Consider the following 111,985-nt stretch of genomic DNA (forward strand, 5'->3'; position numbering starts at 1 on the left):
GCGGGCCTCTCGGCCCGCGCCGCTCAATCACTCACCACTCGGAAGACGCTCAGGCCGCGGCCGACACCTCGGTCGGAACGGTCGAGATGGTCTTCAGGATCTGCGAGGCGATCTGGTAGGGGTCGCCCATCGAGTTCGGGCGGCGATCCTCGAGGTAGCCCTTGTAGCCGTTGTTGACGAAGCTGTGGGGCACCCGGATCGAGGCGCCGCGGTCGGCCACGCCCCAGCTGAAGGTGTGGATCGAGGCGGTCTCGTGCTTGCCGGTCAGCCGCATGTGGTTGTCCGGGCCGTAGACGGCGATGTGGTCCTCACGGGCATCCGCGAAGGCCGCCATCAGCTTCTCGAAGTACTCCTTGCCGCCGACGTCGCGCATGTAGGCGGTCGAGAAGTTGGCGTGCATGCCCGACCCGTTCCAGTCGGTGTCGCCGAGCGGCTTGCAGTGGTACTCGATGTCGATCTCGTACTTCTCGCACAGGCGCTGCATCAGGTAGCGCGCCATCCACATCTCGTCGGCGGCCCGCTTGGAGCCCTTGCCGAAGATCTGGAACTCCCACTGGCCCTTCGCCACCTCGGCGTTGATGCCCTCGTGGTTGATGCCGGCGGCGAGGCAGAGGTCGAGGTGCTCCTCGACGATCTGGCGGGCGACCGAGCCGACGTTCGAGTAGCCGACGCCGGTGTAGTACGGGCCCTGCGGCGCCGGGAAGCCGGTCTCGGGGAAGCCGAGCGGGCGGCCGTTCTTGTAGAAGAAGTACTCCTGCTCGAAGCCGAACCAGGCGCCTTCATCATCCAGGATGGTGGCGCGCTTGTTCGACGGGTGCGGGGTCTTGCCGTCCGGCATCATGACTTCGCACAGGACCAGGACGCCGTCGGTGCGGGCCGGGTCGGGGAAGTGGCGGACGGGCTTCAGCACGCAATCGGAGGAGCTGCCCTCGGCCTGCTTCGTCGAGCTGCCGTCGAAGCCCCAGAGCGGGAGCTGCTCGAGGGTCGGGAAGCTGTCGAAGGCCTTGATCTGGGTCTTGCCGCGAAGGTTCGGGGTCGGCGTGTAGCCGTCAAGCCAAATATACTCGAGCTTGTATTTGGTCATCTCGCGTCTCTCTTCAGGATCCGATGGAGCCCGGCTTCCTCGTCGGCGCCCATCACCCGCCAGCGGCATCCCGTGGCTTGCAGGTCCCGTGCCAAACCCGCCGGAGGTCGGAACGATCGCAGCGGCGGGACGTTCACGACGGCCCGCGGGACGGGAAACGCCGACGGGGAACGCCCCTGGGGCACCTGCCCTCGCGTGGGCGGAACGGCGGCCTGCCCGGTTGCGCGCCAGAACGCCAGGACGCTCAAGAGCGCGCCACACCCGCCAATCCGCGCGACGGCGCAAGTGCGGGCATGCACGAATTATAGCCAATCACTGATTTTTCCGTAGTCAAACCGCGCGTTCACCGGGCACACTTCGTTACGAATCTCAGAGGCCGTCGCGAGCCCGCGCGGCCCTCACGGGAAGCCACCTATGAGCACCACCGGCACGCACCCCACCGCCAAGATCTACGCGTTCCCGGCCGGCGGCCGCAGCCGCGGCGGCCGCAACGACTGGGCGGCCCCGGCCCCCGCGGCGCGCGAGCGCGGCCCGGCGATCATGCCGGCGAGCGGCGGCTACCACGACGAGGCGATCCGCGAGGAGCGCGCGCGCAAGCCGTAACCGGTCGAGACCCTACTCGCCGAAGATCGACCAGCCGAGGCGCTTCGTCAGCCGCTCCAGGGCGATGCGCCCGAGATGGGAATTGCCGGCGGCGTCGAGCCCCGGCGCCCACACGGCGATCGAGGCCCGCCCGGGCGCCACCGCCAGGATGCCGCCGCCGACGCCGCTCTTGCCCGGCAGGCCGACCCGGTAGGCGAACTCGCCCGAGCCGTCGTAGTGGCCGCAGGTCAGCATCACGGCGTTGATGCGCTTGGCCCGCTCGGCCTGCACCACCGACAGGCCGGTGCTGGGATCGCGGCCCGAATGCGCCAGGAACCGCCCGGCCACCGCGAGCTGCCGGCACGTCATGCTGATCGCGCAGTGGTGGAAGTAGACGCCGAGCGTGTACTCGACCGGATTGTCGATCACCCCGAACGACTTCATGTAGTTGGCGAGCGCGACGTTGCGAAATCCGGTGCGCTGCTCGGACGCCGCCACCGCCTCGTCGATGGTGATCGAGGCGTCCTGCGCCAGGTACTGCATGAAGCGCAGGATCTCGCCCAAGGCCTCGCGCGGCTGGTGGCCCGACAGGATCAGGTCGGTGACGGCGATCGCGCCGGCATTGATGAACGGGTTGCGGGGGATGCCGCGCTCGTATTCGAGCTGGACGACCGAGTTGAAGGGGCTGCCCGAGGGCTCGCGCCCGACCCGCTGCCACAGCCGGTCGCCGACCATGCCGAGCGCCAGCGTCAGGGTGAAGACCTTCGAGATGCTCTGGATCGAGAACGGCACGTCGCAATCGCCCGCCGCCGCCACCGTGCCGTCGGCGGCGATGACCGCGAGGCCGAAACGGCCGGGATCGACCCGGGCGAGTTCGGGGATGTAGCGCGCCACCTCGCCGCGGTCGGGACGCTGGCGCATCTCGTCGGCGATCTCGCTCACGACGGTTTCGAGGTTCGGCACGGGACGGGGACCCTCAAGCTCCAATGAAGCGTGGCCTTATCGGTGCAAGTTCGAGGCCTCAAGCCGGGAGCCGAAGGTTCCAGGCTTCGCCATAACAGATTTTGCACGATTGATTGGCACCAGCGGGATTGCCGCGCGTTGACCCAGCGTTTCGAGGAAGCGACGACAGCGCGGGAGCGGCAGGGTTGAGCGAGGACGGAACCATCGCGATCATCGGCGCGGGCATCGCCGGCGCCGCGGCGGCGCGCCGGTTGAGCGAGGCCGGCCGGCGCGTCGTCGTGATCGACAAGGGCCGGGGCCCCGGCGGCCGGATGGCGACGCGGCGCGGCCCCGACTCCCTGCGCTTCGACCACGGCGCCCAGTACTTCACCGCCCGCGACCCGCGCTTTGCCGCCCTGATCGCCGACTGGACGGCCCGAGGCGTCGTCGCGCCCTGGGGCGGCGAGGGCCGGCACGTCGGCGTGCCCGGCATGTCCGCACCGGTGCGCGACCTCCTCGACGGAATCGATGTGCGCTGCGGCCGCGCCGTCGGCCGCCTGGCGCGCGAGCGGCACGGCTGGCGCCTAGCGGAAGCCGACGGCGCGGCGCTCGCCGCGGACACGGCGTTCTCGCACGTTCTCCTCACCTGCCCGTCGCCCCAGAGCCTCGCGCTCCTCGAAGACGCGGGCCAGTCCCTCCCGGGCGTCGCCGAGGTGCGCTACGCCCCGTGCTGGACCCTGATGGTCGCCCATGACGGCCCTCCGCTGCCCGGCTCGCCGGTGCGGGAGGACCGGGATCCGGAGGCGGTCCTCGCCTGGATCGCCCAGGACGCCAGCAAGCCCGGGCGCGAGGGCGGCGGCACGCTGGTGGCGCACGCCTCGCCGAACTGGTCGCGCGCCAACCTCGAATGCGCGGCGGACGACGTCGCCGAGCGACTGGTCGCGGCCCTGCGCGAGCGCGTCGCGATCGGGGAAGTCCACCACCGCGCCGCCCATCGCTGGCGCTACGCCGCGGTCGAGCGGGCTTTGGGCGAGCCGTGCCTGTTCGCGCCGGAGACCGGCCTCGGCTTTGCCGGCGACGGCTGCCTCGGGCCGCGGGTCGAGTTCGCCTATCTGAGCGGCCTCGCTCTCGGCGAGCGGGTGCTCGCGGACTGTGCGTGATGGCCCGGACGGTCAAGGTGCGAGAGCACACCGCCCGTCGGGTCCGGCCGGGGCTAGCCTGGCGCCACATCAGGACCATCGTTCCGCCCAAAGGCGGTGCGACACCTCTCCTCACCGGGATGCCCGCATCCCCCGAGGCCGGCGCGCCGGCCCTCAAAGGTCGGAGCCCTCCGGCCTCGTCCCAAGCCACAGGGAGCCCATGAACCGGGATCGCGGGGCGCGTAGCCTGCCGCGGTTCACCTCTGATCCTTCATGTCGGGTGAGTACAATGTCTGATGCGTCCCTCTTCCTCCACATCGCTCTGTCGCTGAGCTTCTGCGGCCTCGTCGGCCTCGGGATCGGCCGGGCCCTCGACGCCTGGGTGCGGCTGGCCCCGACGGGCGCCGACGACGAGGGCGCCCTGGCGGATTAGGACTCGTCCGGCTAGGTTTCTGTCCCAGCCAGGAGGACGCCGCTTGCGCGAGTTGATCGAGAGGGCCGGGCTCATCGCCGCCCGGCTGACGGCCCGGCGGGAAACCGTCGCGGTCGCCGAATCCTCCGCCGGCGGCCTCGTCTCGGCAGCTTTGCTGGCGGTGCCGGGCGCCTCCGCCTACTACCTCGGCGGCGCGGTGGTCTACACCGCCCAGGCGCGCCACGCCCTGATCGGACTCGATGCGGCCGGGATGGCCGGCATGCGCAGCGCCAGCGAGCCCTATGCCGAGCGCGTGGCAAGCCTCGTGCGCGAGCGCCACGGCGCGGTCTGGGGCCTGTGCGAGACCGGCGCCGCCGGGCCGGGCGGCAACCGCTACGGCGACGCCGCCGGCCATACCTGCCTGGCGGTATCCGGACCGGTCCTGTGCCGCCTGACCCTGGAGACCGGCCACGGTGACCGGGCCGCCAACATGGAGGCCTTCGCCGCCGCCATGCTCGACGCGTTCCTCGGTGCGCTGACCGAGGCGGACCGGGCGCCGCAGGGTGCCCGCGCTTCGTAAGCGAGCCCGGTGCTGACGCTTCAGCTCGGTCGGTCCATCCGGCAGGTGGTCGGCACCAGCGTGTCCTTGGTCTCGACCCGGCCGACCATCTTCCAGCCCCAGCCGGTGCCCTCCTCGTCGAAGCGCATGCCCGGCTCCATCGGGCCGAAGGAGTGGACGAACATCGTCTGGAAGTACTGGTGGTCGTCGGGCCGCATGGTGCCCTCGCTGCCGATATACGGCTTGAGGCGGGCCTGCTCGAGCTTCGGCGCCACCTTGCGCGCCTCGGACGAGCCGGCCTCCTGCATCGCGGTCAGGAGCGCGTTCATCGCGTTGAAGGCGCGCGGGTAGGTCGAGCCGATGCCGGTGCGGGCCCGGAACGCGGCCTCGAACTCCTGGGCGGCGGCATCGCCCTCGTTGGCGGCGCCCTGCGAGACCTCGAACACCCGGTGGGCGAGCCCGGTCTGGCGCACCACCGAGGGCCCGCCGGTACCGCCGGCGTAGTAGGTGTAGAACCCGGCCTGGAGCCCGGCTTCCGCGGCGGCCTTGAGCAGCAGGTTGATGTCCTGGGCCCAGTTGCCGGTGATGACCGAATCTGCCCCCGAGGCGCGGATCTTGGTGACGTAGGGCGCGAAGTCGTTGACCTTCTGGAGCGGCGTCACCTCGTCGCCGACGATCTCGATGTCGGGTCGCTTAGCCTTCAGCATCGCGCGGGCCTGCTGACGCACCGACTGGCCGAACGAGTAATCCTGGTTGATGAGATAGACTTTCTTGATCTCCGGCCGCGTCTTCATGAAGTTCGTCAGCGCCTCCATCTTGATGTCCGAGTTGGCATCGAAGCGGAAGTGCCAGTAGTTGCACTTCTCGTTGGTCAGCGACGGATCGACGGCGGAGTAGTTGATGTAGATGACCTGGCGGTTCGGGTTGCGCTCGTTGTGCTTGGCGACGAAGTCGGTGAGCGCGGCCGCCGCTGAGGAGCCGTTGCCCTGCACCAGCACCCGGGCGCCGGCATCGATGCCCTTCTGGGCGGCGATCAGGGTCTCCTGCGGGTTGACCTTGTTGTCGTAGGCCAGCACCTCGAAGCGGAACTGCTTCTGGCGCGCGTTCAGCACCTCGGCCATGTACTGGAAGTGGCGCAGGCCCGCCTCGCCCGTCGGCGCGCCGCCGCCCGAGAGCGGATCGATGAAGGCGATCTTCACGGTCTCCTGTGCCACGGCCGGGCCGGCAACCGCCAGGGCCGCGGCGGCGCCCCCGAGCATCGGCAGCGCGGACGGGCCGCACAGGGTCACGGCGACGACGGCGCCACGCAGCGCCTCGCGGATGGACGTCATGCTTCCTCTCCTCTCGGCCGCGATCGTCTCGGGCCCCCGAGGGCCGGCGTCGCGTTGCCGACAGCGAGAGTCCGGCGCGGAGGAGAGGCTCGTCAAGCCGAAACTGCGTCCGCCCGCCGTTGTTAGCTCTTTACATGTGAGATGAGCTCGCACGCAAAGTATAAATCAGAGCATCGACTTGCGAACGCACTCATTTTGGAATTATTATAATGCATTGTCGCCTCCAGCCCGCATCGAAATCATTGACACAGGCTTCACCCCGGGCATAAGCGTCACCGCGACGAGGACTATCGGCCGACGATCTTGCGTGAGCAATCGATCGGCCCGGCGCGCGCCGCGGGAATACGGACCATGATTCAGCTCGAGGCAGGCTCCGCGCCCGCGATCACGGCGGCCCGCCGGTGAGACCCGTCCTGTTCCAGCTCCACTGGTTCCTCGGCCTGACCGCCGGCCTCGTGCTGATGCTGATCGGCGTGACCGGGGGGATCCTCAGCGTCGAGGACGAGGTCACGGGCCTCTTGAGCCCCGGCATCGTCACCGTGCCGGCGCGGGAGGGCCCGCGCCTGACGCCGGACGCGCTGGTCGCCCGCCTCAAGGACGAGGCGCCGGGGCGCCGCGTCACGCTGATGATCCTGCACGGCGCCGCCGACGAGGCGGCGCAGGTGCGCCTCGCCGACGGGCCCGGCCGCGGCACCGAGACCTACATCGACCCCTATGACGGCCGGATCCTCGGGGAGGCCCGGGGCGCAAGCTTCTTCGCCACCGTGCGGCGGCTGCACCGCTGGCTGCTGCTGCCGGGCAACGGCGACGGCTGGGGCCGCACCCTCACCGGCGCTTCCGCCCTGGCGATGGTCTATCTCGCGCTGTCGGGCCTCTACCTGCGCTGGCCGAAGGGCCGGCGCGACTGGCGGATCTGGCTCAAGCCGGCGCTCCACCGCCGCGGCCGGGCTTTGTACTGGTCGCTGCACGCGGTCCTCGGCACCTGGATGCTGGTGCTCTACCTCGTCATGGCGTTGACCGGCCTGTGGTGGTCCTACGGCTGGTACCGCGACGGGGTGACGATGCTCCTCGCCGGACGCCCGGCCGCGTCCGCACCCGCCCGGGGCGTGGACAACCGGAACATCGACAACCGGCGCATGGGAAAGCGCGAGGGCGCCCCCGTCCCTCTCGACACCGCCTTCGCGGCCTTCGCGGCGGCCACGAGCGGCCGCTACGCCACCGCCTCCCTGGCGCCCGCCCGCGAGGGCGAGACGATCCGCATCCGCGCGGTGGCGCCCGATGCTCCTCATGCCCAGGCCCGCGACGAGTGGCGCTTCCATCCCGACGGCACCCTCGAATCCCGCGATCTCTACGCCGAGCGAGCCCTCGGCGCCCGGCTCACCGGCAGCATGCTGGCCCTGCACGAGGGGCGGTTCTTCGGTCTCGCCGGCCGGGTCGCCTTCATGCTGGCGGCGCTCGCCATGCCGCTCTTCGGGGTGACGGGGCTGCTGCTCTATCTCGGCCGGCGCCGCAGCCGGCGGCGCCACGCGGCCGCGGCCGTGCAAGCCGCATGACCAGGCGGCCCGGTGCGTCCTCGCGAGTTGCCTTTCGGTCCCATCAGGCATTAAGCGCACGGGCAGCAGGGCCGCCCGACCGGCGAGAGGATGCCGCATGATCCGCAACGACGTCTCCATCACGCCCGAGCTCGTGCGCCAGCACGGCCTGACCGAGGACGAGTACCAGCGCTTCGTCGGGCTGATCGGGCGCGAGCCGACCATCACCGAGCTCGGCATCGTCTCGGCGATGTGGAACGAGCACTGCTCGTACAAGTCCTCGCGCCTCCACCTGAAGACGCTGCCGACCAAGGCGCCGTGGGTGATCCAGGGCCCGGGCGAGAATGCCGGCGTCATCGACATCGGCGACGGGCTCGCCTGCGTGTTCAAGATGGAGAGCCACAACCACCCGAGCTTCATCGAGCCCTACCAGGGCGCGGGCACCGGGGTCGGCGGCATCCTGCGCGACGTCTTCACCATGGGCGCCCGGCCGATCGCGGCCTTGAACGCGCTCCGCTTCGGCTCGCCCGACCATCCGCGCACGCCCCACCTCGTCTCGGGCGTGGTCGCGGGCATCGGCGGCTACGGCAATTCCTTCGGCGTGCCGACGGTCGGCGGCGCGGTCGGCTTCCACACCCGCTACGACGGCAACATCCTGGTCAACGCCATGGCGGTGGGCCTGGCCAAGACCGACGCCATCTTCTACGCGGCGGCCACGGGCGTGGGTAATCCGATCGTCTATCTCGGCTCGAAGACCGGACGCGACGGCATCCACGGCGCCACCATGGCGTCTGCCGCCTTCGACGCCTCGTCCGAGGAGAAGCGCCCGACCGTGCAGGTCGGCGACCCCTTCGCGGAGAAGCTGCTGCTCGAGGCCTGCCTGGAGCTGATGCAGTCCGGCGCCGTGATCGCGATCCAGGACATGGGCGCGGCGGGGCTGACCTGCTCGGCGGTCGAGATGGGCGCCAAGGGCAACCTCGGCGTCGAGCTGAACCTCGACGCGGTGCCGACCCGCGAGCCCGGCATGACCGCCTACGAGATGATGCTGTCGGAGAGCCAGGAGCGCATGCTCATGGTGCTCAAGCCCGGCATGGAAGCCGAGGCGCAAGCCATCTTCGTGAAGTGGGGCCTCGACTTCGCGATCATCGGCCACACCACCGACACGCTCCGTTTCGTCATCAAGCACGGCGGCGAGACGGTCGCCGACCTGCCGATCAAGGAACTCGGCGACGAGGCGCCGCTCTACGACCGGCCGCACCGCCAGAACGCCTACCAGCCCGAGATCAGGGCGGAGGACGTCGCGGCGCCGATGCGCAACGTCGATGCGCTGGCGAAGCTCGTCGGCTCGCCCGACCTGTGCTCGAAGCGCTGGGTCTACGAGCAGTACGACCACTTCATCCTCGGCAATACCGTCGAGAAGCCCGGCGGCGACGCGGCGGTGGTACGGGTCGAGGACGGGCCGAAGGGGCTCGCCATCACCACCGACGTCACCCCGCGCTACTGCGAGGCCGATCCGGTCGAGGGCGGCAAGCAGGCGGTGGCCGAAGCCTGGCGCAACATCACGGCGGTGGGCGGCCGCCCGCTGGCGATCACCGACAACCTCAACTTCGGCAACCCGGAGAAGCCGGAGGTGATGGGCCAGTTCGTCGGCTGCATCCAGGGCATCGGCGAGGCCTGCCGCGCCCTCGACTTCCCGGTCGTGTCCGGCAACGTCTCGCTCTACAACGAGACCGAGGGCGTCGGCATCCTGCCGACCCCGACGATCGGCGGCGTCGGCGTGGTCGACGACGTGAACCGGATCGCCACCATCGCGTTCAAGCGCGACGGCGACGCCCTGGTGCTCGTCGGCGCGACCAAGGGCTGGCTCGGCCAGTCGGCCTACCTCGCGACGATCTGCGGCCGCGAGGAGGGGGCGCCGCCCCCGGTCGACCTCGCCGCCGAGAAGCGCAACGGCGACTTCGTGCGCGGGCTCATCACCTCGGGGCTGGTCGATACCGTGCACGACCTCTCCGACGGCGGGCTGGCGGTCGCGGTCGCCGAGATGGCGCTTGCCGGCAACATCGGCGCGGTGCTGCCCGAGTGCCCGCTGCCGGTCCCCTGCCACGCCTACCTGTTCGGCGAGGACCAGGGCCGCTATCTCCTGGCGGTGGAGCCCGACGCGGTCGCCGACCTCCTCTACAGCGCCAGCGCGCAAGGCATCGACGCGGCGGTGATCGGCGTCACCGGCGCCGATTCGCTGACCCTGCCGGGCGACGAGATCGTCGCCCTCGAGACCTTGCGCAAGGCGCACGAGGGCTGGCTGCCGACCTACATGGCCGGTCCCGCGGCGGACGCAGCCTGAACAGGAGACGACCCGATGCCGATGGATGCCCGCGATATCGAGGCGATGATCCGGGAGGCCCTGCCCGACGCCACGATCGAGATCCGCGACCTCGCCGGCGACGGCGACCACTACGCCGCCACCGTCGTGTCGGCGGCGTTCAAGGGCAAGTCGCGGGTGCAGCAGCACCAGATGGTCTACGGCGCGCTCCAGGGGCGCATGGGCGGCGTGCTGCACGCCCTTGCCCTGACCACGGGCGTGCCGCAGGATTGAACCACACCCCGAGGGCCGCCGCATGGACGAGATCCGCACGGATCAGCCGAGCCTCTACGACGACGACGTCGTCGCCTGGGCGGAGCAGCAGGCGGCGGCGCTGCGCGCCCTCGGGGCGCGCCCGGACCTCTCGAACGCCCTCGACTGGGAGAACATCATCGAGGAGGTCGAGGACGTGGGTCGATCGGAGATCAGATCTCTTGAGGGCACCCTGCAGGTGATGCTGGTCCACGTCCTCAAGTATCTGTCCTGCCCGAGGGCTCAGTCGGTGCGCTCATGGCGGGCCGAGATCGTCGCATTTCACGCGACGGCGCGGCGGCGCTACACGCGGTCGATGCGGCAGCGGGTCGACTGGGACGCCCTCTGGCACGGTGCGAAGGCTACGGCCGCAGCAGAGCTGGCGGTGTGGGGCGACAAGCTGGCGGTAGGCCTGCCCGACCGGATCCCATTCACCCCCGAGGAGCTGGTGGCCGAGGAATTCACTCTCGACTGGGCGCTCCTGCGCCTCGCCGCGGTCTTGCAAAACCCGCGCGACCATCACTAGCTACGGCACACACGGAAGGTAGAGCCCATGACCGACGTCAACAGCCGCATCGAGACCGAGATCAAGTCCCAGGACGTGGTGGTGTTCATGAAGGGCACGCCGCAATTCCCGATGTGCGGCTTCTCGGGCCAGGTGGCCCAGATCCTCAACTACCTCGGGGTGCCGTTCAAGGGCGTGAACGTGCTCGAGGACATGGAGATCCGCGAGGGCATCAAGGCCTTCTCGCAGTGGCCGACCATCCCGCAGGTCTACGTCAAGGGCGAGTTCGTCGGCGGCTGCGACATCACCCGCGAGATGTTCCAGTCCGGCGAGCTGCAGCAGCTGCTCACCGAGAAGGGCATCGCCACCAACACCGCCGCGGCCTGAAGAAGGCCCGCAGGACTGACGACGAAGGGCGCGCGAGCGCCCTTTTTCGTTGGCGGTGCGGCGAAACCCGGCGAGCCGCCGACGCGTCTATTCCCGAGGACCGCTCTCGGGACAGCGACATGCAAGACGTGATCATCGTGGGCGGCGGGCCGGCGGGCCTGTCGGCGGCGCTCATCCTCGGCCGCTGCCGGCGCCGGGTGCTGCTGATCGATTCGGGCCACCCGCGCAACGCGGTGACGCCGCGCATGCACGGCTTCCTCGGCCGCGACGGCCGCGCGCCCGGCGATCTCCGCGATGAGGGACGGCGGGAACTCGCGGCCTACGACACGGTCGAGATCTGGGACGGGCGCGTCGCCGACGCGGTGCGCCGGCCGGACGGTTTTCGCGTGGTGATGGACGACCAGCGCCGGGCCGATGCCCGCCGGATGATCCTCGCCACCGGCCTGCGCACCGACCTGCCGGCCATCGAGGGTTTCTCGGAGTTCTGGGGCCACGGCGTCCACCACTGCCCCTATTGCGACGGGTTCGAGAACGGCGACCGGCCGCTCGCGGTCTACGGCCGGGGCGAGGCCGGCAAGGGCCTCGCCCTCGAGCTCACCGCCTGGAGCCGCGACCTGACGCTCTGCACCGACGGACCCTGCGATCTCGACGCGCCGGAGCGCGACCGCCTCGCCCGCCACGGCATCTGGATCGAGGAGCGCGCCGTCGCCCGGCTCGAGGGCGAGGACGGACGCTTCGCCCGGGTGCGCCTGCGCGACGGCACGGCGCTGTCTTATGCCGCCCTGTTCTTCGTCACCGGGCCCTGCATCCCCTCCCCGCTCGTCGAGCGGCTGGGCTGCGACCTGTCGCGCAAGGGCACCGTGCCGACCGGCGACTACGAGGAGACGAACGTGCCGGGCCTCTACGTGGCGGGCGATGCCTCGCGGCGGGTCCAGCTTGCCATCGTGGCCGCCGCCGAGGGGGCGATGGCGGCCTTCGCCATCAATACCGAGCTCCTGCGCGAGGACACCCGCTGATTCGCTCGCCGGATGCGCCGACTGCCCCGCGAATCAGCACAGGCCAGGATAGAATTCTTCGCTCCGCGGCACCTCGCCTTTCGCACAAATAACGAGGCAGCAGCAAGCGCTTGGCGGGCCGGGCGGCACGTCTCGCCGACCCGGACGAGGCGCCGATCGTACTGTCAAGACTTTATCGTACGGCGAAGGTTTGTTAGCCTTTATTGAGCACGATCACGGGAGGGGCGCCCATGATAGCGTTGGCGCAGGCATGGCGGACCGGACTCACCCGGCGCACGCAGCGCGCGGCCTCGGGTCGCGAAATCACCCCGCGGATGGCCGAAGCGGAGCCCCCCGAGCACCACGAGCTCACCGTGCGGGACCTGATCCGCATGGCGCAATCGGCCCGCGCCGCGTCGGAATCGCGGAGCTGATACCGCAGCGGCCGCGCGACGCTCCGGCCATCCGTGGAAGGCGCGACATGCTCGCTTCCCGACGGATGGCGAGGGCCCAGGCTCGGTCGTAGCCCGTGGAGAGCCGAAGTTGCTGGCTCCGCCCGGGAGAGCCGGCGGAACCGATTCGCCGGGATCCGGGTTGGGGGTGCGCGATGAGAAGTTCGCCGCTCTACGGCGCACGTCACATCGCAGAGCGACGGGGCGGGTTCGCCGCGAGTCGCCGCGAGCGGCCGCCCCGGATCGCGCAGCGCTCGATCGGGTACGGCGCGATCGGCCAAGGTTTTGCGTATCCGGTCCTGCAAGCGAGGCGGTATTCGCGGCCGTCCCCGGGTTCACGCCGCACCAATTCGCCGCAACGCACACAAAAATCGCCTTGCGCCGCACAACCATCAGCGTGCGTTGGCGCACGCCGACCACGCGGGAGCGCGGCTAGAACCTCCGGCACTGTCGAGGGGTACGGCTACCGTCTTTGGGTGGTAGGCCGAAACTTTTTCTTGCAGCGTGACGCGTGGTGCGGAACTGTACAAGTTCTTCGCCGTTACTGGTTCTCAAGCGTGAGTATGCGTACCCCCCACCAACCGCGGGCCGCGCGCCCGGGGGACAATCATGCCCGATTTCGAGTCACGGAACCTCGACGACGCCGAGAGCCTCGCCCGCCTCGCCGAGCTTCTTCATCCGACCAAGGCCGCCCGGACCGAGGCCAAGGCCCGCGGTCGTCGTCGCGCGGCCGCCGGCCTCCTGCCGACGCAGGGTCCCGTTTCCACCGGGCCGGCGGTATCGGCGCTTCAGCACGCCTGAGCGCGGCGCCTACCAGGCCTGCGGGGTGATGACTCCCTTGCTCGTCACCACGACCCAGGACCGGCCGCGGCGCTCGATCGCCTCGACCCGGCCGGCGCCCGGCAGCGTGTCGCCCGGACCGACCTCGACGAGGCGCCGGTTGCGGTTCTCGATCATCGCCATTCCGTCATAGACGTCGCGCAGCACCCAGCCCTCGATCGTGCCCGGCTTGGCCGCCGCCGCCGGCTTGTCGGGCAGGCTGCCGGTCAGGGCCGGTTCTGCCGTGGCGACGTGCTTCGGGGCCGCCACGGGCGCGGCCGCCACCGGGGCCGGCGCGGCCGGTGCCGAGGCGACCGGCGTCGCGGCCTGGCGCTTGTCCAGCCTGTCCGTCAGCGCGGCGAGGCGGGCCGCCTGATCGCGGTCGGCATGCTCCTGGCGCTCGGCGAGGGCGGCCAGGCGCTCGGCCACCGCCGCGACCTTTCCGGCGAGGTCGCCGTTCTGGCGCTGCAAGCGCTCCAGGCGCTCCGAGATCTGGCCGAGGCGGGCCCCGGCCTCGGCCCGGCCCTTGTCGGCGGAATCATGGGCCTGGACCGTGCGGTCGCGCAGGAGCGACAGGTCGGTGGCGAGCCGGGCGGTCTCGGCGGTACCGGCCTCGACGCGGCTGCCGAGCCGCACCCACTCGCCCTGCGGGATGCCGGATCCGGCCACCTGGATGGCCCCCATCAGCGCCACCGTGCCGCCGCCCGCCAGCGCGCCGATGCAGGCGGCGCAGAGGAGGCCGGCCAGCGTCGTCGTCTTCAGCTTCGGCAGTCCGGGCAGGCCGGCGAACTTGCTCTTCGCGGAGCCCTTGGCGGAGCTTTCGGCCGCATTCGCCGCCGCAGCGTCCGGGGCAGCCGGCGTACCGGCGACGTCGTTCTGATCCACCATGACCCGAGCTTCCCAGGAATCCAGGAAGATTTGGGTAACCATGTATCCTTAACCGATGGTTACCGTGCTCGGGCGGCGCGTGGCCCGGGCCGCGACGGCCCGGGCCTGCTCCTGGAGCACGTCACGATCGCGCTGCGATCGCGAAGCTCCCCAGTCATTGGTTCTGCCGCATTTTCTGCGACGAACCGGTATCCACTTCGTCGGAAAATGCTTCAGCTTACGCCAGCGCCGGCAGCACCCGCTCGATCTCGGCCCGGTGCGGCTCGAGGAAGGCCGGCAGCTTCAAGGCCTCGCCCAGAGCCTCCGCCGGCTCGTCGGCGGCAAAGCCCGGCGCGTCGGTGGCGATCTCGAACAGCACCCCGCCCGGCTCGCGGAAATAGACCGAGCGGAAGTAGTTGCGGTCGCGCTGCTCGGTCACCTGGAGGCCGAGCGCCCCGGCGGCTTCCGCCATCGTCGCCTGGGCTGCATCGTCGGCAGCCCGGAAGGCGATGTGGTGGACCGAGCCGCCGCCGGAGCGGCCGGGCAGGAAGTCGCCGACCTCCCGCAGGGTGACGTGGGCGCCGAGCCCGGCCGTGCCCTTGTACCGGGTGAGCGAGCCCTCCCGCCCGGCCTCGGTCCAGCCGAACACCTCCGTGAGCACCCGGGCGGTGGGCGCAGCGTCGCGCAGCATCAGGGTGACGCCGTGGAAGCCCCGCACCGCGTGCTCGGACGGCACCTCCGATCCGCCCCAGGCCGGCTCGGCCTCGGCGCCGGCGACGCCGACCAGGGCGAGGCGCATCCCGTCGGGATCGCGGAACGGCAGCGCCGTCTCGCCGAAGACCTTGGCGGGCGCCTCGAAGGCGATGCCGGCCTCGACGAGGCGGTGGGTCCAGTAGCCGATCGAGCCCTCGGGCACCCGAAACGCCGTCTCCTCGGTCTGCCCGACCCCGACCCGACCGGGGGCGACGTGCTCCCAGGGGAAGAAGGTCAGGATGGTGCCGGGCGCGCCGTCGGCGTCGCCGTAATACAGGTGGTAGGTGCCGGGATCGTCGAAGTTGACGGTCTTCTTCACGAGCCGCAGCCCGAGGACGCGGGTGTAGAAGTCGACGTTGCGGCGCGCCGGACCCGAGATGGCGGTGACGTGGTGCAGGCCGGCGGAGGCGGTGGTGGTCATGGCAGGAAACTCCCGGTGGGCGGGCCGGCGGGGGAAAGCCGTCGGGGTCGCCGCGATGAGGGCAATCTAGGGGTTGCCCTCGCGGCCAGAAATAGAAACAATCGAAACCCATCGTTTCTGGACACGGCCCATGGCGCTGCCCGACTTCGAGGCCTGGGCGATCTTCGCCCGGGTGGCGCAGACCGCCTCGTTCTCCCGCGCCGCGACCGAGCTCGGCCTGTCGAAGGCGACCGTCTCGAAGGCGGTGAGCCGGCTCGAGCGGCGCCTGGGCGCCTCGCTTCTCAATCGCACCTCCCGGCGGCTGTCGCTGACCGAGGCCGGGCGCCTCGCCCTCGACGGCGCCGCCCGGATCCTGTCGGCCGGCGAGGCGGCGGAGGCCGAGGCCCTGGCGCAATCGGCGACGCCGCGGGGGCTCGTGCGCTTCGCGGCCCCGATGTCGTTCGGCCTCGCCCACGTCGCGCCGCTCCTGCCCGACTTCCTCGCCGCGCATCCGGAGGTCGCCGTCGACCTGCACCTGAGCGACGCGCAGGTCGACCTCGTCGGCGACGGCTTCGACCTGGGCTTGCGCATCGCGGCGCTCGCCGATTCGAGCCTGCGCCTGCGCCGCCTCTGCGCCGTCGGGCGCTCGCTGGTGGCGGCACCCGCCTATCTCGACCGGGCCGGACGGCCGGAGCATCCGCGCGACCTCCAGGACCATGCCTGCCTCGGCTACGCCTACCTGCCGAATCCGGAGCGCTGGCACTTCCACGACGCCGCCGGCGCGGAGGTCGCCGTGACGCCGGCCGGACGGCTGCGGGCGAACAACGCCGACGCGCTGACGCCGGCCCTGCGGGCGGGCCTCGGCCTCGCGGTGCAGCCCGACTTCCTGGTCTGGGACGACCTGCGCGCCGGGCGGCTGGAGCGGGTGATGCCGGGCTGGTCGCCGCCAGCGGTCGGGCTCAACCTCCTGATGCCGCCGGGCGCCGCCCGGCCGGCCCGGGTCACGGCGCTGGTGGCGTTCCTGGAGCGCCGGCTCGCGGCGGCGCCGTGGGTCGCGAAGGAGCCGTGGGCCGCCGAATCATCCACCATGCCGGGTTACAGAATGCCGGACCCGTAACAATGCGGCTTTACAAGGCCCGCGGAATCGCCGAGGGGGCGCATACGACCTTCGTCGTAGGGCAGGGAGCGGCGGCGCGTGGTGCGGCCTCCCCCCGCCATGTTGTACTAGGTCGTTGATTTCACCGCATTTTTTGCGTCCCGCCCGGTTCCCACACAGGCCAAAAGGTGCTCTAAGCTCGATGTGGGGGCCGAGTGAGGAAGAATGCGATGAAGTTCCGCGTCGAGGTCGATTGCACCCCGATCGAGGCACGCCAGTTCGTGGGTCTTCCCAACGTCGAGCCGCTTCAGGCGGCGGTGATGGCCGAGGTCGAGCGTCGCATGATGGCCGAGATGGACCGGTTCTCGCCCGACGCGATCATGCGCAGCTGGTTCACGGCCTTTCCCCAGGGCGCGGACCAGATGCAGAACATGTTCCTCAAGATGTTCCAGCAGGGCTTCGGCGGATCCTCGGCTCCGCCGAGCAAGTCCGAGTCCTGAACCCGGCCGAAGCTTCGATCTCGCCAGCCCGGAGGGTTCCGGTTTTCCGCACTGCAACGACGCGGATGGTGCGGATGCTCAGAAGACCGGGCGCCGCCGCGTGAGCTAAACCCTTGCAATATCAGTCGGGTTGCGAAAGCATGGCGGTGGCACGAACGATGCTGACGCCTGCGGCAACTCGACCCGCCGATCGAGTATGACCTAAGGGAGGACAACGTGGAACGCAGTCGCGATCTCGACCCGGTCGAGACCCAGGAGTGGCTCGACTCGCTCGACGGCGTGCTGGAGGTCGAGGGCCCGGATCGGGCGCACTTCCTCATCGAGCAGGTCATCGAGGGCGCCCGCAAGAAGGGCGCGCCGGTTCCGTACTCGGCCAACACCGCGTACCTGAACACGATTCCGGTCGACAAGCAGGACCCGCATCCGGGCGACCGGGTGATCGAGCACCGCATCCGCTCGGCGATCCGCTGGAACGCCATCGCGATCATCCTGCGCAACAACAAGGACTCGTCCGAGCTCGGCGGCCACATCGCCAGCTTCCAGTCGGCGGCGACCCTGTACGACACCGGCTTCATGCATTTCTGGCACGGCGCCGAGGGCGATCGTGGCGGCGACCTGATCTACGTCCAGGGCCATTCCTCGCCGGGCATCTACGCCCGCGCCTACCTGGAAGGCCGTCTGACCGAGGAGCAGATGCTCAGCTTCCGCCAGGAAGTCGGCGGCAAGGGCCTCTCGTCCTATCCCCATCCCTGGCTGATGCCGGATTTCTGGCAGTTCCCGACCGTCTCGATGGGCCTCGGGCCCCTGATGGCGATCTACCAGGCGCGCTACCTCCGCTACCTGCACCATCGCGGGCTCGCCAACACCGACGGCCGCAAGGTCTGGGCGTTCATGGGCGACGGCGAGATGGACGAGCCGGAGTCCCTCGGCGCGATCTCGCTCGCGGCGCGCGAGAAGCTCGACAACCTGGTCTTCGTCATCAACTGCAACCTGCAGCGCCTCGACGGCCCGGTGCGCGGCAACGGCAAGATCGTCCAGGAGCTGGAGGCGAACTTCCGCGGCGCCGGCTGGAACGTCATCAAGGTGCTGTGGGGCTCGGGCTGGGACCAGTTGCTCGCCCGCGACACCACCGGCATGCTGGCGCGCCTGATGGAGGAATGCGTCGACGGCGAGTACCAGGACTTCAAGTCGAAGAACGGCGCCTACATCCGCGAGCACTTCTTCGGCAAGTACCCGGAGACCGCCGCCCTGGTGAAGGACTGGAGCGACGACGACATCTGGCGCCTCACCCGCGGCGGCCACGATCCGAGCAAGGTGTTCGCGGCCTATTCGGCGGCGGTGAAGCACAAGGGCCAGCCGACCCTCATCCTCGCCAAGACCGTCAAGGGCTACGGCATGGGCGAGGCCGGTGAGGCGCAGAACATCACCCATCAGCAGAAGAAGATGGGCGAGGCGGTGCTCAAGCAGTTCCGCGACCGCTTCCAGATCGACCTCAACGACGACCAAATCGCCGAGATCCCGTTCATCCGCTTCCCCGAGGGGTCGCCGGAGCACGAGTATCTCATGGCCCGCCGCAAGGCGCTCGGCGGCCCGCTGCCGGCCCGGCGCGAGAAGTCGCAGGCCCTTCAGGTTCCTCCGCTGGACGCCTTCTCGGCCCAGCTGAAGGAGACGGCGGGCCGCGAGATCTCCACCACCATGGCGTTCGTGCGGGTGCTCAACACGCTCCTGCGCGACAAGAACATCGGCAACCGCATCGTGCCGATCGTGCCCGACGAGAGCCGGACCTTCGGCATGGAGGGCATGTTCCGCCAGTTCGGCATCTTCAGCCAGGTCGGCCAGCTCTACCGGCCCGAAGACGCCAACCAGCTGATGTACTATCGCGAGGACGAGAAGGGCCAGATGCTCCAGGAGGGCATCAACGAGGCCGGCGCGATGTCGTCCTGGATCGCGGCCGCGACCTCGTACTCGCATTCCGACGCGCCGACGATCCCGTTCTACATCTACTACTCGATGTTCGGGTTCCAGCGCATCGGCGACCTCGCCTGGGCCGCCGGCGACATGCGCGCCCGCGGCTTCATGATCGGCGGCACCGCCGGCCGCACGACGCTGAACGGCGAGGGCCTGCAGCACGAGGACGGCCACAGCCACCTGATCTCGGCCACCATCCCGAACTGCGTCTCCTACGACCCGACCTTCTCCTACGAGGTGGCGGTGATCGTGCAGGACGGACTGCGCCGGATGTATGCCGAGCAGGAGGACGTGTTCTACTACATCACGGTGATGAACGAGAACTACGAGCATCCCGGCATGCCCGACGGGGCGGCGCCCGGGATCCTCAAGGGCATGTACCTGTTCCGCGAGGGCAGGGCCGGGGCGGCGAACCGCGTCCAGCTGATGGGCTCGGGCACAATCCTGCGCGAGGTCATCGCCGGGGCCGAGCTGCTGGAGCAGGATTTCGGCATCGCCGCCGACATCTGGTCCTGCCCGAGCTTCACCGAACTGCGCCGCGAGGCGATGGCGGTGGAGCGCTGGAACATGCTCCACCCGACCGAGCCGCAGAAGACGTCCTACGTCGAGACCTGCCTGTCGGGCCGCCAGGGCCCGGTGATCGCGGCGACCGACTACATGCGGCTCTTCGCCGACCAGATCCGCCCCTACGTGCCGGGCCGCTACAAGGTGCTCGGCACCGACGGCTTCGGCCGCTCGGATTACCGTGTGCGCCTGCGCGAGTTCTTCGAGGTCAACCGCTACTGGGTCGCCGTCGCGGCGCTCAAGAGCCTGGCCGAGGAAGGCGCCGTGCCGGCCGCCAAGGTCGCCGAGGCGATCGCCAAGTACGGGCTGAACCCGGAGAAGCCGGCCCCCTGGACGGTCTGAGCGCCCTCGCACCGCGAGACCTCCTCTCTCGGGCCTCCAATCGGGTTCACACACTCCTCTGAGAGCTGGCCCTTTTTAGATCGCGCGCTTTCCCCTCCCCCTTGTGGGGAGGGGTCAGGGGTGGGGGTGGTGCCGCGTAGAACGCGAGCGTCATCCGGCACCACCCCCACCTCCAACTCCTCCCCACAAGGGGGAGGAGAGTCGCGCGACTTCCAACGGGGAAGCAATCAGATCGGAATGTGTGAAGACGGTAGAATGGCTGCCTGGAGAAGCACGTTCTCGCGCGCCAAAATTCCATCTGCATAAATCAGCTTAAGCAAGTCAATCGGGAGAGTGCGCAGTGTCGATCGAGGTCAAGATCCCGGATATCGGTGATTTCAAGAACATCCCGATCATCGAGATCCTGGTGAAGGAAGGCGACACCATCGGGGCCGAGGACCCGATCGTCTCGCTCGAATCCGACAAGGCGACGATGGAGGTCCCCTCCCCGTCGGCCGGCGTGATCGAGAAGATCCTGGTCAAGGTCGGCGACACGGTGAGCGAGGGCAGCCCGGTCCTGCTCCTGAAGGGCGAGTCCGAGGAGAAGGCGCCGGCAGCCGCCGCCGCCGCGACCCCGAGCGCCGGCGCCGCGCCCGCCGCCGACACCGCCGCCCTGATGCCGAAGCAGGAGCCGGATCCGGCAAAGCCCGCCGCCCCCCCGGTCCCGGCGGCGCCCACCTCGTCCGCGCCGGACTTCTCGAACGTCCATGCCAGCCCGGCCGTGCGGCGGCTCGCCCGCGAGCTCGGCGTCGACCTCAACGGCATCAAGGGCTCCGGCGACAAGGGCCGGATCACCAAGGAGGACGTGAAGGGCTCGCTGGTGCGCTCCGCCGCGCCCGCGCCGGCCGCCGGCACCGCGGTCGCCACCGGCAGCATGGGCATCCCGGAGATTCCGGCGGTCGACTTCTCGAAGTTCGGCCCGACCGAGATCAAGCCGCTGCCGCGGATCAAGAAGATCTCCGGCCCGCACCTGCACCGCGCCTGGCTCAACGTGCCGCTCGTCACCCATTCGGACGAGTCGGACATCACCGAGACCGACGCCTACCGCAAGGAACTCGACACCGCCGGCAAGGACAAGGGCTACCGCGTCACCCTGCTTTCGTTCCTGATCAAGGCCGCGGTCTCGGCGCTTCGCCAGCATCCGGAGTTCAACGCGTCGCTGAACCCCGAGAAGGACGCGCTGATCCTCAAGAAGTACTACAACATCGGCGTCGCCGTCGACACGCCGGACGGCCTCGTCGTCCCGGTGGTCAAGGACGCCGACCGCAAGGGCATCGTCGAGATCAGCCAGGAACTCGGCTCGCTGTCGAAGAAGGCCCGCGACGGCAAGCTCGGCAGCGGCGACATGCAGGGCGCCACCTTCACGATCTCGTCGCTCGGCGGCATCGGCGGCACCGGCTTCACGCCGCTCGTCAACGCCCCCGAAGTGGCGATCCTCGGCGTGGTGCGCTCCAAGATGGCCCCGGTCTGGAACGGCACCGAGTTCAAGCCGCGGCTGATGCTGCCGCTCTCGGTCTCCTACGACCACCGCGTGATCGACGGCGCGCTGGCCGCGCGCTTCACCCGCCACCTCGCCCACGTCCTCGAGGACGTCCGGCGCCTCGTCGTCTGACGAGAGAAATAGCGAGGCGATCCGAATGAGCAACGAAGTCCGTCTGCCGGACATCGGCGACTTCAAGAACGTCCCGGTGATCGAGGTGCTGGTCAAGGCCGGCGACACGATCGCGGTCGACGACACCATCGTCGTCCTGGAATCCGACAAGGCGACCATGGACGTCCCCTCCTCCGTGGCCGGCAAGGTCGCGGAGGTGAAGATCAAGCCCGGCGACAAGGTCACCCAGGGCGACCTGCTGCTGGTGCTGGAGGGCGTCGCCGCCGCAGGTCAGGCCAAGCCCGAGGTCGCCGAGAAGGCGGCCCCGGCGCAAGGCTCGGCGCCTGCGGCGGGCGGCTCGGCGCCTGCCGCCGGCGGCTCGCCGCTCGCGGCCGGTGCGGGCCAGGCGGGCTACGGCTCACCGGCCACCGCCGGCGGGCAGGGTGCGGCTCCCGCGCCTGCCCCGAAGGGCGCGGCCCCGGTCTCCGGCGAGGAGATGCGGGCCGAGGTGCTGGTGCTCGGCGCCGGCCCCGGCGGCTACACGGCGGCGTTCCGCGCCGCCGATCTCGGCAAGAAGGTCGTCCTGGTCGAGCGCTGGCCGAGCCTCGGCGGGGTCTGCCTCAATGTCGGCTGCATCCCCTCGAAGGCGCTGCTCCACGCCGCCAAGGTGATCGACGAGAGCCAGGCGATGGCCTCGCACGGCATCAGCTTTTCCGCGCCGCAGATCGACATCGACCAGCTGCGGAGTTGGAAGGAGGGCGTGGTCAAGCGCCTGACCGGCGGCCTCGGGGGTCTCGCCAAGCAGCGCAAGGTGACGGTCGTCACCGGCACCGCCCGCTTCGTCAGCCCGCATCAGATCGAGGTCGAGCACGAGGGCAAGAAGACGGTCATCGGCTTCGACAACGCGGTCATCGCGGCCGGGTCCGAGCCGATCAAGATGCCGTTCATCCCGCACGACGACCCGCGGGTGATCGACTCGACCGGGGCGCTCGAGCTCGACGGGGTGCCGAAGCGGCTGCTGGTCATCGGCGGCGGCATCATCGGCCTGGAGATGGCGACGGTCTACCACGCGCTCGGGTCCAAGGTGACCATCGTCGAGCTGATGGACCAGATCATCCCGGGCGCCGACAAGGACATCGTCACGCCGCTGTTCAAGCGGATCTCGAAGCAGTACGAGGCGATCCACCTCAAGGCCAAGGTCACCGCCGTCGAGGCGCTGCCGGAAGGCCTCAAGGTGACGTTCGAGGGCGGCTCGGCGCCGGCCACCGACACCTTCGACAAGATCCTGGTCTCGGTCGGCCGCCGTCCCAACGGCAAGCTCATCAACGCCGAGGCCGCCGGCGTCGCGGTGGACGAGCGGGGCTTCATCCCGGTCGACAAGCAGATGCGCACCACTGCCAGCCACATCTTCGCCATCGGCGACGTGGTCGGCCAGCCGATGCTCGCCCACAAGGCGGTGCACGAGGGCAAGGTCGCGGCGGAAGCGGCGGCCGGCAAGAACTCGTTCTTCGACGCCAAGGTGATCCCGTCGGTGGCCTACACCGATCCGGAGGTGGCCTGGGTCGGGATGTCGGAAAACGAGGCCAAGGCCAAGGGCATCAAGCTCGGCAAGGGCGTGTTCCCGTGGGCGGCGAGCGGCCGCTCGCTGTCGCTCGGGCGCGACGAGGGCCTGACCAAGGTGCTGTTCGACGAGGAATCGAACCGCATCGTCGGCTGCGGCATCGTCGGTCCGTCCGCCGGCGACCTGATCGCCGAGGCCGCGCTCGCCATCGAGATGGGGGCGGATGCCGAGGATATCGGGCTCACCATCCACCCGCACCCGACCCTGTCGGAGACGGTCGGTATGGCGGCGGAAGCCTTCGAGGGCACGATCACCGACCTCTACATGCCGAAGAAAAAGGCGCATTGAGGCGACGGGCGGGGCGGATCTCTCCGCCCCGCTTCCAGGTTTCTCGCCGAGGGCGCGCATCCCCCTCTCCCCGCGGGCGGGGAGAGGGTCGAGCCCCCCTTGTCGGGGGCGAGACGAGGCGGCAGCCGATGGTGAGGGGGAGGTGCCGAATGAGGCTCCTCCGGAAACACCCCCTCACCCTCGCTCCGGCTTCGCCTGCGCTCACTTCATCGACGACAAGGTCGATGAAGGCCTCTCCCCGCCCGCGGGGAGAGGGGAAACCCGCGCTTCCTTGATTGTCATCTGGATCAGGGCGGCAAAGTCTAGCTTACCGTTCTTCGCCCAGACCGACGTAATAGCCGCGTGATGCGGCCCCGCCTCATACCGCGGGGATCAGACCCTAACCTTGAGCGTTGCCCTCCCGAACGGTGCCCTCGAACGGCGCCGGCCGGGAGACGGCTTTCGCGCGCCGCCATCCCACCCACATCAGGAGGACACCCCGTGGACGAGCAACTCGAGAAGGCCGCCCTCGACTACCACCGCTTTCCGACGCCGGGCAAAATCGCGGTCCTGCCGACCAAGGACATGACCACGCAGCGCGACCTCGCGCTCGCCTACTCGCCGGGCGTCGCCGCGGCCTGCCTCGCGATCGAGAAGGACCCGGCCCAGGCCGCCGAGCTCACCTCCCGCGGCAACCTCGTGGCGGTGATCTCGAACGGCACCGCGGTCTTGGGCCTCGGCAATATCGGCGCGCTCGCCGGCAAGCCGGTGATGGAGGGCAAGGGCTGCCTGTTCCGCAAGTTCGCCGGCATCGACGTGTTCGACATCGAGATCGACGAAACCGACCCGGACAAGCTCGTCGACATCATCGCGAGCCTGGAGCCGACCTTCGGGGGCATCAACCTCGAGGACATCAAGGCGCCCGAGTGCTTCGAGATCGAGACCCGCCTGCGCGAGCGGATGAAGATCCCGGTCTTCCACGACGACCAGCACGGCACCGCGATCATCGCGGCGGCGGCGATCCTCAATGGCCTCGAGGTGGTGGGCAAGAAGATCGGCGAGGTGCGCGTCGTCTGCTCGGGCGCAGGTGCGGCGGCCATCGCCTGCCTCAACCTCCTGGTCAGCCTCGGCCTCGACAAGAAGAACGTTCTCGTCACCGACAGCCGCGGCGTCATCTACCAGGGCCGCAACAACCTCGATGCGCAGAAAGCGCAGTACGCGCAGGTCACGGAAGCGCGTAGCCTCGCCGACGCGGTGCCCGGCGCCGACATCTTCCTCGGCCTCTCGGCGGCCGGCGCGCTGACCCCTGAGATGGTCAAGGGCATGGCCGACAAGCCCCTGATCCTGGCGCTCGCCAACCCCGAGCCGGAGATCCGGCCGGAGGCGGCCAAGGCCGTGCGCCCCGACGCGATCATCGCCACTGGCCGCTCGGATTACCCGAACCAGGTCAACAACGTCCTGTGCTTCCCGTTCATCTTCCGCGGCGCGCTCGATGTCGGCGCGACCACGATCAACGAGGAGATGAAGCTCGCCGCGGTGCGCGCCATCGCGGAACTCGCCCGGGCCGAGCAGTCGGACGTGGTGACGGCGGCCTACGGCACGCAGGACATCGCCTTCGGGCCCGACTACCTGATCCCGCGCCCGTTCGATCCGCGGCTCATCACCAAGGTGGCGCCGGCCGTGGCGCTCGCCGCCACCGAGAGCGGCGTCGCGACGAAGCCGATGCTTGATGTCGAGGCCTATCGCCGCTCGCTGGAGAGCCGCGTCTACACCTCCGGCACGGTGATGCAGCCGGTCTTCGCCGCGGCGAGCGAGGCGGCCCGCGTCCGCGTGGCTTACGCCGAGGGCGAGGACGACCGGGTGCTGCGGGCAGCGCAAGTGGTGGTCGACGAGGGCCTGGCCCGTCCGGTGCTGGTCGGCCGGCGCGAGGTCATCGCCGACAAGATGAAGGCGCTCGGGCTTCGCATCGAGGTCGGCCGCGACGTCGACGTGCAGGACCTCGACGACGAAGGTTTTCAGGCCCAGGCGGCGCAAGGCTACTACGCGGCGCGCAAGCGCCACGGCCTGTCGCGCGAGGTGGCGCTCGCGGAAGCGCGGCGCAACCCGACGCTGGTGGGCGCGATGCTGCTGGCGCTGGGCCAGGTCGACGGCCTCTTGTGCGGCGGCACCGGCTCCTACCACAGCCACCTGCGCCACGTGCGCGAGGTGATCGGGATGGCGCCGGGGGTGAAGTCGCTCACCGCCATGAGCCTGTTGCAGCTGCCGCGCCACACCCTGTTCATCTGCGATCCCTACATCCACCTCGATCCGGGCGCGGAGGAGTTGGCCGACATGACGCTCCTGGCCTCCGCCGAGATGCGCCGCTTCGGCCAGACCCCGCGGGTGGCGCTGGTCTCGCATTCGAGCTTCGGCACCGCCCGCAACCCCTCGGCCGAGAAGATGCGCCGCGCGCTCTCTCTCATCACCGAGCGGGCGCCGGACCTCGAGGTCGAGGGCGAGATGCAGGCCGATGCGGCGCTGAGCCGGCCGCTGATGGAGCGGGTCTTCCCGGAGTCGCGCCTCACGGCCGAGGCCAACCTCCTGGTGATGCCGAACCTGGATGCTGCCAACATCACGCTCAACGCGCTCAAGGTGGTGGCCGGCCAGGGCATCAGCGTCGGCCCGATCCTGCTCGGCGCCGCCGCCCCGGTGCACATCCTCACCCACACCACCACCGTGCGCGGCATCGTCAACATGACGGCGGTGACCGCGGTGGCGGCGGCCAAGGCGGGCTGAAGGCGGGCTGAAGGCGGGCGGAACCGCCGGGCGTCGAGCCCGGCGGTTCCGCTCGACCGTCGTTCCACGGCTCCCGCGCCTCCGCTCCGCTGCCGAAGACGCGCGGGATTCCCCTCGCCGGCGTGCAGGGACGGGAGATTGGGGTGACGGCTGCACGGAGAGAGACGTCACAGGTTGCCCGCGGTAGGCCGGGCGAAGGGTCGATGAGCGCCGCCGCGGCGAACCTGCCCGCGCCAGTCGGATGCAGGGCCGCCGGCCGTGCACCGGCTCGGGCGAGGTGCGTGAAGGCCGCCATCCATGATTGCCTGCCCTGCTCGCGCATCCGTCAATTGACAGACACAGCCGGCCGCCTCGACATTATTATCGCTACAAGGTGCGAACCAATCGCTCGACGGCGCCGCCCCACGCGGCCGCCCCCATCTGCCCAACGGACGGAAGCGCCCATGATACGCCTGAACGTGAACGGCTCCGTGCGCGAGGTCGAGGCGGAACCCGACACGCCGCTGCTCTGGGTGATCCGCGAGCAGGTCGGCCTCACCGGCACCAAGTACGGCTGCGGCATCGCCCAGTGCGGCGCCTGCACGGTCCATATCGACGGGCAGGCGGTGCGTTCCTGCTCGCTTCCCGTCTCGGCGGTCGAGCCGGGCCAGAACATCGTCACCATCGAGGGCCTCAGCCCTGATCGCTCGCACCCGGTGCAGAAGGCCTGGGCGGCGCTCGACGTGCCGCAATGCGGCTTCTGCCAGTCCGGCATGATCATGGCCGCCGCCGCCCTGCTGGCGCAGAAGCCCAAGCCCAGCGAGGCCGACATCCGCCAGGAGATCACCAACATCTGCCGCTGCGGCACCTACAACCGGGTGCTCGCCGGCATCAACCTCGCCGCCCAGGGCGGCGAGAGCGGCCGCGGCTGAGGGAGGCCTCCATGACCATGACCGCCTCCCCCGCCCTGTCGCGCCGCTTCTTCCTCGCGGGATCGGCCGCCGCGGCCGGCGGCCTCGCTCTCGGCTTCGATCTGCCCGGCGCCCAGGCCGCCTCCCCGACCACGCCGCCCGAGGTCAACGCCTGGGTGGTGGTGCGCCCGGACGAGACCGTGGTGATCCGCATCGCCCGCTCGGAGATGGGCCAGGGCACGCTCACCGGCCTCGCCCAGCTGGTCGCCGAGGAGCTCGGCTGCGACTGGAACAGGGTGACGACCGAGTACCCGACGCCGGGCCAGAACCTCGCCCGCAACCGCGCCTGGGGCGACTTCTCGACCGGCGGCAGCCGCGGCATCCGCGAATCCTACGTCGCGGTGCGCCAAGGGGGTGCGGCCGCCCGCACGATGCTGGTCGCGGCGGCAGCCCAGGACTGGAACGTGCCGCCCGGCGAGTGCCGGGTCGAGCGCGGCACGATCAGCCACCCGGGCTCGGGCCGCTCCACCACCTTCGGCAAGGTCGCCGAGGCCGCCGGCCGGATGGAGCCGCCGAAGGACGTGGTCCTGAAGGACCCCAAGGACTGGATCATCGCCGGCAAGCCGGTCAAGCGCCTCGACACGGTCGAGAAGACCGACGGCTCGCAGGTCTACGGCATCGACCTCAAGCTTCCCGGCATGCTCAACGCCGCGATCCGCGACTGCCCGGTGGTCGGCGGCACGGTGAAGAGCGTCGACGCCTCGGCGGTCGAGAAGATGCCCGGCGTGCGCAAGGTGGTGCGGGTCGGCGACAGCGCCGTGGCCGTCGTCGCCGACACGTTCTGGCGCGCCAAGACCGCGGTCGAGGCGCTTCCCGTCGTGTGGGACGAGGGCCCGAACGCGGGAGTGTCGAGCGAGACGATCGCCGCGATGCTCAAGGAAGGGCTCGACGCGCCCGAGGCCTTCGTCGGCAACAAGGCGGGTGACGCGGCGGGCGCGCTGAAGGGCGCCGCCAAGGTCGTCGAGGCGACCTACGCCTACCCGTTCCAGAACCACGCCACGATGGAGCCGATGAATGCCACGGCGCGCTGGACGCCGGAGCGCTGCGAGGTCTGGACCCCGACCCAGAACGGCGAGGCGGCGCTCGCCGCGACGGCCGAGGCCGCCGGCTTGTCGCCGCGGCAATGCGACGTGCACAAGATCCACCTCGGCGGCGGCTTCGGCCGGCGCGGCGCCACCCACGACTGGGTGCGCCAGGCGGTGCTGATCGCGAAGGAACTCCCCGGGACCCCGGTCAAGCTGATCTGGACCCGCGAGGAGGACATGACCCACGGCCGCTACCACCCGGTCACCCAGTGCCGGATGCGGGCCGCCCTCGACGAGAGCGGGAACCTCACCGGCCTGCACATGCGGATCTCCGGCCAGTCGATCCTGGCCGGCATCCTCCCGGGGCGGCTCGGGCCCGACGGCAAGGACCCGGTGGCGTTCCAGGGCCTCAACCCCGGCGGGGCGGAGGCCGCGATCGGCTACACGATCCCGAACCTGCTCATCGACCACGCGATGCGCAACCCGCCGATCATCCCGGGCTTCTGGCGCGGGGTGAACACCAACCCGAACGCGATCTACCTCGAATGCTTCCTCGACGAGGTGGCGCACGCGGCCGGCCAGGACCCGCTCGCCTTCCGGCGCAAGCTGATGGGCAAGCACCCCAAGCACCTCGCCGTGCTGAACGCGGTGGCCGAGCGGATCGGCTGGGACGACAAACCGCCGGAGGGGGTGCACCGGGGCCTGGCCCAGATCATGGGCTTCGGCAGCTACGTGGCGGCCGCCGCAGAGGTCTCGGTCGCCGACGACGGCAAGATCAAGGTCCACCGCATCGTCGCCGCCACCGATCCGGGAATCGCGGTCAACCCGCAGCAGATCGAGGCGCAGGTCGCCGGCTCCTTCGTCTACGGGCTGTCGGCGGCGCTCTACGGCGAGTGCACGGTGAAGGACGGGCGCATCGAGCAGACCAACTTCGACTCCTACCCGGTGCTGCGCCTCGACGAGATGCCGGCGGTGGAGGCGATCCTGATGCCGTCGGGCGGCTTCATCGGCGGCGTCGGCGAGCCGACGATCGCGGTCGCGGCCCCCGCCGTCCTCAACGCGGTCTTCGCCGCGACGGGCAAGCGGGTGCGGCAGATCCCGGCGAGCCGCACGGACCTGAAGCGCGCGTGAGGCGGTTCGCCCTCCTCCTGCTGCTCGCGACCCAGGTGACGGCGTTTCCGGCGGCGGCCTCGCCGCCGGGTGCCTCGTCCTGCTCGGGGTGCCACGGCGCCCCCGGCGGCGCGGTGCCGAGCCTCAGCCGTCACTCGGCCGAGGACATCGCGGCCTCGCTTGCCGCCTTCCGGAGCGGCGCCCGGCCGGCGACGGTGATGAACCGCATCGCCAAGGGATTTTCGGAGGAGGAGAGCCGGGCGATCGCCGACTACATCGCGGGGGGCGGCCAATGATCTCGATCGGCCGCCGGGCCGTGCTGGCGGGGCTCGCCGCCGCCACCCTCCCCCGCCCCGCCCTCGCGCAGGGTGCGCGGGGACGTGTCGTCGTGATCGGCGGCGGCTTCGGCGGCGCCACCGCCGCGCGGGTGCTGCACCGGGCGGGCCTCGACGTCACCCTGGTCGAGCCGGCGGAGACCTACTGGGCCTGCCCGTTCAGCAACGAGGTGATCGCGGGCCTGCGGCCGATGTCGGCGCAAGGCTTCGGCTACGAGGCCTTGCGGGCGAGCGGCGTCGCCATCGCGCGGACCAGCGCCGAGGCGGTCGACGGCGCCGCCCGTCAGGTGCGCCTCGCCGACGGCCAGGTACTCGACTACGACCGGCTGATCCTCTCGCCCGGCATCGCGCTGCGCTTCGACGCGCTGCCGGGCTACGACGCGGCCGCGGCCGAGGTGATGCCGCATGCCTGGAAGGCCGGGGCGCAGACGGAGCTCATGGCCAAGAAACTCGCTGCGCTGCCGGACGGCGGCACGGTGGTGCTGTCGGTGCCGGGCAATCCCTATCGCTGCCCCCCCGGCCCCTACGAGCGGGCGAGCCTGATCGCCTGGTACCTCAAGACCCACAAGCCCCGCGCCAAGCTGATCGTGCTCGATGCCAAGGACACGTTCTCGAAGCAGAAGCTGTTCGAGCAGGCGTGGCGGGCGCTCTATCCCGGCATCCTCGACTACGTACCGCTCGCCGCGGGCGGCCAGGTCACCTCGGTCGATCCGGCGGCGATGACCGTCGCCACCGACTTCGAGACCTACAAGGCCGACCTCGCCTGCATCATCCCGCCCCAGCGGGCGGCCTTGATCGCCACGCAGGCCGGCGTCGCCGACCGCTCGGGCTGGTGCCCGATCGACCCCGTCACCTTCGAATCGCGCCTGGTACCGCGGATCCACGTGATCGGCGACGCCGCCATCGCCGGGGCGATGCCGAAATCCGCCTTCTCGGCCAACGCGCAAGGAAAGGTCTGCGCAGAGGCGGTGACCGACCTCCTCGCCGGGCGGACGCCCGGGGACCCGAAGCTGATCAACACCTGCTACAGCCTGGTCGCGCCGGGCTACGGCATCTCGGTCGCCGGGGTGTACCACCCGGACAAGGGCGTGCTCGCCGACGTCGAGGGCGCCGGCGGCACCGGCCCGCTCGACGCGCCCGAGGCGGTGCGCCAGCAGGAAGCGGCCTATGCCGAGGACTGGTACCGGACGATCACGAAGGCGGTGTTCGGGTGAGGCACGGGCTTGCCGTGCTCCTCGCCCTCACCCAGACCGCGCTCGCACCCGCGCCCGTCGTCGGCGACGCGATCCCGCTGCCGCTCGACGGCCGGACCGGCGACGCGGGCCGCGGCCGGGTAATCGCCACCGACACCCGCAGGGGCCTGTGCCCGCTCTGCCATACCGGCCTCGGCGGCAGCGCCCCGGCGGGCGATCTCGGGCCGGACCTGTCCGATGTCGGGGCGCGGCTCTCGGCGGGGCAGTTGCGCCTGCGGCTCGTCGACGGGCGGGCCTTGAACCCCGCGACCCTGATGCCCTCCTACTACCGGATCGACGGCACGCGGGTCGCGAGCGCCTGGCGCGGCCGGCCGGTGCTGGAGGCGGGCGAGATCGAGGACGTGATCGCCTATCTCGTCAACCTGAAGGGAGGGCAAGGGACGCCATGACGGCTCTCGACATGACGGCTCGCCACATGACGGCTCTCGACCGCCGCACGCTCCTCGCCGGGGGCGCCGGCCTGCTCACGGTCGCGCTGGTGCGCCCCGGCCGCGCCGCGATCGTCCGGCCGAGCCGGGAGGCCACGGTGGAGGCGATCCGCCGCTTCACCGGCGGCGCCGCCGTGCAGGCGGGCCGGATCCACCTCGACATGCCGCCCCTGGTCGAGAACGGCAACACCGTGCCGCTCGCCATCACGGTCGAGAGCCCCATGAGCGAGACGGACCATGTCCGCCGCATCGCGGTGTTCAACGACAAGAACCCGCAGCCGCAGGTGGTGACGCTGCATCTCGGCCCCCGCGCCGGCCGCGCCGCGGTCAACACCCGGATTCGGCTCGCCGATTCCCAGACGATCACCGCCATCGCCGAGATGCGCGACGGCACCTTCTGGTCCGCCACCGCCGATGCGATCGTGACGCTGGCGGCCTGCGTGGAGGGATCGTGACCATGGCTCGCGCCCTCATCAACCTGCCGAAGACCGCGAAGGCCGGCGCGGTGATCGAGATCAAGACGCTGATCTCGCACCCGATGGAGACCGGCTACCGCCCCGGCCCGGACGGCCGGCTGATCCCGCGCAACATCATCACGGGGTTCGTCTGCGCTTACGACGGCGAGGAGGTGTTTCGCGCCGAACTGTCCCCGGCGAGCGCGGCGAACCCGTACCTGACCTTCACCACCGTCGCGACGAAGACCGGGACGCTGCGCTTCACCTGGACGGGGGACAACGGCTTCTCGCAGACCGAGGAGGTGGGGATCACGGTGACGTGACGATCCCGGCGATCGGCTCGGAACGAGGCGCGCCGCCCCTGCCGGACCGTCGATGCCAAGCTGGCGGCCTGGCGACAATTCGAGAACGGAACCAAGGGTCGTTTCCGACGACCATTTGTATCACACGAGCGGACCTCGTGCCTCGCCCGAGGTTCGCCCGCCCCCGCCGCACGCTGCATCGTGGGCGCGGCCGGGATGATAACGAACCGGAGGAAGACGCCATGACCCGCATCGACCGTCGCACGCTCCTCGGCGCCGCGAGCCTCGCGCTCGCGGGCAGCACGGCGCAGGCCGCCTCCGACCCCATCGCCCCGCCCTCCCCACCGGCTTCGCCGCCGCGCGAGGTTACCCGCACGCTTGCCCGCTACGTGACGACGGCCCGCTTCGAGGACCTACCCGAGGCGGTGCGGCGGGAGGGCACGCGCACCTTCCTCAACTGGGTCGGCGTCGCCATCGGCGGCTCCCACCACGAGACCCTCGACGTCGCGGTCTCCGCACTCCAGCCCTTCTCCGGGCCGCCGCAGGCCGGGCTGTTCGGGCGCAGCGAACGCTTCGACATCATGAACGCGGCGTTCCTCAACGGCGTGTCGAGCCACATCTTCGACTACGACGACACCCACCTGAAGACCGTGATCCACCCGGCCGGGCCGGTCGCCTCCGCGATCCTGGCGCTCGCCGAGATGCGGCCGGTCTCCGGCGCCGACTTCCTCAACGCGCTCGTGCTCGGCGTCGAGACCGAGTGCCGGATCGGCAACGCGGTCTATCCCAACCACTACGACGTCGGCTGGCACATCACCGGCACGGCGGGCGTGTTCGGCGCCGCCGCCGCGGCGGGCCGGCTGATGGGTCTCTCCGAGCAGCAGATGGTGTGGGCGCTGGGGCTCGCCGCCTCGCAGCCGGTGGGCCTGCGCGAGTCGTTCGGCTCGATGAACAAGAGCTTCAACCCCGGCCGCGCCGCCGCCAACGGGCTGTTCGCGGCGATCCTCGCCTCGAAGAACTACACGAGCTCGGACGGGATGATCGAGGCCAAGCGCGGCTGGGCCAACACCATCTCGACGAAGCAGGACTATCGCGAGATCACCGAAGGGCTCGGCACCCGCTACGAGGCGGCGCTCAACACCTACAAGCCCTTCGCCTGCGGCATCGTCATGCATCCGGCGATCGACGCCGCGGTGCAGCTGCGCAACGAGAACCGCCTGACGCCCGGGCAGATCCAGCGCGTCGACCTCAAGGTGCACCCGCTCGTGCTCGAACTCACCGGCAAGACCGCGCCGCGCACCGGGCTCGAGGGCAAGTTCAGCATCACCCACGCGGTGGCGGTGGCCCTCGTCGAGGGGGCGGGCGGCGAGAGGCAGTTCAGCGACCGGGCGGTGCGCGACCCCGTCGTGACGGCCTTGCGCGCCAAGGTCGTGCCGGCCGTCACCCCGGGCGTGAAGCCCGAGCAGGTCGACATGACGATCACGCTCACGGACGGGCGCACGCTGACGCGCCACATCGAGCACGCGATCGGCAGCGTCGAGAACCCGATGAGCGACGCGGACCTGGAGCGCAAGTTCACCGACCTCGCCGACGGCATCCTGCCCGAGTCGCAGATCCGGCGCGTGATGGGCCTGTGCTGGGACGTGGCGAACCTGAAGGACGCGGGCGAGGTCGCACGGGCCGGGGTGCAGGCCTGACCCGAAACCCGCGGCAGCGGAGCGCTCGCCGCGCATCGCCAGCGGCTGGCGCAAGTGCCGTCTGGCACCACGGCACAGCGTGTCGGCCAGGGTCTCGGTGACGCGCGCTGGCCGGCACACCGGCGGCCCGGTGCGTCGCCGCCCTTTCTCGGTTCACCCCTTCTCCCCCGGCGCAACCCGACACGATTCGACCGTGTGACCTTGGCCCGGAGGAGCCTTCGTCCGGATCCCCTCGAGCGGATGCGCGATCCCTTTCCCTGTTGCGCTCCGCCCTGAGCCGGGCTACAGAGGCTTCGCGGTCAGCACCCGTAGCTCAGCTGGATAGAGCGTTGCCCTCCGAAGGCAAAGGTCACACGTTCGAATCGTGTCGGGTGCGCCATTCTCCTCGATAACTTAGTTGTTTTGCGGCCCTGCTTCCGGAGCTGGTGTGTGCGTGCCATGGGCATCGCACCGCTTTCCGGTGCGGCTGGATGATGCACGCTGCCTCTGAGACCGGATGGCCGGTCGAGCGGCCGGCAGCGCCCGAGAGGACGACCCGCACGATGCCGATCAAGGCGCTCAACGACCGCAAGAAGCTCTCGTCGGACTTCAACGAGGCCAACGACGCCTTCATCGACGCGGTGCTGGGCGCGCTGCAGGCCGGAGAGATCCCCCTCGATCTCGCCCGAGCCTATCTCGCCCATCCGGTGGCGATGATGCACGCGAGCGGCGCGCAGGCCGTGGCCGATTATTTCGAGCGGATCCTGTCGCAGAAGCCGACGATCGACTGGACGCCGGGCGGCTGAATCGAGCAATCTTGCGGCCCAGCACTGCGCGCAGGGCGCCTCCGGCATTCCGCGAGGCGGGCGGAGCATCGTGAGGCGCGGGGCCGTCCCGTCATGAGAGTGATGCCTGTCGCGACCGGCCTGCTGCTCGCGAGCACGGGCGCCGCCCTGGCCCAGGCCGGGCCTCCGGAGCGTCCGGTTCTCGACTGCGCCGACTTCTCGAAGGCGACGGACGAGGCCGCGCTGGTCAAGCGCTTCGGCAAGGAGAACGTCGTGCGCGGCAAGCTCGACGGCGCCGAAGGTCAGACCGTGCCCGGCACGATCGTCTACCCGAAGGATCCCGTCCGTCGTCTCGAGATCAGCTGGTGGGATACGGGCAAGCGACGGCGCCTCGCCGAGATCACCGTGAAGGACAAGTCGGAGTGGCTGGTGCGCACGCCCGGCGCGGCCCGCGCGACGGTCGGCTTGAGGGCGGGCCTCGACGAGGTCGAGGCCGCCAACGAGAAGCCGTTCCAGCTCAACGGGTTCGGGTGGGATTACGGTGGCTACGGCATGGGCTGGAAGGGCGGCAGGCTCGATCGGATGGCCGGCGGCTGCAACCTGTCGGTGCGCTTCAATCCCGATCCCAAGGCGGCGGGCAAAGCGCTCGACAAGGTCTCGGGCGAGAAGGAATTCGGTTCGTCCGATCCCGCCGTGAGGGCCGTGAAGCCGTTCCTGTCCTCGATCGCGCTGGGGTGGCCGGAGAAGTAGGCGCGCGCCGGATCGTCCGCTCCCCACTCGTCGCCTCGGGCAGCGAGCACAGTGCCGTGCCGCCGCCTCCGTCGGGTCAGGCCACGGGCCACGACCCAGCGCGGGTGCGGCAGCGACGGCGGGAAGCATGAACCCTCCCCCTCTGCGCAGGGTCGTCCGGAGAAAATGACGAGGCGCGGAGCTTCCCCTCTCCCCGCGGGCGCAGGGCTGTCCGGGAGACAGGAGTATCGCGGGTTTCCCCCTCCCCCCTCTGCGGGGGAGGGTGCCCCACGGGGAGTGCGAAGCACTCGTGCTGGGGCGGGAGAGGGGAACCCCGCTTCCGAAAAGGTCGCGACCATGATGACGGGCGCCCCCTGAATCGGCGTCGCGCTGCCCCTCTCCCGACCTACTCCGTAGGCCACCCTCCCCCGCAGAGGGGGGAGGGTTGACCCGTGGCGGTCGTCGCTCCCGCACCGCACAATCTGCTGTGTCGTGTACCGTCGGGTCAGGCTTCGGGGGAGGCGGCGTCGGCGAACGAGAAGGTGCGTCACCCGCCGCAGCGCACCCCCACCACCGCCCCGGCGAAGCGCCCGGCGACCGCGCCGGCGGTGAGCGGCGGGGTGCCGCCGGCGGGCGCCATCCGGGCGTCGGGACCGAGGAGCGCCACGAGCGCCGGCAGGCCGACGAGCGGGTGGGTGAGCGGCGGCAGCACGCCGGCGACGAGGCGGGGCTGCGCCGGCAGGCGGGCGACGAGGCCGAGGAGGCGGCCGGCGCGGTCGAGGACCGGCGCGCCGGCGGCTCCGGGCTGGAGCGGGGCGAGGAGGCCGGCGGCCGCAACCTCGCCGGTGGTCACGGTCGGGCCGTCGGCGCCCATGGCGAGCACGAGGGTGGCCTCGCCCGGGGCGGGCGGGGCCGGCGCGAGGGCGGGCGCGGCCTCGCCCGCGGCCGCCGGCGTGGCGCCGTCGAGGAGCGCGAGGCCGCTCGCCTCGTCGCGCCGCAGCACCCGGGCCGGCGCGCCGGCGACGAGGGGGCCGGGGCAGGATCCGGGCAGCACGGCGACGACCCGGCGGGGCGCGACGACGAGGCCGGTCGCCGTCGCCGGGCCTGGTGCCGGGGCGGCCGGCTCGGGCAGCGTCGCGACCGGGCGCGGGGCCGCCGTCGGGGCCTCGCCCGGGAAGGGCACGAAGCTGTTGGCGATGGCGATCACCAGCCGGTCCATCTCCCGGGCCGAGCCCTTGTCGTAGGACAGGGTGAAGCCGCGCACGCCCGCCGGGCCGGCGGCGTGCCGGATGTAGAACTTGCCGCCCGCGGTCTCGCCGGTGACGACCGTGAAGTCGGGGCGCTTGAGGGTGTAGGTCACCTTGCGCTCGGGCGCCGCCGCGGCGCTCTGCGCGAACAGGGCGTCGAGGTCGGTCTCCCCGGGGGCGTAGGCCCTGGTGTCGAGGGTGACGCGCCCGTCCGGGCTCTGCCAGCGGGTGCCGGCGGGCAGGCGGCTGCGCTTCGCCATGAGCCTTTCCGGCACGCCGAGGACGAGGCCGGTGGCGGGATCGGCCGCCACGGTGAACCGGGCCGCCCGGCGCGCCGCCTCGCCGGCGGCGAGCAGCGCGGCGCGGGCGGGCTCGTCGAGGATCCCGGTCGTCGGGGCGCCCGCCTTCGCCTGCCAGGCGCCGATCGCCTCGTAGGTGCGCCGGCCGAAGGCGCCGCTGACGACGCTGTTGTAGCTGCCGGCCCAGACCAGGGCGTCCTGCACCGCCCGGCGCTCCGCCTCCGGCCGGGCCTCGAAGGCGGTGCGGGCAGCCTCGAAGGCCGGATCGGGCGTTGCTGCGGGGCGCGGGGCCGGGGGACTCTGCGCGAGGGCCACCGGGGCGAGGGCGCCGCCGGCAAGAAGCGGCATCAGGCCGGCGGCGAGCAGACGGGCGGGTCGCGGCATCGGGCTCTCCGAGGACGAGGCGCCAGACCTTGGCAGAGGCGGGGCCGGACTTCCAGGCGCCTCGGTCCGGCCTCCCGGGCGGAATCGATCGTCCCGGGGTGGCGCCCGGATTGCACCGCGGCCGGGGGCTGCTTAGGCTCCGCCGGCGGGGAAATCGCTGAGGGGCCGGACATGTCGCTCGTCACACGGGTCGGTCGCGTCGCGGTCGCCCTCGCCGGGATCCTGGCGGGATCCGCGAGTGCAGAGGCCCAGCAGCCCCCGAACCCGGCGCCCCGCCGGGCCGCCCTGGCGCAGCCGGCGACGAGACCCAAGGGCTTCGTGCGCCCGGCGCTTGCCAGCGAGGCGGTGCGGCTCGAGGCGCGGGTGAAGGAGGAGGGCGGCGCGGGCGGAAGATCCGCCGCGCAGTGGCGGCGCGAGGCCGACGCCCTCAAGGCCAAGGGCGACACCGACGGGGCGCTCGCCGCCTCCCGCCGCGCCGCCGCGGCCGAGCCGGCCGACTGGCGCAACTGGTCCGTCCTGGCCGAGACCGCGAACGACGCCGAGGCCGGTGATTACGACGCCAACCGGAGACTGAAGGCGGAGGCCCGGGCCGGCGCCTACCTGGCCTATCAGCGGGCCGGCGCCCCCGCGGACGAGGCACGCGCGCTGGCGCTGCTCGGCGCGGTGCAGGCCAAGCAGGAGAGCTGGCGCCCGGCGCTGGAGGCCTACGCGGCGAGCCTAGCGCTCGCGGGCGACGCGGACACCGCCAAGACCTACGAGGCTCTGCGCGAGGCGCACGGCTTCCGGGTGCTCGACTACAAGGTCGATTCCGACGCCGCCGCGCCGCGGGCCTGCTTCACCCTCTCGGAGGCGATCGACCCGAAGGCGGACGTGGCGCCCTTCGTCGCCGTCTCGGGCGCCGCCGACACCGCCGTGACCGCGCAGGGCCAGCAGGTCTGCGTCGACGGCCTGCGCCACGGCGAGCGCTACGGCGTGGTCCTGCGCCAGGGGCTGCCCTCCAGCGTCGGCGAATCCCTGCGCAAGGCGGCCGATTACGAGATCTACGTCCGCGACCGCAGCCCGCAGGTGCGCTTCACCGGCCGCAACTACGTGCTGCCCCGCACCGGCCAAGCCGGCGTCCCGGTGGTCTCGGTCAACGCGGCCAAGGTCGAGGTCGAGGTGGTGCGCATCGGCGATCGAGGCCTGCTGCCGGCCCTGCGCAGCGACGAGTTCCTGTCGCAGCTCTCCGGCTCCGGCATCCGCACCATCGCCCGCGAGCGCGGCGTGCCGGTGTGGAAGGGCACCCTCGAGACCGCGCCGGCGGAGATCAACCGCGAGGCGGTGACCGCCTTCCCGGTGCTCCAGGCGGTCGGACGGATCGAGCCCGGGCTCTACGTGATGACGGCGCGGCCGGGCGGCACCGCGTCGCTCGCCGACGAGGAGGGCGGCTACGAGAGCGAGGCGACGCAGTGGTTCGTGGTCTCGGATCTCGGGCTGACCGCCTTCAAGGGCCGGGACGGGATCCACGTGATGGCCCGCTCCCTCGCCTCGGCCGGCGTGGTCAAGGGGGCGGAGATCCGGCTCGTCGCCCGCAACAACGAGGTGCTGGCGACCCGCAGTACCGACGGCCAGGGCCTCGCCGCGTTCGATCCGGGGCTCGCCCGCGGCGAGGGCGGGGCGGCGCCGAGCCTGGTCGTCGCGCGCCTCGGCGACGATTACGGCTTCCTCGACCTCTCCTTGAGCGCCTTCGACCTCGCCGACCGCGGCGTGAAGGGGCGGCCCGCGCCCGGCGCGGCGGAGGCCTACCTGTTTCCCGAACGCGGGGTCTACCGTTCCGGCGAGACGGTGCAGCTGACCGCCCTCCTGCGCGACGCCAGGGGCGCGGCGATCCCGGCCCTGCCGCTGACCCTGGTGGCGAAGCGCCCGGACGGGGTCGAGTATCGCCGGGCGCAGGTGGCGGATGCGGGCTTAGGGGGCCGCGCCTTCTCCCTGCCGCTGCTGCCGGGAGCGCAGGCCGGCACCTGGCGGGTCGCCGCCTACACCGATCCGAAGGCGCCGCCGGTCGGCGAGGCGGCTTTCCTCGTCGAGGATTACGTGCCGGAGCGCCTCGACGTGACCCTGGCGCCGGCGCAGGGCGCCCTGAAGCCGGGCGAGCCCGCGGCGATCGCGGTCGCGGCGCGCTATCTCTACGGCGCGCCGGGCGCAGGGTTGAGCGTCGGCGGCACGGTGACGGTGCAGCCGGCCGCCCGCAGCGGCATCAAGGGCTTCGAGGATTTCTCCACCGGTCTCGACGACGAGCGCGTCGAGCCGGTGACGGCGGAGTTGGAGGCCCCCGTCACCACCGACGCGCAGGGGCGCGCGACGGTGCAGGCGCCGGTGCCGGGGGCGAGCGGCCCGCGGCCGTTCGAGGCCCGGGTGTCGCTCCAGGTCGGCGAGCCCGGCGGCCGGGCGGTGCAGCGCAGCCTGACCCTGCCGATCCTGCCCGCCGGCCCGGTGATCGGCCTGCGAAAGACCTTCGGAGACTTGCGCGAGGGCGCGACCGCGACCTTCGAGGTGGCGGCCGCGCGGCCCGACGGCACGCGGCTCCCGGGCGACGCGACCTGGACCCTGCTGCGGGTCGACCGGCGCTACCAATGGTACCGGGCCGACGGGCGCTGGTCCTACGAGCCGGTCAAGACCACCGCCAAGGTCGCCAACGGCCGCGTCGCGCTCACGGCCGGCGCGCCGGCACAGATCGCGATGCCGGTCGGGCTCGGCCAGTACCGCCTGGAGGTGCGCGGTCCCGGCTTCGAGGCGGCGAGCCTGTCGTTCGGCGTCGGCTGGAGTGGGTCCGAGACCGCGGACGCGCCCGACCTCCTCGACCTCACCCTCGACCGCGAGGCCTACGCCTCGGGCGACGTGCTGAAGGCCGTCTTACGCCCGCGCTTTTCCGGCACCGCTACCGTCGCGGTGGTGAGCGACAAGGTCCACGAGATCCGCACCCTCGACCTGCCGGCGGGCGGCACCACGGTCGAGATTCCGGTGAAGCCCGACTGGGGCGCGGGCGCCTACCTCGTCGCCACCGCCTACCGGCCCCTCGACCAGGCAGCGAGGCGCCTGCCCGGCCGGGCGATGGGGCTCGCCTGGTTCGGGATCGACCGCGACGCCCGCAGACTCGGCGTCACCGTGGAGGCCCCCGCCAAGGTCCGGCCGCGGGGGAGCTTAAGCCTGCCGATCCGCCTCGCGGGGCTCAAACCCGGCGAGGAGGCGCGGGTGACCGTGGCGGCGGTCGATGTCGGCATTCTCAATCTCACCCGCTACGCCAATCCGGACCCGTTCGGGTTCTTCTTCGGCCAGAAGGCGCTCTCGGCCGAGATCCGCGACCTCTACGGCTACCTGATCGACGGCATGCAGGGCACGCTCGGCGCCATCCGCTCCGGCGGCGACGCCGGGGGCGCGGAGCTGGAGGGGGCGCCGCCGGCGCAGGAGCCCCTGGCGCGCTACTCCGGCGTCGTCACGGTCGGGCCGGACGGCCGGGCGGAGGTGAGCTTCCCGATCCCCGCCTTCAACGGCACCGCCCGAGTGATGGTGACGGCCTGGAGCGCGACGCGGGTCGGCGCGGCCTCGGCCGAGGTGGTGATCCGCGATCCGGTGGTGGCGAGCGGCACCCTGCCGCGCTTCCTCGACGTCGGCGACCGCTCGCGCCTGCACGTCGCCCTCGACAATGTCGAGGGAGAGGCCGGCGACTACGCGGTCGACGTTGACCTCGCCGGGCCGGTGGTGGTGCCGGCAGGCTCCCTCGGCCGCTCGCTGCGCCTGGAGCCGGGCGGGCGCGGGTCGGTCGAGATCCCGCTCACCGCCGCAGGACCCGGCCTCGCCCGGATCGACCTGCGGCTGACCGGCCCGGGGCTCGCCGAGCCCGCCGGCCAGAGCTTCTCCCTCGGCATCCAGCCCGGCACCGGGGCGCTCCTGCACCGCGAGGTGCGCCGGCTCGAGCCCGGCGCGAGCCTGACCCTGTCGGGCGATCTCCTCGCCGAGGTGATCCCGGGCACCGGCACGGTCACGCTGGCCTCCTCCCCGTTCGGGGGGATCGACGTGCCGGCCCTGCTCCAGGCCCTCGACCGCTACCCTTACGGCTGCACCGAGCAGGTGGTGAGCCGGGCCCTGCCGCTCCTCTCGGTCAACCGCCTGGCGGCTTTGTCCCAGCTCGGCCTCGACGGCAGCGCCGACGAGCGGGTGCGGGGTGCCATCGACCGGGTGCTGTCGCGCCAGGACGCGAGCGGCGCCTTCGGGCTGTGGTCGGCGGGCAACGCCGAGGACCTGTGGCTCACGGCGTATGCCACCGACTTCCTGACCCGGGCGCGGGAGCGGGGATTTGCCGTGCCGCCGACGGCGCTCGCCCTCGCCCTCGACCGGCTTCGCAACAGCGTGGCGAATGCCGGCGAGGTGACGGATGGCGGGCTCGACCTCGCCTACGCGGCCTACGTGCTCGCCCGCAACGGCCGGCCGGTGATGGGCGACCTGCGCTACCTCGCCGATACGCGGCTCGCCTCGTTCGCGACGCCCCTCGCCCGCGGCCAGATCGCCGCGGCGCTGGCGCTGCTCGGCGACCGGGCTCGGGCCCGCACCGCCTTCGAGGCCGCGGTGGCCGCCCTGCGGGCCGAGCGCGACAGCGGCGCCTACCGGGCCGATTACGGCTCGCGCCTGCGCGACGGCGCCGGGCTGATCGCGCTCGCCGCCGAGACCGGGGTGGCGCGGGACGCCCTCGGCTCGCTGGGGACCATGGTCGGCGAGGAGCGCGAATCCGGCCGCCCGACCAGCACCCAGGAGCAGGCCTGGATGGTGCTGGCGGCAGCCGAGCTCGCCAAGGATGCAGGAAAGGATGCGCCCGCCCTCGCCCTCGACGGCGCGCCGGTGACGGGCGCGCTCTACCGCACGTTCTCCGGGGCCGCCCTGGCGGCAAGGCCGGTGACGGTGGCGAACCGCGGCACCGCCCCGGTTCAGCTCGCGCTCGGCGTCTCGGGCAACCCGGCCGTGCCGGAGCCGGCGGAGGCGAAGGGCTACGCGATCGAGCGCAGCTACCACCGCCTCGACGGCAGCCCGGCCGACCTCGCGGCGTTGCGCCAGAACGACCGCCTGGTGGTGGTGCTGAAGGTGACCGAGGCCAAGGCCAGCGCCGGCCGCCTGCTCCTCGTCGACCGCCTGCCGGCGGGCCTCGAGATCGACAACCCGAAGCTCCTCGACACTGACGCGACCGCCGGCCTCGCCTGGGCGAAGTTCGACGTGAAGCCCACCCACACCGAGTTCCGCGACGACCGCTTCGTGGCGGCCTACGACCGGGATCCCGGCCAGTCGGCGTTCTTCAGCGTCGCCTACACGGTGCGGGCGGTGACGCCGGGCCGCTACGTCCACCCGGCCGCGACGATCGAGGACATGTACCGGCCCGAGCGCTACGGGCGCACGGCGTTCGGGACGCTGGAGGTGGGGGCGGCGCGGTAAGCGTCTCTCACGAAACTCCCGCTGCGCCGGCGCCGCCCCATCGAGCGACGCCGGTGACCGGGAGCTTTGTGAGAGATACCGGGCGCGAGCCGCGAGGTTTGCGCCACGACCGATGCCGGGCCCGCCAGGGCCCTCGCGCCGGTCCGTCAGCCCGTCGCCGCCAGCAGGCCCGCCCTGCCCGCGCCCCCCTCCCCCGCCATCGCCGCCGCGAGCTGCGCCGCGGGCTGCGGCCGGCCGAACAGGTAGCCCTGCATCTCCGCGCAGCCCTCGCCGATCAGGACGCGCATCTGCGCCTCGGTCTCGACGCCCTCGGCCACCACCCGGATGCCGAGGCTGGTCCCCAAGCCGAGCACCGCGCGCACGATCACGGCGGCGGCCGGGCGCTGCTCGAGCCCGCTGACGAAGGAGCGGTCGATCTTGATCGTGTCGAACGGAAACGCCTGCAACGTCGCCAGCGACGAGTAGCCGGTGCCGAAATCGTCCATGGCGATCCGGATCCCGAACGATTTCAGCCGGCGTAGAACCGTCATCGCGCGGGCCATGTCGTTGATGATGACCGTCTCGGTGACCTCGATCTCGAGCCGGTCCGGCGGCAGGCCGGTCTCGGTCAGGATGGCGAGGACGCGCTCGGGCAGGTCGACCTGCTGGAACTGGCGCGGCGAGAGGTTGACCGCGACCTTGAGCGGGCGGGCCCAGGCCGCCGCCTCGCGGCAGGCCGCGCGCAGGACCCACTCGCCGAGGGCGACGACAAGGCCGGTCTCCTCGGCGAGCGGGATGAACGCGCCCGGCGGCACCAGGCCGCGCGACGGGTGCTGCCAGCGCACCAGCGCCTCGAACCCGACGAGCTGCCCCCCGAACGATGCCCCGTCGAGGGGGCTTGCGGGCCCGGGCCGCACCTGCGGCTGGTAGTGAAGCACCAGTTCGTCGCGCGCGATCGCCCGGCGCAGGTCGCTCTCGCGCTGGCGCCGCTCCGCGCGCGCCAGGTCCATCGCCGGGTCGAAGGCGCGGGCCGCGTTCCGCCCCTCCGCCTTCGCCTTGTAGAGGGCGAGGTCGGCGCGCCGCAGGAGGGTCTCCTCGTCGGTCCCGTCCGCCGGCGCGACGGCGATGCCGATGCTGGCGCCGATCTCGACCGACTGCTCGCCGAGCCGGATCGGCCGGCCGATCTCGCGGATGAGCGCCTGCGCCCGCGCCATCGCGTCGCCTGGGCCGTCGACCGCGGCGACGAGCACCGCGAACTCGTCGCCGCCGAGGCGCGCCGCGATGTCCTGCCCCGCGAGGCCGGCCCGCAGGCGCTGCGAGACCTCGCGCAGGAGCGCGTCGCCGGCGAGGTGACCCAGCGCGTCGTTGACCTCCTTGAACCGGTCGAGATCGACGCACAGGACCGCGCAGGCGCCCTCGCCGCGCCCGATCCCCGACAGCCGCCGCCGCAGCCGCTCGCGGAACAGGACACGGTTGGGCAGGTCGGTGAGGGCGTCGTGGGCCGCCATGTGGGCGATCCGGCTCTCGGCCTCCTTGCGCACGCCGATGTCGACATGGGTGCCGACGATCCGGCTCGCCCGCCCGTCCGCCCCGCGGGCGACGACCTTCGAGCGGGTGAGGAACCAGCCCCAGCTGCCGTCCTTGCGCCGCAGCCGGTGCTCGCACTCGAAGACCGGCGTCTCCCCCGCGAGATGCGCCCCGAGCTTTTCCAGGGCCTCGGCCCGGTCGTCGGGGTGGAGGAGCGCGCGCCACGTGCGGCCGTGGGACGGCAGCTCGCCCGGCGCGTAGCCGAGCATGTGCCACCAACGGTCCGAGGTCCAGGCCGCACCGGTGGCGAGGTCGCAATCCCACAGGCCGTCGCTGCTCGCGTCGAGCGCCAGCGCCAGGCGCTCCTCGCTCGCCTGCAGGGCCTTCCGGGCGCGCACCATGTCGTCGATGTCGAGCGCCGTGCCGATCCACTCGACGACGCCCCCCTGCTGGAGGGTCGGCACGATGACGATCGCGTGCCAGCGATACGCGCCCGCGGGGTCGCGCCAGCGCAACTCCTGGGCGAAGGTCCGCCGCTCCGCCCGCGCCTGCTGCCACGCCGCGGCGGTCGCGGCGCGGTCGTCCGGGTGCTGGGCGTCGACGCGCATGGCCTGGGAGGTGGCGCGCGGGCCGAAGAACGCCCGGAAGGGCCGGTTGCAGTACAGGGTCGTGCCGTCGTCGCGCACGAGCCAGACCATCTGCGGCAGCGCATCCGTGAGCGCCCGCAGGCGCTCCTCGCTGGCGAGCAGGGCCGCCTTCTGCCCGCTGAGCACGCCGTTCATCCGCCGCAGGCGGTCGGCGACCAGCGCGAGGGCCGAGCAGGCGAGCACCGCGAACGTGACCACGGCGATGCCGGCGGCGAGCACGGCCCGCGGCAGGCTGTCGGCCCCGCCCCCGGCGCGGGGATCGGGCACCACCTCCGCGGCGGCCATGGCGAGGAGATGCAGCAGAACGATCCCGCCGGCCAGCAGGGACGCGGCGGGAATCAGGCTGCGGCGCTGGCGCCGGAGCAGCAGGAAGGCGGCGCAGGACAGGGCGGACCCGACCAGCAGCGCCGCGACGGCCGGGCCCGGATGCCACGCGAAAGTGCCCGGCACGCGCACGCCCCGCATGCCGGTGGTGTGCATGGCCGCGACGCCGAGGCTGAGAAGAAGGCCCGCCGCGAGCCGGCCGGCCGTGCCTCGGGCTCGGCGCAGCACGCCGAGCGCCGCGAGCGCGCCGGCCACGCCGACGAGGAGCGAGGCGAGCGTCACCGCCGGATCGTAGCCGACGCCCACCCCCGGATCGTAGCCGAGCATGGCGATGAAGTGCGTGCTCCAGGTCCCAGCCCCGGCCGAGAAACCGGCGCCGAGGAGCCAGCCGAGCGAGCGCCCGCCGCGCTCGACGCGCGCCTGCCCGAGCAGCTGGAGCGCCGTATGGCAGGAGAACCACGCGACCAGCGCCGCGAGCGGAATCGCCCAGACCGTATGCTCGGCAGTCAGGCAGACGAACGCACGATACATGGCATCCCGTGAAGGCAGCGACGCGGACGTGCAGCCTGCGGTAGAGTTATTGATCAATCATTACTGCCAATGCAGCGCTACAGATCAGGATCAATGGTCGAAGACAGGCGTGGGTATGTTGTCCTATTCCCATGCAGGATTTCGATTAAATTTGTAAGTTCCTGTTTAATATGGTCGCGCGGCGGCGTGCCCGTCCGGGTGGTGGAATGCTGCGCCCGCGCCGGGTAGAACGGGTCCGGTCCTGCCGCCGGGTCCCGCAATGCACCCCCTCCCCCGCCAAAGCCCGGCCGCGTCCCCGGCTCCGCCCTTCGCGCCGGCGACGCGCCTCACCGCCCTCGACCGGCTGCGGGGCGCCCTCGTCGGGCTCGTCGTCCTGCACCACGCGGTCCTCGCCTACTGCACCTTCGGGCACGTCGACCGCGCCCACTACCACCTGTCGACGGCACCGATCGTCGATGCGCAACGCTGGGTCGGGTTCGACGTCCTGGTGCGGCTCGACGACGCCTTCTTCATGCCGCTGCTGTTTCTGCTGTCGGGGCTGTTCGTCCGGGACGGGCTGGCGCGGAAAGGGGCCGGGGCCTACCTGCGCGGGCGGGTGCTTCGCCTCGGCCTGCCCTTCGCCGTCGCCGTGACGACCCTGGTGCCGCTCGCCTACTACCCCTCGTTCCTGCAAGCCGGCGGCCCGGCGGGCTTTTCGGCGTTCTGGGTCCGGACGGTGACGGCCGGTCCCTGGCCGAGCGGGCCGCCCTGGTTCATCGGCGTCCTGCTGGCCTTCGATGCCGCCGCCGCGCTGCTCCTTACCCCGTTCGCCCGCGGCCGACCGGAGCCGGGGCGGCCCGTCGCGCCGGCCGGGGCCTTCCTCCTGCTCCTCGGTCTCTCCGGCATCGCCTATCTGCCCCTGCTCCTCGCCGTCGGCCCGGCGCGCTGGATCGGGATCGGGCCCGTGGCGATCCAGGCCAGCCGCATCGGGCTCTACGCCGCGTATTTCGCCGCCGGCGTCGCGCTCGGGAACGGTGGGATGCCGGGCATCCTGGATTTCGGCCGGGCGCTCGCCCGGCGCTGACGGCCGTGGGGCGGGCTCGCCCTCACCGCGAGCGCCGCCCTCGTCGCCGCGGCGGCCACCGGGGGCCGGTTGCCGGCGCGGGACGCGCTCGTACTGGAGGGCGCGGCCCGGACAGTGTTCTGCGCCGCCGCCGCCCTCGCGCTCCCGGCCCTGTTCCTGCGCTTCACTCACGCCCGCTCCCGCGCCTGGGACAGCCTGTCGGCGAACGCCTTCGCGATCTACCTGCTGCACTACCCGGCCGTGACCTGGGTGCAGGTCGCCCTCCTCGGCCTGCCGCTCGGGGCGGCGGTGAAGGGTGCGACCGTGTTCGTCGTCGCGCTCGCGGCGAGCTGGGCCGGCGCCTCGGCGCTGCGTCGTCTCCCTCCCGTCAGAAGGGTACTCTGAGCGATGCCGCACCATGATTCGAGCGCGGCCCGGCCGGCCGTGACCCTGCGCTGGTCATGCCTTCTCGACGGGTCGGCCGACCGGCACGACGGCGCCGTCGTCACGATTGCCGGCTGGCCCGTGACGGCCGGAGACGAGGCCGAGGCGCGCTACTGCCTGCTCATCCCCGAGCCCGTCTGCTGCCGCGGCTGCCTGCCGGGTGATCCGGCGGCCTGCATCGAGATCCTGGCCGCCGCGCCGGTCCCCCTCGACGGCCGGGAGGTCACCTTGCGCGGGGTGCTCCGGCGCCTACGGGACGATCCGTGCGGCTGGCGCTACCGGCTCGACGGCGCGGTGCTCGGCTGCGCCCCGCCGCGCCTCGGCCTGACCCGCCGCCACCTCGTCACGGCGGCCCCGCTGCTGTGCCTGCCGGTGACGGCCTTCGCACAGGCGCCCCCGGCCGGGGAGGACACCACTCGCCAGCGCGTCGAGGCGGCGTCCTTCCTCGCCGCACGGCCGACGATCGACTGCCACAGCCATGCTGGCCGAATCCTGCGGGTGGACCAGGCGGAGGGGCACGCGCCCTTCACGCCGCTCGCCGAGCCGATGCGCCGCGGCGGGCTGGCGGTTGCCTGCCTCGCCATCGTCTCCGACAGCCCGACCCACCGGGTCACGCCCGAGGGGCGGATCAGGGCGTTCCGGGAGCCCGCACCCGGCGAGCTCGGGTCCTACGCCGAGCGGGGCTTTGCCCGCCTGCACGCCCTTGTCCGCGACCAGGGCCTACGCCTCGTGCGCAACGCGACCGACCTGGCGGGCGCCCGCGCCGAGGCCCCGGCGGTGCTCGTCTCGGCGGAAGGGGCGGACTTCCTCGAAAGCGAGCTGGCGCCCCTGGAGAGGGCCTTCCACCAAGCCGCCCTGCGCCACCTTCAGCTCACGCATTACCGGGTGAATGCGCTCGGCGACATCCAGACCGAGCCGCCCGTCCATGGCGGCCTGACGGATTTCGGCGTCGAGGTGATCCGTCGGTGCGAGGCGCTCGGCATCGTGGTGGACGTGGCGCACGGCACCGAGGCCCTGGTGCGCCGGGCGGCGGAGGTGGCCGGCAACCCCCTCGTCCTCTCGCACACCTCGCTCACGACGAAGCCGACGCCGCGCACCCGCCGGATCACGCCGGATCACGCCCGGATCGTCGCGGCAACGGGCGGCGTCATCGGCCTGTGGCCGCCCACGAGCCTGTTTCCCGACCTGCCGGCGCTGGCCGACGGCATCGCCCGCATGGCGGACGTGGTCGGCGTCGGCCATGTCGGGATCGGGTCGGACATGATGGGGCTCGTCGGCCCCAGCGCCCTGCCGGACTATACGGCCCTGCCCGACCTCGCCGCGCTCCTTCTCGGGCGGTTCACGCCGGAGGAGGCGGCCGGCATCCTCGGCGGCAACTACCTCCGGGTCGCCCGGGCGTGCCTGCCGGCGTGACGATCCCCTGCCCGGCGGCGCTCTCGATGCCGGCCTCCCGGCCGGGGCGTCGCGCGCCGGCCGCCGCACCCGGGGCGAACAGCGCGTCGAGGGCGGCGACATCCGAAGGCCCGAGGACGTGGTCGGCGGCGGCCGCGTTCTCGGCCAGGCGCTCGGGCCGGCGGGTGCCGGCCCGGGTCGCCTCCCGCATGCCCATGACCGGGCCCCATGACCGGTCGGGGCCGCTACGGCGGCGGCGGGTCGAGCAGCACCCAGAGCCGCGCGATCCGCCCGTCGACGATCTCGGCGGCGTCCGTCCCGGTCACCGCGACGGGGCCGCCCTCCGGGCCCGCCGTCCAGCGCAGGGTGCCGAGGCCGTGATGGCCGACGGCCCGGCCCTCCGGGACGAACCGGAAGGCCGGCCCGAACTGCTCCAGGAGCCGGCCCGCCACCTCGGAGATCGCCGCCCGGCCCCGGACGAGGCCCGTCGGCTCGTACATCACCGGCTCGGCGACGAAGAGCTCGTCGAGGGCGGCGGTCCTCCCGGCAGGATCGCGCTCGTTGAAGACGCGCGCCAGGTTCGCGCGCAGCAGGTGGTCGTAATCGGGCTCGCCCGCGGCAGGGGCCACCGTGGTGTCCGGCATGGCGTTGGTCCTTCCGCTCGCGGGGATCAGGCCTCTACGAAGGCGAGGAGGTCGGCGTTCAGCGTCTCGGCGTTCACCGTCAGCATGCCGTGGCTGTAGCCCGGATAGGTCTTGAGCGTGCCGTTGCGCAGGAGCGTCACGGATGTGCGGCCGGCCGCGTCGATCGGGACGATCTGGTCGTCCTCGCCGTGGAGCACCAGGGTCGGCACCACGATGCCCCGCAGGTCGCCGGTCTGGTCGGTCTCCGAGAAGGCCTTGATGCCGTGGTAATGCGCCAGGGCCGAGCCCATCATGCCCTGGCGCCACCAGTTGCGGATCACGCCCTCGGACCCCTGGGCGCCCGGCCGGTTGAAGCCATAGAACGGACCGCTCGGCACATCGAGGAAGAACTGCGCCCGGTTGGCGGCGAGCGCGGCGCGGAACCCGTCGAAGACCTCGATCGGCAGGCCGCCGGGATTGGCCTCGGTCCTGAGCATCAGGGGCGGCACGGCGCTGACGAGGACCGCCTTGGCGACGCGCCCCTGCGGCCCGCCGTGGCGCGCGACGTAGCGGGCGACCTCGCCGCCGCCGGTCGAGTGCCCGATGTGGATCGCGTTCATGAGGCCGAGCTGGTGCACGACCGCCGCCGCATCCGCGGCGTAATGGTCCATGTCGTGCCCACTCGGCGTTTGCGACGAGCGGCCGTGGCCGCGCCGGTCATGCGCCACGACCCGGTAGCCGCGGGCCGCGAAGAACAGCATCTGCGCGTCCCAGTCGTCGGAGGAGAGCGGCCAGCCGTGATGGAACACGATGGGCTGCGCCTGCCGCGGTCCCCAGTCCTTGTAGAAGATCTGAACGCCGTCGCCGGTGGTCACGAAGCTCATCGGGGATTCTCCTGCCGCGGGACCGGCACGGGTCGGGCCGGTGGGCAGGATCTAACATACCGGAGCGGCGGCGTGGGGCGGAAGCCGGGCGCTCAGTCCGTCTCCTCGGCCGGGCCGTCGGAGGCCGCCTCCGGCTCGGCCGGCGTCGGCGTGAAGGCCGGCTTGGCGGGCTTGTTCTTCCGGGCCGAGGCGGGCGGGGCGGTGTGGGCCGGCATCTCCGCCAGCCGCGCGACGCGCGCCTTGAACTCCTCGTTCGACGGGCTGCGGGCCGAGCCGGTGATGAACATCTTGGCCATGGCCGATCCTCTCGTGCGGGATGGCGGACCCGCCGGAGGCGCATCTGCCCGCGATCGGTGCCGCTGGACAGATTTCGCGATCATCGCGGAAAGGACGAACCGGAGCGGGCGCGGTCGCGCTCCGACAATCCAGGACGTCCTGCCTCTGATCGACCGTTCGACGATGAACGGTTTCGTCGCCGCCGACAAGGCGAATTCTTATCCGCGTCCCGTCATCGTCGCAGCAGCGGCCGGGCGGAGAGCGGAGTGTCGCCCCCGCCGGGCGGATCCCGGCCGGCCCGGTCGCGCTGGCTCGAGCACTTCACGATCGCACTGCAATCGCGAAGCTCTCCATGTCTTTGGCTTTACCGCATTTTCTGCGACGAACCGGTTTCCGCTTCGTCGGAAGATGCTCTAGCGCCGGCGCGGGTCGGCCGGGCGGAAGGCGCGCTCCACGGCGGCGGTGGCGCTGGCATAGGCCCGCTCCTCGCTGTCGTGCGGCCGGTCCGACCGCTCGAGCAGCTTGCCGTGCTTGCGGATCGCCCAGCCGAATTTTCCTTTCGGGCTGCTCAGCGGGGCCACCTCGATGGTGAAGGGATAGAATTCGTTGTCGCTCATCCGCGGAACTATGGCATGGAACCCCGGCGCAGGACAAACCTCCCGCGCGCGCCATCCCAAGTCGATCTTGCCCAGGTCGATCCCGCCCCGCTCGATCCCGCCCTCGACGCGCCACCCCCGCGCGTGCGATAGCCGGCGCCTTTCCGGATCTTCGCCGCCCTGACGGCACGGCGCGGTCCGATGGAGTGCGATTCTTGATCCCCTGGGTTCACCTCGACACCAGCGCCATCCCCGGCGAGACCGCGTCCCTGCGCCTGATGCGCCGGGGCGACGAGTTCGCGATCGTGGTCGACTCGATCGAGCTGATGAACAGCCGCCGCAGCGGCTCGGAGCGGGCGCTCGCCAGCCTCGCCTGCGCGCGCCTGCGCGGGCGTCCGGCGCCGCGGGTGCTGATCGGCGGGCTCGGCATGGGCTTCACCCTGCGGGCGGCGCTGGCCGAGCTCGCGCCGGGCGCCAGGGTCGAGGTCGCCGAGTTGGTTCCGGCGGTCGCCGCCTGGGCCCGGGGTCCGCTCGCGCATCTCTTCGCCGGCAGCCTCGACGATCCCCGGGTGGCCCTGCACGAGACCGACGTCCACCACCTGATCGCCAACACGCCCGGCGGCTACGACGCCATCCTGCTCGACGTCGACAACGGGCCGGAAGGGCTGGTCCAGCGCACGAACGACCGGCTCTACGACGTCGCCGGTCTCGGCCGCGCCCGGCGGGCGCTGCGGCCGGGCGGCGTGCTCGGCGTGTGGTCGGAGAGCCCCGACCGCAAGTTCAAGTCCCGCCTTCAGCGCGGCGGCTTCGCGGTCGAGGAGCACAAGGTGCGCTCGGCCGGCAGCGGCAGGCGCCACGTGGTGTGGATCGGGGAGCGGGTGGACGGCGCGGGGGCGGGCCCGCGCTAGAGCATTTTCCGACGAAACGGATACCGGTTCGTCGAAGGTATGCGGCCAAACAAGGACCTGGAGAGCTTCGCGATTGCAGCGCGATCGTGAAGTGCTCTAGCGGCCCCCGCCCACCGGATTCGGGCGGAACGCCCATCTCCCGCGGCAAATCGGTTTGCGCGGCCGCGAGCGTCATGCGAGCCTGACGGAACCTGGGGCGGAGCGCCGCACCCGCCACGAGCCTGCCATGACCCTGCGCGGCCCCAACCTTCGCCTGGAAGGATCGACCATCGGGCCGCGGACCATCCCCGCCTGGCGCGAAGCCGTGGCGCCGTTCTGGGACGTCGAGATCCGCAAGGAGGACACCCCGGATTTCCGCGGCCGGTCGGAGGTCTACCACCTCGGCAACGCGATCATCGGCCTGACCGCGGCCTCCGGCCTGCGCAACGAGCGCTCGCGCAGCCTCGTCGCCCGCATGGGCGTCGACCACGTGGCGGCACAGCTGCGGATGGAGGGGTGGGCGACGATCCAGGCCGCCGGGGAGGAGGCGCCGGTCGAACCCGGCGACGTTGCCCTGCTCGACCTCGCGCAAGCCCTGTCGCTGGGCTCGACCGATTACCGCGCCATCACCGTCATCATCCCGCGCGCCCTGTTTCCGGAGGGCGGGAGCCGGCTCGGCGCGGCGCACGGGACGGTCCTGCGCGCCGGCGACCCGTTCGGGGCGCTGGTCGGCGACCACCTGCGCTCGCTCGGCCGGAACGTGCCGCACTTCACCCCCGCGGAGGCACGGATCGCCGCGCAGGCCACGGCCTGCCTCCTGTCCGCCGCGGCCGGCAGGGCCACCGAGGCCGGCGCCGGCGGGCGCGCCGCGGAGCGCATGCCGGTCCTCCTCGCCATCCGCGGCCACATCGACGCCGAGATCGGCTCGCCCGAGCTCGGCGTGGAGCAGATCTGCCGCCGCTTCGGTGTCTCGCGCAGCGCCCTCTACCGCCTGTTCGCGCCCCTGGGCGGCGTGGTCGAGTACATCCGTCGCCGCCGGCTCGCCCGCGCCTACCGCGACCTCGCCGAGGGCGGCGGGCAGGCCGCGCGGGTCTCCGAGATCGCCTACCGCTACGGCTACGGCAGCCCGGCGAGCTTCACCACCGCCTTCCGCGCCGAGTTCGCGGTGAGCCCCGCCGACGTGAGGGCCGCGGCGCGCGGCGCGGCGCCGGAGCGGCAGAGCCTCCCGGAGGGGACGGCCGGGGGCTGGGACGGCTTCTACGACTGGGTCATGACGCTCGACGCCTGAACCGGGCATCCGAGCGAAGCCGGTTTCCGCGTCGCGAATGCGATCCGATAGGATCGCCTGAAGCGATCAACCGGAGATCATACGATGCCGCCGCACCTTTGAACGGGTCCGTTCGAAGGCGCAAGGCAAGCCCGGACGGACGCCGGCACCGATGCGCCGGACGCCGGCGCGAGGATATGGGACGCCGGCGCAAGGAATTGGGACGAAGCGCGGTCGTCCCGGCGCCGTCCGCGCCCGACATGCCGCCCCATCGATGCGGATTGGGAGAGGGCGGGTGCGGCGAGGGAACGGGCGGCGGCGGGGACCCGCCGGCATGCGGCGCGGCGACGAGCCCCTGGTGCGGCGCTGGATCGGCGCCAGGCGCCGCCGCGCGGCCCGGCAGGCGCGGGACGCGAGCGGCGCGGGCGCCGAGATCATCGCGCTGACCTGGGCCCAGACGTTCGGCCGCGGCGCGACGCCCGCAGGGCCCGACGCGACGCGGGAGCGGGACGCCGGCGGATCGTGCGTCGAGGGGCGGCCGGGTTCCTGAGCGCCCCTGGCGGACTGAGCAGATTTCGCCGAAGCGGTTGCCGGTTCGGCGAAATCTGCGGCACAACAAGAACCTAAGCGGACGAAGCGCTGGCCTGCCCACACAAGGCTGCTTGGCGCTCAGCCCTTCCAGTTCTTCAGGGCCGCGAACGGGCTGTCGGCGGTCGCGCCCTTCGGCGGGCACAGCACCGGCTCGACCTGCGCCACCGCGTCGGCGAGCGAGAAGGCGGTGCCGCTCGGGAGCTTGCCGCCGGCGGCGTCCTGGTGGCCGCCGCCGCGGAACAGGCGCGCGCCGTCGAGGGCGGTGCCGTCGATCGAGCGGAACGACAGGGTGCCGGCGCGCTGCACGTTGACGAGCCGCTTGGCGCGCCCGCTCGCCATGACCAGGTCGGAGACCCGCTGGAAGGTGCCAGCATCGAGGGCGAAGGACAGCAGCGTGCCGTCCGGCAGCGCGTGGAACAGCGCGTCGGAGCGGGCGAGCGCCCGGGCCATCCGCTGGCGGGTGGTGAGGCTCGCGTCGTCGCCGGGCTCGTCGCGCATCAGCTCGTCTACGATCGCGCCGCGGATCGCCGGCACGGCCCGCTCCAGCTCGGCCGGGGTGGCGCCGGCGCGTAAGCGCGCGGTCGCCTCCAGCAGCAGGCGGGCGACGAAGGGGTCGTGCGCCGGGTGCCCGACCGGCACCAGGGTGCCGACATTGTCCCAGAAGATCTCGTCGAGGGAGAAGCCGCCGGGGAAGCGGGGATCGTCCTTGCGCCAGAGGTCGAGGGCGTCAACCGAGGCGACCAGCAGCGCGAGATCGTCGGCCCGGGCGGGGTCGGCCTCCCGCGTGGCGAACAGGGCGCGGTGGGTCGCGACCATCTTCGTCGCGCTCGATCCCTCGTCGATGAGGACGGTGACCGAGGGATCGCCGAGGTCGAACCGCGACAGGCGCGGGTTGTCGGCATCGGCCTTCGGCTCCAGCCCCTGACGGCGCATCTGGTCGATCGAGGAGGTGTGGTGGTCGAGCACCACCAGCCGGTGCTGGGCCTCGGGTTCGCGCTTGCGGTTCATGGCGGCGAAGCGGCGCAGGAAGGCGATCGTCGGCTCCTCGATGCCGAGATCGGTGATGAGCACCATCTCCGCCGCCTTGGTCTTGGTCAGGCGCTTCAGCTCGTCGTCGACCACGGGACCGACATCGCCGTAGCGCGGCACGTGCACGATCCGGGCCGGCTCGGCATAGGCCGCGACGAGGGTCGCGGCGCCGTAGCCGTCGAGGTCGTGGTGGGTGATCTGGGTCAGGCGCACGGGATAAGGGTCCAAAAGTCGGTTCGGGTCGAGGGTGGATCCGGTCAGCATAGCGGCTTTGCGCAGGGCCCGGCAGGGCCCTCGCGTCGGTATGAAACCCCCGGCGCCGCGAATCGCCGTCAGGCCGCCCGCGACAGGTCGCTGTCGAGCCCGGCGACCACCCGCTCCAGCGCCGCGAAGCAGGCCGGGTCGAAGGCGGCGCCGACATCCGCCCGCATGATGCCGAGCGCCTTCTCGATCGGCATCGCGGCGCGGTAGGGGCGGTTGGCGGTGAGCGCGTCGAACACGTCCGCCACCGAGACGATCCGGGTCTCTTGCGCGATGGCCTCGCCCGAGAGGCCGCGGGGATAGCCCTTGCCGTCGAGGCGCTCGTGATGGGCGCCGCCGATCTGCGCGATGGCGTGGAAGGCGGCGACGCGGGCGAGGATCGTCTCGGAGAGGAGGGCGTGGTTGCGCATGTCGCGCCACTCCGCCTCGTCGAGCTTGGCCGCCTTGTCGAGGATCGCGTTCGAGACCCCGAGCTTGCCGACGTCGTGCAGGAGCGCCGCCCGGCGCAGCCAGCGCCGGGCCTGCGCGTCGTAGCCGAGTTCCGCCGCGATCCGGTCGGCATAGGCCGCGACCCGCTCGGAATGGCCGGAGGTGAACGGGCTCTTGGCGTCGATCACCTGGGCGAAGGCGCGGGCGATGTCGTCGAGGTAATCCTCGTCGACGACGAGGCCGGCCCGTGCCGGCTCCAGCGCCGCGACGGCATCCGTCACGGTCTCCGAGGCCAGGGTCTCCCAGAAGCCCGGCATCGCGGCCGCCCGCTCGAAGGCCGCGACGGCATCGGGGTCGAACCAGGTGCCGGCCCGGGCCCGCACCTCGGCGAGCGCCGCCGCCGGCCCGGCGCTGGTGTGGAAGACGTCGACGACCTGCGACAGGAGGGCGATGCGGGCGTAGAGCGGGATCTCGGGGCCGGCACGCCGGTCGGGCCGGCCCTTGCCGTTCCAGTGCTCGTCGAGGGCGTGGATCGCCTCGCACACGACGGGCGGGAAGCGCAGCCGCGCGGCGATCTCGGCCCCGCGCTGGCAGCGGGTCTGGATCAGGTCGTCGACGATCGCGCCGCCGTTCTGGAGGATGTTGAGCACGGCCCGGAAGCGTTCGGCCAGGCCCGCCTTGAGCCCGGTATGCGAGAAGACGAAGCCCAGCACCTGGGGCAGGCTGTCGCTCACCGTCTTGAAGTCGCGCTTGAAGCCGAGGTCGTCGGACAGGTACAGCTCGCAGATCCGCGCCGCGTTGCTGGAGCAGCCGAGGTCCTTCAGCATCACCGTGTAGTAGAGCTCCCACAGCCGGTCGGGGGCCAGGCCCATCTCCCGGCCGACCTGCATGCCGATCCAGGTGGCGCGGACGCAGTGACCGGGCGGCTGGCCCTCAGTGAGGTCGAGGGCGTGGCTCAGCGCGCCGAGCAGCTCGGACAGCGGGATTCCCTCGATCGGGATATCCCCTGCCGGGTCGTCCGCGACGGTGTGCAAGCTCGGCGTCGTCAAAGGCCCCTCCCCTCGTCGTCCGGACGAGTTAGCGCCTCCGCACTAAGATTTGCTGAGCGCACGAGTCGTTGGCGTGCAGCCGATTCGGGTTTTCGGGCAGATGCCGGTTGCAGCCCCTCCCTGCCGCCGGCCTGCATGGAGCAGCCGCTTCAGCCGCCCCCGGCGGCGACCGCCTCGATCAGGCGCAGGTGCGCCGGCAGGCAGACCCGCTTCAGGTCGTAGGCGAGCGCCGTATCCCGGGCCGCCGCCCGCAACGGGGCCACAGAACCGGGATCGGCCAGGGCCGCGACCACCGCCTCGGCGATCGCCTCCCTGGAGAAGAAATCGACCAGGATCCCGTTCTCGCGGTGGCGGATCACCTCCTCGACCGGCGGCGTCGCCGAGCCGACGACGCAAGCGCCCAGCGCCATCGCCTCCAGCATCGACCAGGACAGCACGAACGGGTAGGTCAGGTAGACGTGGGCCGCGGAGACCCGCAGCAGGTCGACGTAGTCGCGGTAGGGGATCTTGCCGACGAAGTGGACGCGGGAGAGATCGAGATCCGCCTTGACCTCGTCGAGGTAGATCTCGCGCCAGGTCCGGCCGGCGGAGGGCCTCGCGCCGTAGCTGGTGTCGCTGCCGCCGACGATCACCGCCCGGGCCTTCGGGCGCCGGCGCAGGATCTCGGGCAGCGCCCGCATGAAGCTGTGGTAGCCGCGGTAGGGTTCGAGGTTGCGGTTGACGAAGGTGACGACCTCGTCGGCCGCGCCGAGCGGCAGCCGGCCGCGGCCGAGCGTGATGCGGACCCGCGGATCGGGCCGCAGGAGATCGGTGTCGATGCCGTCGTGGATGACGCTGAGCCGGTCGCGGAAGACGGCCGGGATCCGGCTCGCCTGCCAGGCGGTGGGGCTGACGAGCCGGTCGGAGGCCTCGAACGCGAGGAGCTGCCCGGCGTTGCGGGCCCGCGTCCGGAAGGCGTCGCCCTCGGGACTCGGGAATTCCGGATCGAAGCCGGAATCGGCGCCGGTCGCGCTGTAGAAGAACTCCGCGAAGGTCAGGAGCCGGGCCCGCGGCCAGACGTCCTTGAGGAACAGCGTCTCGCCCCAGCCGGAATGGCCGCAGATCACGTCGGGGCAGAAACCCTCGGCCTTCAGCGCCAGGCCCGCCCGCGCCGCCGCCTCGGCCCGCAGGGTCGCGGTCTCGAAGCTCGCCGCCAGCGGGTGGATGCCCGGGGTGGAGCGGCCCGCGACCGCGTAGCGGACGTGGCGCACCCCCGGCAGGACGGGGGCGGGGTTGATGCCGAGCGCCACGACCTCGGTGCCGGGCCGGGCGGCCAGCGCCGGGGCGACGTGGCGGTACTGGCCGGGGAAGTTCTGGTGGACGAAGAGGACGCGCATCGGGTCTCGGGGCCGGTCCTCGGGCGGATCGTGCGATCCCGTGTGTAGCACCGACCCCGACCGCCGCGGAACACGCCCGGATTGCTTCCAGCCGGCCTTTCCGCCCATCTGGGGCGATGCCGCACCACGCATGAGGACACCGGATGCTGACCCTGCGCCAGATCGAGGTCGCCCGCGCCGTGATGGTGGCCGGGACCATCGCGGGCGCGGCCCGGCTCCTCAACGTCTCGGCGCCGGGCATCAGCCGGCTGATGAAGTACACCGAGACCTCGCTCGGCATCCGCCTGTTCGACCGGCGAGCCGGGCGGCTGGTGCCCTCCGAGCAGGCGCGCCACGTCTTCGAGCAGATCAACGCGGTGTTCGACAAGGTCGAGGACCTGCGCTTCGTGCTCGAGCGGACGCAGGGCGGATCGGGCCAGGAGCTGCTGATCGGCTCGGTGCCGTCGATCTCGCACGTGATGGTGCCCCGCGCGATCGAGCGCGTGCGGGCGGCCTATCCCCACCTCGTCATCGACATCAACATCCTCAAGCTCGAGGAGGCGATCGACTACCTGCTGCTCGGCAAGGGCGAGGTGGTGGCGATGAGCTACCGCTTCGACCACCCGGCGCTCACCTTCGAGCCGCTCGCCCGCGGCGGCCTGTTCTGCATCGTGCCGCTCGACCATCCGCTCGCCGCCCGCACCTCGATCTCGGCCGACGAGATCGTCCGCCACCCGCTCATCGGCATCGACCCGAACGATCCCTACGGCCGGATCATGTCCGACATCTTCCGCGCGCGCGGCCTGTCCTACGGCATCACGATCCGGGCCCGGTTCGGCTCGACGGTGTGCTCGCTGGTGCGGGCGGGCCTCGGCATCGCGGTGATCGACCAGTTCACCATCGCGTACGACGCCTTCCCGGGCATCCGGGTGCTGCCGATCGACGAGGCGCCGGCCTTCGAGACCTGGATCGCCATGAAGGCCGGGACCGCGCTCAGCATGTTCGCCGGCAGTTTCGTGCGCTTCCTGCGCCAGGAGATGGCCCGGCCGGGCCAAGTGGCCCTTCCGCCGTAACATGATGTTACGATCGGCGCGCAACTTGGTACTCATGGCGGGGGCAAGGTGGAGATATCGTGCAGCCCACGGGAGAGCTCGCCGCGGGCGGGCGCTGAAGACGAAAGGGCCTCGCACCATGGCTCACGGACACGCCAGGCCCATCCTGCTCGGGCTGATCGGATCGCCGATCGCCCATTCCGCCTCGCCGGCGATGCATGAGGCCGCCGCCGAGGCGGTCGGGTTGCAGGCGCATTACCAGCTCGTCGACGTGCCCGGGGCCGACGCCGCGCGGCTGCGGGGCCTGCTGGCGTCGCTCGCCCCGATCGGGTTCTCGGGCGTCAACGTCACGTATCCGTACAAGGAGATGGTGCTGCCGCTCCTCGACGACCTGTCGCCCGGCGCGCGTGCCGTCGGGGCCGTCAACACGATCGTCGTCCGGGCCGGCCGGCTCACCGGCCACAACACCGACATGACGGGCTTTGCCCGCGCCCTGCGGCAGGCCTTCGGGCCGGCGCCCGACGGCCCGGTGGCGCTGATCGGCGCCGGGGGCGTTGGCAAGGCGGTCGCGGTGGCGTTCGCGGGCTTTCCCGGCATCGAGGTCCGCCTCGTCGACGCCGACCCGGCCAAGGCCGCTTCGGTGGCGGCCGCACTCGAGGGGCGGGCGCGGCTGCGGGTCTGCCGCAGCGTCGAGGAGGCGGTCGAGGGCGCCCGCGGGATCGTCAACGGCACCCCGGTCGGCATGCTGCCGGACCGCGGCACGCCGGTCCCCCTCGGTCTGCTCCGCCCGGAGATGTGGGTGGCGGACGCGGTCTATTCCCCGCTCTGGACGCCGCTCTTGTCCGAGGCGGCCCGGATCGGCGCCCGCACCATGACCGGGCGCGAGCTCGCCATCCACCAGGCCCTCGACGCCTTCGCGCTATTCACCGGGCGCGAGGCGCCGGCCTCCGCGATGGAGCGGGCCTTCGACCGCGCGGTGGCGCCGCTAGCCGCCTGACGCGCGACGCTCCCCCGCACAAGCCAGGCCATGCCCTTGCTTTTCGGGGGCGAATATGGAATGGCCGCAACCGGTTTCGATTGATCTTTACTTTACGCCATTGACGTCGCAACCCTGAAGAAAAACCAAGCTTACCCCAGGATATCCGGATCAAGTCTGCCCGGATCCCGAAGGCGGCACGGATCCCGTCGAACAGTGGAGGAACCCCCGATGAGTGCGATACAAGGCGATCACGCCCACGACCGCCAGCAATCCAAGAAGGCCGCCGCGAGCGCCTGGATCGGCTCGGCGCTGGAATACTACGACTTCTTCATCTACGCGACGGCGGCGTCGCTGATCTTCCCGCAGCTGTTCTTCCCGTCGAACAACCCGACGGTGGCGATCGTGGCCTCGCTCGCGACCTACGGCGTCGGCTACGTCAGCCGGCCGATCGGCGCCTTCGTGCTCGGCCACTGGGGCGACACCCACGGGCGCAAGCAGGTGCTCGTCCTGTGCATGTTCCTGATGGGCTTCTCGACCATCGCGGTCGGGCTCCTGCCCACCTACAGCCAGGTCGGCATCCTCGCGCCGATCCTGCTCGTCATCCTGCGGCTGATCCAGGGCTTCGCCGTCGCCGGCGAGATCTCGGGCGCCAGCTCGATGACCATGGAGCACGCGCCGTTCGGCCGCCGCGGCTTCTTCGCCAGCTTCACCCTCCAGGGCGTCCAGGCCGGCCAGATCCTCGCCGCCGCGGTGTTCCTGCCGCTTGCCGCCTACATGCCGACCGAGGCGTTTAACACCTGGGGCTGGCGCATCCCGTTCCTGCTCAGCTTCGTCGTGATCATCGTCGGCTACATCATCCGCCGGGAGGTCGACGAGACTCCGGCCTTCGCCGCCGAGGAGACGAAAGGCGAGGTCGCCCGCGCGCCGATCGTCGAGGCCTTCACCACCTCGTGGCCCGACATGCTGCGGGTGGTGTGCATGGCGCTGATGAACGTGATCCCGGTGGTCACCACCATCTTCGGCGCGGCCTACGCGGTCCAGGCCGCCTACGGCGTCGGCTTCCACAAGGACGTCTACCTGTGGATCCCGGTGCTGGGCAACATCCTGGCGGTGGTGGTGATCCCGTTCGTCGGCAACCTGTCGGACAAGATCGGCCGGCGCCCGCCGATCATCGTCGGTGCGCTGGGCTCGGGCCTGCTGTCCTTCGGCTACCTGTACGCCATCAGCATCGCCAACGTGCCGCTGGCGATCGTGATGTCGCTGCTGATGTGGGGCATCGTCTACCAGGGCTACAACGCGGTTTTCCCGAGCTTCTACCCCGAGCTGTTCCCGACCCGCACCCGGGTCTCCGCGATGGCGATCTCGCAGAACGTCGGCACCGCCATCACGGCGATGCTCCCGGCCCTGTTCGCCACCGTGGCGCCTCCCGGCTCGGCCAACATCCCGCTCACCATCGGCTCCATAGCGCTGGCGATTACCGCGGTGGCGGCGGTCGCGGCCTTCAGCGCCCGGGAGACCTACCGCATCCCGATGAAGGATCTCGGCCAGCCCCGCGCGGTGCCGCTGCCGAAGTCGGACTACGACCGCCTGCGCAACGAGGCGATGGCGTGAGGATGATCCGGCCCGGGAAACCCGGGCCGGCTACCATGACGGTCGCGGGCCGGGCGCGGAGAGCGCCCGGCCCGTTTTCGTTCGCGTGGCGAGCCTGATGCCCCATGCCGCCTCTCCGATGATCGCGAATGCGCCCTAGGCGTATGCCTGCGTCAGGTCTATGCTCGGCCCGCGTGCGGGGCTAGCGTCATGCTCTTCGAGTGGGACGACGAGAAGAGCCAGGCGACGCTCGCCGCGCGAGGCTTCGATTTCGCTCATGCCGCCCGCGTGTTCGAAGGGCTCACCGTGCAGACGCACGATCAGCGCCGGGCCTACGGAGAGATGCGGGTCAGTGCGGTCGGCGAGGTGGACGGGGACATGTTCCAGGTCGTGTTCACCGATCGCCCGTCCGGGCGGCGGATCATCTCGGCTCGCAAGGCCAGCCGGAGGGAGCGCAGGGAATGGCACGCGTTAGTCTTGAAGACCTTCGCGCGACTGCCGCCGGCATAGATCGCGCCAAGATCGACGCAACGACGGAGGAGGACATCCGGCGCCACGCCATCGAGGACGGCGAGGATCCGGACGCGGTGCCGACAGGCTACCGGCTCTTACAGCCGGTAACGGCCATCCGGGCGAAGCTCGGCATGACCCAGAGCGCCTTCGCGGGCGCCCTGGGTGTGCCGGTGGCGACGCTGCGCAACTGGGAACAGGGACGCAAGCCGCCCGACCCGGCCGCCGCGGCGCTGCTCCGCGTCGTGGACCGCGAGCCGGAAGCCGTCTTCCGCGCGCTCGGGGTCGCGCTCCCGAAGCTGGGACGGACGACGATGCCCCGTCGCCCCACCGCACGGGAGGGTTCGGCAGGCGGATCCGGGGCGCGGTCCCCGAAGCCGCGCGGCTGACGATCCCCGCGAGGCCGGGGCCGCCAAGCTGGATTTCGCCGGCGAGATAGGGCATCGGGCAGTGCATCCCCTTCGAGACACGGGCGCCCATGACCGAGACCTCCCCGATCCCGCAGGCCGCGCGCCCCAAGCTCGTCCTCGCCTCGGCCTCGCCCCGGCGCCTCGCCCTGCTCCAGCAGGCGGGGCTGGAGCCCGACGCCCTTCTGCCGGCCGACCTCGACGAGGCGCCGCTGAAAGCCGAGAAGCCGCGCGACCTGGTGCGTCGGCTCGCCCGGGCCAAGCTCGACGTGGCGGTGGCGGCGGCGCGCGGCACCGAGGACCTGCGCGACGGCTACGTGGTGGCGGCCGACACGGTGGTGGCGGTGGGCCGGCGCATCCTGCCGAAGGCCGAGGTGACCGACGAGGCGGCGGCCTGCCTGCGGCTGCTCTCCGGCCGGGCGCACCGGGTCTACACCGCGGTCTGCGTCGTCGGCCCCAAGGAGCGGCCGCGGGAGCGTCTGGTCGAGAGCCGGGTGCGGTTCAAGCGCCTCTCGGCGCGTGAGATCGACAGCTACCTCGCCAGCGGCGAGTGGCGCGGCAAGGCCGGGGGCTACGCGATCCAGGGGCTCGCCGGCTCCTTCGTGGTCAAGCTCGTCGGCTCCTACAGCGCCGTGGTCGGCCTGCCGCTCTACGAGACGGTCGGGCTGCTCGAAGGCGAGGGTTTCCCGGTCCGCGCCGCCTGGCGCGACGCGGCCTGACCGCGAACAGGAGGCGCGCGTGACGACGCCCGACGATGCCAAGGTGCCGGCCTGCCCGATCTGCGGCAAGCCGGCGGTGCCGGAATCCAAGCCGTTCTGCTCCAAGCGCTGCGCCGACGTCGATCTCCAGCGCTGGCTCAGCGGACGCTACGCGATCCCGGGCCGGGAGGACGACGCCCTCGGCCAAGATCCCTCAAACAGAGGCGACGGCTCGCGGGAGGAGTGAGGGGATACTGCGGGAGAGCAGGGAACGGCCGGGGTCCTTCCCGGTTGACGGCGGCCTGATGTGAACCGGCCGCCGGAGCCCTTCCCCCATGTCGTCCGATTTCCCCAACCCCCTCACCAAGCATCCCCGTCCGCCCTTCGAGGGCCAGCCGCAGGGCTTTCCGGGCCTGACCGGCCGGATGAAGCCCGAGCCCGACCACGGCGAGGCGAGCTACAAGGGCTCGGGCAAGCTCACCGGCCGGGCGGCGCTGATCACCGGGGGCGATTCCGGCATCGGCCGGGCGGTCGCGATCGCCTATGCCCGCGAGGGCGCCGACGTGGCGATCTCGTACCTGCCCTCCGAGCAGGGCGACGCCGAGGCCGTCGCCGGATGGGTCGAGAAGGCCGGGCGCCGCGCCCTCCTGCTGCCGGGCGACCTCAAGGAGCGGGCCTACGGCCGCGAGATCGTCGCCCGCACCGCCGAGGCCTTCGGCCGCCTCGACGTGGTGGTGAACAACGGCGCCTTCCAGCAGCCGAACCATGACCTCGCCTCGATCGACGAGGACGTCTTCGAGGACCATTTCCGCACCAACGTGTTCGGGTCGTTCACTGTGACCAAGGCGGCGATGGCGCATCTGAAGCCCGGCGCCTCGGTGATCTTCACCTCGTCGGTCAACTCCAAGCACCCGATGCCCTCGCTGCTGGCCTACAGCGCCACCAAGGGGGCCCTGAGCAACCTGGTGCTGAGCCTGGCGCAGCTGCTGGCCGAGAAGGGCGTGCGGGTGAACGGCGTGCTGCCGGGCCCGATCTGGACCCCGTTCATCCCGTCCGGGATGGAGGAGGATTCCGTCAAGTCCTTCGGCAGCCAGGTCCCGTTCGGCCGCCCGGGCCAGCCGGCGGAGCTCGCCTCGGCCTACGTCATGCTGGCCTCGGACGAGAGCAGCTACACCTCCGGCGCGCTGGTGACGGTGGCGGGAGCGATGCCGGTGCTGTGAGGCGCCGGCCGCGCGGGGACGACCCGGGAACGGCCGTCCGCGCCGCGGTCACGGCTCGATGAGGTGCGGCACGAAGCGGGCCCGGTCGGTGGTGATCGGCCCGTCGCCCTCGCGCAGGCACAGTCCGGCGGGCTCGTCCCCGACGATCCAGCTGCCGACGAGCGCGTGGCGCCCGTCGAAGCGCGGCAGCGCGGCGAGGCCCTGGCGGACGAAGCCCTCGGCGCCGTAGGGCCCCTCGACCCGGGCCGCCACCGCGCCGTCGCGCACGATCAGCACGTTGGCGCCCTCCCGGGCGTGGAGCGGCTTCTTCACGAAGCTGTCGCCGAGGACGGCCTTGGCCGGGTCGTCCTCGAAGAAGGTCGGCAGCAGGTTCGGGTGGCCCGGCGCCATCGCCCAGAGATGGGCCAGCATCCCCTTGTTGGACAGGACCGCCTTCCAGGGCGGCTCGACGAAGCGGGTGGCCGAGGCGCCGACCGCCCGGCCGAACGGATCGGAAAAGATCCATTCCCACGGATAGAGCTTGAACAGGGCCTCGATCGGGCGCCCGGCCTCGTCGACGAACCAGCCATCGGAATCGAGCCCGATCGCCTCGACCGGCAGGAACGGGGCGGCAAGGCCGGCCTGGAGCGCGCAATCCTGGAGATAGGCGAGCGTGCCGCGATCCTCCGGCGCGTCGGCAAAGCCCGCGAAGGCGAGGCGGTCCGAGCGGCCGACCTCGGCGAGGCGCGCCACCAGCCGCTCGTGCAGGGCGTTGAACTGGTCCGAGCCCGCCGGCAGGCGGCCGCGGGCGAGCCCGTCCTCGAGCCAGAGCCACTGGAACACCGCGCTCTCGTAGAGCGCGGTCGGCGTGTCGGAATTGTATTCGAGGAGCTTGGCCGGCCCGGTGCCGCCGTAGCTGAGGTCGAGGCGGCCGTAGAGCGCGGGGTCGCCCCGGCGCCAGCTCGCCCGGACGGCGTCGAAGGCGTGCTCGGGGATCGCCAGCGAGGCGAGGATCGCCTCGTCCTCGACCGCGCGCGCGACGAAGGCGAGGCAGAGCGCGTGCAGGTCGCGGCTCGGCGCCTCGATGCCGTCCTCGATCTCCGCGAGGCTGAAGGCGTAATACGCGCTCTCGTCCCAGTACGGCGCGCCGTCGAAGGAGTGGAAGTGGAAGCCCGCGCGCGCCGCGTGCTCGCGCCAGTCCGGCCGCTCGGGCGTCGCGACCCGGCGCATCAGCCGCCCCCGGACCCGTGCCCGGCCGCCGCGACTGCTCGGCCGGTCCCGCCGAAGCCGCCGCGGGCGATGGTGCGCGGGCTCGCCGCCGGGCTGCGGGCGACCGCCGAGGAGACGCGGGCGCCCGAGCCGCCGCCGCCGGGCACGACCCGGGCGCCCGAGCCGGTGCAGTAGCCGCCGCCGGCATAGCCGCCACCGTGCCCGGCGTGAGACCGCTCCTCCTCCGGGGCGTGGGCGTAGAGCGGCTGGACCGGCAGGCCCTGCTCCTCCGTGCGCCCCATCATGAAGGCGGACATCACGGGAAGGTATCGCCCCTGCGCGTCCGGCGTCACCGTCTCGCCGGGCACGCAGCCGCCGCGGCCGTGATGGCGCTCGCAATCGGCCAGGGCCTCGTAGCGCGGCGCGCCCGCCGCGTAGGCGACGCGGGCGGCGGCCTCGGCCTCGATGCAGGCCACGGCGCTGCGCACCCGCTCGGCGATGCAGGCGTCGAGCGTGCGGTAGACCAGCACGTCCTCGTTCCGCCGCGCCGCAGCGAGGCCGGCGAGCGCGAAGGCCCCGACCCCGGCCCCGGCGACGAGCACCAGGGAGATCGCGGTCGAGCGCTTGGCGCGACGGGCGGTCTCCTCGAGGGAGGCCGGCGCGAACCCGCTCATCGACGCCTCACGAGGTCATCGAGGCGGCGTTCAGGATGCCGCCAGCGAGCGAGGCGGCCCCGAGCAGGCAGGCCGCCGCCATCCGGTCGTCGGCGATCCGCCGCGACAGGTCCGGCACGACGAGGCGGACCAGCCAGTAGACCGCGATCTGCACCACCAGCGCGACGAGGCCCCAGACCAGGCAGTCGAGCACGGAGCGCGCGTTGTAGACCGCCACCGCCAGCGGCAGGGTGAAGCCGATCAGGCTGCCGCCGAGCGCGACCGCGGCGGCGGTGACGTCCCGGCGGATCAGCGCCACCTCGTTATGCGCCGTGGCAAGCGTGTAGGCGGCGAGGTAGAGGCCGGTCAGGACCGCGGCCGTGCCGAGATAGAGCAAGAATTCGGGCAGCCCGGCGATCGACGTCATCGGGTCGACGTCACGACGCCGCAGAGGCCTGGCTCGCCGGCGGAGATCACTTCGCGACGAGCAAGATGGCGACGAGCGGGATGACGACGATCAGGATGCACGGCCGGCCAGGATCCTTCGATCGTCGCGGGTCGATCGATTCGTCGATCCAGTGTCATCACTCCACTTCCCAACGTCAACTCCGCACCGGCGGCAACGCCGCCACCAGCGCCGCCAGGAAGGCCTGCACCGCCCGCGGCAGGCGCCGGTCGCGCATGGTCTGGACCTCGATGCCCCGCGCCAGGCTGCGGCGGGACCGGATCGGCAGCGCCCGGAACTCGCCGCGCCCGATCTGGCCCTGGAGCGCGACCGAGGAGACCAGGGTCAGCCCCCGGGTGCGGCGCAGGAACGGCAGGACGGAGGAGAGCGTGTTGGCGGTGAGCGCCGGCTCGATCGCGACGCCGTCCGCCGCGCAGGCCGCGTCGAGGATGGTGCGCAGCGTGGTGTCGCGCGGCAGCAGCGCCACCGGATAGGCGGCGAGGTCGGCGAGCCCGATGAGCCCGCGCTCGGCGAGCGGATGGTCGGGCGCGCACAGGGCCACCATGTCGAGGCTGTGGCGATAGGCGACCGCGGTCTCGGTCGAGGGCTCCAGGCTGAAGGTGATCCCGAGATCGGCGTCGCCCTGGACCACCCGGTGGGTCACCTGGCCCGGCGGCAGCACGGCGAGGTCGAAGCGGATGCCCGGGTAGCGGGCGTGGAACGCCGCCATCGCCTCCGGCACGAGGTCGATTGCGAAGGCCTCGGTGCAGGCGACGCGGACCAGGCCGCGCCACAGGCCCTCCAGCTCCCGGATCTCGGTGACGACCTGCTCGGCGCTCGCCAGCACCTGGTGGGCGTGGCGGGCGAGCAGCTCGCCGGCCTGGCTCAGCACCATGCCGCGCGGCCGGCGCTCGAACAGCGGGCAGGCGAGCTCGGCCTCCAGGTTGGCGATCTGCCGGCTGATCGCGGAGGGCGCGACGTTGAGCCGGGCCGAGGCCGCCGCGATCGTGCCCTCGCGGGCGACCGCCAGGAAGTAGCGCAACGCCGTGGTCTGCATCCCTCCCGGGCCCCTGCCTTGCCGTTTCGGCAACGAGCCTATCGACAAATTCGTCTTGCTGCGATCGAATCTGCGCAACATCCTGGCAGGGTGAATTTTGCGGCAGTGCAGCATGACGGGTCGAGGCGCCCGCGCTGCCCACGACGAGGCGGAGCCGACATGCCGATACGGATGCCGACACGGATCGAAGCGGGCCGGATGCGCGGGACGGGGGCGCTGCTCGCGGGCCTGCTTCTCGCCGGAATCGCCGGCCCGGCGCTGGCGGGCAAGGCCAACGACACCCTGGTCTACGCCTCCGACAGCGAGCCGGAGAACCTGAGCCCGTACCACAACAACCTGCGCGAGGGGGTGATCCTCGCGCGCAACGTGTGGGACACGCTCCTCTACCGCGATCCGGCGACCGGCCAGCACCAGCCGATGCTCGCCACGGCCTGGACCTGGGTCGACCCGGTGACGCTCGACCTCACGCTGCGCGACGGCGTGACCTTCCACAACGGCGATCCCCTCACCGCCGAGGACGTCGCCTTCACCTTCAACTACGTGCTGACGCCCGAGGCGAAGGTCGTCACCAAGGGCAACGTCGACTGGATGAAGTCGACCGAGGTGACCGGGCCGCACAGCGTGCGCATCCACCTCAAGGCGCCGTTCCCGGCCGCCCTCGAATACCTCTCCGGCCCGACCCCGATCCTGCCCGCCGCCTACTTCAAGAAGGTCGGCCTCGACGGCTTCAGCAAGGCGCCGGTCGGCACCGGTCCCTACCGCATCGTCTCGACCGAGAGCGGCAAGGGCGTGAAGATGGTGCGCAACGACAAGTACTGGCCGGGCAGCCCGGTCGGAAAGGCGAAGATCGGCAAGCTCGAGTTCCGCATCATCCCGGACGGCGACAGCCGGATGGCCGAGCTGATGACCGGCGGCGTCGACTGGATCTGGCGCGTGCCGACCGACCAGGCCGAGCAGCTGAAAGCGGACCCGACGCTCACCGTCGTCTCCGCCGAGACGATGCGGGTCGGCTACCTGCAATTCGACGTCCAGGGCCGCGCCGCGGAGAACTCGCCCCTCAAGGACGTGCGGGTGCGCCAGGCGATCGCGCACGCCATCGACCGCAAGGCGATGGTCGACAACCTGGTGCGCGGCGGCGCCCGGGTGATGAACGCGGTCTGCTTCATCGAGCAGTTCGGCTGCACCGAGGACGGCGTGCCGACCTACGCCTACGACCCGGCCAAGGCGAGGGCGCTCCTCAAGGAGGCCGGCTACGCCAACGGCTTCGACATCGACCTCGCGGCCTATCGCGAGCGCGACTACGCCGAGGCGGTGGTCGGCTACCTGCGCGCCGTCGGCATCCGGGCGCGGCTCAACTACCTGCGCTACGCCGCCTTCCGCGACGCGCTGCGGGGCGGCAAGACCTCGATCGGCTACCAGACCTGGGGCTCGTTCTCGATCAACGACGTCTCGGCCTTCACCGGGATCTACTTCCGCGGCGGCGAGGAGGATCTGGCGCGCGATCCGACCGTGATCGCCGACCTCCAGGCCGGCGACACCAGCGTCGATCCGGCGGTCCGCAAGGCGAAGTACAAGGACGCGCTCGCCCGCATCGCCGCGCAGGCCTACGCCCTGCCGATGTTCTCCTACCCGTCGAACTACGCCTTCAGCGCCGACCTGAACTTCACCGCGCAGACCGATGAGGTGCCGCGCTTCTACGCCGCCTCCTGGAAGAAGTAGGAGGGGCGCCATGCTGGGCTTCGCGCTGCGGCGCATCCTCGTCGCGGTCGGCGTCGCGCTGACCGTCTCGGTGGCGAGCTTCCTGCTCCTCCACCTCTCGGGCGACCTCGCCACCGCCATCGCCGGCCCGGAGGCGACGGGCGAGCAGATCGCGGCGGTGCGCGCGCAGCACGGGCTCGACCAGCCGCTGGTGGTCCAGTTCGGCGCTTGGGCCTGGCGGGCGCTCCACCTCGATTTCGGGCGCTCGTTCTACTTTCCCGAGCAGGTGACCGACCTGCTCGCCGCCCGCATGCCCGTGACCCTGACGCTCGGGGTGATCGCGCTCGCGGTGGCGCTCCTGGTGGCGATCCCGCTCGGGGTGCTGGCGGCGTTCTACCGCGACACCTGGCTCGATCGGGCGGCGCTCGCCGTCTCGGTGCTGGGCCAGGCGATGCCGAGCTTCTGGTTCGGCCTGACCCTGATCCTGATCTTCTCCGTCAACCTGCGCTGGCTGCCGGTCTCCGGCAACGCGACCTGGAAGCACTTCATCCTGCCGGCGGTGGCGCTCGGCTACTACGCCATGCCGGCGGTGATGCGGCTCACCCGCAACGGGATGCTGGAGGTCCTGTCCTCCGACTACGTCCGCACCGCCCGCGCCAAGGGACTGCCCCCGCGCAAGATCCTGATCCGCCACGCGTTGCGCAACGCCGTGATCCCGGTGATCGCGCTCGCGGCCGTCCAGTTCGGCTTCATGCTCGGCGGCTCGATCGTGATCGAGGCGGTGTTCTCGCTCCAGGGGCTGGGCCAGCTCGCCTGGGAATCGATCGCCCGCAACGACTTCCCCGTCGTCCAGGCGATCGTGCTGGTGCTGGCGATGATCTACATCGCCCTGACGCTCGCCGCCGACCTCCTCAACGCCCTCCTGGACCCGAGGCTGCGCTCATGACCGTCCGGCCCGCCTCCCCGCTCGCAGCGGCCCCCGCCGAGATCGTCCTGCCCCCGGCGCGCTCACCCGCGGCTATCGCGCTGCGGCGCGGCCTGTCGCATGGCGGCTTCCTGATCGGGGCCGGCATCGTCGGAATCGTGGTGCTGATGGCGCTCGCCGCCCCCCTCGTCGCCCCGCACGACCCCTACGCCCAGGACGTGTCGCGCCGGCTGATCCCGCCTTTCTGGCACGCCAAGGGCAGCGTCGAGCACCTCCTCGGCACCGACAAGCTCGGGCGCGACTATCTCAGCCGCCTGATCTACGGCAGCCAGATCTCGCTCTTGATCGGGCTCTCCGCCGCCGTGATCTCGGGGGTGATCGGGACGACGCTCGGGGTGCTCGCGGGCTATTACGGCGGGCGGGTCGACGCGGTGGTGAGCTACGTCGTCACCACGCGCCTCGCGATGCCGGTGGTGCTGGTGGCGCTCGCCATGGCCTCGCTCGTCGGCGGCTCGCTCAAGGTGGTGGTGCTGGTGCTCGGCTTCCTGCTCTGGGACCGCTTCGCGGTGGTGACCCGCGCTGCGACCCGGCAGGTGCGGGCCCAGGACTTCGTCGCCGCCGCGAAGGCGGCGGGGTTCTCCCCGGTGCGGATCCTCGCCCAGGAGATCCTGCCCAACATCCTCAACGCGCTGATCGTCGTCGCGACCCTCGAGATGGCGCACGCGATCCTGCTCGAGGCGGCCTTGTCCTTCCTCGGCCTCGGCGTGCAGCCGCCGCTGCCGTCCTGGGGCCTGATGATCGCCGAGGGCAAGCAGTACATGTTCTTCCAGCCCTGGGTCATCACCATCCCGGGCGTGGCGCTCCTGATCCTGGTGCTCGGCATCAACCTGCTCGGCGACGGGGTGCGCGACATCACCGCTCCGGAAGGGCGGAATTGAGCGCTGGTCGGCCGTGGGTCCCCCACCCACGACCCCATCCTGAGGTGCTGCTGCTTGCAGCAGCCTCGAAGGAGGGCTCCAGACGTCTCGCGATCCCTGGAGCCTCCTTCGAGGTCAGTCGATCTTCGATCGACCAACACCTCAGGATGAGGTCGTGGATTGGGAGGAAGCGGAGCCGGCCAGGGTTTCACTCACCGCAGATCAAGAACTAACATCTTCTCTCCCACACGCGTACAGAAGGTCCCCTCCATGTCGCGACGCGACGCCATCGGGCTGGCCCACCGGCACTACGACGACGGCACCTTCCTCGCCGGCTTGCGCGAGGCGGTCGCCCTGCCGACCGAGAGCCAGGCCCCGGACCAGGGCCCGGCGCTGGCCGCCTACCTGACCCGGTTCATCACGCCGCTGGTGTCGCGCCTCGGCTTCCAGGTCCGCCTCCTCGACAACCCCAAGCCCGGGCGCGGACCGTTCCTGATCGCCACCCGGCACGAGGGCGACGACCTGCCGACGGTGCTCACCTACGGCCACGGCGACACGGTGCGGAACTACCCCGAGCAGTGGCGCGAGGGCCTGCACCCGCTCACCGTGACGGTCGAGGGCGAGCGCTGGTACGGGCGCGGCACCGCCGACAACAAGGGCCAGCACCTCGTCAACCTCGGCGCCCTCGCGGCGGTGATGCAGGCCCGGGGGGCTAAGCTCGGCTTCAACGTCAAGCTGCTCGTCGAGATGGGCGAGGAGGCCGGCTCGCCGGGCCTGCACGAGATCTGCCGGACGGAGGCCGCGGCGCTCGCCGCCGATCTCCTCATCGCCTCCGACGGCCCGCGGCTGGAGGCGGCGCGGCCGACGATGTTCCTCGGCTCGCGCGGCGGCGTCACCTTCGAGCTGGTGGTGAACCTTCGCGATGGCGGCCACCATTCGGGCAACTGGGGCGGGCTCCTGCGCAATCCCGGCACCGTGCTGGCGAACGCCATCGCGACCCTCGTCGACGGGCAGGGACAGATCCTCCTCGACGGCTTACGCCCGCCGCCGATCCCCGCGGGCGTGCGGGCGGCGCTCGCCGACATCACGGTCGGGGGTGACCCCAACGCGCCGTCGATCGACGAGGGCTGGGGCGAGCCGGGCCTCTCTCCGGCCGAGCGGGTCTTTGCCTGGAACACCCTCGAGGTGCTGGCCTTCAAGTGCGGCGATCCGGACGGGCCGCAGAACGCGGTGCCGCCTTCCGCCAAGGCGACCTTGCAGCTGCGCTTCGTCGTCGGCACCGACTGGCAGGGGGTGCTGCCGGCGATCCGCGCCCATCTCGACGCGCACGGCTACCCCATGGTCGAGGTGCGGGCGACCCGCGGCGAGGTGTTTCGCGCCACCCGCCTGCCGGTCGAGGATCCGTGGGTGACCTGGGCGCTCGCCTCGATCGAGGAGAGCACGGGCAAGCGCCCGGCGCTCCTGCCCAATCTCGGCGGCTCTCTGCCGAACGACGCCTTCTCGGAGATCCTCGGGCTGCCGACGCTCTGGGTGCCGCATTCCTACCCGGCCTGCGCCCAGCACGCGCCGAACGAGCATCTGCTCGGGCCCCCGACCCGCGAGGCGCTGGGGCTGATGGCCGGCCTGTTCTGGGACCTCGGCGAGACCGGGCCGGCGGTGCTGGCGGAGCGGAAGGCGGGTTGATCTGATTTCCGCTTGCCTCACGCGAGCGAGAATAGAGCACGCCTCCCCTCTCCAGGCGATCCCGGGCTTGCCCGGTATCGCTACAAGGTGTGGGAGAGGGGATCCCGCGTTTTACTGGTGTCACGGCAAATCCGATTGGTTCGGAAACGACGTGACGCGATGGACTTCGCCTGATCGGCGGGCGCGAAGGGGAAGACGATGAGCGAACCGATCGTCCAGATCCGCAACCTGACCCTCGCCCTGCCGCGGGGCGCCGACCGGCCGCACGCGGTCGAGGATCTGAGCCTCGACCTGATGCCGGGCAAGATCCTGTGCGTCGTCGGCGAATCCGGCTCGGGCAAGTCGATGAGCGCCTACGCGCTCACCGGCCTCCTGCCGCGCGCGCTCGGAGTGGTGGGCGGCGAGATCCGGTTCGAGGGCCGCGACCTGCTTCGCCTCGACGAGCGGGCCTGGCGCGATTTGCGCGGCCGGCGGATCGCGATGATCTTCCAGGAGCCGATGACGGCGCTGAACCCGGTGATGCGCATCGGCGACCAGATCGCCGAGATGTTCGAGGCCCACGACCTCCTCAGCCCGAAGGAGCGGCGCGAGCGCGCGGTGTCGCTCGCCCGCGAGGTCGGCCTGCCCGAGCCCGAGCAGATCGTGAAGGCCTATCCGCACCAGCTGTCGGGCGGGCAGCGCCAGCGGGCGATGATCGCGATGGCGCTGGCGCTCGAGCCGGCGGTGCTGGTGGCCGACGAGCCGACGACGGCGCTCGACGTCACGACCCAGGCGCAGATCCTCACGCTGATCCGCGCGATCCAGCAGCGCCGCAACATGGCGGTCCTGTTCATCACCCACGATTTCGGCGTCGTCGCCGACATCGCCGACCACGTCGCGGTGCTCCAGCGCGGCCGGCTGGTCGAGTCGGGCTCGGCCGAGGCGGTGCTGCGCCGCCCCCGGCACGCCTACACCAAGGCGCTGCTCGCCGCCGTGCCGAGCCTGACCCCGCCGCCGCGCGAGCCGATCACCGAGGCCCCGGTCGCCCTCTCGGTGGTGGGCCTCGCCAAGACCTACGCCACCCGCTCAGGCTTCCTCGGCAAGCCCCGGGTGGTGGCGGCGGTCAAGGAGGTGAGCTTCGACTTGCGCCGGGGCGAGACCCTCGGCATCGTCGGCGAATCGGGCTCCGGCAAGTCGACCACGGCGCGGCTGGCGATCCGCCTGATCGAGCCCGACCACGGCAGCGTGCGCCTCGGCAGCCTCGACTTCACGGCGCTCGGGACGCGGGCGCTGCGCGACGAGCGCCGGCGGATCCAGATGATATTCCAGGACCCCTTCGCCTCGCTCAACCCGCGCCGCACCGTCGAGCAGATCATCGCCGGCGGCCCGATCGCCCACGGCACGCCGTCCCGCCAGGCGCGGGCGCGGGCGCGGGAACTCCTCGACCTCGTCGGCCTGCCGCCGAGCGCCGCCGAGCGCTACCCCAACGCCTTCTCGGGCGGCCAGCGCCAGCGCATCGGCATCGCCCGGGCGCTCGCGATGGAGCCGGACGTGCTCGTCGCCGACGAGGCGGTCTCGGCCCTCGACGTCTCGGTCCAGGCGCAGGTTCTGGTACTCTTGGAAGACCTCAAGGCACGCCTCGGCATCGCGATGCTGTTCATCACCCACGACCTGCGCGTGGCGGCGACGATCTGCGACCGGATCGCCGTGATGCATCGCGGCGAGGTCGTCGAGACGAACCGCACCGAGGCGCTGTTCCGGGCGCCCGAGCATCCCTACACGCGCAGCCTGCTGGCGGCGGTGCCGGGGGCGATGTTCGCCGAGACGGCGTGAGGAAGTGGTACGAGTTTCCTTTGACCAACCTCAATGCTCTTCGAGAGCGCGATCCCCTCTCCCGTATGGGAAGGGCTGTCCGGGGAAAGAAAAGCGAGGGGTGATCTCCTCTCCCCGCGGGCGGGGAGAGGGCCGTGTGCCCGTTCAGGGGACACGGCAAGCGCAGGCGCAGCCGGAGCGAGAGTGAGGGGGTGTTCCCGGAGGAGTCTCATGCGTCGAGACCCCCTCACCCTCGCCCTGCGGGCTACCTCCGCACCCGACAAGGGGTGCGGAGGCCTCTCCCCGCCCGCGGGGAGAGGAGAAGTCCCGCGCTTTTCGCTTTCCCCGGACAGCCCTGCGCGGATGGGGAGAGGGGAGGCGCGCTCGTCTCGTCCGCCGCCATCGAGAGGAAATCGCGCGAGATCGCCCGCATCTCCGGGGCATCCGGTGGTAGATCGGCCCGACCACCCGAACCCCGCGAGCCCGACCCCATGGTGCCGTCCTCCCCCCTCCCCGCCCCGCGGCCGGCCTTCGCCCGGTGGATGGGCACCACGAACCAGATCACCCGCACCTTCCTCGCCGCCGGCGCCATCCCAGGCCTCATCAACGTCGCCGGCGGCCTGCCAGACCCGTCGATCTACCCGACCGAGCGCATGGCCGAGATCGCGCGCCGCGCCGTCGCCGAGCATCCGGACGAGGTGCTGGGCTACGGGCCGGTCGAGGGGCTGCCGCCTCTGCGCGACGCCCTCGCCCGGCGCCTCGGTTCGCCCGCCCTGCCGCTGACCCGCGACAACGTGCTGGTGACGACCTCCGGGATGCAGGCCCTCGACCTCGTCGGCAAGGTGCTGCTGGACGAGGGCGGGCTGATCGCCGGGCAGCACCCGACCTATCTCGGCGCCCTCGACGCCTGGCGCCCCAGATCGCCGACGTTCCGCAACCTCGTGCTCGACGCCCCCGGCTTCGACGCGCGCGAAGGCCTGGCGGGCGCGCAGTTCGCCTACGTGGTGCCGAACTTCTCCAACCCCACCGGGCGCCTCGTCGGCCTCACGACACGGCAAGCCCTCGTCGCGGCGGCGCACGAGACCGGCACCTGGCTCGTCGAGGACGACCCCTACGGCACGTTGCAGTACGACGGCGCGCCGCTGCCGCGCCTGATCGAGCTGTCGGCGGGAGCCGCGCCCGGCAGGCCCTATGCCGGCCCGGTCGTCTCGATGGGCACGCTGTCGAAGGAGATCGCGCCGGGTCTTCGCATCGGCTGGATCGTCGCGGCGCCCGCGATGATCGAGGCGCTGACGCTCGCCAAGCAGGGCTCGGACCTGTGCACCAGCGGCCTGACCCAGCGCATCGCGCTCGCGGCGATCGAGACGGGCCTGATCGAGGAGATCCGGCCGGCCGTTGTCGCGCTCTACCGCGCCCGCCGGGACGCGCTCTGCGCCGCGCTCGACGCGCACCTCTCCGAGTGGTTCACCTGGGAGGTGCCGGTCGGCGGGATGTTCGTCTGGGCGACCGCCCGGGACCCGGGCCTCGACACCGACGCGCTGCTCCCGCACGCGCTCGCGGCGGGGATCTGCTACGCGCCGAGCAGCGTCTTCGACGCGGCCGGGGCGAACCGGCGCGGGATGCGGATCAACTTCACCCTCAACCCGCCGGAGCGGCTGGACGAGGGGATGCGGCGCCTGAGCCTGGCGGTCGCCGCGCTCCGGCGGGCGGCCTGATCCGTTCCGTCACCGACGCGAAACGATTCAGGTACCGATTGGAATCAGACTTGATATAAAGTTGCGCGCAATTCAAAGTGCCCTCGATACAATCGAGGAATCGCCTCCATGATCCGGTCCTTCTCGCTCCTGGCCAGCGCCGCGGTGCTGGCTTCCTTCACGGCGCCCGCGCCCGCCGAGGAGGCCGACCCGGCCGCCATCGTCGCCCTGCAATTCGCCGTCAGCGGCGACCACAAGGGCGTGCGCGCGAGCGGCGCCAAGGGCGTCTGCCTCAAGGGCAACTTCACCCCTGCCTCCGACGCGGCGAGCCTGTCGAAGGCACCCCAGTTCTCGAAGACCGTGCCGGTCACTGCCCGCTTCTCGATGGGCGGCGGCAACCCGAAGATCTCGGACAAGACCAAGGCGACGACCCGCGGCTTCGCGATGCGGATGGCGGACCCGGCCGGCGACATGACCTTCGTCGTCATCTCCGCCCCGGTCTTCTCGACCAAGACGCCGGCGCAGATCCTCGAGTTCCTGAAGGTCCGGGTGCCGGGGCCGGACGGCAAGCCGGATGCCGAGAAGATCAAGGCCTTCGCGGCCCAGAACCCGGAGACCGGCCGCCAGGCGGCGTGGCTCAACGCGCGCCCCGTTCCGGCGAGCTACACGGGCACCGATTACTGGGCGGTGCACGCCTATACCCTGACGAACGCCAAGGGCGACAAGACGACGGCCAAGCTCAAGTTCGTCGCCGCCGACAAGGCGACGCTCTCGGACGACGAGTTGAAGGCCAAGCCCGACGCGTTCTACGCCGACGAGCTGAAGGAGCGGCTGTCCCGGGGACCGGCGAAGTTCGACCTCGTGGCGATCCTGGCCGAGCCCGGCGACCCGACCAACGACGTCACCGCGACCTGGCCGGAGGACCAGCGCAAGACGAAGACGCTCGGCACCCTGGCGGTCACCGAGATCGCGCCCGACGCCACCTGCGACGCCGCCACCTTCGATCCGGTGGTCGACCTGCCCGAGGGCATCGCCGGCCCGGCCGACGACCCGATGTTCGCGATCCGCTCGCCGGCCTACGCGGTGTCGCTGTCGCGGCGCTCGAACTGAGGGCCGATCCGACCTGCGAGAGTAGCGGCGCAACACGCCGTTCCATCCCTCCTTCGAGGCTCCCTGCGATCGCACGTCAGGATGAGGTCGGAGGCGGGATGGACGTTTCGAGGTGCGCCGAACACCCTCTCAGGCGACAGACCGCTCCACCCCCCGCGCCGCCTCGCTCGAGGCTCCTTGGCGCACCTCCTCCGCCTCCCGGCACAGCATCCCGGCGAGCGCGCGGGCGCGCTCCGCCCAGTGGTCGCGCTCGGCGCGCAGGGCCGCGAGCTCGTCGCGGCCGGACGCCAGGGCGACCGCGAGATCGTCGACCTCGGCCGAGAGGGCGTGCGCCCGGTCGCGCTCGCGGGCGAGCGCGGTGCGCAGCACGGCGAGCGCGGCGGACCCCGCCTCCGGCGGGGGCGCCTCGGCCAGGCGGGCGGGCGGGGCCTCGGCTGCGGCCGACGGGGCCGTCTCGACGGCACGGGGCCCGGCGGGCGCGGCCGCGACCGTGAGGGGCACGCCCTCCTCCTCCAGCACGAGGCCGTGCAGCATCGAGAACACCCCGTCGCCGTCGAGGCGGGCGAGGTCGAAGCCGCTCTCGGCGGCGAGCCCGCACCACAGGGCCTGGCCGCGGGCGGACTGGCCGACGAAGGCCATCGACCAGTCGGGAAAGCCCCGGGTCTCGGCCGGGCCGCATTGCAGTACCGTGACGTCGCCGTGGCGCTCGTCGCGCTGGATGCGCTCGAAGGTCTCCTCCACCCCGGCCCGCGGCCCCTCCAGCACCTGCGCGAAGGCGCCGCCGTTGAACATCAGGGCGCCCGTGACGCCGATGGCGCGGTTGTTGGCCTGCGAGGCGGCGAGGATCTGGCGCACGGCCGCCGTGATTTCGTGGTCGGGGCCCTGGAGCAGGTTCTTGCTGGCGTAGACCAGGCGGTAGAGGTCACTCATGGCTGGCTCCGGCATGGCGCGGTCCGGGAACGGGGGCGGCGAGGAGGGCGAGCAGGGCGTCGGCCGGCAGCGGCCGGCTGATCAGGTAGCCCTGGACGTCGGTGCAGCCCTCGGCCCGGATGCGCCGCAGCTGCTCGGGCGTCTCGACGCCCTCCGCCACCGTGGTCATGCCGAGGCTGCGGCCGAGGCCGGCGATCGCCCGGATGATCGCCTCGCCGTCGTCCTTGGCCCCCGGATCCTTGCCCGCATGCAGGTCGGCGACGAAGGAGCGGTCGATCTTGATCTTGTCGAACGGGAAGGCGCGCAGGTAGCTCAGGCTGGAATAGCCGGTGCCGAAATCGTCCATCGACACCCGCACCCCGAGGGCGCGCAGGCGGTGGAGGGTGTGCAGGGTCTTCTCGTTGTCCTGCAACAGCACGCCCTCGGTGATCTCGACCTCGAGCCGCGCCGCCGGCAGGCCGGCATTGCCGAGCGCCGACACGATCGTCTCGACGAGGCGGTCGCTCTTGAACTGCGCCGGCGAGACGTTGACGGCCACCGTCAGGGGTTGGGGCCAGGCGGCGGCGTCGCGGCAGGCCTGGCGGATCACCCACTCGCCGATCGGCAAGATCAGGCCGATCTCCTCGGCGAGCGGGATGAAATCGACTGGGGAGACCAGCCCGCGCTCCGGGTGGTGCCAGCGGATCAGCGCCTCGCAGCCGACCAGCCGCTCGTCGGCGAGGTTGAGCTGCGGCTGGTAGTGCAGCCGGAACTCGCGCCGGGCCAGCGCCTGGCGCATGTCGAGCTCGAGGCGCCGGCGCGCCTGCATGCGCGCATCCATCTCCGGCTCGAAGAACCGGAACGTGCCCCGCCCGTCGAGCTTGGCGCGGTAGAGCGCGAGGTCGGCGTTCTTCAGGAGACGGTCGGCGTCGCGTCCGTCGGCCGGCGCCAGGGCGATGCCGACGGAGGCCCCGATCGAGAGCAGCTGGCCCTCGATCATGTAGGTGCGGCCGACGAGGTCGACGACGCGGCGCGCCAGCGCCTGGGCCTCGCCGGGCTCGGACACGCCGGCTTGCAGCACCACGAACTCGTCGCCGCCGATCCGCGCGACGGTGTCGCCGGCCCGGACCATCGCGCGCAGCCGGTCGGCGACCTTGCGCAGCAATGCGTCGCCGACCGGGTGGCCGAGCGTGTCGTTGACCGGCTTGAAGCGGTCGAGGTCGACGAGGAGCACCGCGCAGCCCTCGGCCTCGCGCTCCAGGCGCGCCAGCGCCGCGTCGAGGTGCTCGCGCAGTTGCAGGCGGTTCGGCAGGCCGGTGAGGGAATCGAGGCGTGCGAGATCGTGGGCCCGGGTCTCCGCCGCCCGGCGGGCGCTGACGTCCTCCAGCACCAGGGCGACGCCCTCGCCTGGGATGGCGTGCATCTCGACCTGGACGCGGTGGTCGGCCAAGGCCACGTCGAGGACCGCCTGGCCCGTGAGGCGCGCGACGATCCCCCGCGCGGGCAGGCCGGAGCCGGCGCGGGCGAGGCGCAGGAGCCGGCGCAGGCTCGGCGCGCCGTGGAGGCCGAGCCGTTCCAGCAGCGCGAGGGCCGGCGCGGTGCAGGCGTCGACCCGGCCGTCGGGGCCGATCATCACGAGGCCGTGCCGGACGGCGTCGAGGCCGCGGGCGAGGCGCCGGATCGCGGCGGGGTCCGGCCCGTCCGCACGCGCGGGCACGCAGGCCGGGACGAGGCGCGGCGCGGCCGACAGGAGGGCTGTCATGGGGGCGTGTCGGGCTCCGCGGGGGCGCCGGCTCGGCGCGGGCTTGATACTTGGTAGGACTATTTTACCACGATTAACGCTTCGTCTCTCTCCGCACGAAACCGGAAGATTTCGCGTCGGATCGTGCGCCGCCGGAGCGCCATTCGGCTGGTCCCGCCGGCGCGTTCCACTGTAACGGGGCAAGAGACGACAAGCTCCGCCGCATCGGCCTGCATGGCTAATGGATCGTGATCGGTCGCTCGTCGGCCGGACGGCGGTCCGGAGGCGGGAAAGGTTTCTCGATGTGCTGTCCCTGCGTCACGGCGAGGCGCGTCACGCGCCAGGCTCCCGGCGCCGCCGCAGCACGTCGAGCCGGTAGGCGGGCGTGCGGACCTGCTGGTCGACCGCGAGGGTCTGGCGACACTCGCGGATGAACAGGTCGGCGGCCTCGTCGCCGGTCAGGGGGTAGTGCGTCTCGCCGGTCCAGTGCACCAGGACGACGTCGCCGCGCGGATGCAGGCTCCCGCGCACCCGGGCGGCGAGGCGGGCGACGTCGCCGGCATCGAGGTAATAGACCACCTCCGAGAGCAGGATCAGGTCGAAGGTGCCGTCCGGCCACTCGCCGGGCACCTGGGCCCGGATCAGGCGCACGCCCGGCCGGTCGCGGCAGCGGGCGCGGGCCTGGTCCAGGGCGGCCTCGGCGACGTCGAGGGCGGTGAGGGCGTCGCAGCGCGGGGCGAGCGCCGCCGTCAGCACCCCGATCGAGCAGCCGACCTCGAGGGCTGCGGCGTAACGCGGCCGCGGCAGCGCCGCGAGGGTGGCGGCGTACTTGTCGCGCTCGTAGGGGCTGCTCTCGAAGTTCCACGGGTCGGGATCGGCGGCGTAGCGCTCGTCGAAGTAGCCGGGCGGCAGCGAGGTCGTGTGGCGGGTCATCGCACCGTCCTCATGGCGTCACGTCGAGGAAGATCTCGTGCTCCCGCGCGAAGCGGGCGAGCATCGCGGGCTCCAGGCGGAAGCCCTGGGGATCGTCGGCGATCAGGTCGGTGGTCTGCGAGCGGTGGGCGGCGATGGCCGCGGCCTTGGCGCGCCGATGACGGGAGATCGCCAGGCGGGCGCCCCGGGGCTCCGCCCCGACCTCGGTCTCCGGCGCCAGCGTCCAGCCCCAGACCGGGTAGGCGTAGAGGCGGACATCCCCGAGGAGGGCGTGCGCGCGGCGAGCCAGCGCCGCGCTCGCCGCGTGGTCGCAATGCGGGTCGTGCTCCCAGGTCACGAACAGCGCGCCCGCCGCGCAGGCCCGGGCCGCGGCGGCGATATCTTGGACCGCCGCCTCGGCCTCGGGGCCCGCGCTCGGCACGAACCGGTCGGGCAGGCGCAGGAAGGTCACGTGATCGGGCGCCAGCCCCAGGCACTTCGCCGCCGCCAGGGTCTCGGATTCGCGCAAAAGCCGCAGGCGCTCGGGCGGGTGGCTCGGCGAGGCCGGATGCGAGCCGACCCCGTCGCTCACCACGACGAGCCGGACCGGAATGTCGTGGGCGCAGGCCTCGGCGACGAGCCCGCCGCAGCCGAGGCTCTCGTCGTCGGGATGGGGCGCCACCACCACGATCCCGCCCGCGGGCACGAGGTCGCGCAAGGCGCGCACCGGCAGCGCCTCGGCGGCGGCGAGGAAGGCGTCGGCCCGCATCAGTGCGGCTCCCAGAGCGCGGCGACCGGTCCGTCGGCGGCGAGGATCGTGGCGGCGGCGCTCGTGAGCGCCCGGTCGGGGGCGGGCTGGCGCAGGTAGGTCGCGAGATCGCGCGACAGCCGCTCCAGGGGATGCCCGCGCAGGAAACCCTGGAGGCCGACCGAGCGCTGGGCGAGGCCCAGCACCTCCAGCCCCGCCCGCTCGACCGCGAGCCGGGTGAGATCGACGAAGGCGACGACCCGCTCGACGGCCAGGGCCTCCTCCGCCGCGAGGGCGGCCGCGCGGAACACGAAGAGCCGGGCGCCCTCGAGGGCGATCGCCCCCTCGCCGAGGCGGGCGAGCTGGTGGGGGTCGTCGCCGCGACCGGTCCGGGCGAGGTGGCCGCGCCAGGCCTCGAACACCGCCTCGATGCCGCCCAGCTGCACCGCCGCGAAGCGCCAGGCGCCGCCGGAGAAGTGCGGCTGGCGGTGGTAGTCGTCCGGCCCGCCGAGGAACGCCCCCGGGGCGAGGCCGGTGAGGTCGACGGTACCGGTCGCCGAGGCGCGCATCCCGTGCGCGCGCCAGGCCGCGAGGTCGGTCCGGGTCTCGGGCTCGAGGGCGGCGACGAGCATCAGCGGGCGGGGATCGCCGGGCCGGCGCGCCGTCACCAGGGCGCGGGTGACGCGGCCGGCACCCGAGGCGAAGGTCTTGACGCCCGACAGCCGCCCGTCCGCCCCGAGGGTCAGGCCACCCACCGGCGGCTCGGTGTTCCACACCCCGAACAGGTGGCCGGCGCGGGCATCCCCGAACAGGGCGCGCCGTTCCGCCGGCGCGGCGTAGCGGGCAACGAGCTGGAGCGCGTTGACGTGGCCCTCGTAGAGCCGGCCGAGCGCCAGGCTGCCGAGGCCGATCAGGCGCAGCACCTCGGCGAGGTCGGCCGCGCCCGGCTCCTGCCCGAGGCCGGCGCCGCCCTCCCCCGCCGGCACCGGGGCGGCGAGGAGACCGGCCAGGGCGAGGTCGTCCACGTCCTCGGCCGGGAAGCCGTCGTCGCGATCCTGCGCGTCCGCCCGCGCGGCGGCGAGCGCCGCGATCCGGCGGGCGGCGGCGACGCAGTCGCGGGTCGGGCCGGCGAACGACCAGGGGTCGTGCCGGGGGTCATGCCGGGGGTCACGCATTGCCGGCCTCCTCCGACGCCCGGCCGAGGGCGGGCCGGGATGGCGGCGCCCCGGCGCGGCCGGCCTTGAGCGCGCCGAGCCACCGCCATCCCTGCCCGCCCCGCCGCAGCCCGGCGAGAACGAGGCGGGCGGCGAGGATGTGGCGGGGCAGCGCGCGCGGGCGCAGCGGGCGGGGGCTGAGGAGCGGGCTCGTCCCCTCGACCGCCGCGAGGACCGCCCCGAGGGTGGGGAGCCCGGCGATCCGCCGCGCCTCGTCGTGCGGAACGCGCAGCCAGGGCGCCCAGAGGCCGGTCCGGGCGAGGCGCCCGGCCCCGTGCAGGCGCCGCAGCCGGCGCCCCCAGGCGTAGCGGAACAGGGCGCGGGCGAGGGGTTCGAGGCGCGGGTCGCACGGGGTCTCGGGCGCGGCGCAGCGCTCCCGCATCGTGTCGGCGCAGCCGCCGGGCGCCCGGCCGTCGAGCCGGCCCGAGGTGACGACGACGAGGCCGGGGGCGTGGCGCACCCGGGCACCCGCCCGCAGCAGCGCCGCCACGAAGGCCCGGTCCTCGCCGAGCGGCAGGGCCGGCATGCCGCCGGCGGCGCGGTAGGCGCAGAGGCGGACCGCGAGGCTCGCCCCGGAGCGGGTCGCGTGCCGCGGCCAGGGATCGTGCGCGACCGGATCGATGACCGATTCGAGGGCGACGAGCAGCGCCTCGTAGGTGCCCTCGCGCCGGCCGCGGGCGTGGAGCGCGTCGGGCAGGCGCGCGGCCTCGACCGCGTCGAGGGCCACCGTGCCGGCGACCGCGTCGGCGCCCTGCGCCAGGGCTGCGAGGTTGCGCGCGACCCAGTCCGGCGGCACCCGGCTGTCGGCGTCGGTGGTCAGGATCACGCCGTCCGGCGCCGCCTCCTCCAGCCAGCCGGCGGCGGCCTCCATCGCCTCGCGCCGGGCCCAGCCGGCCTGGGCGCCGGCGAAGTCGCGCGCGATCACCCGCACCGGCACCGGCAGGGCCGGGACCAGCGCCGCCACCGCCTCCGCGGTGCCGTCGGTGCAGTTGTTGAGGAAGAGGACGATGCCGAGGCCGTCCGCCCCGATCCCCTCCTGCGCCGCCAGCGCGCGGAGGCAGGCGCCGATCCGGTCGACCTCGTTGCGGACCGGCACGGCGACGACGCAGCGCGGCGCGGGCGAAATGTCGGGATCCGAGCCCCGGGTCCCGCCACGGTCGTCTGGATAGGTCACGCGCGGCGTCTCCGGCGGGGTAAGCTCCCCGTCGGGCATTCACATATGTCATACTCCACCCCAGTCTCTGGGGTGCGACCAAATCGACCGCTTCCGCCTGGGGCCGCGGCCCGCGGGGCGCGATCGTTTCACGAGGCTCCGACTGGGGAATCGCCTCGTTCCGGGACGCCCCGGGATGTCTGCCGTCACGCTCGCAGTTACAAACCTCCGCCGGGGCCCCCGGTGCGGAGCCGCCGGCTCTCGGCTATCGTGGCCGCATGACCGGACGCGCCGATTCCCGCTCCCGCCGCCGCCTCGCGGCCTGCCTCGTCCTCGGGCTTGGCGCCCTCGCGCCGGATTCCGGCAGGGCGCAGGGCCTCGTCGGCTTCGGCTTCCTCCCCGTCTTCGCTTGGCCCGAAAACACCTGGCCGAAAGGCCTGGAAGCGGGGCCCAGCATCGACGGCCGCTGGTCCGGCTCCTACGCCCGGATGTCGACCGGGTTCGAGGCGGTGTCGTCGCGGCGCTTCGGCAGCTATGCCGGGCCGACGATCGGCTTCGAGGGCGGTCGGCTGTGGCAGGAGGGCCGGTTCGTCTACGGCATCTCCGGCGGGTTCGACTATCTCGCGGCGACCTCCGGCGGCCTGACGCCGGGCTTCGGGGCCCTGAGCTACACCCGCGACTTCGCCGGCTCGGTGCAGGTTAAGGTCGGCGCGCTGCTGACCCCGGAGGTGCTGCTCTATGCCCGCGGCGGCGCGGCGGCCGTGCACGGCACGATCCGGGCCGGGGCGACGCCGGTCTCGGGGCCGTTCTCGCGCGACGACATCGCGGTCCTGCCGAACGCGCATGTCGGGGTCGAGTGGGCGATCACCGACCGCCTGTCGGTCGCCGTCGAGGCCGGCGTGGTCGGCGGCGGGCTGCGCTGAAGCCGGGACGACCATGACGGCGCCCGGGTCACCGGACGCTCCTACGCCGCAGCGAGCCCCCGCCCGGAGCGCGCCCGCATCACTGCGAGCCCGGTCAGGCTCACCACCAGGATCGCCGCGGCGTAGAGGTCGGCGGTCGCCGCGTAGCCGAGGGTGCGGGCGAGGACGCCGGCGCCGACCGCCGGCAGGCTGAAGGCGAGGTAGCTCTGGACGTAGAAGGCGGCCAGCAGCCCCGCGCGCTCGTCGGGCTCGGCGAGCGGCATGACCGTGCCGAGGCAGCCGAGGAAGCTGGTGCCGAAGCCGCAGCCGGTGACCAGGGTCGCGGCGATCAGCACCGGCACGCTCGCCGCATGGATGCCGGCGACGACCCCGACGACGCCGAGCGCGGTGGCGAGCACCCCGAAGGTCAGGTTCTCCCGCACCGGCGCGGTGCGGCGCAGGAGCACCGTGAGCGCGCCGGCCACCATCAGGGCGGTGACGACGGCCCCGCCGGTGAGCGGCGCCCGGCTGCCGGTGGCCGACGCGACCACCGAGGGCACGAGCGAGAGGTAGAAGCCGCCGAGCGTCCAGTTGGCGAGGTTGATCGGCGTCACCAGGGCGAGCGGCCGCCGGATCCGGGGCGGCACGGCCATGCGGGGCTTGAGCGAGGCGAGCGCCCCCGGCCGCGTCGCGGCGCTCTCGGGAATGAGCCGGACCGCCAGCGCCAGACCGGCGAAGGTGCAGAGCAGGAGGCCGTAGACGAGGTGCAGCGGCAGCGGCGCATACTGGATCAGCGCGCTGGTACCCAGCGCCCCCACGCCCATGCCGGCGAGCGGCGCCACCGCGTTGACGATCGGCCCGCGGGCGCGGTCGACGTCGACCAGGGCGGCGCCGAGCGAGGCGGCGGCGATGCCGGTGGCGAGCCCCTGCACGATCCGGGCGACGACGAGCCAGCCCGGCCCGTGGCCCACCAGCAGAAAGAGCCCCATCGCCGCGGCCTCAAGCCATAGCGCCCCGGCGATCACCGGCCGGCGCCCGAGATGGTCGGAGAGCGAGCCGGCGACGAGGAGCGCCTTGAGCAGGGCCACCGCGTAGACCGCGAAGACCAGGGTGACGAAGACCGGCGAGAGCGCCATCGTCTCCTGGTAGATCCGGTAGAGCGGCGTCGGCGCCGCCGCGGCGGCGAAGAACGCGCCGAGCGTCACGGCGTGGACGACGAGCGGGTCGACCCGCCGGGCTCCTTGACCTCTGCGCATGGTTGTGCCCCTAAAGCAAATCCGTTGCGTTAAGGATCTAGCGCCGCGGCGCACTAAAAGCAAATTCTTTGCGTTTGTGGGAGCGGTGGCGATGGCGGAGAGGGAGGCGGGGCCGCGTCCGGGCGGGCGCAGCGCGCGGGTCCAGGCCTCGGTCCACCGCGCCGCGCGGGACCTCCTCGCCCGGATGGACCGGGCCACGGTGACGATCCCGTTGATCGCCGCGGAGGCCGGCGTCACGCCCTCGACGATCTACCGGCGCTGGGGCGAGCTGAACGAGCTCCTGGCCGACGTCGCGGTCGAGCGGCTGCGGCCGGACATGGTCCCGGTCGAGACCGGCAGCGGGCGGGGCGACCTCCTCGCCTGGGCCGAGCAATACGCCGAGGAGATGTCCTCGGAGATCGGCCGCGAGCTGATCCGCGACGTGCTCGCCGCCGAGGGCGGATCCGGCCCCCAGCGCTGCTGCGGCTACGCCCGCCAGCAGATCGCCGTCATCGCCGAGCGCGCCGCGGCGCGCGGCGAAGTTTTTCCGCACATCGACACGATCCTCGACCGGGTCATCGCGCCGATCATCTTCCGCATCCTGTTCGACGAGGCGCTGGCGACGGAGCGGGTGGGGGGATTGGTGGAGAATGCGTTCTCCGGCGCGTGATCCGGCTCCACGCGATCTGTTCGAACAAAGATAAGGCGCGCCTCCCCTCTCCAGGCGATGCCGGGCTTGCCCGGTATCGCTGCAAGGTGTGGGAGAGGGGATCCCGCGCTTTACTTGATGAGGTCAGATCAGACGGACGCCGCGTCGCCCCCATCCCCCCGCCGCGGCCACATCCGCCCCATCACCTCGTCGCGGCGGATCCAGGCGTGCCAGGCGACCGCGAGCAGGTGCAGGGCGAGCACGACGCCGAGGCCCCAGCCGATCCAGTAATGCGCGCCGTAGCCCGCCTCCGAGAGCGCCTTGTCGACCGGAACGAGGCGCGGGAAGGAGAACACGCCGAACCACGGCAGGCCGTAGCCGCCCGCCGCCGAGTAGACGTAGCCGCTGACCGGCAGCAGCAGCATCAGGGTGTAGAGGCTGAGGTGGGCGAGGCTCGCGGCGAGATGCGCGGTGCGGGTGGGCGGTGCGCGGTAGGCCGGCTCGCCGGCGACGAGGCGGTAGACGAAGCGCAGCGGCAGGAGCAGCAGCACCGTCAGGCCGAGCGACTTGTGGATGTCGAGGAGTTCGCGCCGCGGCGAGGTGCCGGGCACCTGCCAGGCGGCGTAGATCCCGATCCCGAGCGCCGCCACGATCAGCGCCGCCATCAGCCAGTGGAAGCCGCGCTGGACGCGGTCGTAGTGGAAACCCTGGCCGGACCGGGACATCGGAGACGCTTCCTTCACGCGACGATACGCCCGAGCTTTCGCCCGGGATTGGGACGCGAGCGCGGCAGCTTCGTTTCCGAACCGTCGCGGGGCGCGGTTGCACCAGGACCCGCTTGGCGACATATCCTGGGGACATATCAGGAACACATGCGGCTGCCGGCGCGCGGCCCCGACCCGGAGATCCGCCGCCGATGGCCAAGACCCACCAGACCTTCGCCTGCCAGTCCTGCGGCGCGGTCTACAACCGCTGGCGCGGGCGTTGCGAGGCCTGCAACGGCTGGAACACGATCGTCGAGGAGACCGGCGCGGCAAGCCCGGTCTCCGGCCCGGTGGCGACCCGGCCGAGCCGGGCGCGGGGCCGGATCTTCCCGCTCGAGGGTCTGACCGGCGAGGTCAAGGAGGCGCCGCGCACCTCGTCGGGCATCGCCGAGCTCGACCGGGTGACGGGCGGCGGCTTCGTGCGCGGCTCGGTGATCCTGCTCGGGGGCGATCCCGGCATCGGCAAGTCGACGCTGCTGATGCAGGCCTCCGCCGCCCTGGCGAAAAGGGGCGAGCGCGTCGCCTACATCTCGGGCGAGGAGGCGGTCGGCCAGGTGCGCCTGCGGGCCGAGCGGCTGGGGCTGGCGAGCGCCCCGGTCGAACTCGCGGCAGAGACCAACGTCGAGGACATCATCGCCACCTTGAGCCAGGGCAAGCCGCCGGCGCTGGCGATCATCGACTCGATCCAGACGATGTGGACCGAGACGGTGGAATCGGCCCCCGGCACGGTGACGCAGGTGCGCGGCTCGGCCCAGAGCCTGATCCGCTTCGCCAAGACGTCGGGCACCGCCGTGATCCTCGTCGGCCACGTCACCAAGGACGGGCAGATCGCCGGTCCCCGCGTGGTCGAGCACATGGTCGACGCGGTCGCCTCGTTCGAGGGCGACCAGGGCCACCATTTCCGCATCCTGCGGGCGGTGAAGAACCGCTTCGGCCCCACCGACGAGATCGGGGTGTTCGAGATGACCGACGGGGGATTGGCGGAAGTGCCGAACCCCTCGGCCCTGTTCCTCGCCGGGCGCGACCTCGCGGCGCCGGGCACCGCGGTCTTTGCCGGGATGGAGGGCACGCGGCCCCTCCTCGTCGAGATCCAGGCCCTCGTCGCGCCTTCCGCGCTCGGCATGCCGCGCCGCGCCGTGGTCGGCTGGGACCCGAACCGCCTCTCGATGGTGCTCGCGGTGCTCGAGGCCCATGGCGGCATCCGGCTCGGCGGCCACGACGTCTACCTCAACGTCGCCGGGGGGCTTCGCATCAGCGAGCCCGCCGCCGACCTCGCGGTGGCGGCGGCGCTGGTCTCCTCGCTCTCGGGCGCCGCACTGCCGTCCGATGCGGTGTATTTCGGCGAGGTCGGCCTGTCGGGGGCGGTCCGCCCGGTGGCGCAGGCGCCGGCGCGGCTCAAGGAGGCGCAGAAGCTCGGCTTCGCCAAGGCCTTGATGCCGCAAGGGCGCGAGGGTGCGGGCCGCGACGGGTCGGGGACGGGGTTTCCGGCGGAATCCCTGCGCCACATCGCCGATCTCGTGGCGGGGGTGGCAGCGAGCGGCAAGCCGGTGCGCGGCGGGCGGCGCCAGCCGCAGCGAATGCCGGCCTACGACGACGAGGAGATGTGAGGGACGCGGGCAGGGTGACGGATCGGATCCGGCAGCGTATACAACCCCGGCGGTGCAGGGCAGCCGCGACCCGAGGCAACGCTCTCAGCCCCCGAACCGTTCCTGCCGATGCCGTTCTCCGTTCTCGATCTCGTCGTGCTGGGTGTCGTCGTCATCTCCGCTCTGCTCGCGGCGGTGCGGGGCTTCACCCGGGAAGTGCTGGCGATCGTGGCCTGGGTCGCGGCGGCCGGCCTCGCCTGGTACCTGCACCCGCTGCTGCTGCCGACCGTCAAGCAGCACGTCTCCAGCGACACCGTCTCGCTTGTGGTCTCGATCGCCGCGATCTTCCTCGTCACCCTGCTGGTGGTCTCGGTGATCACCGTGAAGATCTCGGACCTGATCCTCGATTCGCGCATCGGCGCGGTCGACCGCAGCCTCGGCCTCGCCTTCGGGGCGGCCCGCGGCTTCCTGATCTGCGTCATCGGCTGGGTGTTCCTGGCCTGGCTCGTGCAGGGCAAGGTGCCGGACTGGGCCCAGCAGGCCCGCAGCCGCGAGATCCTAGAGAATAGCGGCCAGAAGCTCGTGGCGATGCTGCCGGACAACCCGGAAGGGCTGCTCAAGCAGTTCCGCAAGCCCAAGCCCGAGGTCGATCCCGGCACCGACGCGCCCGCCGAGGCGGACACCCCGCCCCAGCGCCGCACCGACGCGAGCCCGCGCCGCTGACGGGACGACACCGATCGTTCACCGGACCGATGCAAGGACGCCCGACCGGCGTCCCTTGCATGTGAGATACGCCGCGCAACACACGTTTGACGACTTGGTTCCGCCCGCCGCAGCGATTACATAGCCGGCGCGGGGCGAAATTTCAGGCCGGAGAGGCCTGGAACCTGCTTCGTTCAGGCGATCAGGCCCGCGCACGGACGTTCCGGCGCGCGGGGTCGGCGAGGCGAGGCCGTGCGGTGACCGGCCACCAGGGGCTTCTCATCATGTCAGCACGCAGCGAAACCTTCCGGGGTGCCCCCGGGGCGAGCGAGGCGTTCGGCGGCGATCTCGACCTCGACGGCGACACCCTGCGCGAGGAGTGCGGCGTCTTCGGCATCTACGGCCATCCTGACGCCGCGGCGATCGTGGCGCTCGGCCTGCACGCCCTCCAGCATCGCGGCCAGGAGGCGGCCGGCATCGTCTCGTTCGACGGCCGGGTGTTCCACTCCGAGCGCCGTCTGGGCCTCGTCGGCGATTCGTTCTCCGACCTCGCCACGATCGAGCGCCTGAAGGGCCAGGCCGCGATCGGCCACGTGCGCTACTCGACCACCGGCGAGACCATCCTGCGCAACGTGCAGCCGCTCTTCGCCGAGCTCGAGACCGGCGGCCTCTCGGTCGCCCATAACGGCAACCTCACGAACGGCCTCCTGCTGCGCCGCCAGCTCGTGCGCGACGGTGCGATCTGCCAGTCGACCTCCGACACCGAGGCGATCCTTCACCTCGTCGCCCGCTCGCGCCACGTGCGCATCGTCGACCGGGTGATGGACGCGCTGCGCCAGATCGAGGGCGCCTACGCCCTCGTGATGATGACGAACAAGAAGCTGATCGGTGCCCGCGATCCCCTCGGCATCCGCCCGCTGGTGCTGGGCGAGCTCGACGGCCGCTACATCCTGGCCTCCGAGACCTGTGCGCTCGACATCATCGGCGCCCGCTTCGTGCGCGACGTCGAGAACGGCGAGATGGTGGTGATCTCGGAGGACGGCATCGAGTCGATCCGCTTCGCCCGGGCGCAGCCGCTCCGCCCCTGCATCTTCGAGTACATCTACTTCGCCCGCCCCGATTCGGTCGTGAACGGCAAGAACGTCTATTCGGTGCGCAAGAACATCGGCGTCGAGCTGGCAAAGGAATCGCCGGCCGAGGCCGACATCGTCATCCCGGTGCCGGATTCCGGCGTGCCGGCGGCGCTCGGCTACGCCCAGCAGACCGGGCTGCCCTACGAGCTCGGGATCATCCGCAACCACTATGTCGGCCGCACCTTCATCCAGCCGACCCAGTCGGTGCGCGAGCTCGGCGTGCGGATGAAGCACTCGGCCAACCGCGCCGCGGTCGCGGGCAAGCGCATCGTGCTCGTCGACGACAGCCTGGTGCGCGGTACCACCTCGGTGAAGATCGTCCGGATGATGCGCGAGGCCGGCGCGAGCGAGGTGCATTTCCGCATCGCCTCGCCGCCGATCACCCATCCCGACTTCTACGGCATCGACACGCCGGAGAAGGAGAAGCTGCTCGCCGCGACCCACGACCTGGAGAGCATGCGCCAGTACATCGGCGCCGACTCCCTCGCCTTCCTGTCGATCCCGGGGCTCTACCGGGCGATGGGCGAGGAGGGCCGCGACGACGCCTGCCCGCAATACACCGACCACTGCTTCACCGGCGACTATCCGACGCCGCTCACCGACCTCGCGGTCGCCTCGCCGCGCCGGATGGCGATCCTCGCCGAGGCCGACTGACCCCGAAAGCAGACCGACCCCGAGATCGACGGCCCGATGTCCGACACGCCCCTCCCCCACAAGCCCCTCGCCGACCGCATCGCCGTCGTCACCGGAGCCTCGCGCGGCATCGGCCGCGCGGCGGCCCTGGCGCTGACTGCTGCCGGCGCCCACGTGATCGCGGTGGCCCGCACGCAAGGAGCCCTCGAGGACCTCGACGACGCGGTGCGGGCGGCGGGCGGCTCGGCCACCCTCGTCCCCCTCGACCTGTGCGACTACGACGCCATCGATCGCCTGGGTGCCGCCATCCACGAGCGCTGGGGCCGGCTCGACGTGCTCGTCGGCAATGCCGGCGTGCTCGGCAAGCTGATGCCGCTCGGCCACGTCGATCCGAAGGTCTGGTCGAGCGTGATGGACGTCAACGTCACGGCGAACTGGCGCCTGATCCGTTCCCTCGATCCGCTGCTGCGCCGCTCCGATGCGGGGCGGGCGGTGTTCGTCACCTCGGGCGCGGCCTCGTCGTGCCGGGCCTATTGGGGGGCCTACGCGGTGTCGAAGGCGGCCCTGGAGGCGCTGGTGCGCACCTACGCCGCCGAGACCGCCTCGACGCCGGTGCGCGCGATGCTGCTCAATCCCGGGCCGCTGCGCACCGCGATGCGCAAGGCCGCGATGCCGGGCGAGGATCCGGAGACCCTGCGCACGCCGGAGGACTTGGCGCCGCACATCGTGCGCCTGGCGAGCCCGGACTCGACCGACAGCGGCACGATCTTCGACTTCCCGACCGGCCGCGTCCTGACGCCGCAGAAGCCGGCCTGAGCGGAGGCCTGTGGGCCCGTGTCTCCGCGGATGCCCGACCTCGCCGAGCGTCATCGGGACGCCGTCCCCCGCCGGCGTGCGGTGTGGCAACCGATCGTTGGCATTGCAAAATATAGGTTTTCCATCCTAGTCTCTCGATGCACGCCCGCTTTGAGCGCTAAGCGCTCAAAGCGGCGGCGAACTTTGGTCCGTGACCGAAAAAGCACCTTTCGGCCCCTACGGAAGGGCAGTTTAAGTTCGCATTAGGACCCCTGGGCGCAAAAACGACGCAGGGGAACTTCATCACACCGGATCCTGCCGGGGTCCGGGCGCAGACGGGATGGCCAACCGTGACTGCAAACACCGACGTCATGTACCGGCTGCTCGTCCAGGGCGTGACTGACTACGCGATCTTCATGCTCGATCCGGACGGGATCGTGGTGAACTGGAACGCCGGGGCCGAGCGGGCCAAGCAATTCACCGGCGACGAGATGATCGGCCGGCACTTCGCCTGCCTGTACCAGCCGGAGGACCGGGCGGCTGGTCTTCCCGAGGCCGGCCTGCGCCAGGCGCGCGAGACCGGGCGGTTCGAGGCCGAGGGCTGGCGGGTCCGCCGCGACGGCACCTCGTTCTGGGCCGATGTCGTCATCGACGCGATCCACGACGAGACCGGCGCCCTCGTCGGCTTTGCCAAGATCACCCGCGACCGCACCGACCGGCACCGCCTGCTCCAGGAGCACCGCGAGGAGGCGCGCCGGTTCCGCCTGTTCGTCCAGGGCGTGACGGATTACGCGATCTACATGCTCGACCCCGACGGGTGCGTGGTCAACTGGAACGCCGGGGCCGAGCGGATCAAGCAGTACAGCGCCGGCGAGATCGTGGGCCGGCATTTCTCGTGCTTCTACGGGCCGGAGGACCGGGCGTCGGGTCTTCCCGAGGCCGGCCTGCGCCAGGCGCGCGAGACCGGGCGGTTCGAGGCCGAGGGCTGGCGGGTCCGCCGCGACGGCACCTCGTTCTGGGCCGATGTCGTCATCGACGCCATCCGCGACGAGGACGGCAGGCTGATCGGATTCGCCAAGGTCACCCGCGACCGCACCGACCGGCGGGCGCAGCAGCTGCAGCTCCTGGAGGCCAAGGAGATCGCCGAGCGCCACCGCGACGGGCTGGCGGCGACCTCGTCCTTCCTCGACAGCGTCATCGCCACCATGCCCGCGAGCGTCGTCGTGCAGGACGCCGCGACGGGGCTGATCCGGCTCGCCAACCGGCAGGCGGAGATGCTGCTCTGCGGGTGCACCGGGGAACTCGTCGGCCGGCCGGCCGAGATGGTGCTGCCGACGGCCGTCGCGGCGCTCCTGAAGACCGCCCTCGCGGCGGCCGGCCGGTCGGCTGCGGAGGCCGGCGACCTCGCCGCCATCACCCACGAGATGCCGGTCCCGACCGCCTGGGGCTCGCGCATGCTCCGGATGCGCGCCCTGGCGATCGGCGGGCATGGCGAGCAGCCGCTCCACGGCTTGCTCATCGCCGAGGACGTCAGCGAGGAGCACGCCGCGAGCGTGCGGATCCACCATCTCGCCCATTACGACGGGCTGACCGGCCTGCCCAACCGCGAACTCTTACGCCAGCGGCTCGGCGAGGCCCTGGCTGCCGCAGGGTCGGACTCCGCCGAGGCGGGAACCGGCACGGCGGTGTTGTGCATCGACCTCGACGACTTCAAGCGCATCAACGACACCCTCGGCCATCCGGTCGGTGACCAGATGCTGCGGGCGCTCGTCGGGCGCCTGCGCGAGGCCCTGCGCCCGGGCGACTGCCTGGCGCGCCTCAACGGCGACAAGTTCGTCGTCGTCGCCCCGCTGCTGGCGGGCGAGGCGGAGGCCGAGGCCCTCGCCCATCGGGTGATCGAGGCGGGACGCGAGCCGATCGAGATCGAGGGCCAGCGGATCGAGACCGGCCTCAGCGTCGGCATCGCCCTCGCTCCCGCCGACGCGGACAGCGGCGACGGGCTCCTGCGCTGCGGCGACCTCGCGCTCTACGAGGCGAAGCGCCGGGGCCGCGGCCGGTTCCTGCGCTACCACGACGCCCTCGCGACCTCGGCCCGCTACCGCCGCCTGATCGAGGCCGACCTGCGCGGGGCGATCGCCCGGCGCGAGCTGCGCCTGCACTACCAGCCGATCGTGCGGGCCGAGGACGGCGAGACGGTCGGGTACGAGGCGCTGCTGCGCTGGCAGCACCCGGTCCGCGGCGCGATCTCGCCCCTCGACTTCGTGCCGATCGCCGAGGAGACCGGGCTGATCCACGAGATCGGCGCCTTCGTGCTGCACGAGGCCTGCCGCGAGGCGAGCCGCTGGGCGAGCGGGCGCAGCGTCGCCGTCAACCTGTCGCCGGCGCAGTTCCGTAGCCCGGCGCTCGCCGCCCATGTCGCCTCGGCCCTCGCCGCCTCCGGCCTGCCCGCCGGCCGGCTCGAGCTCGAGATCACCGAATCGGTGCTGCTCGACGCCTCGACCAACAACCTCGCGCTCCTGGAGCAGATGAAGCAGCTCGGCGCCCGGATCGCGCTCGACGATTTCGGCACCGGCTACTCGTCCCTGAGCTACCTGTGCGCGTTCCGGTTCGACAAGATCAAGATCGACCGCTCGTTCGTGCGCGAGATCTGCGACAGCCGCGAGGCCCTGGCGGTGGTGCGGGCGATCACCGGGCTCAGCCGCAGCCTGCGCATCGCGACCACCGCGGAGGGAGTCGAGACCCCCGAGCAGGCCGATTGCCTGCGCCGGGAGGGCTGCACCCAGCTCCAGGGCTACCTCTACGGCAAGCCGATGCCGGCGGCCGCGCTGCCGGAGGACCGGGGCGCGGGCCGGGCGGCGCGGGCGGAGACGGGTCCGGAGGCCGTGCTGCTGGGCTCGTGAGCCCCCGCCCTTCGGCCGGCTGGGCCCGGCCCGGCAGGCAGGCTATCACGCGGCCGCGGCCATGCGAGGCACGCGGGCGGAGGATCGCCGATGATCGACGTGCGGGCGATGTGCGCCATCGGGCAGCGGGGCCAGCTCGGCCTCAACGGGCGGCTGCCCTGGGAGGGCAACGCCGACCCCCTCTACGTCGAGGACGTGACGCGCTTCTTTGCCGTGACGCAGGGCCACGTGCTGATCGCGGGCCCGAAGACCATCGAGGCGGTGCCGGACTTCGCCTACCGGGACCGGACGATCGCCGTCATCCGCTCGCACGAGGACCCGCGCATGGTGCTGGCGCGCTATCCCGGCCGGCGCGTCTATGTCGGCGGCGGCATCGCGGTCTGGAACGTCTACGCGCCCTTCATCCAGCAATGGGACATCACCCGCCTGCCCTATGACGGCGAGGCCGACCGCTGGTTCGATCCGGCCTGGCTGGTGGGGCGCGGGCGGGGTTGAGGGCGGCCGGGCATCCGGCGATGCGATGCCCGCCAGCCCCGAGCGATCACGGCACGAAGGCGGCGACGTCCCCGCGGCTGCGCAGGCGCGCCGTCTCGCCCTTGAACGCGCGGCAGAGCCGTTCGTGGCCGGCGAACGACGACGAGGTGGTCCGGGTCCAGTAGCCTTGCGCCCAGGCCAGCAGGTCGTCCTGGTCGCCCGCGGTCATGCCGCGCCGCAGGCCGCGCGCGAGCAGGCCGGCCCGGCACGCCTCCCACGGAAGGTCGAGCCAGATCAGCCGCGTCGCCCGCGGCAGGGCGACCTCGGCGAGCCAGCCGTAGACGCCCTCGACGATCCACGCGTCGGTCGCCGCGATTCCGGCGACGCGGGCTCTCGCGTCGGCCTCGTCGCGCTTGGCGCCGTCGGGATGCCAGTGGACGAGGTCGAGGTCGTGGACCGGCCGGTGCAGGATCCGGCCCAGGCGCGTGGCCAGCGTGCTCTTGCCCGAGCCGCTATTGCCGACGATGACCCAGCGGACGGCGAGAGGAGGAGACATCCCCCTCTTTCTCGCATCGCCGCGGCCCGGTTTCCACCGGCGACGGCCCCAGGCGGGCGATCCTCAGCGCGCTGCGACCGCCGCGGCGAAGTCGCGGTAGGCCCGCAGCGGACGGCCGAGCATCGCGGTCAGGCGCTCGCGGTCGCCCGCCTCCGGGATCATCCCGTCGGTCTGGAAGCGCTCGCTCATCAGGCGCATGTCGAAGGCCATCCAGGGCGGCATGAAGGCCCGCAAGGACTGCTCGAACGCGGCCGCGTCGTCGCCCGCATAGGCGATCGGGCGCCCGAGCACCGCCGACCAGATGCCCGCGACCTCCGGCCCGGTCAGCGTGTCGGGCCCGACGACGTTGAGGCGCAGGAGCGGTCCGGCTTCCTGCTCGCGCCGGATCAGCTCCAGGGCCGCGACCTCGCCGATGTCACCGGCTTCGACCATCGCCAGCCCCGTATGGCCGAGGGGCATCGGGTAGACGCCGTGTTGCAGCACCACGTCGGCGACCGTGCGGTCGTTGTCGATGAAGTAGGCCGGGCGCAGGATGGTGGCCTCGAACCCCATCGCCTCGATCATCCGCTCGACGCCGGACTTGCCGGCGAAGTGCGGCACGTTCACGTAGAGGTCGGCGTGGATCACCGACAGGTAGACCACCCGCCTGATCCCCGCCTCGCGGGCGAGGTTGAGGGCGACGAGCGCCTGGGTGAATTCGTCGGGCACCACCGCGTTGAGCAGGAACAGGGTTGAGACGCCCGACAGCGCGGCCCGCATCGCGTCGACGTCGAGGAAATCGCCCTTGGCGAGGGCGACGCCCGCCGGCAGGTCGGCCTTGGCGGGATCGCGGACGAGGGCGCGGATGTCGGCGCCGCGCTGCGCGAGATGCCGCACCACGTGGCGGCCGATCGTGCCGGTGGCGCCGGTGACCAGGATCGTCATGGGATTGCTCCGGGTTCGTCGTTGAACACACGGGCAAGATGAGCGACCCAAGATCGGACCGATAGGCGCCCGATCTGGACGCAGCGTCTCGTGGATGGAACGGATGGACCTGCTCGCCCTCGCCGATTTCGTCGTCGTCGCCCGCCACGGCGGGTTCGGGCGCGCCGCCCGGGCGACCGGCCGGCCGAAGGCGACGCTGTCCCGGCGGGTCGCCGAGCTGGAGGCGAGCCTGGGCTTGCGCCTGTTCGAGCGCGGCGCGCGGGTCCTGAGCCTGACCGAGGAGGGTCGCGCGCTCCACGCGCGGGCCGGCGCCCTGCTGACCGAGCTCGACGAGACCGCGGCGGCGATCGCCGCGGGCGGTGGCCGGGTGCGGGGAAGGCTGCGGATCAGCGCGCCGCTGCTGTTCTCGCAGGTCGCCATGGGCAAGGTCGCGGCCGGCTTCGCGCTCAAGTACCCGGAGGTCCGCGTCGCGGTGACGGCCGAGGACCGCGCCGTCGACATGGTCGAGGAGGGCTACGACCTAGTGATCCGGGTCGACCCGGACCCGGACGAGGCCCTGGTCGGGCGCGCCTTCCTGCGCGACCGGATGGTGGTGGTGGCCGGCCCCGGCCTCGCGCGCCCGGCCGACGGGGACGCCGCCCCGGCGGTGGTGCGGGCGATGGAGGAGCGCGCGGTCTGGACCCTGGCCGACGGGTCGAGCCTCGCGGTCGCGCCGGTGCTGTCCCTGTCGTCGCTCGTGATGATCCGCGACGCGGTCCGCACCGGCCTCGGCGCCGCGCGCCTGCCGATCTCCCTCGTCGCGCACGACCTCGCCGCCGGCCGGCTGGCCCACTGGGGCGACGTGGCGGGATCGGACATCGCCCTGTGGGCGCTCTACCCGTCGCGGCGGCTCCTCAGCGCCCGGGTCTCCGCCTTCCTGGACCACCTGCGCGAGACGTTCCCGAGCGGCGCGCCGGAGGAGCTGGCGGCCTACGTCGCGGGGTGAGACGCCCTCGCGCCGCCTGCTGCGGCTGGTCGAAATCGGGTCGGCTTGACCTGCGGAGGGCTGCTGAGGGTGGAAGGTGGGCCAGCGACTGACGCTGCGAAACAAGCCTGCCCCTCGGTGCGTTTCGCCATCATCAATCCCAGTCCGGAGACGATGATGAACCGGTCCCTTGCTCTTGCCCTGGTCGCCAGCCTTGCTTTCAGCGGCGCTGCCCTTGCGAAGGACCAGCCCGGCGCGGACTGGATAACGAAGGCGGACCTGAAGAAGCACATGGAGAGCGAGGGTTACAGCGCCATCGTGGTCGGTGCCGACGACGGCCATTGGGAAGGCGAGGCCGTCAAGGATGGCCGCAGATGCATCACAGCCGATGCGGCTTGTCAGGCTTTGGACGCAGTGCGCGAGCCGTAGCAGCAGAGAGGAAGCCGGAGCGCGTCATCAGCGCTCACCGTCAGGACCGCGTAGAACCTGCGCTCGCCCTCATCGGACGAGCCAGCGATCCTGCTGACCACTCGCACAAGGTGCGCGGCGCGCTTGCTCTTGGCCGTCGGTCCGGATGTGAGGTGGCAGGGCCGCGTTGGAAAAGACCCTACCTACAAGAACGAGGAGCCTCCTCCCATGCTGGGCAATGGCGAGATGATCTTGCGGCTCTCGCTCGCGGCCGTGCTCGGCAGCGCGGTCGGGTTCGAGCGCGAGCGGTTGCTCTGGGCCGCGGGCATCCGCACGCACATGCTCGTGTGCGTCGGTGCCTGCCTTATCATGCTGGTGTCGGCCTTCGGGTTCAACGACGTGCTCGGCCAGAAAGGCGTCGTGCTCGATCCTTCGCGCGTCGCCGCGCAGGTGGTGTCCGGCATCGGCTTCATCGGCGCGGGGACCATCCTGTTGCGCGGCGAGGTGGTGAAGGGCCTCACCACGGCCGCGAGCCTCTGGGCGATCGGCGGGATCGGATTGGCGATCGGCGGCGGCCTCTACGTCGCCGGCGTCGCCACGACCGTCATCGTGCTCGTCATCCTCGCGGGCGTGAAGCCGCTTGAGGAACGATACCGTGATCGGCTCCAGATCCTGCCCATCACCCTCACAGCACGACGCGGCACGCTGTCGATCGATGCGCTGCAAGAGGTTGCCGGTCCCCGCTCTTCGCGGGTTCGCCAGTTCATCGTGCGGCAGAGCGATGACGACCCGGAGATGGACGAGGTCAGCATCTCGTTCGTGCGATTGTCGCGCACCTCGGTCAACGAGATCGCCGATCGTCTACGGAAGCATCCCGGCGTCGTGAAAGTCGAGCCCGTCAAGCCGTAGGGCAGCGTAGGCCGAGATCGCCACCCCACCCCGGCATCGGCGGCGACGAACGCCGGTCGGCCTGAAGCCGGGATCCCGGGTCACCGGCCCGCAGGGAGTTGCCCCCGAGAGGGATTGACCCGCCAACGGACATCTTGTACCGATCGGTACAAGATGGTTCCTGAAGGTGATCCGATGTCCCGACCCCCGCTGCCCCCGTTCACCAGAGAATCCGCGATCGAGAAGGTGCGCCTCGCAGAAGACGGCTGGAACACGCGCGATGCTGCCAAGGTCGCGCTGGCGTACACGCTCGACACGCGCTGGCGGAACCGGGTCGAGTTCGCGACCAATCGTGACGAAGCCCAAGCCTTCCTCACTCGCAAGTGGAACAAGGAACTTGATTACAGGCTGATCAAGGAACTGTGGGCGTTCACCGGCAACCGGATCGCGGTACGCTATGCCTACGAATATCGCGACGACAGCGGGCACTGGTTCCGCGCCTACGGCAATGAGAACTGGGAATTTGCCGAGGATGGACTGATGAAGCACCGCCACGCCAGCATCAACGAGATGCCGATCACCGAGGCGGAGCGCAAATTCCGTTGGCCCCTTGGCCGCCGACCCGACGATCATCCCTCGCTCAGCGACCTCGGCCTTTGAGCGTGAAGCGCGTCCTGACCGAGCGTGCCGATGCAGTGTCGGCCCTGGCGGAAGTATTCCGCGAGCATGGGTTCGAGGGTGCGAGCCTGTCGCTGCTGTCGAAGGCGACCGGCCTCGGCAAGGGCAGCCTCTACAACTTCTTCCCTGGCGGGAAGGAGGAGATGATGGAGGCGGTTCTTGCCGACATCGACTCCTGGTTTGCGACGACGATCTTCGCGCCGCTGGAGCAGGCACATGATCCGGCGGCGGCGGTCACGTCCATGATCGAGGATGTAACGGCATACTTCCGGTCCGGCAGAAGGGTATGCCTCGTCGGCTGTCTCGGCCTCAACTCCTCCGGAGCGGCTTTCGCGGTCCGGACAAGGAGCTATTTCGCGCGCTGGATATCGGCACTGGCTCATTGCCTCGAAACCGCGGGAGTTCCCGCCTCGCTGGCCGAGCGGATTGCGGAAGAGGCGGTGTCGGGGATACAGGGCGCGATCGTGCTGGCGCGAGCCCTGGGAGACGAAGCTGCTTTCCTCAGGGTCGTCCATCGCCAGCATGCTACCTTGCTCGACGCGGTCGCCAGGACGCCACCCCAGTCCGCTTGACCGTGCGATGGGTCGCTGAAGGTCGAAAGCAGCCCCTCACGCCGCCTTCACGGCCGCGAGGAAGCCGCCGACCTCGCGGGTCAGCCCGTCGGAATGGCGCGCGAGGGCAAGCGCCGCGTCGAGGACCTGGCCGGCGGTGCGGCCGGTCGCGCCGGCCTCACGGCCGAGCTCGCCCAGGGTCGCGGTGACGTGGCCGGTGCCCTCGGCGGCCTCGCCGACGCTGCGGGCGATCTCGCGGGTCGCCGCGCCCTGCTCCTCCATCGCGGCGGCGACCGAGGCGGCGGAGGCGGACATCTCGCCGATCACCCGGCCGATGCGCTGGATGTCGGCGACCGCCGCGCGGGTCGCGGCCTGGATCGCCTCGACCTGGCCGGTGATCTCGTCCGTCGCCCGGGTGGTCTGGCCGGCGAGCGCCTTGACCTCGGCGGCGACCACCGCGAAGCCCTTGCCGGCGGCTCCGGCCCGTGCCGCCTCGATGGTGGCGTTGAGGGCCAGAAGGTTCGTCTGCGCGGCGATGTCGGCGATGACCGCGACCACACGGTCGATGCGCCCGGCGGCGCCCGCCAGCTCGCCCACCGTGGCGTCGGTGCGGCGCGCATCCTCGACCGCCTGGCCGGCCATGCGCGAGGTCTGGGCGACCTGCTGGACGATCTCCTGGATCGATGCCGTCATCTGCTCGCTCGCCGCCGCGACGGCGTGGACGTGGCCGGAGGTCCGCTGCGCCACGCCGGCCGCCGCGTCGGTGCGCCCGGCCCCGGCCTCGGCGCCTGCCGCCATCGCCCGGGCGGCGGCCTCCATGGTGCCGGCGGCCCCGGCGAGGTCGCGCGAGAGGTGGTCGACCGCGGCCTCGAAATCCCGCGCCAGGCCGTCGACCAGGGCGGCGCGCCGGGCGGCGGCCTCGGTCCGCTCGCCCTCCCGCTCGGTCAGGCGGCGCATCTCGGCGGCGGAATCCTTGAAGACCTGCAACGCCCGGGCGAGCGCCCCGATCTCGTCGCGCCGCCCGGTGCCCTCGACCGCGATTCCGAGGTCGCCCGCCGCGAGCCCGTTCATCGCCCGCGCCATCCGGGCGAGCGGCCGGGCGATGCCGACGAGGGCGATGACGGCGAGGACCGAGAAGGCGAGGAGGAGGCCGAGGCCGGCGACGAGGGTCAGGCGGGTCTTCGTCGCCGCCGCGGCGACCTGCGCGGCGTCGCGGGCGGCGGCGAGGTCCGCGAGCGTCGCCTTGACCCGCTCGTCGATCGCCGCGGCCGCCTTGGCGCGCCGTCCGACGTCCTCCTCGCTCGACAGCGCGAAGGCGACGTCGGTCATGCCCTGCTGGGCGTTGGTCACCACCTTGTTCGAGAAGGCGAGGTAGTCGGCGACCCGGGCGCGCAAGGCCTCGTCCTGCGCGCGCTCCTCCGCGCTCCCGGCCAGGGCGACGAGCCGCTCGGCCTCGGCGCCCGCGATCTCCTCTGCCGACCGGTGCTGCTTGGCCAGCGACTGGCGCACCTCGTCGCTGCCCTCGATGATGACGCTGCGCTGGGCGATCGCCGCCTCGGCCACGGCGTTCTCCACCCGCAGGGCCGCCACGGCCCGGTTGGTGCGCACGTCGACGATCTCGCCCATCGTCCGGCCCATGGCGTCGAGGCCGTTGCGCGCGAGGCCGACCAGGCCGAGCGCGACGAGGAGGACGAGGCCGGCCGGCAGCGCCAGCTTGGCGACGAGCGGCAGGTCGTTGAAGGCGCGCATCCCGGATTCTCGCATTCAGGGCGGCCCCGACCGCGCTCGATCGCGTCGCGCCGCAGGCTGTCGACGGTCGCAAGGCTATGCGCCGGCCGGTTAAAGGACCATTGTGATATTAAATCAAGATTCGCCGCCTCCATCTGTGTCTAGTAGTGAAAGCTCGTCGATGAGCTGCCTTTTCGCCACGCACGTGCAGGATACTTCTACTTCCGCAAAGTCCAAGAGAGCAGCGGAATGCGTGTGCGATGGGCAAGCCGTGCGGCTTTGGCCGGCTGCGGCGGTGGCCGCGGGCGGCGGGGCCGCCTCGCGGGCGATCACGGCCGACCGCCCGTCCGGGCGCCTTGCATTATAGCGCCTGCCGGCGGGTCACCGACGGGACGCCGATCCGGCTCTTCAAGACAAACCGGTTCGCCAAGACGGCGCGAACGCGGTAAATCCGTCGCCGGCCAGTCAAACGGGGGCTGTCAGTCGATGAGCGAATCCACCGACCGGTTCAAGCGCGCGCCCAAGCGCAAGGCCGCGCAGGCGCGCACCCTCACGGTCTCGGCCGAAGCCAAGGCGGCCTACGAGAAGATGATCCGCGAGAAGGAGGAGCGCGAGGCCTACGCCCGCAACCTCCCCGCCGACCAGAAGCTGCGCTGACCGCCGCCGCTCGCTGCTCGCCCGGATTTTACTCGCCCAGATCCTACTCGCCCTTGTCGAACGGGTTCTTCGAGGTCCGGAGCGACAGGCGGATCGGCACGCCCGGCAGGTCGAAGGCCTCGCGCAGGCTGTTGACGAGGTAGCGGGTGTAGGATTTCGGCAGCGCGTCGAGCTGGTTGCCGAACAGGGCGAAGTGCGGCGGGCGCGACTTCACCTGCGTCGCGTAGCGGATCTTGATCCGCCGGCCGGACACCGCCGGCGGCGGGTTGGCCTGCGTCGCCTCGCTCAGCCAGCCGTTGATCTTCGCGGTCGAGACGCGGCGGTTCCACACCTCGGCGGTCGAGACGACGGCGTGCATCAGCCGGTCGATGCCCTCGCCGGCGAGGCCCGAGAGCGGCACCACCGCCGCGCCGCGCACCTGCGGCAGCAGGCGGGCCGCCTTCTCCTTGAGGTCCTTGAGCAGCCCCGGCTGGTCGGCGACGAGGTCCCACTTGTTGAGGCCGATGACGAGGGCCCGCCCCTCCGACTCGACGAGGTCGACGATGGTGAGGTCCTGCTTCTCGAACGGGATCGTGGCGTCGAGCAGCACGACCACGATCTCGGCGAAGCGCACGGCGCGCAACCCGTCCGAGACCGCGAGCTTCTCGAGCTTGTCGTCGATCCGGGCGCGGCGGCGCATCCCGGCGGTGTCGTGCAGCTTGATCCGCCGGCCGCGCCACTCCCAGTCGAGGGAGATCGAGTCGCGGGTGATGCCGGCCTCGGGGCCGACGAGCAGCCGGTCCTCGCCGAGCATCCGGTTGATCAGCGTCGACTTGCCGGCATTCGGCCGGCCGACGATCGCGACCTTGAGCGGCTTGCCCTCGGCGCCGTCCTCGTCGTCGTCGTCGGATTCCGGCAGCACCGCCTCGAGGGCGTCGAGCAGGTCGCCCATGCCCTCGCCGTGCTCGGCCGAGAGCGGGACGGGGTCGCCGAGGCCCAGCGCGAAGGCCTCGTAGGCGCCGGCCATGCCGGCCCCGCCCTCGGCCTTGTTGGCGAGCAGGATGACGGGCTTGTCGGCCCGGCGGACCAGCTCGGCGAAGGGCTGGTCGGCCGGCAGCAGGCCGGCGCGGGCGTCGATCACGAACAGGACCGCGTCGGCCTCGGCGATGGCGGCCTCGGTCTGGGCGCGCATGCGGCCGGCGAGCGAATCGGCCTCGGCCTCCTCGAGGCCTGCGGTGTCGAGGATGCGGAAGCGCAGGTGGCCGAGGCGCACCTCGCCCTCGCGCCGGTCGCGGGTCACGCCCGGGCGGTCGTCGACGAGCGCGAGCTTCCTGCCGACGAGGCGGTTGAACAGCGTCGACTTGCCGACGTTGGGACGCCCGACGATCGCGACGATGGGCATCGACATGGAGGTCTTCCTGAAAATAGCAGCGGGCGGGCACGCCGCGAGGCGCGCCGCCCTCTTCGATAGGATGCGGGACGAAAGCGCCCCGCGCTACGGGGTTTCTAGCGCGTCGCGGGGGCGGGAGCCTCGGGAGCCGGGGCTTCCTCCTGGGCGCCGTGGTCCTGCGCGTCGTGGTCGTGCGCCTCGGGCGCGGGCAGGGGCGTCCTGAGGAGGGAGGGCGGCGGCGGCGCGGCCGGAGCCGGAGGCGCGGCCTCGGTCACCTGCACCGGCCCGCCGGCGACCAGGCCGACATAGATCTCGAGCCGCTGGCGCAGGCCCGCGGGGGTCTCGCGGTCGGCGGCGATCTGGTCGAACCAGCGGCCGGCGCCCTCGAAGTCGCCCTTCTTGAGCGCCACGAGGCCGAGCGTCTCGCGGGCGGTGTGGCGGAAGGCACCCGACGGGGCGGCGAGGCTCTGCAGGCTGTTGAGCGCGCCGGCATCGTCCTTGTCGACGAGGAGGAGCGCCCCGCGCAGGCGGGCGAGGTCGCGCAGGGACTGGCCGATCGCGGTGTCGTCGGCGATCGCCGCGTAGGCCTTGGCCCCGGCCGCCGGATCGGCCTTGCCGGCCTCCGCCGCGGCGCGCAGGCGCGCCAGCAGGCGGTAGCCGAACGGCGCGTCGGCGGCGACGCCCGCGAAGGCCTTCTCGGCATCCTCCGGCGTCCCGCCCTTGGCGCGGCGCAGCGCCTCCTCGAAGCGCAGGCTCGCCGCCTCCGATTGCTGGGCCTGCGCGTGCTGCCAGTAGCGCCAGCCGCCGACACCCAGCACCACCAGCACCGCGAGACCGATGAACACGCCGCTGTAGCGCGACCAGATCTGGGCCAGGCGGTCGCGCCGGTACTCGTCGTTGACCTCGCGGATGAACTCGTTCTCGCTCATGATCTCTTTGGCTCGCCGCCTGGCTCTTCGCCGCGACCGTGCGACAGGGCCGGTCGCGTAGCACAGTCCCGGCGGGAAGTCAGGCCCGGCGAGGGTTCAGGCTTGCCCCGGCCAGACCGCGACGCCGATGAGCCAGGGGTGCAGCACCCGGGCGAACACGAACCAGGCTGCGACGCCGATCACCACCGCGAGCGCGTCGTTGCGCCAGCCGGCGGGCGCCGCCACCGGCCCGGCATGGGCCTTCACCTCGTCGCGTCGCTTGGCGCTGATGCGGGCCATCACCGCCCAGGCCAGGATCGCCCCGAACAGGACGATCGAGCCGAGGTCGCCGTTGGCGAGCAGGTGCGCGGTGGCCCAGATCTTCACGCCGAGCAGCATCGGGTGCTTGAGCCGCGCCTTGATCCGCCCCGGCAGGTAGGCGGCGACGAAGCTGACGAAGGCGAGGAGCACGAGGAGCAGGGCGAGGTGGCGCGTCCAGACCGGGGGCGACCACACCGCGATCATGCCGCTCGCCCGGTACTGGCCGTAGCCGATCCCGGTGACGACGAGGCCGAGCAACGCGACCAGCGAGTAGCCGATCTTGTAGGGCCCCTCCCCCACCCGCGCGATCAGGGCGGCCCGGGGACCGCGGGCCATCGTGAAGGCGTGGGTGCCGAGGAACAGCGCGAGGCCGACGATCAGGAGCAGCATCGAAGAAAAGTCCCCGGGGATGGCGGCCGATCCGGCGGATCGCCGATAAGCAAGCCTCAAGCACTCTGGGACAGGCTCGGACCCCAAGTCCAGGGACGCCGCATGCTCCTCCGCCTTCTCCTCGCGTGTCTCTGCGTCGCGGCCGTGACGGCGCCGGCCTTGGCCGAGCCTCCGCTCTCGGCGCTGACGCTCGTCGGCCCGCCCCGCACGGTATTCAAGGCCGGCCGCGACGCCTGCGACGGCCACGACGTGCCGGACGCCCCGGCCCGGGCCCTGCGCGAGGCCGATGGCGGGATCGCGCTGTTCGGGATGCACTACCGCAACCGGGCCCTGCGCGGCCGCGACTTCGACAGCCTGAAGCTCGACTGCAAAATCGTGCTCGATTCCGCCTTCAAGCCGGAGCCCGAGGCCTTCGACGACCGCACCTGGATCACCGCGACCTGGACCGAGGACGGCACCCGGATCGAGGCGCTGCTGCACGAGGAGTACCACGCCGACGACCACGGCCGCTGCCGCGCCACCGGCATGCTCGCCTGCTGGTACAACGCCGTGCTGGCCGCCCGCTCGTCGGACGGCGGGCGAAGCTTCACCCGCGCGAGCCCGCCGGCGGTCGTCGCGGCGGCCCCCTTCCGCCAGGAGGTCGAGCAGGGCCGCCACCGCGGCTTCTTCAACCCCTCGAACATCTTCGCCGACGGCCGATACCGCTACTTCTACGCCTCGACCACCGGCTGGACCGGCCAGCCCTTCGGCGCCTGCCTGTTTCGCAGCGACGACGTCTCGGATCCCGCCCGCTGGCGCGCGTGGGACGGCAAGGGCTTCACCGCCCGCTTCCCGAACCCATACCTGAAAGGCGCGCGAACCGCCGGCCCGTGCACGCCGATCGCCCCGTTCCCGGCCCCGGTCGGCTCGGTGAGCCGCCACCGCGGCAGCGGCGCCTGGATCGCGGTGTTCCAGGCCAAGGCCGGCGGCGTCTTCTCGCGGTCGGGGATCTACTGGAGCACGTCGCGCGACCTTCTCGCCTGGGACGCGCCGCGCCTGCTCGTCGCCGGGGCAACGCTCTACGACGATCCGTGCGCCGCCGGGGGCGAGCTCGTCAGCTATCCCTCCCTCATCGACCCGGCCGCGCCCGGCCGCAACTTCGACACCGTCGGCGACACCGCGACGCTCTACACCGTCACGCTGAAGACCAAGGGCTGCGAGGTCACCTCGGAGCGCGACCTCGTGCGGCGGCCGGTGGCGATCAAGGTCTGGCCGTGAGGCCCCCGGGGCATCTTCCGACGAAGTGGATACCGGTTCGTCGAAGGTCTGCGGCGCAACCAGAGGCCCGGAGAGCTTCGCGATGGCAGCGCGATCGTGACGCGCTCTGGTCATCCCGCTCACGCTGCGTCAGGATGCCGGAGGGGAAGCGCGGGAGGGACGGCGATGCGGTGGCAAATCCTGGCATGCGCGGCGGCGCTCTCGCTCGCGGGGGCCGGTTCCTCGCGGGCGGTCAGCATCTCGGAGAGCGGCGACCGGGTGACGCTCACGGGCTCCATCGTTCCGGGCGACGGCGAGGCCTTCGCCCGCTTCCTCGCCGGGCCGCACGCCCAGCCGCCGCGGGTCGTCTACCTCGACAGCGGCGGCGGCAAGGTGCTGGAGGGCATCGCCATCGGCCGGGCGATCCGCCGCGCCGGCCTCGCCACGGCGGTGGACGCCCACGCGGCCCGGTGCGACAGCGCCTGCACGCTGATCTTCGCCGGCGGCGTGCGGCGCCACTACGTCCACGGCGAGGACGTCTACGAGGGGATGTCGGGCCGCTCCGGCCTCGGCTTCCACACCGCGCACCGCCCGGGCAACCGGAACGAGGCCAACACGCTGAGCGACCGCGGCACCGACAACATGCGCCGGTTCTACGCCGAGATGGGCCAGCCCGGCGCCGCGACGCTGGCCGACAGGGCCGCCTTCAACACCCTCTACCGCCCGTCCGGCGGCACCGCGCTCGGCCTCGGCATCGCGACGAGCCTGCAGGCGCCGTGAGGGCGCGGATTGGACAGGGGACGAGGCCGCTCGCCTCTACCCCCGCCAGGTGATGAGGTAGGCGCCCGCCACCACGAGCCCGACCCCGAGCCAGTTCACCCCCGACAAGCGCTCGCCGAGCAGCGTCGCGCCGAACACGGCCACCAGCACGATCGACAGCTTGTTGAGGGTCGCGACCTCAGCCGCGCCGCCGACCTTCAGCGCCCGGAAGTAGCAGGCCCAGGAGCCGGCGGTGGCGAGGCCCGACAGGCTCAAGAGGGCGAGATTGCGTCCGGTGAGCGCCCGCAGGGCCTGCCATTGGCCGGTGGCGAGGCAGAGCGCGCCGAGGGCGAGAAGGATCACCACCGAGCGCATGAAGGCGGCGGCGTCCGAGTCCGCCCCGGCGCTGCCGGCCCGGGCCAGCACCGCGGTGAGCGCGGTGAACACCGCCGAGACCAGCGCCCAGACCTGCCAAGACACTCCCTGACCCGACATCCCGCGATCCCTCGTTCCATCGCCGTGCGGCATCATGCATGACCGCCATGTGCGAATGCCGACAATGCGTTTCACTGGCGCACCGTCCTCCTCCAGCTTTCCCGCACCACGACCCCGGCGACGGGGCCCGACGGATGGCGGCCGGCCTCGAGACCGGCGCGAAGGGGGACGCACCATGGACCAGACGCGGCGGCTGTTTCTGGGAAGCGCGGCGCTCGGCGCCAGCGTGATGGCGACGGGCGCGAAGGCGCTAGAGCAGGACCACGGCAACCCGGGCGACGGCGGCTTCGGCCGCCAGGCGGTCTCGCTGCCGCCGGGCGCCAAGGTCGCCTACCACGATCCCAAGGATGTCGGGGCGATGCCCGACTTCCACTTCTCCCTCGACGGCAACCGGCCGAAGGTGACCTCCGGCGGCTGGGCCAAGGAGGCGACGGTGCACCAGTTCCCCATCAGCAAGGGGATCGCGGGCGTGCACATGTTCCTGGAGCCCGGCGCCTCGCGCGAACTGCACTGGCACGCCATCGCGGCCGAGTGGGCCTACGTCATCGACGGGCGCTGCCAGACCGTGGTGCTCGATCCGTCGGGGGCCAGCGAGATCAACAACTACGAGCCCGGCGACCTCTGGTACTTCCCGAAGGGTCACGGCCACTCGATCCAGACCATCGGCGACAAGCCCTGCCACTTCATCCTGTCGTTCGACAACGGCGCCTTCTCGGAGCACGGCACGTTCTCGATCACCGACTGGATCGACGTGACGCCGAAGGACATGCTGGCGCTGGAATTCGGCCTCACGAAGGAGGCGCTCGACGCCTTCCCGAAGGGCGAGACCTACATCCAGGCCGGCCCCGTGGTGCCGGTGTCGGAGGCCCTCGACGCGCCCTGGCCGAAGGAATCGACCCACAAGTTCCGCCTGCTCAAGGATCCCCGCGCGGTGCGCGAGTTCGACGGCGGCACCTTCCGGCTCGCGACCGTCGACGAGTGGCCGATCCAGAAGACGATGTCGGGCGGCGTTATGACGATCAAGCCGGGGCAGATGCGCAAGCTGCACTGGAACGTCAACGCCAACGAGTGGCACTATTACCTCAAGGGCAAGGGCCAGGTGGCGCTGTTCGGCTCGGGCGGGCGCGGCAAGGTCGCCGAGTTCAAGCCCGGCGACGTCGCCTACATCCCGATGGGCTTCGGCCACGCGATCAAGAACATCGGCGACGAGGACCTGGAGATCGTCCAGACCTGGGACAACGGCAAGTTCGAGGAGATCGACCTCGACACCTGGATCAAGGCGAGCCCGCGCTACCTCCTGTCGAACAATTTTACCGGTGTGCCGGGCGAGACGATCACGAAGCTGAAGCAGGCGTGAGATAAGCGGTTCGCGGCGCGCGTGAACCCTCCCCCCATCCCAAGTCGGGCTTGCCCGACTTGGGCAGAGGATGCGGAACTCGGGCTTACTCGAGTTCCGTGGGGGGGAGGGTTGGGCCGTGGCGTCGCGCCCGTCCCTCGGCTACAAACCGCTCCCGTGAACTGGGACGCGTTCGACTTCAAGCTGCTCATCGTGTTCGACGCGATCATGCGCGAGCGCCACGTGACGCGCGCCGGCGAGCGGCTGGGCCTGAGCCAGTCGGCGGTGAGCCATGCGCTCCAGCGCCTGCGCCGGGCGCTCGGCGACGAGCTGTTCGTGCGCGGGCCCGAGGGCATGAGCCCGACGCCCCGCGCCCTCGACCTCGCCGAACCGGTGCGCCGGGCGCTGGCCGAGATCGAGGGGGCGCTGCACCAGGACCGGTTCGACCCGGCCTCCTCCTCCGCGAGCTTCCGGCTGGTGCTCAACAACACCGCCGCGGTGGTGCTCGCCGCGCCGATCGCCGAGTGGATCGCCCGCCGGGCGCCGTCCTTGAGCCTGCACATGAGCCCGAGCGGCACGGTGCGGGTCGACGACCTGCTCGATCGCGGCGACGTCGATCTCGGCATCGTCGGTGCCGGCCGGGTCGAGGGCGAGCGCTTCGGCACCACCACGCTGATCCGGGACGGCTTCGCGGTCGTGGCGCGGCGCGGGCATCCGGCGCTCGGCCAGCCCCTCACCTACGAGCGCCTCGCCGATCTCGCGCACCTCGTCGTCTCCTCGACCGGCGACGACGTCGGCTTCCTCGACGCGATCCTCGCCCGCCGGGGCCTCCCCCCGCGCCGGGTCGCGATGGCGGCGCCGTTCCTGTCGGCGGCGCCGATCCTCGCCCGCTCCGACCTGGTGGCGGTGATGGCCGAGCGGATCGCCCGCACCCTGGCGACGGTGCACCCGGTCGCCTGCGCGGCCCTGCCGGCGGATCCGGACCTGCCGGTCACCGCCTCGGTCCTGGTCTGGGCCCGGCGGGTCGAGCGCCATCCCGGCCACGCCTGGCTGCGCCGGCAGGTCGCGGCCTGCATCCACAGCCTCTCGGCCGAGGCGCAAGAGAACCCGCAAGATATAACAGGTAATCCCTGAATCCCTGGCGCACGAGTCGATCGCCGGTAACTGAAAATTATCGGAATGCTCGTTTCAGTTGTGAACCCGAGAAGGTGCAACTGAACCATGGATCAGACGGTCGTCACCGCCGCGCAGAGCCGGCGCTTCGCCACCTTCGGGCTCACGGAGGACGACCGGGCCCGCCTGCGCGGCCTCGCCGGCTTCGCGCGCGAGCGCCTGCCGGGGCTGCTCTCGGAGTGGAACGCCCGCTTCGGCGACTGGCCGGAGATCCAGGACGCCCTGCGCGATCCGGAGGTGCACGCGGCCCGGGTGGCGCATTGGGTGCGGGTGATGAGCGGCGATTTCGGCCCGGACTTCACGGCCTCCGCCGAGCGGCTGGCCACGGTCTTCTACGCCCGGCGGGTGCCGGCCTACGCAGTCGCGATCTGCCACGCCACGGTGACGGCGGGGCTCGCCGAGGTCCTGGGCCTCGCCGGCCCGTCCCGGCTCCTCGGGGGCAGGGAGGCGGCGGCGCTCCGGGGCGCCCTCACCCGGGCGGCCTGGCTCAATCTCGAGGTTCTGCTCGAGACCTACGCGGCGGCCGAGCAGGCGAGCCGGCGCAGCGCCACCGCCGCCCTGGCCCTCGCCTTCGAGGAGCGCGTCGGGGCGGCGATCGGCGCGGTCGCCGACCAGGCGCTCGCCCTCGACGGCACCGTCGGGGCGCTGTCGCGCAACGCCGCCCGCTCGACCGAGGCGGCGACCGCGGTGGCGGCGGCGGTGCTCGAGGCCTCGGCCGGGACCGAGCAGGTGGCGCGCTCCGCCGAGCAGCTGCGCGCGGCGATCGCCGAGATCGCCGGCGAGGTCGGCCGCTCGCACGCGGTGGCGCAGGATGCGGTCGAGCAGTCCGACGCGGTGGCGGCGCGGGTCACGTCGCTCGCCGGGGCGGTCGGGCAG

Annotated in this window: 101 protein-coding genes, 1 tRNA gene and 1 pseudogene (1 of these 103 only partly in view); 70 read left to right on the top strand and 33 right to left on the bottom strand. The window is 72.1% G+C overall.

Annotation, left to right across the window (positions count from 1 at the left end):
- Positions 1–49: 49 nt before the first annotated feature.
- Entirely contained in the window at positions 50–1,084 is a 1,035-nt protein-coding gene (locus tag ACS5PV_RS13905) for a glutamine synthetase beta-grasp domain-containing protein (RefSeq protein ID WP_455395919.1), read from the bottom strand.
- 414 nt (positions 1,085–1,498) lie between these two features.
- Between ACS5PV_RS13905 and ACS5PV_RS13910 the strand changes: the two genes are divergently transcribed.
- Entirely contained in the window at positions 1,499–1,687 is a 189-nt protein-coding gene (locus tag ACS5PV_RS13910; protein WP_455395920.1) for a DUF2735 domain-containing protein, read from the top strand.
- Positions 1,688–1,699: 12 nt separating this feature from the next.
- On the opposite strand, the gene ACS5PV_RS13915 is transcribed toward ACS5PV_RS13910, so the two are convergent.
- Positions 1,700–2,629, bottom strand: a complete 930-nt coding sequence (locus ACS5PV_RS13915; RefSeq protein WP_455395921.1) for a glutaminase — start codon at positions 2,627–2,629, stop codon at positions 1,700–1,702.
- Positions 2,630–2,814: 185 nt separating this feature from the next.
- On the opposite strand from ACS5PV_RS13915, the gene ACS5PV_RS13920 reads away from it, so the two are divergent.
- From ACS5PV_RS13920 to ACS5PV_RS13930, 3 genes are all read left to right on the top strand, one after another.
- Positions 2,815–3,768, top strand: a complete 954-nt coding sequence (locus tag ACS5PV_RS13920) for an NAD(P)/FAD-dependent oxidoreductase (protein WP_455395922.1) — start codon at positions 2,815–2,817, stop codon at positions 3,766–3,768.
- A gap of 268 nt (positions 3,769–4,036) precedes the next feature.
- Positions 4,037–4,180, top strand: a complete 144-nt coding sequence (locus ACS5PV_RS13925; RefSeq protein WP_455395923.1) for a hypothetical protein — start codon at positions 4,037–4,039, stop codon at positions 4,178–4,180.
- 43 nt (positions 4,181–4,223) lie between these two features.
- Complete coding sequence (locus tag ACS5PV_RS13930) at positions 4,224–4,739, top strand: CinA family protein (protein WP_455395924.1); 516 nt, start codon at positions 4,224–4,226, stop codon at positions 4,737–4,739.
- A 20-nt stretch (positions 4,740–4,759) separates the two neighbouring features.
- Here ACS5PV_RS13930 and ACS5PV_RS13935 read toward each other — a convergent pair whose 3' ends face one another.
- On the bottom strand, positions 4,760–5,977 hold the full coding sequence (locus ACS5PV_RS13935) for a branched-chain amino acid ABC transporter substrate-binding protein (RefSeq protein WP_455396215.1): 1,218 nt from the start codon (positions 5,975–5,977) through the stop codon (positions 4,760–4,762).
- Between the two features lie 473 nt (positions 5,978–6,450).
- Here ACS5PV_RS13935 and ACS5PV_RS13940 point away from each other — a divergent pair, with 473 nt between their 5' ends.
- The 8 genes from ACS5PV_RS13940 (at position 6,451) to ACS5PV_RS13975 (ending at position 13,332) form a co-directional block, all read left to right on the top strand.
- Entirely contained in the window at positions 6,451–7,602 is a 1,152-nt protein-coding gene (locus tag ACS5PV_RS13940; protein WP_455395925.1) for a PepSY-associated TM helix domain-containing protein, read from the top strand.
- Positions 7,603–7,699: 97 nt separating this feature from the next.
- Complete coding sequence (gene purL, locus ACS5PV_RS13945) at positions 7,700–9,922, top strand: phosphoribosylformylglycinamidine synthase subunit PurL (protein WP_455395926.1); 2,223 nt, start codon at positions 7,700–7,702, stop codon at positions 9,920–9,922.
- 15 nt (positions 9,923–9,937) lie between these two features.
- Positions 9,938–10,174 (top strand): BolA family protein, encoded by a 237-nt coding sequence (locus ACS5PV_RS13950; RefSeq protein WP_455395927.1) that lies wholly within the window; start codon positions 9,938–9,940, stop codon positions 10,172–10,174.
- A 22-nt stretch (positions 10,175–10,196) separates the two neighbouring features.
- Positions 10,197–10,718 carry a DUF29 family protein gene (locus ACS5PV_RS13955; protein ID WP_455395928.1) on the top strand — a complete coding sequence of 174 codons (522 nt, stop codon included), beginning with the start codon at positions 10,197–10,199 and terminating at the stop codon, positions 10,716–10,718.
- Between the two features lie 27 nt (positions 10,719–10,745).
- A complete protein-coding gene (gene grxD, locus ACS5PV_RS13960) occupies positions 10,746–11,084 on the top strand; it encodes a Grx4 family monothiol glutaredoxin (protein WP_455395929.1) in 339 nt (112 codons plus the stop codon).
- A gap of 119 nt (positions 11,085–11,203) precedes the next feature.
- The gene (locus ACS5PV_RS13965; protein WP_455395930.1) at positions 11,204–12,100 is read left to right on the top strand and encodes an NAD(P)/FAD-dependent oxidoreductase; all 897 of its coding nucleotides are present in this window, start codon (positions 11,204–11,206) and stop codon (positions 12,098–12,100) included.
- A gap of 230 nt (positions 12,101–12,330) precedes the next feature.
- Positions 12,331–12,513, top strand: coding sequence for a hypothetical protein (locus tag ACS5PV_RS13970; protein WP_455395931.1), 183 nt, complete (start codon positions 12,331–12,333; stop codon positions 12,511–12,513).
- A gap of 627 nt (positions 12,514–13,140) precedes the next feature.
- Entirely contained in the window at positions 13,141–13,332 is a 192-nt protein-coding gene (locus ACS5PV_RS13975; RefSeq protein ID WP_455395932.1) for a hypothetical protein, read from the top strand.
- A gap of 9 nt (positions 13,333–13,341) precedes the next feature.
- Here the strand turns inward: ACS5PV_RS13975 and ACS5PV_RS13980 are convergent, their stop codons facing one another.
- Both ACS5PV_RS13980 and ACS5PV_RS13985 read right to left on the bottom strand, forming a co-directional pair.
- The gene (locus ACS5PV_RS13980) at positions 13,342–14,238 is read right to left on the bottom strand and encodes a hypothetical protein (protein WP_455395933.1); all 897 of its coding nucleotides are present in this window, start codon (positions 14,236–14,238) and stop codon (positions 13,342–13,344) included.
- A gap of 217 nt (positions 14,239–14,455) precedes the next feature.
- On the bottom strand, positions 14,456–15,391 hold the full coding sequence (locus tag ACS5PV_RS13985; protein WP_455395934.1) for a ring-cleaving dioxygenase: 936 nt from the start codon (positions 15,389–15,391) through the stop codon (positions 14,456–14,458).
- 130 nt (positions 15,392–15,521) lie between these two features.
- Here ACS5PV_RS13985 and ACS5PV_RS13990 point away from each other — a divergent pair, with 130 nt between their 5' ends.
- From ACS5PV_RS13990 to ACS5PV_RS14070, 17 genes and pseudogenes are all read left to right on the top strand, one after another.
- Positions 15,522–16,487 carry a LysR family transcriptional regulator gene (locus ACS5PV_RS13990; protein ID WP_455395935.1) on the top strand — a complete coding sequence of 322 codons (966 nt, stop codon included), beginning with the start codon at positions 15,522–15,524 and terminating at the stop codon, positions 16,485–16,487.
- A gap of 209 nt (positions 16,488–16,696) precedes the next feature.
- Positions 16,697–16,966 (top strand): DUF6489 family protein, encoded by a 270-nt coding sequence (locus ACS5PV_RS13995; RefSeq protein ID WP_455395936.1) that lies wholly within the window; start codon positions 16,697–16,699, stop codon positions 16,964–16,966.
- A gap of 216 nt (positions 16,967–17,182) precedes the next feature.
- Positions 17,183–19,840: a pyruvate dehydrogenase (acetyl-transferring), homodimeric type gene (gene aceE / locus ACS5PV_RS14000; protein WP_455395937.1), complete on the top strand. Its 2,658-nt coding sequence runs from the start codon at positions 17,183–17,185 to the stop codon at positions 19,838–19,840.
- Between the two features lie 334 nt (positions 19,841–20,174).
- Positions 20,175–21,491, top strand: a pseudogene (aceF, locus tag ACS5PV_RS14005) (dihydrolipoyllysine-residue acetyltransferase); the annotation flags it as partial.
- Between the two features lie 25 nt (positions 21,492–21,516).
- Positions 21,517–23,379, top strand: coding sequence for a dihydrolipoyl dehydrogenase (gene lpdA, locus ACS5PV_RS14010; protein ID WP_455395938.1), 1,863 nt, complete (start codon positions 21,517–21,519; stop codon positions 23,377–23,379).
- A 480-nt stretch (positions 23,380–23,859) separates the two neighbouring features.
- Positions 23,860–26,133 (top strand): NADP-dependent malic enzyme, encoded by a 2,274-nt coding sequence (locus ACS5PV_RS14015; RefSeq protein WP_455395939.1) that lies wholly within the window; start codon positions 23,860–23,862, stop codon positions 26,131–26,133.
- A 443-nt stretch (positions 26,134–26,576) separates the two neighbouring features.
- Positions 26,577–27,044 (top strand): (2Fe-2S)-binding protein, encoded by a 468-nt coding sequence (locus ACS5PV_RS14020; RefSeq protein WP_455395940.1) that lies wholly within the window; start codon positions 26,577–26,579, stop codon positions 27,042–27,044.
- Between the two features lie 11 nt (positions 27,045–27,055).
- Positions 27,056–29,239: a molybdopterin cofactor-binding domain-containing protein gene (locus ACS5PV_RS14025; protein WP_455395941.1), complete on the top strand. Its 2,184-nt coding sequence runs from the start codon at positions 27,056–27,058 to the stop codon at positions 29,237–29,239.
- Complete coding sequence (locus ACS5PV_RS14030) at positions 29,236–29,514, top strand: c-type cytochrome (RefSeq protein ID WP_455395942.1); 279 nt, start codon at positions 29,236–29,238, stop codon at positions 29,512–29,514. Before ACS5PV_RS14025 ends, ACS5PV_RS14030 begins: the two co-directional genes overlap by 4 nt.
- The gene (locus tag ACS5PV_RS14035; protein ID WP_455395943.1) at positions 29,511–30,767 is read left to right on the top strand and encodes an FCSD flavin-binding domain-containing protein; all 1,257 of its coding nucleotides are present in this window, start codon (positions 29,511–29,513) and stop codon (positions 30,765–30,767) included. Before ACS5PV_RS14030 ends, ACS5PV_RS14035 begins: the two co-directional genes overlap by 4 nt.
- Entirely contained in the window at positions 30,764–31,195 is a 432-nt protein-coding gene (locus tag ACS5PV_RS14040; RefSeq protein WP_455395944.1) for a sulfur oxidation c-type cytochrome SoxX, read from the top strand. Before ACS5PV_RS14035 ends, ACS5PV_RS14040 begins: the two co-directional genes overlap by 4 nt.
- A gap of 26 nt (positions 31,196–31,221) precedes the next feature.
- Positions 31,222–31,689 (top strand): SoxY-related AACIE arm protein, encoded by a 468-nt coding sequence (locus tag ACS5PV_RS14045; protein WP_455396216.1) that lies wholly within the window; start codon positions 31,222–31,224, stop codon positions 31,687–31,689.
- A 2-nt stretch (positions 31,690–31,691) separates the two neighbouring features.
- Entirely contained in the window at positions 31,692–32,012 is a 321-nt protein-coding gene (soxZ, locus tag ACS5PV_RS14050) for a thiosulfate oxidation carrier complex protein SoxZ (RefSeq protein WP_455395945.1), read from the top strand.
- 221 nt (positions 32,013–32,233) lie between these two features.
- On the top strand, positions 32,234–33,688 hold the full coding sequence (locus ACS5PV_RS14055) for an MmgE/PrpD family protein (RefSeq protein ID WP_455395946.1): 1,455 nt from the start codon (positions 32,234–32,236) through the stop codon (positions 33,686–33,688).
- A 302-nt stretch (positions 33,689–33,990) separates the two neighbouring features.
- Positions 33,991–34,067 (top strand) — tRNA-Arg (locus ACS5PV_RS14060).
- Positions 34,068–34,230: 163 nt separating this feature from the next.
- The gene (locus ACS5PV_RS14065) at positions 34,231–34,473 is read left to right on the top strand and encodes a hypothetical protein (RefSeq protein ID WP_355282188.1); all 243 of its coding nucleotides are present in this window, start codon (positions 34,231–34,233) and stop codon (positions 34,471–34,473) included.
- A 102-nt stretch (positions 34,474–34,575) separates the two neighbouring features.
- Positions 34,576–35,202 carry a hypothetical protein gene (locus tag ACS5PV_RS14070; protein WP_455395947.1) on the top strand — a complete coding sequence of 209 codons (627 nt, stop codon included), beginning with the start codon at positions 34,576–34,578 and terminating at the stop codon, positions 35,200–35,202.
- A gap of 526 nt (positions 35,203–35,728) precedes the next feature.
- On the opposite strand, the gene ACS5PV_RS14075 is transcribed toward ACS5PV_RS14070, so the two are convergent.
- The gene (locus ACS5PV_RS14075) at positions 35,729–37,111 is read right to left on the bottom strand and encodes a peptidoglycan-binding domain-containing protein (RefSeq protein WP_455395948.1); all 1,383 of its coding nucleotides are present in this window, start codon (positions 37,109–37,111) and stop codon (positions 35,729–35,731) included.
- 171 nt (positions 37,112–37,282) lie between these two features.
- Here ACS5PV_RS14075 and ACS5PV_RS14080 point away from each other — a divergent pair, with 171 nt between their 5' ends.
- Complete coding sequence (locus ACS5PV_RS14080) at positions 37,283–42,568, top strand: alpha-2-macroglobulin family protein (RefSeq protein ID WP_455395949.1); 5,286 nt, start codon at positions 37,283–37,285, stop codon at positions 42,566–42,568.
- A 146-nt stretch (positions 42,569–42,714) separates the two neighbouring features.
- Here ACS5PV_RS14080 and ACS5PV_RS14085 read toward each other — a convergent pair whose 3' ends face one another.
- On the bottom strand, positions 42,715–45,576 hold the full coding sequence (locus ACS5PV_RS14085) for a bifunctional diguanylate cyclase/phosphodiesterase (protein WP_455395950.1): 2,862 nt from the start codon (positions 45,574–45,576) through the stop codon (positions 42,715–42,717).
- Between the two features lie 259 nt (positions 45,577–45,835).
- On the opposite strand from ACS5PV_RS14085, the gene ACS5PV_RS14090 reads away from it, so the two are divergent.
- The 3 genes from ACS5PV_RS14090 (at position 45,836) to ACS5PV_RS14100 (ending at position 48,475) form a co-directional block, all read left to right on the top strand.
- Entirely contained in the window at positions 45,836–46,639 is an 804-nt protein-coding gene (locus tag ACS5PV_RS14090; protein ID WP_455395951.1) for an acyltransferase family protein, read from the top strand.
- A gap of 69 nt (positions 46,640–46,708) precedes the next feature.
- Entirely contained in the window at positions 46,709–47,023 is a 315-nt protein-coding gene (locus ACS5PV_RS14095) for a hypothetical protein (protein ID WP_455395952.1), read from the top strand.
- Positions 47,024–47,026: 3 nt separating this feature from the next.
- A complete protein-coding gene (locus ACS5PV_RS14100; RefSeq protein WP_455395953.1) occupies positions 47,027–48,475 on the top strand; it encodes a dipeptidase in 1,449 nt (482 codons plus the stop codon).
- A gap of 224 nt (positions 48,476–48,699) precedes the next feature.
- Here the strand turns inward: ACS5PV_RS14100 and ACS5PV_RS14105 are convergent, their stop codons facing one another.
- From ACS5PV_RS14105 to ACS5PV_RS14120, 4 genes are all read right to left on the bottom strand, one after another.
- Entirely contained in the window at positions 48,700–49,098 is a 399-nt protein-coding gene (locus ACS5PV_RS14105; RefSeq protein ID WP_455395954.1) for a nuclear transport factor 2 family protein, read from the bottom strand.
- Positions 49,099–49,124: 26 nt separating this feature from the next.
- On the bottom strand, positions 49,125–49,961 hold the full coding sequence (locus ACS5PV_RS14110; RefSeq protein WP_455395955.1) for an alpha/beta fold hydrolase: 837 nt from the start codon (positions 49,959–49,961) through the stop codon (positions 49,125–49,127).
- A 92-nt stretch (positions 49,962–50,053) separates the two neighbouring features.
- Positions 50,054–50,257: a hypothetical protein gene (locus ACS5PV_RS14115; protein ID WP_455395956.1), complete on the bottom strand. Its 204-nt coding sequence runs from the start codon at positions 50,255–50,257 to the stop codon at positions 50,054–50,056.
- Between the two features lie 393 nt (positions 50,258–50,650).
- A complete protein-coding gene (locus ACS5PV_RS14120) occupies positions 50,651–50,854 on the bottom strand; it encodes a hypothetical protein (RefSeq protein WP_099955438.1) in 204 nt (67 codons plus the stop codon).
- Positions 50,855–51,048: 194 nt separating this feature from the next.
- Here ACS5PV_RS14120 and ACS5PV_RS14125 point away from each other — a divergent pair, with 194 nt between their 5' ends.
- The 3 genes from ACS5PV_RS14125 to ACS5PV_RS14135 all read left to right on the top strand — a co-directional run bounded on the left by ACS5PV_RS14125 (position 51,049) and on the right by ACS5PV_RS14135 (position 53,537).
- Positions 51,049–51,741, top strand: a complete 693-nt coding sequence (locus ACS5PV_RS14125) for a spermidine synthase (RefSeq protein ID WP_455395957.1) — start codon at positions 51,049–51,051, stop codon at positions 51,739–51,741.
- Between the two features lie 226 nt (positions 51,742–51,967).
- Positions 51,968–53,008: a helix-turn-helix domain-containing protein gene (locus ACS5PV_RS14130; protein WP_455395958.1), complete on the top strand. Its 1,041-nt coding sequence runs from the start codon at positions 51,968–51,970 to the stop codon at positions 53,006–53,008.
- Positions 53,009–53,321: 313 nt separating this feature from the next.
- Positions 53,322–53,537, top strand: a complete 216-nt coding sequence (locus tag ACS5PV_RS14135) for a hypothetical protein (protein ID WP_455395959.1) — start codon at positions 53,322–53,324, stop codon at positions 53,535–53,537.
- 119 nt (positions 53,538–53,656) lie between these two features.
- Here ACS5PV_RS14135 and ACS5PV_RS14140 read toward each other — a convergent pair whose 3' ends face one another.
- The 3 genes from ACS5PV_RS14140 to ACS5PV_RS14150 form a co-directional block, all read right to left on the bottom strand.
- On the bottom strand, positions 53,657–54,820 hold the full coding sequence (locus tag ACS5PV_RS14140; RefSeq protein ID WP_455395960.1) for a dimethylmenaquinone methyltransferase: 1,164 nt from the start codon (positions 54,818–54,820) through the stop codon (positions 53,657–53,659).
- 119 nt (positions 54,821–54,939) lie between these two features.
- Entirely contained in the window at positions 54,940–56,331 is a 1,392-nt protein-coding gene (locus ACS5PV_RS14145; RefSeq protein ID WP_455395961.1) for an HD-GYP domain-containing protein, read from the bottom strand.
- A 164-nt stretch (positions 56,332–56,495) separates the two neighbouring features.
- On the bottom strand, positions 56,496–57,722 hold the full coding sequence (locus ACS5PV_RS14150; protein ID WP_455395962.1) for a glycosyltransferase: 1,227 nt from the start codon (positions 57,720–57,722) through the stop codon (positions 56,496–56,498).
- A gap of 143 nt (positions 57,723–57,865) precedes the next feature.
- Between ACS5PV_RS14150 and ACS5PV_RS14155 the strand changes: the two genes are divergently transcribed.
- The 8 genes from ACS5PV_RS14155 to ACS5PV_RS14190 all read left to right on the top strand — a co-directional run bounded on the left by ACS5PV_RS14155 (position 57,866) and on the right by ACS5PV_RS14190 (position 64,157).
- Positions 57,866–58,774 carry a LysR family transcriptional regulator gene (locus ACS5PV_RS14155; RefSeq protein ID WP_455395963.1) on the top strand — a complete coding sequence of 303 codons (909 nt, stop codon included), beginning with the start codon at positions 57,866–57,868 and terminating at the stop codon, positions 58,772–58,774.
- Positions 58,775–58,892: 118 nt separating this feature from the next.
- Positions 58,893–59,750: a shikimate dehydrogenase gene (locus tag ACS5PV_RS14160; protein WP_455395964.1), complete on the top strand. Its 858-nt coding sequence runs from the start codon at positions 58,893–58,895 to the stop codon at positions 59,748–59,750.
- A gap of 210 nt (positions 59,751–59,960) precedes the next feature.
- Positions 59,961–61,343, top strand: coding sequence for an MFS transporter (locus ACS5PV_RS14165; RefSeq protein ID WP_455395965.1), 1,383 nt, complete (start codon positions 59,961–59,963; stop codon positions 61,341–61,343).
- Between the two features lie 189 nt (positions 61,344–61,532).
- Complete coding sequence (locus ACS5PV_RS14170; protein ID WP_455395966.1) at positions 61,533–61,832, top strand: BrnT family toxin; 300 nt, start codon at positions 61,533–61,535, stop codon at positions 61,830–61,832.
- Positions 61,784–62,221, top strand: coding sequence for a helix-turn-helix domain-containing protein (locus ACS5PV_RS14175; RefSeq protein ID WP_455395967.1), 438 nt, complete (start codon positions 61,784–61,786; stop codon positions 62,219–62,221). The genes ACS5PV_RS14170 and ACS5PV_RS14175 overlap by 49 nt, the downstream gene beginning before the upstream one ends.
- 89 nt (positions 62,222–62,310) lie before the next feature.
- Positions 62,311–62,958 carry a Maf-like protein gene (locus tag ACS5PV_RS14180; protein ID WP_455395968.1) on the top strand — a complete coding sequence of 216 codons (648 nt, stop codon included), beginning with the start codon at positions 62,311–62,313 and terminating at the stop codon, positions 62,956–62,958.
- Positions 62,959–62,977: 19 nt separating this feature from the next.
- Entirely contained in the window at positions 62,978–63,184 is a 207-nt protein-coding gene (gene yacG, locus ACS5PV_RS14185) for a DNA gyrase inhibitor YacG (RefSeq protein WP_455395969.1), read from the top strand.
- 88 nt (positions 63,185–63,272) lie between these two features.
- The gene (locus tag ACS5PV_RS14190) at positions 63,273–64,157 is read left to right on the top strand and encodes an SDR family oxidoreductase (RefSeq protein WP_455395970.1); all 885 of its coding nucleotides are present in this window, start codon (positions 63,273–63,275) and stop codon (positions 64,155–64,157) included.
- 48 nt (positions 64,158–64,205) lie between these two features.
- Here ACS5PV_RS14190 and ACS5PV_RS14195 read toward each other — a convergent pair whose 3' ends face one another.
- The 4 genes from ACS5PV_RS14195 to ACS5PV_RS14210 all read right to left on the bottom strand — a co-directional run bounded on the left by ACS5PV_RS14195 (position 64,206) and on the right by ACS5PV_RS14210 (position 67,500).
- On the bottom strand, positions 64,206–65,366 hold the full coding sequence (locus tag ACS5PV_RS14195; RefSeq protein ID WP_455395971.1) for a glutathionylspermidine synthase family protein: 1,161 nt from the start codon (positions 65,364–65,366) through the stop codon (positions 64,206–64,208).
- Entirely contained in the window at positions 65,366–66,019 is a 654-nt protein-coding gene (locus ACS5PV_RS14200; RefSeq protein WP_455395972.1) for a DUF1190 domain-containing protein, read from the bottom strand. Before ACS5PV_RS14200 ends, ACS5PV_RS14195 begins: the two co-directional genes overlap by 1 nt.
- A gap of 7 nt (positions 66,020–66,026) precedes the next feature.
- Positions 66,027–66,425, bottom strand: a complete 399-nt coding sequence (locus ACS5PV_RS14205; RefSeq protein WP_455395973.1) for a DUF350 domain-containing protein — start codon at positions 66,423–66,425, stop codon at positions 66,027–66,029.
- A 175-nt stretch (positions 66,426–66,600) separates the two neighbouring features.
- Positions 66,601–67,500 (bottom strand): LysR family transcriptional regulator, encoded by a 900-nt coding sequence (locus tag ACS5PV_RS14210; protein ID WP_455395974.1) that lies wholly within the window; start codon positions 67,498–67,500, stop codon positions 66,601–66,603.
- Between the two features lie 198 nt (positions 67,501–67,698).
- Here ACS5PV_RS14210 and ACS5PV_RS14215 point away from each other — a divergent pair, with 198 nt between their 5' ends.
- The 7 genes from ACS5PV_RS14215 to ACS5PV_RS14245 all read left to right on the top strand — a co-directional run bounded on the left by ACS5PV_RS14215 (position 67,699) and on the right by ACS5PV_RS14245 (position 77,318).
- Complete coding sequence (locus ACS5PV_RS14215; protein WP_455396217.1) at positions 67,699–69,219, top strand: ABC transporter substrate-binding protein; 1,521 nt, start codon at positions 67,699–67,701, stop codon at positions 69,217–69,219.
- A gap of 10 nt (positions 69,220–69,229) precedes the next feature.
- Entirely contained in the window at positions 69,230–70,144 is a 915-nt protein-coding gene (locus tag ACS5PV_RS14220; RefSeq protein WP_455395975.1) for an ABC transporter permease, read from the top strand.
- Positions 70,141–71,061 (top strand): ABC transporter permease, encoded by a 921-nt coding sequence (locus ACS5PV_RS14225; protein WP_455395976.1) that lies wholly within the window; start codon positions 70,141–70,143, stop codon positions 71,059–71,061. The genes ACS5PV_RS14220 and ACS5PV_RS14225 overlap by 4 nt, the downstream gene beginning before the upstream one ends.
- Positions 71,062–71,310: 249 nt before the next feature.
- Positions 71,311–72,723 carry a M20 family metallopeptidase gene (locus ACS5PV_RS14230; RefSeq protein ID WP_455395977.1) on the top strand — a complete coding sequence of 471 codons (1,413 nt, stop codon included), beginning with the start codon at positions 71,311–71,313 and terminating at the stop codon, positions 72,721–72,723.
- Between the two features lie 198 nt (positions 72,724–72,921).
- Positions 72,922–74,535: an ABC transporter ATP-binding protein gene (locus ACS5PV_RS14235; protein ID WP_455395978.1), complete on the top strand. Its 1,614-nt coding sequence runs from the start codon at positions 72,922–72,924 to the stop codon at positions 74,533–74,535.
- Positions 74,536–75,005: 470 nt separating this feature from the next.
- Positions 75,006–76,229 (top strand): aminotransferase-like domain-containing protein, encoded by a 1,224-nt coding sequence (locus tag ACS5PV_RS14240; protein ID WP_455395979.1) that lies wholly within the window; start codon positions 75,006–75,008, stop codon positions 76,227–76,229.
- Positions 76,230–76,337: 108 nt separating this feature from the next.
- Positions 76,338–77,318: a catalase family peroxidase gene (locus ACS5PV_RS14245; RefSeq protein ID WP_455395980.1), complete on the top strand. Its 981-nt coding sequence runs from the start codon at positions 76,338–76,340 to the stop codon at positions 77,316–77,318.
- Positions 77,319–77,447: 129 nt separating this feature from the next.
- Here ACS5PV_RS14245 and ACS5PV_RS14250 read toward each other — a convergent pair whose 3' ends face one another.
- The 6 genes from ACS5PV_RS14250 to ACS5PV_RS14275 all read right to left on the bottom strand — a co-directional run bounded on the left by ACS5PV_RS14250 (position 77,448) and on the right by ACS5PV_RS14275 (position 84,016).
- The gene (locus ACS5PV_RS14250) at positions 77,448–78,248 is read right to left on the bottom strand and encodes a BLUF domain-containing protein (protein WP_455395981.1); all 801 of its coding nucleotides are present in this window, start codon (positions 78,246–78,248) and stop codon (positions 77,448–77,450) included.
- Positions 78,241–79,989 carry a putative bifunctional diguanylate cyclase/phosphodiesterase gene (locus ACS5PV_RS14255; protein ID WP_455395982.1) on the bottom strand — a complete coding sequence of 583 codons (1,749 nt, stop codon included), beginning with the start codon at positions 79,987–79,989 and terminating at the stop codon, positions 78,241–78,243. The genes ACS5PV_RS14250 and ACS5PV_RS14255 overlap by 8 nt, the downstream gene beginning before the upstream one ends.
- Positions 79,990–80,301: 312 nt before the next feature.
- On the bottom strand, positions 80,302–80,901 hold the full coding sequence (locus ACS5PV_RS14260) for a class I SAM-dependent DNA methyltransferase (RefSeq protein ID WP_455395983.1): 600 nt from the start codon (positions 80,899–80,901) through the stop codon (positions 80,302–80,304).
- A gap of 10 nt (positions 80,902–80,911) precedes the next feature.
- Positions 80,912–81,649 (bottom strand): PIG-L deacetylase family protein, encoded by a 738-nt coding sequence (locus ACS5PV_RS14265; RefSeq protein ID WP_455395984.1) that lies wholly within the window; start codon positions 81,647–81,649, stop codon positions 80,912–80,914.
- Entirely contained in the window at positions 81,649–82,803 is a 1,155-nt protein-coding gene (locus ACS5PV_RS14270) for an acyl-CoA dehydrogenase family protein (RefSeq protein ID WP_455395985.1), read from the bottom strand. The genes ACS5PV_RS14265 and ACS5PV_RS14270 overlap by 1 nt, the downstream gene beginning before the upstream one ends.
- Positions 82,796–84,016: a glycosyltransferase gene (locus tag ACS5PV_RS14275; RefSeq protein WP_455395986.1), complete on the bottom strand. Its 1,221-nt coding sequence runs from the start codon at positions 84,014–84,016 to the stop codon at positions 82,796–82,798. Before ACS5PV_RS14275 ends, ACS5PV_RS14270 begins: the two co-directional genes overlap by 8 nt.
- 257 nt (positions 84,017–84,273) lie before the next feature.
- Between ACS5PV_RS14275 and ACS5PV_RS14280 the strand changes: the two genes are divergently transcribed.
- A complete protein-coding gene (locus ACS5PV_RS14280) occupies positions 84,274–84,918 on the top strand; it encodes an outer membrane protein (protein ID WP_455395987.1) in 645 nt (214 codons plus the stop codon).
- Between the two features lie 41 nt (positions 84,919–84,959).
- Here the strand turns inward: ACS5PV_RS14280 and ACS5PV_RS14285 are convergent, their stop codons facing one another.
- A complete protein-coding gene (locus ACS5PV_RS14285) occupies positions 84,960–86,153 on the bottom strand; it encodes an MFS transporter (protein ID WP_455395988.1) in 1,194 nt (397 codons plus the stop codon).
- 91 nt (positions 86,154–86,244) lie between these two features.
- Here ACS5PV_RS14285 and ACS5PV_RS14290 point away from each other — a divergent pair, with 91 nt between their 5' ends.
- Positions 86,245–86,802: a TetR/AcrR family transcriptional regulator C-terminal ligand-binding domain-containing protein gene (locus tag ACS5PV_RS14290; RefSeq protein ID WP_455395989.1), complete on the top strand. Its 558-nt coding sequence runs from the start codon at positions 86,245–86,247 to the stop codon at positions 86,800–86,802.
- A gap of 128 nt (positions 86,803–86,930) precedes the next feature.
- Here the strand turns inward: ACS5PV_RS14290 and ACS5PV_RS14295 are convergent, their stop codons facing one another.
- Positions 86,931–87,506, bottom strand: a complete 576-nt coding sequence (locus ACS5PV_RS14295) for a cytochrome b (protein ID WP_455395990.1) — start codon at positions 87,504–87,506, stop codon at positions 86,931–86,933.
- A gap of 191 nt (positions 87,507–87,697) precedes the next feature.
- Here ACS5PV_RS14295 and radA point away from each other — a divergent pair, with 191 nt between their 5' ends.
- The 6 genes from radA (at position 87,698) to ACS5PV_RS14325 (ending at position 95,789) form a co-directional block, all read left to right on the top strand.
- Positions 87,698–89,152: a DNA repair protein RadA gene (gene radA, locus ACS5PV_RS14300; protein ID WP_455395991.1), complete on the top strand. Its 1,455-nt coding sequence runs from the start codon at positions 87,698–87,700 to the stop codon at positions 89,150–89,152.
- A 108-nt stretch (positions 89,153–89,260) separates the two neighbouring features.
- Positions 89,261–89,854, top strand: coding sequence for a CvpA family protein (locus ACS5PV_RS14305; RefSeq protein WP_455395992.1), 594 nt, complete (start codon positions 89,261–89,263; stop codon positions 89,852–89,854).
- 263 nt (positions 89,855–90,117) lie between these two features.
- A complete protein-coding gene (gene purF / locus ACS5PV_RS14310; RefSeq protein WP_455395993.1) occupies positions 90,118–91,620 on the top strand; it encodes an amidophosphoribosyltransferase in 1,503 nt (500 codons plus the stop codon).
- 36 nt (positions 91,621–91,656) lie between these two features.
- Positions 91,657–92,415: an SDR family NAD(P)-dependent oxidoreductase gene (locus ACS5PV_RS14315; protein ID WP_455395994.1), complete on the top strand. Its 759-nt coding sequence runs from the start codon at positions 91,657–91,659 to the stop codon at positions 92,413–92,415.
- A 329-nt stretch (positions 92,416–92,744) separates the two neighbouring features.
- On the top strand, positions 92,745–95,294 hold the full coding sequence (locus ACS5PV_RS14320; RefSeq protein WP_455395995.1) for a sensor domain-containing protein: 2,550 nt from the start codon (positions 92,745–92,747) through the stop codon (positions 95,292–95,294).
- A gap of 90 nt (positions 95,295–95,384) precedes the next feature.
- A complete protein-coding gene (locus ACS5PV_RS14325; protein WP_455395996.1) occupies positions 95,385–95,789 on the top strand; it encodes a diacylglycerol kinase in 405 nt (134 codons plus the stop codon).
- 46 nt (positions 95,790–95,835) lie between these two features.
- Here the strand turns inward: ACS5PV_RS14325 and ACS5PV_RS14330 are convergent, their stop codons facing one another.
- Both ACS5PV_RS14330 and ACS5PV_RS14335 read right to left on the bottom strand, forming a co-directional pair.
- Positions 95,836–96,324 (bottom strand): AAA family ATPase, encoded by a 489-nt coding sequence (locus ACS5PV_RS14330; RefSeq protein WP_455395997.1) that lies wholly within the window; start codon positions 96,322–96,324, stop codon positions 95,836–95,838.
- A gap of 63 nt (positions 96,325–96,387) precedes the next feature.
- Positions 96,388–97,248 (bottom strand): NmrA/HSCARG family protein, encoded by an 861-nt coding sequence (locus ACS5PV_RS14335; protein ID WP_455395998.1) that lies wholly within the window; start codon positions 97,246–97,248, stop codon positions 96,388–96,390.
- Positions 97,249–97,351: 103 nt separating this feature from the next.
- On the opposite strand from ACS5PV_RS14335, the gene ACS5PV_RS14340 reads away from it, so the two are divergent.
- From ACS5PV_RS14340 to ACS5PV_RS14360, 5 genes are all read left to right on the top strand, one after another.
- Positions 97,352–98,233, top strand: a complete 882-nt coding sequence (locus tag ACS5PV_RS14340) for a LysR family transcriptional regulator (protein ID WP_455395999.1) — start codon at positions 97,352–97,354, stop codon at positions 98,231–98,233.
- 117 nt (positions 98,234–98,350) lie between these two features.
- Entirely contained in the window at positions 98,351–98,641 is a 291-nt protein-coding gene (locus ACS5PV_RS14345) for a PepSY domain-containing protein (protein WP_455396000.1), read from the top strand.
- 207 nt (positions 98,642–98,848) lie between these two features.
- A complete protein-coding gene (locus tag ACS5PV_RS14350) occupies positions 98,849–99,529 on the top strand; it encodes an MgtC/SapB family protein (RefSeq protein WP_455396001.1) in 681 nt (226 codons plus the stop codon).
- A 174-nt stretch (positions 99,530–99,703) separates the two neighbouring features.
- Positions 99,704–100,168, top strand: a complete 465-nt coding sequence (locus tag ACS5PV_RS14355; protein WP_455396002.1) for a nuclear transport factor 2 family protein — start codon at positions 99,704–99,706, stop codon at positions 100,166–100,168.
- Between the two features lie 2 nt (positions 100,169–100,170).
- Positions 100,171–100,758, top strand: coding sequence for a TetR/AcrR family transcriptional regulator (locus ACS5PV_RS14360; RefSeq protein ID WP_455396003.1), 588 nt, complete (start codon positions 100,171–100,173; stop codon positions 100,756–100,758).
- A 36-nt stretch (positions 100,759–100,794) separates the two neighbouring features.
- Here ACS5PV_RS14360 and ACS5PV_RS14365 read toward each other — a convergent pair whose 3' ends face one another.
- Positions 100,795–102,486, bottom strand: coding sequence for a methyl-accepting chemotaxis protein (locus ACS5PV_RS14365; protein WP_455396004.1), 1,692 nt, complete (start codon positions 102,484–102,486; stop codon positions 100,795–100,797).
- A gap of 465 nt (positions 102,487–102,951) precedes the next feature.
- Between ACS5PV_RS14365 and ACS5PV_RS14370 the strand changes: the two genes are divergently transcribed.
- Positions 102,952–103,122 carry a hypothetical protein gene (locus tag ACS5PV_RS14370; protein ID WP_455396005.1) on the top strand — a complete coding sequence of 57 codons (171 nt, stop codon included), beginning with the start codon at positions 102,952–102,954 and terminating at the stop codon, positions 103,120–103,122.
- Between the two features lie 43 nt (positions 103,123–103,165).
- Here the strand turns inward: ACS5PV_RS14370 and der are convergent, their stop codons facing one another.
- From der to ACS5PV_RS14385, 3 genes are all read right to left on the bottom strand, one after another.
- Positions 103,166–104,509 carry a ribosome biogenesis GTPase Der gene (gene der / locus ACS5PV_RS14375; protein WP_455396006.1) on the bottom strand — a complete coding sequence of 448 codons (1,344 nt, stop codon included), beginning with the start codon at positions 104,507–104,509 and terminating at the stop codon, positions 103,166–103,168.
- A 98-nt stretch (positions 104,510–104,607) separates the two neighbouring features.
- Entirely contained in the window at positions 104,608–105,423 is an 816-nt protein-coding gene (locus ACS5PV_RS14380) for a tetratricopeptide repeat protein (protein ID WP_455396218.1), read from the bottom strand.
- Positions 105,424–105,516: 93 nt separating this feature from the next.
- On the bottom strand, positions 105,517–106,110 hold the full coding sequence (locus ACS5PV_RS14385) for an NnrU family protein (protein WP_455396007.1): 594 nt from the start codon (positions 106,108–106,110) through the stop codon (positions 105,517–105,519).
- 102 nt (positions 106,111–106,212) lie between these two features.
- On the opposite strand from ACS5PV_RS14385, the gene ACS5PV_RS14390 reads away from it, so the two are divergent.
- Both ACS5PV_RS14390 and ACS5PV_RS14395 read left to right on the top strand, forming a co-directional pair.
- A complete protein-coding gene (locus ACS5PV_RS14390) occupies positions 106,213–107,367 on the top strand; it encodes a hypothetical protein (RefSeq protein WP_455396008.1) in 1,155 nt (384 codons plus the stop codon).
- A gap of 165 nt (positions 107,368–107,532) precedes the next feature.
- Positions 107,533–108,126, top strand: coding sequence for a hypothetical protein (locus tag ACS5PV_RS14395; RefSeq protein ID WP_455396009.1), 594 nt, complete (start codon positions 107,533–107,535; stop codon positions 108,124–108,126).
- A gap of 36 nt (positions 108,127–108,162) precedes the next feature.
- On the opposite strand, the gene ACS5PV_RS14400 is transcribed toward ACS5PV_RS14395, so the two are convergent.
- Positions 108,163–108,600, bottom strand: coding sequence for an EamA family transporter (locus tag ACS5PV_RS14400; protein WP_455396010.1), 438 nt, complete (start codon positions 108,598–108,600; stop codon positions 108,163–108,165).
- Positions 108,601–108,775: 175 nt separating this feature from the next.
- On the opposite strand from ACS5PV_RS14400, the gene ACS5PV_RS14405 reads away from it, so the two are divergent.
- The 3 genes from ACS5PV_RS14405 to ACS5PV_RS14415 all read left to right on the top strand — a co-directional run.
- Complete coding sequence (locus ACS5PV_RS14405) at positions 108,776–109,957, top strand: cupin domain-containing protein (RefSeq protein WP_455396011.1); 1,182 nt, start codon at positions 108,776–108,778, stop codon at positions 109,955–109,957.
- 156 nt (positions 109,958–110,113) lie between these two features.
- Positions 110,114–111,070, top strand: a complete 957-nt coding sequence (locus tag ACS5PV_RS14410; RefSeq protein ID WP_455396012.1) for a LysR family transcriptional regulator — start codon at positions 110,114–110,116, stop codon at positions 111,068–111,070.
- 87 nt (positions 111,071–111,157) lie between these two features.
- Positions 111,158–111,985 carry the 5' portion of a methyl-accepting chemotaxis protein gene (locus ACS5PV_RS14415; protein WP_455396013.1) on the top strand. 510 nt of this gene lie beyond the right edge of the window, so the window shows 828 of its 1,338 coding nt (coding positions 1–828); its start codon is at positions 111,158–111,160; the stop codon falls past the right edge of the window.

It is taken from the genome of Methylobacterium sp. Gmos1 (assembly GCF_053764715.1).

What these genes read in the sequence shown, in the direction of transcription:
- ACS5PV_RS14130 (WP_455395958.1), top strand. Translation starts at nt 51,968, where the DNA reads ATGACCCTGCGCGGCCCCAACCTTCGCCTGGAAGGATCGACCATCGGG.
- ACS5PV_RS14270 (WP_455395985.1), bottom strand. Translation starts at nt 82,803, where the DNA reads ATGCGTGACCCCCGGCATGACCCCCGGCACGACCCCTGGTCGTTCGCC.
- ACS5PV_RS14150 (WP_455395962.1), bottom strand. Translation starts at nt 57,722, where the DNA reads ATGCGCGTCCTCTTCGTCCACCAGAACTTCCCCGGCCAGTACCGCCAC.
- ACS5PV_RS13965 (WP_455395930.1), top strand. Translation starts at nt 11,204, where the DNA reads ATGCAAGACGTGATCATCGTGGGCGGCGGGCCGGCGGGCCTGTCGGCG.
- ACS5PV_RS14250 (WP_455395981.1), bottom strand. Translation starts at nt 78,248, where the DNA reads ATGAGTGACCTCTACCGCCTGGTCTACGCCAGCAAGAACCTGCTCCAG.
- purF (WP_455395993.1), top strand. Translation starts at nt 90,118, where the DNA reads ATGTCAGCACGCAGCGAAACCTTCCGGGGTGCCCCCGGGGCGAGCGAG.
- ACS5PV_RS14295 (WP_455395990.1), bottom strand. Translation starts at nt 87,506, where the DNA reads ATGTCCCGGTCCGGCCAGGGTTTCCACTACGACCGCGTCCAGCGCGGC.
- ACS5PV_RS14075 (WP_455395948.1), bottom strand. Translation starts at nt 37,111, where the DNA reads ATGCCGCGACCCGCCCGTCTGCTCGCCGCCGGCCTGATGCCGCTTCTT.
- ACS5PV_RS14195 (WP_455395971.1), bottom strand. Translation starts at nt 65,366, where the DNA reads ATGCGCCGGGTCGCGACGCCCGAGCGGCCGGACTGGCGCGAGCACGCG.
- ACS5PV_RS13925 (WP_455395923.1), top strand. Translation starts at nt 4,037, where the DNA reads ATGTCTGATGCGTCCCTCTTCCTCCACATCGCTCTGTCGCTGAGCTTC.
- ACS5PV_RS13935 (WP_455396215.1), bottom strand. Translation starts at nt 5,977, where the DNA reads ATGCTCGGGGGCGCCGCCGCGGCCCTGGCGGTTGCCGGCCCGGCCGTG.
- ACS5PV_RS14395 (WP_455396009.1), top strand. Translation starts at nt 107,533, where the DNA reads ATGCGGTGGCAAATCCTGGCATGCGCGGCGGCGCTCTCGCTCGCGGGG.
- ACS5PV_RS14305 (WP_455395992.1), top strand. Translation starts at nt 89,261, where the DNA reads ATGCCGTTCTCCGTTCTCGATCTCGTCGTGCTGGGTGTCGTCGTCATC.
- ACS5PV_RS14355 (WP_455396002.1), top strand. Translation starts at nt 99,704, where the DNA reads ATGTCCCGACCCCCGCTGCCCCCGTTCACCAGAGAATCCGCGATCGAG.
- ACS5PV_RS14105 (WP_455395954.1), bottom strand. Translation starts at nt 49,098, where the DNA reads ATGCCGGACACCACGGTGGCCCCTGCCGCGGGCGAGCCCGATTACGAC.
- ACS5PV_RS14220 (WP_455395975.1), top strand. Translation starts at nt 69,230, where the DNA reads ATGCTGGGCTTCGCGCTGCGGCGCATCCTCGTCGCGGTCGGCGTCGCG.
- lpdA (WP_455395938.1), top strand. Translation starts at nt 21,517, where the DNA reads ATGAGCAACGAAGTCCGTCTGCCGGACATCGGCGACTTCAAGAACGTC.
- ACS5PV_RS13990 (WP_455395935.1), top strand. Translation starts at nt 15,522, where the DNA reads ATGGCGCTGCCCGACTTCGAGGCCTGGGCGATCTTCGCCCGGGTGGCG.
- ACS5PV_RS14255 (WP_455395982.1), bottom strand. Translation starts at nt 79,989, where the DNA reads ATGACAGCCCTCCTGTCGGCCGCGCCGCGCCTCGTCCCGGCCTGCGTG.
- ACS5PV_RS14055 (WP_455395946.1), top strand. Translation starts at nt 32,234, where the DNA reads ATGACCCGCATCGACCGTCGCACGCTCCTCGGCGCCGCGAGCCTCGCG.
- ACS5PV_RS14315 (WP_455395994.1), top strand. Translation starts at nt 91,657, where the DNA reads ATGTCCGACACGCCCCTCCCCCACAAGCCCCTCGCCGACCGCATCGCC.
- ACS5PV_RS14230 (WP_455395977.1), top strand. Translation starts at nt 71,311, where the DNA reads ATGTCGCGACGCGACGCCATCGGGCTGGCCCACCGGCACTACGACGAC.
- ACS5PV_RS14330 (WP_455395997.1), bottom strand. Translation starts at nt 96,324, where the DNA reads ATGTCTCCTCCTCTCGCCGTCCGCTGGGTCATCGTCGGCAATAGCGGC.
- ACS5PV_RS14280 (WP_455395987.1), top strand. Translation starts at nt 84,274, where the DNA reads ATGACCGGACGCGCCGATTCCCGCTCCCGCCGCCGCCTCGCGGCCTGC.
- ACS5PV_RS13910 (WP_455395920.1), top strand. Translation starts at nt 1,499, where the DNA reads ATGAGCACCACCGGCACGCACCCCACCGCCAAGATCTACGCGTTCCCG.
- der (WP_455396006.1), bottom strand. Translation starts at nt 104,509, where the DNA reads ATGTCGATGCCCATCGTCGCGATCGTCGGGCGTCCCAACGTCGGCAAG.
- ACS5PV_RS14160 (WP_455395964.1), top strand. Translation starts at nt 58,893, where the DNA reads ATGGCTCACGGACACGCCAGGCCCATCCTGCTCGGGCTGATCGGATCG.
- ACS5PV_RS14335 (WP_455395998.1), bottom strand. Translation starts at nt 97,248, where the DNA reads ATGACGATCCTGGTCACCGGCGCCACCGGCACGATCGGCCGCCACGTG.
- ACS5PV_RS14025 (WP_455395941.1), top strand. Translation starts at nt 27,056, where the DNA reads ATGACCATGACCGCCTCCCCCGCCCTGTCGCGCCGCTTCTTCCTCGCG.
- ACS5PV_RS14405 (WP_455396011.1), top strand. Translation starts at nt 108,776, where the DNA reads ATGGACCAGACGCGGCGGCTGTTTCTGGGAAGCGCGGCGCTCGGCGCC.
- ACS5PV_RS14290 (WP_455395989.1), top strand. Translation starts at nt 86,245, where the DNA reads ATGGCGGAGAGGGAGGCGGGGCCGCGTCCGGGCGGGCGCAGCGCGCGG.
- soxZ (WP_455395945.1), top strand. Translation starts at nt 31,692, where the DNA reads ATGGCTCGCGCCCTCATCAACCTGCCGAAGACCGCGAAGGCCGGCGCG.
- ACS5PV_RS14070 (WP_455395947.1), top strand. Translation starts at nt 34,576, where the DNA reads ATGCCTGTCGCGACCGGCCTGCTGCTCGCGAGCACGGGCGCCGCCCTG.
- ACS5PV_RS14085 (WP_455395950.1), bottom strand. Translation starts at nt 45,576, where the DNA reads ATGTATCGTGCGTTCGTCTGCCTGACTGCCGAGCATACGGTCTGGGCG.
- ACS5PV_RS14090 (WP_455395951.1), top strand. Translation starts at nt 45,836, where the DNA reads ATGCACCCCCTCCCCCGCCAAAGCCCGGCCGCGTCCCCGGCTCCGCCC.
- ACS5PV_RS14365 (WP_455396004.1), bottom strand. Translation starts at nt 102,486, where the DNA reads ATGCGCGCCTTCAACGACCTGCCGCTCGTCGCCAAGCTGGCGCTGCCG.
- ACS5PV_RS14115 (WP_455395956.1), bottom strand. Translation starts at nt 50,257, where the DNA reads ATGGCCAAGATGTTCATCACCGGCTCGGCCCGCAGCCCGTCGAACGAG.
- ACS5PV_RS14260 (WP_455395983.1), bottom strand. Translation starts at nt 80,901, where the DNA reads ATGACCCGCCACACGACCTCGCTGCCGCCCGGCTACTTCGACGAGCGC.
- ACS5PV_RS14175 (WP_455395967.1), top strand. Translation starts at nt 61,784, where the DNA reads ATGGCACGCGTTAGTCTTGAAGACCTTCGCGCGACTGCCGCCGGCATA.
- ACS5PV_RS14170 (WP_455395966.1), top strand. Translation starts at nt 61,533, where the DNA reads ATGCTCTTCGAGTGGGACGACGAGAAGAGCCAGGCGACGCTCGCCGCG.
- ACS5PV_RS14225 (WP_455395976.1), top strand. Translation starts at nt 70,141, where the DNA reads ATGACCGTCCGGCCCGCCTCCCCGCTCGCAGCGGCCCCCGCCGAGATC.
- ACS5PV_RS14110 (WP_455395955.1), bottom strand. Translation starts at nt 49,961, where the DNA reads ATGAGCTTCGTGACCACCGGCGACGGCGTTCAGATCTTCTACAAGGAC.
- ACS5PV_RS14020 (WP_455395940.1), top strand. Translation starts at nt 26,577, where the DNA reads ATGATACGCCTGAACGTGAACGGCTCCGTGCGCGAGGTCGAGGCGGAA.
- ACS5PV_RS14325 (WP_455395996.1), top strand. Translation starts at nt 95,385, where the DNA reads ATGATCGACGTGCGGGCGATGTGCGCCATCGGGCAGCGGGGCCAGCTC.
- grxD (WP_455395929.1), top strand. Translation starts at nt 10,746, where the DNA reads ATGACCGACGTCAACAGCCGCATCGAGACCGAGATCAAGTCCCAGGAC.
- ACS5PV_RS13905 (WP_455395919.1), bottom strand. Translation starts at nt 1,084, where the DNA reads ATGACCAAATACAAGCTCGAGTATATTTGGCTTGACGGCTACACGCCG.
- ACS5PV_RS14205 (WP_455395973.1), bottom strand. Translation starts at nt 66,425, where the DNA reads ATGACGTCGATCGCCGGGCTGCCCGAATTCTTGCTCTATCTCGGCACG.
- ACS5PV_RS13975 (WP_455395932.1), top strand. Translation starts at nt 13,141, where the DNA reads ATGCCCGATTTCGAGTCACGGAACCTCGACGACGCCGAGAGCCTCGCC.
- ACS5PV_RS14400 (WP_455396010.1), bottom strand. Translation starts at nt 108,600, where the DNA reads ATGTCGGGTCAGGGAGTGTCTTGGCAGGTCTGGGCGCTGGTCTCGGCG.
- ACS5PV_RS13985 (WP_455395934.1), bottom strand. Translation starts at nt 15,391, where the DNA reads ATGACCACCACCGCCTCCGCCGGCCTGCACCACGTCACCGCCATCTCG.
- ACS5PV_RS14065 (WP_355282188.1), top strand. Translation starts at nt 34,231, where the DNA reads ATGCCGATCAAGGCGCTCAACGACCGCAAGAAGCTCTCGTCGGACTTC.
- ACS5PV_RS14385 (WP_455396007.1), bottom strand. Translation starts at nt 106,110, where the DNA reads ATGCTGCTCCTGATCGTCGGCCTCGCGCTGTTCCTCGGCACCCACGCC.
- ACS5PV_RS14265 (WP_455395984.1), bottom strand. Translation starts at nt 81,649, where the DNA reads ATGCGGGCCGACGCCTTCCTCGCCGCCGCCGAGGCGCTGCCGGTGCGC.
- ACS5PV_RS14245 (WP_455395980.1), top strand. Translation starts at nt 76,338, where the DNA reads ATGATCCGGTCCTTCTCGCTCCTGGCCAGCGCCGCGGTGCTGGCTTCC.
- ACS5PV_RS14370 (WP_455396005.1), top strand. Translation starts at nt 102,952, where the DNA reads ATGAGCGAATCCACCGACCGGTTCAAGCGCGCGCCCAAGCGCAAGGCC.
- ACS5PV_RS14240 (WP_455395979.1), top strand. Translation starts at nt 75,006, where the DNA reads ATGGTGCCGTCCTCCCCCCTCCCCGCCCCGCGGCCGGCCTTCGCCCGG.
- ACS5PV_RS14155 (WP_455395963.1), top strand. Translation starts at nt 57,866, where the DNA reads ATGCTGACCCTGCGCCAGATCGAGGTCGCCCGCGCCGTGATGGTGGCC.
- ACS5PV_RS14285 (WP_455395988.1), bottom strand. Translation starts at nt 86,153, where the DNA reads ATGCGCAGAGGTCAAGGAGCCCGGCGGGTCGACCCGCTCGTCGTCCAC.
- ACS5PV_RS13970 (WP_455395931.1), top strand. Translation starts at nt 12,331, where the DNA reads ATGATAGCGTTGGCGCAGGCATGGCGGACCGGACTCACCCGGCGCACG.
- purL (WP_455395926.1), top strand. Translation starts at nt 7,700, where the DNA reads ATGATCCGCAACGACGTCTCCATCACGCCCGAGCTCGTGCGCCAGCAC.
- ACS5PV_RS14340 (WP_455395999.1), top strand. Translation starts at nt 97,352, where the DNA reads ATGGACCTGCTCGCCCTCGCCGATTTCGTCGTCGTCGCCCGCCACGGC.
- ACS5PV_RS14135 (WP_455395959.1), top strand. Translation starts at nt 53,322, where the DNA reads ATGCGGCGCGGCGACGAGCCCCTGGTGCGGCGCTGGATCGGCGCCAGG.
- ACS5PV_RS14080 (WP_455395949.1), top strand. Translation starts at nt 37,283, where the DNA reads ATGTCGCTCGTCACACGGGTCGGTCGCGTCGCGGTCGCCCTCGCCGGG.
- ACS5PV_RS14165 (WP_455395965.1), top strand. Translation starts at nt 59,961, where the DNA reads ATGAGTGCGATACAAGGCGATCACGCCCACGACCGCCAGCAATCCAAG.
- radA (WP_455395991.1), top strand. Translation starts at nt 87,698, where the DNA reads ATGGCCAAGACCCACCAGACCTTCGCCTGCCAGTCCTGCGGCGCGGTC.
- ACS5PV_RS14045 (WP_455396216.1), top strand. Translation starts at nt 31,222, where the DNA reads ATGACGGCTCTCGACCGCCGCACGCTCCTCGCCGGGGGCGCCGGCCTG.
- ACS5PV_RS14100 (WP_455395953.1), top strand. Translation starts at nt 47,027, where the DNA reads ATGCCGCACCATGATTCGAGCGCGGCCCGGCCGGCCGTGACCCTGCGC.
- ACS5PV_RS14180 (WP_455395968.1), top strand. Translation starts at nt 62,311, where the DNA reads ATGACCGAGACCTCCCCGATCCCGCAGGCCGCGCGCCCCAAGCTCGTC.
- ACS5PV_RS14120 (WP_099955438.1), bottom strand. Translation starts at nt 50,854, where the DNA reads ATGAGCGACAACGAATTCTATCCCTTCACCATCGAGGTGGCCCCGCTG.
- ACS5PV_RS14200 (WP_455395972.1), bottom strand. Translation starts at nt 66,019, where the DNA reads ATGAGCGGGTTCGCGCCGGCCTCCCTCGAGGAGACCGCCCGTCGCGCC.
- ACS5PV_RS14190 (WP_455395970.1), top strand. Translation starts at nt 63,273, where the DNA reads ATGTCGTCCGATTTCCCCAACCCCCTCACCAAGCATCCCCGTCCGCCC.
- ACS5PV_RS14235 (WP_455395978.1), top strand. Translation starts at nt 72,922, where the DNA reads ATGAGCGAACCGATCGTCCAGATCCGCAACCTGACCCTCGCCCTGCCG.
- ACS5PV_RS14215 (WP_455396217.1), top strand. Translation starts at nt 67,699, where the DNA reads ATGCGCGGGACGGGGGCGCTGCTCGCGGGCCTGCTTCTCGCCGGAATC.
- ACS5PV_RS13995 (WP_455395936.1), top strand. Translation starts at nt 16,697, where the DNA reads ATGAAGTTCCGCGTCGAGGTCGATTGCACCCCGATCGAGGCACGCCAG.
- ACS5PV_RS13955 (WP_455395928.1), top strand. Translation starts at nt 10,197, where the DNA reads ATGGACGAGATCCGCACGGATCAGCCGAGCCTCTACGACGACGACGTC.
- ACS5PV_RS14390 (WP_455396008.1), top strand. Translation starts at nt 106,213, where the DNA reads ATGCTCCTCCGCCTTCTCCTCGCGTGTCTCTGCGTCGCGGCCGTGACG.
- ACS5PV_RS14210 (WP_455395974.1), bottom strand. Translation starts at nt 67,500, where the DNA reads ATGCAGACCACGGCGTTGCGCTACTTCCTGGCGGTCGCCCGCGAGGGC.
- ACS5PV_RS14350 (WP_455396001.1), top strand. Translation starts at nt 98,849, where the DNA reads ATGCTGGGCAATGGCGAGATGATCTTGCGGCTCTCGCTCGCGGCCGTG.
- ACS5PV_RS14035 (WP_455395943.1), top strand. Translation starts at nt 29,511, where the DNA reads ATGATCTCGATCGGCCGCCGGGCCGTGCTGGCGGGGCTCGCCGCCGCC.
- ACS5PV_RS13950 (WP_455395927.1), top strand. Translation starts at nt 9,938, where the DNA reads ATGCCGATGGATGCCCGCGATATCGAGGCGATGATCCGGGAGGCCCTG.
- ACS5PV_RS13980 (WP_455395933.1), bottom strand. Translation starts at nt 14,238, where the DNA reads ATGGTGGATCAGAACGACGTCGCCGGTACGCCGGCTGCCCCGGACGCT.